This is a genomic window from Elusimicrobiota bacterium, assembly GCA_016721625.1.
GTDB lineage: Bacteria > Elusimicrobiota > Elusimicrobia > FEN-1173 > FEN-1173 > JADKHR01.
On record JADKHR010000001.1, the window covers coordinates 2421099 to 2536441 of the forward strand.

The 115343-nt window shown below is 60.3% G+C and carries 111 protein-coding genes, 2 tRNA genes, 1 other RNA gene, 6 pseudogenes and 1 riboswitch (2 of these 121 cut by a window edge); of the genes and pseudogenes, 107 read left to right on the forward strand and 13 right to left on the reverse strand.

Annotation, left to right across the window (positions count from 1 at the left end):
- Together IPP35_10535 and IPP35_10540 are read right to left on the reverse strand one after the other, a co-directional pair.
- Window positions 1–1800, reverse strand: partial view of an AsmA family protein gene (locus tag IPP35_10535; protein MBL0059520.1) — the 5' portion only. 864 nt of this gene lie to the left of the window's left edge; the window shows 1800 of its 2664 coding nt (coding positions 1–1800); the start codon lies at window positions 1798–1800; the stop codon falls past the left edge of the window.
- Complete coding sequence (locus IPP35_10540) at window positions 1797–2171, reverse strand: hypothetical protein (GenBank protein ID MBL0059521.1); 375 nt, start codon at window positions 2169–2171, stop codon at window positions 1797–1799. The genes IPP35_10535 and IPP35_10540 overlap by 4 nt, the downstream gene beginning before the upstream one ends.
- Before the next feature lie 116 nt (window positions 2172–2287).
- On the opposite strand from IPP35_10540, the gene IPP35_10545 reads away from it, so the two are divergent.
- Complete coding sequence (locus tag IPP35_10545; protein ID MBL0059522.1) at window positions 2288–2983, forward strand: hypothetical protein; 696 nt, start codon at window positions 2288–2290, stop codon at window positions 2981–2983.
- Complete coding sequence (locus IPP35_10550; protein MBL0059523.1) at window positions 2980–4518, forward strand: ATP-dependent DNA helicase RecQ; 1539 nt, start codon at window positions 2980–2982, stop codon at window positions 4516–4518. Before IPP35_10545 ends, IPP35_10550 begins: the two co-directional genes overlap by 4 nt.
- Window positions 4519–4628: 110 nt before the next feature.
- Here the strand turns inward: IPP35_10550 and rlmD are convergent, their stop codons facing one another.
- Entirely contained in the window at window positions 4629–5786 is a 1158-nt protein-coding gene (rlmD, locus tag IPP35_10555; GenBank protein ID MBL0059524.1) for a 23S rRNA (uracil(1939)-C(5))-methyltransferase RlmD, read from the reverse strand.
- Window positions 5783–6082, reverse strand: a complete 300-nt coding sequence (locus tag IPP35_10560) for a hypothetical protein (protein ID MBL0059525.1) — start codon at window positions 6080–6082, stop codon at window positions 5783–5785. Before IPP35_10560 ends, rlmD begins: the two co-directional genes overlap by 4 nt.
- A gap of 127 nt (window positions 6083–6209) precedes the next feature.
- Here IPP35_10560 and IPP35_10565 point away from each other — a divergent pair, with 127 nt between their 5' ends.
- The 75 genes and pseudogenes from IPP35_10565 to IPP35_10935 all read left to right on the forward strand — a co-directional run bounded on the left by IPP35_10565 (window position 6210) and on the right by IPP35_10935 (window position 71209).
- Complete coding sequence (locus IPP35_10565; protein MBL0059526.1) at window positions 6210–6794, forward strand: hypothetical protein; 585 nt, start codon at window positions 6210–6212, stop codon at window positions 6792–6794.
- A 593-nt stretch (window positions 6795–7387) separates the two neighbouring features.
- A complete protein-coding gene (locus IPP35_10570) occupies window positions 7388–7687 on the forward strand; it encodes a BrnT family toxin (GenBank protein MBL0059527.1) in 300 nt (99 codons plus the stop codon).
- Window positions 7662–7937, forward strand: coding sequence for a CopG family transcriptional regulator (locus IPP35_10575; GenBank protein ID MBL0059528.1), 276 nt, complete (start codon window positions 7662–7664; stop codon window positions 7935–7937). The genes IPP35_10570 and IPP35_10575 overlap by 26 nt, the downstream gene beginning before the upstream one ends.
- A 54-nt stretch (window positions 7938–7991) precedes the next feature.
- Window positions 7992–8312, forward strand: coding sequence for a BrnT family toxin (locus IPP35_10580; GenBank protein ID MBL0059529.1), 321 nt, complete (start codon window positions 7992–7994; stop codon window positions 8310–8312).
- Entirely contained in the window at window positions 8293–8568 is a 276-nt protein-coding gene (locus IPP35_10585) for a BrnA antitoxin family protein (protein MBL0059530.1), read from the forward strand. Before IPP35_10580 ends, IPP35_10585 begins: the two co-directional genes overlap by 20 nt.
- A gap of 311 nt (window positions 8569–8879) precedes the next feature.
- A complete protein-coding gene (locus tag IPP35_10590) occupies window positions 8880–9155 on the forward strand; it encodes a hypothetical protein (protein MBL0059531.1) in 276 nt (91 codons plus the stop codon).
- Window positions 9156–9450: 295 nt separating this feature from the next.
- Window positions 9451–9912, forward strand: coding sequence for a hypothetical protein (locus IPP35_10595; protein MBL0059532.1), 462 nt, complete (start codon window positions 9451–9453; stop codon window positions 9910–9912).
- Between the two features lie 152 nt (window positions 9913–10064).
- Window positions 10065–10919 (forward strand): SPASM domain-containing protein, encoded by an 855-nt coding sequence (locus IPP35_10600; GenBank protein ID MBL0059533.1) that lies wholly within the window; start codon window positions 10065–10067, stop codon window positions 10917–10919.
- Window positions 10920–10956: 37 nt separating this feature from the next.
- Window positions 10957–12507 carry a glycosyltransferase family 39 protein gene (locus IPP35_10605; GenBank protein ID MBL0059534.1) on the forward strand — a complete coding sequence of 517 codons (1551 nt, stop codon included), beginning with the start codon at window positions 10957–10959 and terminating at the stop codon, window positions 12505–12507.
- 35 nt (window positions 12508–12542) lie between these two features.
- Window positions 12543–12881 carry a TfoX/Sxy family protein gene (locus IPP35_10610; protein ID MBL0059535.1) on the forward strand — a complete coding sequence of 113 codons (339 nt, stop codon included), beginning with the start codon at window positions 12543–12545 and terminating at the stop codon, window positions 12879–12881.
- 136 nt (window positions 12882–13017) lie between these two features.
- The gene (locus tag IPP35_10615; GenBank protein MBL0059536.1) at window positions 13018–13362 is read left to right on the forward strand and encodes a DUF4156 domain-containing protein; all 345 of its coding nucleotides are present in this window, start codon (window positions 13018–13020) and stop codon (window positions 13360–13362) included.
- 80 nt (window positions 13363–13442) lie between these two features.
- The gene (locus IPP35_10620; GenBank protein ID MBL0059537.1) at window positions 13443–14000 is read left to right on the forward strand and encodes a hypothetical protein; all 558 of its coding nucleotides are present in this window, start codon (window positions 13443–13445) and stop codon (window positions 13998–14000) included.
- A gap of 217 nt (window positions 14001–14217) precedes the next feature.
- A complete protein-coding gene (locus IPP35_10625) occupies window positions 14218–14418 on the forward strand; it encodes a cold-shock protein (GenBank protein MBL0059538.1) in 201 nt (66 codons plus the stop codon).
- Window positions 14419–14494: 76 nt separating this feature from the next.
- The gene (gene kdsA, locus IPP35_10630; protein ID MBL0059539.1) at window positions 14495–15352 is read left to right on the forward strand and encodes a 3-deoxy-8-phosphooctulonate synthase; all 858 of its coding nucleotides are present in this window, start codon (window positions 14495–14497) and stop codon (window positions 15350–15352) included.
- 13 nt (window positions 15353–15365) lie between these two features.
- Window positions 15366–15590, forward strand: a complete 225-nt coding sequence (locus IPP35_10635) for a hypothetical protein (protein MBL0059540.1) — start codon at window positions 15366–15368, stop codon at window positions 15588–15590.
- Window positions 15591–15597: 7 nt separating this feature from the next.
- Complete coding sequence (locus tag IPP35_10640) at window positions 15598–16587, forward strand: KpsF/GutQ family sugar-phosphate isomerase (protein ID MBL0059541.1); 990 nt, start codon at window positions 15598–15600, stop codon at window positions 16585–16587.
- Window positions 16571–17167 carry an HAD hydrolase family protein gene (locus IPP35_10645; GenBank protein ID MBL0059542.1) on the forward strand — a complete coding sequence of 199 codons (597 nt, stop codon included), beginning with the start codon at window positions 16571–16573 and terminating at the stop codon, window positions 17165–17167. Before IPP35_10640 ends, IPP35_10645 begins: the two co-directional genes overlap by 17 nt.
- The gene (gene lptC / locus IPP35_10650) at window positions 17127–17693 is read left to right on the forward strand and encodes an LPS export ABC transporter periplasmic protein LptC (GenBank protein MBL0059543.1); all 567 of its coding nucleotides are present in this window, start codon (window positions 17127–17129) and stop codon (window positions 17691–17693) included. The genes IPP35_10645 and lptC overlap by 41 nt, the downstream gene beginning before the upstream one ends.
- 606 nt (window positions 17694–18299) lie before the next feature.
- Window positions 18300–19292 carry an LPS export ABC transporter ATP-binding protein gene (gene lptB, locus IPP35_10655; protein MBL0059544.1) on the forward strand — a complete coding sequence of 331 codons (993 nt, stop codon included), beginning with the start codon at window positions 18300–18302 and terminating at the stop codon, window positions 19290–19292.
- A 183-nt stretch (window positions 19293–19475) separates the two neighbouring features.
- Window positions 19476–19997, forward strand: a complete 522-nt coding sequence (gene raiA, locus IPP35_10660; protein ID MBL0059545.1) for a ribosome-associated translation inhibitor RaiA — start codon at window positions 19476–19478, stop codon at window positions 19995–19997.
- A gap of 20 nt (window positions 19998–20017) precedes the next feature.
- Entirely contained in the window at window positions 20018–20476 is a 459-nt protein-coding gene (locus tag IPP35_10665; GenBank protein ID MBL0059546.1) for a PTS sugar transporter subunit IIA, read from the forward strand.
- Window positions 20476–21450 carry an HPr(Ser) kinase/phosphatase gene (hprK, locus tag IPP35_10670; GenBank protein ID MBL0059547.1) on the forward strand — a complete coding sequence of 325 codons (975 nt, stop codon included), beginning with the start codon at window positions 20476–20478 and terminating at the stop codon, window positions 21448–21450. The genes IPP35_10665 and hprK overlap by 1 nt, the downstream gene beginning before the upstream one ends.
- Window positions 21451–21508: 58 nt before the next feature.
- Window positions 21509–22357, forward strand: a complete 849-nt coding sequence (gene rapZ, locus IPP35_10675; protein ID MBL0059548.1) for an RNase adapter RapZ — start codon at window positions 21509–21511, stop codon at window positions 22355–22357.
- Between the two features lie 10 nt (window positions 22358–22367).
- The gene (locus tag IPP35_10680) at window positions 22368–22637 is read left to right on the forward strand and encodes a hypothetical protein (GenBank protein MBL0059549.1); all 270 of its coding nucleotides are present in this window, start codon (window positions 22368–22370) and stop codon (window positions 22635–22637) included.
- A 150-nt stretch (window positions 22638–22787) separates the two neighbouring features.
- Window positions 22788–23279: a PTS sugar transporter subunit IIB gene (locus IPP35_10685; protein ID MBL0059550.1), complete on the forward strand. Its 492-nt coding sequence runs from the start codon at window positions 22788–22790 to the stop codon at window positions 23277–23279.
- Between the two features lies 1 nt (window position 23280).
- The gene (locus IPP35_10690) at window positions 23281–23949 is read left to right on the forward strand and encodes a PTS sugar transporter subunit IIC (protein ID MBL0059551.1); all 669 of its coding nucleotides are present in this window, start codon (window positions 23281–23283) and stop codon (window positions 23947–23949) included.
- Window positions 23946–24689 carry a PTS mannose/fructose/sorbose transporter family subunit IID gene (locus IPP35_10695; protein ID MBL0059552.1) on the forward strand — a complete coding sequence of 248 codons (744 nt, stop codon included), beginning with the start codon at window positions 23946–23948 and terminating at the stop codon, window positions 24687–24689. Before IPP35_10690 ends, IPP35_10695 begins: the two co-directional genes overlap by 4 nt.
- On the forward strand, window positions 24686–24952 hold the full coding sequence (locus IPP35_10700) for an HPr family phosphocarrier protein (protein MBL0059553.1): 267 nt from the start codon (window positions 24686–24688) through the stop codon (window positions 24950–24952). Before IPP35_10695 ends, IPP35_10700 begins: the two co-directional genes overlap by 4 nt.
- A gap of 2 nt (window positions 24953–24954) precedes the next feature.
- Window positions 24955–26712, forward strand: coding sequence for a phosphoenolpyruvate--protein phosphotransferase (gene ptsP, locus IPP35_10705; protein ID MBL0059554.1), 1758 nt, complete (start codon window positions 24955–24957; stop codon window positions 26710–26712).
- A 15-nt stretch (window positions 26713–26727) separates the two neighbouring features.
- Window positions 26728–28537, forward strand: a pseudogene (lepA, locus tag IPP35_10710) (elongation factor 4).
- Between the two features lie 539 nt (window positions 28538–29076).
- The gene (gene lepB, locus IPP35_10715) at window positions 29077–29829 is read left to right on the forward strand and encodes a signal peptidase I (GenBank protein MBL0059555.1); all 753 of its coding nucleotides are present in this window, start codon (window positions 29077–29079) and stop codon (window positions 29827–29829) included.
- A 69-nt stretch (window positions 29830–29898) separates the two neighbouring features.
- The gene (gene hemW, locus IPP35_10720) at window positions 29899–31017 is read left to right on the forward strand and encodes a radical SAM family heme chaperone HemW (GenBank protein MBL0059556.1); all 1119 of its coding nucleotides are present in this window, start codon (window positions 29899–29901) and stop codon (window positions 31015–31017) included.
- A 156-nt stretch (window positions 31018–31173) separates the two neighbouring features.
- Window positions 31174–32259, forward strand: coding sequence for a heat-inducible transcription repressor HrcA (gene hrcA, locus IPP35_10725; GenBank protein ID MBL0059557.1), 1086 nt, complete (start codon window positions 31174–31176; stop codon window positions 32257–32259).
- Window positions 32252–32842, forward strand: coding sequence for a nucleotide exchange factor GrpE (locus IPP35_10730; protein ID MBL0059558.1), 591 nt, complete (start codon window positions 32252–32254; stop codon window positions 32840–32842). The genes hrcA and IPP35_10730 overlap by 8 nt, the downstream gene beginning before the upstream one ends.
- Window positions 32843–32860: 18 nt before the next feature.
- The gene (gene dnaK / locus IPP35_10735) at window positions 32861–34747 is read left to right on the forward strand and encodes a molecular chaperone DnaK (protein ID MBL0059559.1); all 1887 of its coding nucleotides are present in this window, start codon (window positions 32861–32863) and stop codon (window positions 34745–34747) included.
- A gap of 20 nt (window positions 34748–34767) precedes the next feature.
- A pseudogene (locus IPP35_10740) lies at window positions 34768–35674 on the forward strand (DnaJ domain-containing protein).
- 12 nt (window positions 35675–35686) lie between these two features.
- Complete coding sequence (locus IPP35_10745) at window positions 35687–36427, forward strand: 16S rRNA (uracil(1498)-N(3))-methyltransferase (protein MBL0059560.1); 741 nt, start codon at window positions 35687–35689, stop codon at window positions 36425–36427.
- A 64-nt stretch (window positions 36428–36491) separates the two neighbouring features.
- Window positions 36492–36815 (forward strand): hypothetical protein, encoded by a 324-nt coding sequence (locus IPP35_10750; protein MBL0059561.1) that lies wholly within the window; start codon window positions 36492–36494, stop codon window positions 36813–36815.
- The gene (locus IPP35_10755) at window positions 36782–38005 is read left to right on the forward strand and encodes a MiaB/RimO family radical SAM methylthiotransferase (protein MBL0059562.1); all 1224 of its coding nucleotides are present in this window, start codon (window positions 36782–36784) and stop codon (window positions 38003–38005) included. Before IPP35_10750 ends, IPP35_10755 begins: the two co-directional genes overlap by 34 nt.
- Window positions 38006–38066: 61 nt before the next feature.
- Window positions 38067–38411: a histidine triad nucleotide-binding protein gene (locus tag IPP35_10760; protein ID MBL0059563.1), complete on the forward strand. Its 345-nt coding sequence runs from the start codon at window positions 38067–38069 to the stop codon at window positions 38409–38411.
- A gap of 109 nt (window positions 38412–38520) precedes the next feature.
- Window positions 38521–38721, forward strand: a complete 201-nt coding sequence (locus IPP35_10765; GenBank protein MBL0059564.1) for a 30S ribosomal protein S21 — start codon at window positions 38521–38523, stop codon at window positions 38719–38721.
- Between the two features lie 41 nt (window positions 38722–38762).
- Window positions 38763–40577 carry a DNA primase gene (dnaG, locus tag IPP35_10770; GenBank protein MBL0059565.1) on the forward strand — a complete coding sequence of 605 codons (1815 nt, stop codon included), beginning with the start codon at window positions 38763–38765 and terminating at the stop codon, window positions 40575–40577.
- Window positions 40578–40602: 25 nt separating this feature from the next.
- Window positions 40603–42309, forward strand: a complete 1707-nt coding sequence (locus IPP35_10775; GenBank protein MBL0059566.1) for a sigma-70 family RNA polymerase sigma factor — start codon at window positions 40603–40605, stop codon at window positions 42307–42309.
- Window positions 42310–42373: 64 nt separating this feature from the next.
- Window positions 42374–42446 (forward strand) — tRNA-Ile (locus IPP35_10780).
- A 45-nt stretch (window positions 42447–42491) separates the two neighbouring features.
- Window positions 42492–43331, forward strand: a complete 840-nt coding sequence (locus tag IPP35_10785; GenBank protein MBL0059567.1) for an alpha/beta fold hydrolase — start codon at window positions 42492–42494, stop codon at window positions 43329–43331.
- A 48-nt stretch (window positions 43332–43379) separates the two neighbouring features.
- A tRNA-Val gene (locus IPP35_10790) sits at window positions 43380–43451 on the forward strand.
- Window positions 43452–43488: 37 nt separating this feature from the next.
- Window positions 43489–44286, forward strand: a complete 798-nt coding sequence (locus tag IPP35_10795; GenBank protein MBL0059568.1) for a hypothetical protein — start codon at window positions 43489–43491, stop codon at window positions 44284–44286.
- A gap of 166 nt (window positions 44287–44452) precedes the next feature.
- Window positions 44453–44869: a ribonuclease HI family protein gene (locus tag IPP35_10800; GenBank protein ID MBL0059569.1), complete on the forward strand. Its 417-nt coding sequence runs from the start codon at window positions 44453–44455 to the stop codon at window positions 44867–44869.
- 18 nt (window positions 44870–44887) lie between these two features.
- Window positions 44888–45308, forward strand: an RNA gene (gene rnpB, locus IPP35_10805) — RNase P RNA component class A.
- A gap of 62 nt (window positions 45309–45370) precedes the next feature.
- A complete protein-coding gene (locus IPP35_10810) occupies window positions 45371–46999 on the forward strand; it encodes a glycosyltransferase family 39 protein (protein ID MBL0059570.1) in 1629 nt (542 codons plus the stop codon).
- A gap of 56 nt (window positions 47000–47055) precedes the next feature.
- Window positions 47056–48006 carry a response regulator gene (locus IPP35_10815; GenBank protein MBL0059571.1) on the forward strand — a complete coding sequence of 317 codons (951 nt, stop codon included), beginning with the start codon at window positions 47056–47058 and terminating at the stop codon, window positions 48004–48006.
- Between the two features lie 103 nt (window positions 48007–48109).
- A complete protein-coding gene (locus IPP35_10820; protein ID MBL0059572.1) occupies window positions 48110–48850 on the forward strand; it encodes an NAD(+)/NADH kinase in 741 nt (246 codons plus the stop codon).
- Complete coding sequence (recN, locus tag IPP35_10825; GenBank protein ID MBL0059573.1) at window positions 48850–50535, forward strand: DNA repair protein RecN; 1686 nt, start codon at window positions 48850–48852, stop codon at window positions 50533–50535. The genes IPP35_10820 and recN overlap by 1 nt, the downstream gene beginning before the upstream one ends.
- A gap of 10 nt (window positions 50536–50545) precedes the next feature.
- The gene (locus IPP35_10830; GenBank protein ID MBL0059574.1) at window positions 50546–54121 is read left to right on the forward strand and encodes a 2-oxoacid:acceptor oxidoreductase family protein; all 3576 of its coding nucleotides are present in this window, start codon (window positions 50546–50548) and stop codon (window positions 54119–54121) included.
- A 59-nt stretch (window positions 54122–54180) separates the two neighbouring features.
- Window positions 54181–54348: a hypothetical protein gene (locus IPP35_10835; protein ID MBL0059575.1), complete on the forward strand. Its 168-nt coding sequence runs from the start codon at window positions 54181–54183 to the stop codon at window positions 54346–54348.
- A gap of 6 nt (window positions 54349–54354) precedes the next feature.
- The gene (locus IPP35_10840; GenBank protein ID MBL0059576.1) at window positions 54355–55119 is read left to right on the forward strand and encodes an energy-coupling factor ABC transporter permease; all 765 of its coding nucleotides are present in this window, start codon (window positions 54355–54357) and stop codon (window positions 55117–55119) included.
- Window position 55120: 1 nt separating this feature from the next.
- Window positions 55121–55735: a hypothetical protein gene (locus tag IPP35_10845; GenBank protein ID MBL0059577.1), complete on the forward strand. Its 615-nt coding sequence runs from the start codon at window positions 55121–55123 to the stop codon at window positions 55733–55735.
- The gene (locus tag IPP35_10850) at window positions 55723–56490 is read left to right on the forward strand and encodes an energy-coupling factor ABC transporter ATP-binding protein (GenBank protein ID MBL0059578.1); all 768 of its coding nucleotides are present in this window, start codon (window positions 55723–55725) and stop codon (window positions 56488–56490) included. The genes IPP35_10845 and IPP35_10850 overlap by 13 nt, the downstream gene beginning before the upstream one ends.
- 18 nt (window positions 56491–56508) lie before the next feature.
- A complete protein-coding gene (locus IPP35_10855; protein MBL0059579.1) occupies window positions 56509–57114 on the forward strand; it encodes an N-acetyltransferase in 606 nt (201 codons plus the stop codon).
- Between the two features lie 71 nt (window positions 57115–57185).
- Entirely contained in the window at window positions 57186–57461 is a 276-nt protein-coding gene (locus IPP35_10860; GenBank protein MBL0059580.1) for an HU family DNA-binding protein, read from the forward strand.
- A gap of 3 nt (window positions 57462–57464) precedes the next feature.
- Window positions 57465–57761, forward strand: a complete 297-nt coding sequence (locus tag IPP35_10865; GenBank protein MBL0059581.1) for a hypothetical protein — start codon at window positions 57465–57467, stop codon at window positions 57759–57761.
- Between the two features lie 62 nt (window positions 57762–57823).
- A complete protein-coding gene (locus IPP35_10870) occupies window positions 57824–59041 on the forward strand; it encodes an aminotransferase class I/II-fold pyridoxal phosphate-dependent enzyme (protein MBL0059582.1) in 1218 nt (405 codons plus the stop codon).
- Complete coding sequence (locus IPP35_10875; protein MBL0059583.1) at window positions 59038–60366, forward strand: homoserine dehydrogenase; 1329 nt, start codon at window positions 59038–59040, stop codon at window positions 60364–60366. The genes IPP35_10870 and IPP35_10875 overlap by 4 nt, the downstream gene beginning before the upstream one ends.
- 36 nt (window positions 60367–60402) lie before the next feature.
- Entirely contained in the window at window positions 60403–61770 is a 1368-nt protein-coding gene (locus tag IPP35_10880) for an FAD-dependent oxidoreductase (protein ID MBL0059584.1), read from the forward strand.
- Window positions 61707–62102, forward strand: a complete 396-nt coding sequence (locus tag IPP35_10885; GenBank protein ID MBL0059585.1) for a hypothetical protein — start codon at window positions 61707–61709, stop codon at window positions 62100–62102. The genes IPP35_10880 and IPP35_10885 overlap by 64 nt, the downstream gene beginning before the upstream one ends.
- A 48-nt stretch (window positions 62103–62150) precedes the next feature.
- Window positions 62151–63278, forward strand: coding sequence for an SDR family oxidoreductase (locus tag IPP35_10890; protein ID MBL0059586.1), 1128 nt, complete (start codon window positions 62151–62153; stop codon window positions 63276–63278).
- Between the two features lie 29 nt (window positions 63279–63307).
- Window positions 63308–64369 carry a threonine synthase gene (locus IPP35_10895; GenBank protein MBL0059587.1) on the forward strand — a complete coding sequence of 354 codons (1062 nt, stop codon included), beginning with the start codon at window positions 63308–63310 and terminating at the stop codon, window positions 64367–64369.
- Window positions 64366–64725, forward strand: a complete 360-nt coding sequence (locus IPP35_10900; GenBank protein ID MBL0059588.1) for a hypothetical protein — start codon at window positions 64366–64368, stop codon at window positions 64723–64725. Before IPP35_10895 ends, IPP35_10900 begins: the two co-directional genes overlap by 4 nt.
- A gap of 6 nt (window positions 64726–64731) precedes the next feature.
- On the forward strand, window positions 64732–65862 hold the full coding sequence (locus IPP35_10905) for a branched-chain amino acid ABC transporter substrate-binding protein (protein MBL0059589.1): 1131 nt from the start codon (window positions 64732–64734) through the stop codon (window positions 65860–65862).
- Window positions 65846–66562, forward strand: a complete 717-nt coding sequence (locus tag IPP35_10910) for a M23 family metallopeptidase (protein ID MBL0059590.1) — start codon at window positions 65846–65848, stop codon at window positions 66560–66562. Before IPP35_10905 ends, IPP35_10910 begins: the two co-directional genes overlap by 17 nt.
- A gap of 26 nt (window positions 66563–66588) precedes the next feature.
- Window positions 66589–67476: a branched-chain amino acid ABC transporter permease gene (locus IPP35_10915; protein MBL0059591.1), complete on the forward strand. Its 888-nt coding sequence runs from the start codon at window positions 66589–66591 to the stop codon at window positions 67474–67476.
- Window positions 67457–68443 (forward strand): ABC transporter ATP-binding protein, encoded by a 987-nt coding sequence (locus IPP35_10920; GenBank protein ID MBL0059592.1) that lies wholly within the window; start codon window positions 67457–67459, stop codon window positions 68441–68443. The genes IPP35_10915 and IPP35_10920 overlap by 20 nt, the downstream gene beginning before the upstream one ends.
- Complete coding sequence (locus IPP35_10925; GenBank protein MBL0059593.1) at window positions 68440–69219, forward strand: ABC transporter ATP-binding protein; 780 nt, start codon at window positions 68440–68442, stop codon at window positions 69217–69219. The genes IPP35_10920 and IPP35_10925 overlap by 4 nt, the downstream gene beginning before the upstream one ends.
- Window positions 69116–69922: an ABC transporter ATP-binding protein gene (locus IPP35_10930; GenBank protein ID MBL0059594.1), complete on the forward strand. Its 807-nt coding sequence runs from the start codon at window positions 69116–69118 to the stop codon at window positions 69920–69922. Before IPP35_10925 ends, IPP35_10930 begins: the two co-directional genes overlap by 104 nt.
- Entirely contained in the window at window positions 69923–71209 is a 1287-nt protein-coding gene (locus IPP35_10935) for a competence/damage-inducible protein A (protein MBL0059595.1), read from the forward strand. It begins immediately after the preceding gene.
- An 11-nt stretch (window positions 71210–71220) separates the two neighbouring features.
- Here IPP35_10935 and IPP35_10940 read toward each other — a convergent pair whose 3' ends face one another.
- On the reverse strand, window positions 71221–71574 hold the full coding sequence (locus IPP35_10940; protein ID MBL0059596.1) for a helix-turn-helix transcriptional regulator: 354 nt from the start codon (window positions 71572–71574) through the stop codon (window positions 71221–71223).
- 163 nt (window positions 71575–71737) lie between these two features.
- Between IPP35_10940 and rsmA the strand changes: the two genes are divergently transcribed.
- Entirely contained in the window at window positions 71738–72499 is a 762-nt protein-coding gene (gene rsmA / locus IPP35_10945; protein MBL0059597.1) for a ribosomal RNA small subunit methyltransferase A, read from the forward strand.
- A gap of 438 nt (window positions 72500–72937) precedes the next feature.
- Here the strand turns inward: rsmA and IPP35_10950 are convergent, their stop codons facing one another.
- The 4 genes from IPP35_10950 to IPP35_10965 all read right to left on the reverse strand — a co-directional run bounded on the left by IPP35_10950 (window position 72938) and on the right by IPP35_10965 (window position 80125).
- The gene (locus tag IPP35_10950) at window positions 72938–74098 is read right to left on the reverse strand and encodes an EAL domain-containing protein (GenBank protein ID MBL0059598.1); all 1161 of its coding nucleotides are present in this window, start codon (window positions 74096–74098) and stop codon (window positions 72938–72940) included.
- A 152-nt stretch (window positions 74099–74250) separates the two neighbouring features.
- Window positions 74251–75333, reverse strand: a complete 1083-nt coding sequence (locus tag IPP35_10955) for a porin (GenBank protein ID MBL0059599.1) — start codon at window positions 75331–75333, stop codon at window positions 74251–74253.
- A gap of 386 nt (window positions 75334–75719) precedes the next feature.
- Window positions 75720–78845, reverse strand: a complete 3126-nt coding sequence (locus tag IPP35_10960; GenBank protein MBL0059600.1) for an efflux RND transporter permease subunit — start codon at window positions 78843–78845, stop codon at window positions 75720–75722.
- Window positions 78842–80125: a TolC family protein gene (locus IPP35_10965; protein MBL0059601.1), complete on the reverse strand. Its 1284-nt coding sequence runs from the start codon at window positions 80123–80125 to the stop codon at window positions 78842–78844. Before IPP35_10965 ends, IPP35_10960 begins: the two co-directional genes overlap by 4 nt.
- A 92-nt stretch (window positions 80126–80217) precedes the next feature.
- Here IPP35_10965 and IPP35_10970 point away from each other — a divergent pair, with 92 nt between their 5' ends.
- From IPP35_10970 to IPP35_11070, 21 genes and pseudogenes are all read left to right on the forward strand, one after another.
- Window positions 80218–82470, forward strand: coding sequence for a UvrD-helicase domain-containing protein (locus IPP35_10970; GenBank protein MBL0059602.1), 2253 nt, complete (start codon window positions 80218–80220; stop codon window positions 82468–82470).
- A gap of 73 nt (window positions 82471–82543) precedes the next feature.
- Window positions 82544–82987, forward strand: coding sequence for a hypothetical protein (locus IPP35_10975; protein MBL0059603.1), 444 nt, complete (start codon window positions 82544–82546; stop codon window positions 82985–82987).
- A 169-nt stretch (window positions 82988–83156) separates the two neighbouring features.
- Window positions 83157–83444, forward strand: coding sequence for an Asp-tRNA(Asn)/Glu-tRNA(Gln) amidotransferase subunit GatC (gatC, locus tag IPP35_10980; GenBank protein MBL0059604.1), 288 nt, complete (start codon window positions 83157–83159; stop codon window positions 83442–83444).
- A complete protein-coding gene (gatA, locus tag IPP35_10985) occupies window positions 83441–84919 on the forward strand; it encodes an Asp-tRNA(Asn)/Glu-tRNA(Gln) amidotransferase subunit GatA (protein ID MBL0059605.1) in 1479 nt (492 codons plus the stop codon). Before gatC ends, gatA begins: the two co-directional genes overlap by 4 nt.
- Window positions 84916–85650 carry a glycosyltransferase gene (locus tag IPP35_10990; GenBank protein ID MBL0059606.1) on the forward strand — a complete coding sequence of 245 codons (735 nt, stop codon included), beginning with the start codon at window positions 84916–84918 and terminating at the stop codon, window positions 85648–85650. The genes gatA and IPP35_10990 overlap by 4 nt, the downstream gene beginning before the upstream one ends.
- Window positions 85629–86072 (forward strand): NUDIX domain-containing protein, encoded by a 444-nt coding sequence (locus IPP35_10995; protein MBL0059607.1) that lies wholly within the window; start codon window positions 85629–85631, stop codon window positions 86070–86072. The genes IPP35_10990 and IPP35_10995 overlap by 22 nt, the downstream gene beginning before the upstream one ends.
- A pseudogene (gene gatB, locus IPP35_11000) lies at window positions 86069–87533 on the forward strand (Asp-tRNA(Asn)/Glu-tRNA(Gln) amidotransferase subunit GatB). The gene IPP35_10995 and the pseudogene gatB overlap by 4 nt, the downstream one beginning before the upstream one ends.
- Before the next feature lie 246 nt (window positions 87534–87779).
- Complete coding sequence (locus IPP35_11005) at window positions 87780–88226, forward strand: PilZ domain-containing protein (protein ID MBL0059608.1); 447 nt, start codon at window positions 87780–87782, stop codon at window positions 88224–88226.
- Window positions 88227–88277: 51 nt separating this feature from the next.
- Window positions 88278–88394: riboswitch (SAM riboswitch) on the forward strand.
- Window positions 88395–88469: 75 nt separating this feature from the next.
- On the forward strand, window positions 88470–89720 hold the full coding sequence (locus IPP35_11010; GenBank protein MBL0059609.1) for a threonine synthase: 1251 nt from the start codon (window positions 88470–88472) through the stop codon (window positions 89718–89720).
- 165 nt (window positions 89721–89885) lie between these two features.
- Complete coding sequence (locus IPP35_11015) at window positions 89886–90392, forward strand: MoaD/ThiS family protein (GenBank protein ID MBL0059610.1); 507 nt, start codon at window positions 89886–89888, stop codon at window positions 90390–90392.
- Window positions 90382–90651, forward strand: a complete 270-nt coding sequence (locus IPP35_11020; GenBank protein MBL0059611.1) for an NIL domain-containing protein — start codon at window positions 90382–90384, stop codon at window positions 90649–90651. The genes IPP35_11015 and IPP35_11020 overlap by 11 nt, the downstream gene beginning before the upstream one ends.
- A gap of 87 nt (window positions 90652–90738) precedes the next feature.
- Window positions 90739–91341 carry an HNH endonuclease gene (locus IPP35_11025; protein MBL0059612.1) on the forward strand — a complete coding sequence of 201 codons (603 nt, stop codon included), beginning with the start codon at window positions 90739–90741 and terminating at the stop codon, window positions 91339–91341.
- Window positions 91338–91712 carry a response regulator gene (locus IPP35_11030; GenBank protein ID MBL0059613.1) on the forward strand — a complete coding sequence of 125 codons (375 nt, stop codon included), beginning with the start codon at window positions 91338–91340 and terminating at the stop codon, window positions 91710–91712. Before IPP35_11025 ends, IPP35_11030 begins: the two co-directional genes overlap by 4 nt.
- 134 nt (window positions 91713–91846) lie before the next feature.
- Complete coding sequence (locus IPP35_11035; GenBank protein ID MBL0059614.1) at window positions 91847–92368, forward strand: Rieske 2Fe-2S domain-containing protein; 522 nt, start codon at window positions 91847–91849, stop codon at window positions 92366–92368.
- 72 nt (window positions 92369–92440) lie between these two features.
- Window positions 92441–93799: a cytochrome bc complex cytochrome b subunit gene (locus tag IPP35_11040; protein ID MBL0059615.1), complete on the forward strand. Its 1359-nt coding sequence runs from the start codon at window positions 92441–92443 to the stop codon at window positions 93797–93799.
- Window positions 93796–94158, forward strand: coding sequence for a hypothetical protein (locus tag IPP35_11045; protein MBL0059616.1), 363 nt, complete (start codon window positions 93796–93798; stop codon window positions 94156–94158). The genes IPP35_11040 and IPP35_11045 overlap by 4 nt, the downstream gene beginning before the upstream one ends.
- On the forward strand, window positions 94155–95465 hold the full coding sequence (locus tag IPP35_11050) for a c-type cytochrome (protein ID MBL0059617.1): 1311 nt from the start codon (window positions 94155–94157) through the stop codon (window positions 95463–95465). The genes IPP35_11045 and IPP35_11050 overlap by 4 nt, the downstream gene beginning before the upstream one ends.
- Window positions 95466–95497: 32 nt before the next feature.
- Window positions 95498–96076, forward strand: coding sequence for a hypothetical protein (locus IPP35_11055; protein ID MBL0059618.1), 579 nt, complete (start codon window positions 95498–95500; stop codon window positions 96074–96076).
- Window positions 96077–96082: 6 nt separating this feature from the next.
- On the forward strand, window positions 96083–96454 hold the full coding sequence (locus IPP35_11060; protein ID MBL0059619.1) for a response regulator: 372 nt from the start codon (window positions 96083–96085) through the stop codon (window positions 96452–96454).
- 5 nt (window positions 96455–96459) lie between these two features.
- Window positions 96460–97818 (forward strand): FAD-dependent oxidoreductase, encoded by a 1359-nt coding sequence (locus IPP35_11065; GenBank protein MBL0059620.1) that lies wholly within the window; start codon window positions 96460–96462, stop codon window positions 97816–97818.
- 2 nt (window positions 97819–97820) lie between these two features.
- On the forward strand, window positions 97821–98126 hold the full coding sequence (locus IPP35_11070; protein MBL0059621.1) for a 4Fe-4S dicluster domain-containing protein: 306 nt from the start codon (window positions 97821–97823) through the stop codon (window positions 98124–98126).
- A 185-nt stretch (window positions 98127–98311) separates the two neighbouring features.
- On the opposite strand, the gene IPP35_11075 is transcribed toward IPP35_11070, so the two are convergent.
- Both IPP35_11075 and IPP35_11080 read right to left on the reverse strand, forming a co-directional pair.
- On the reverse strand, window positions 98312–99259 hold the full coding sequence (locus IPP35_11075) for a VWA domain-containing protein (GenBank protein MBL0059622.1): 948 nt from the start codon (window positions 99257–99259) through the stop codon (window positions 98312–98314).
- Window position 99260: 1 nt separating this feature from the next.
- Window positions 99261–99992, reverse strand: coding sequence for a hypothetical protein (locus IPP35_11080; protein MBL0059623.1), 732 nt, complete (start codon window positions 99990–99992; stop codon window positions 99261–99263).
- A 163-nt stretch (window positions 99993–100155) separates the two neighbouring features.
- Here IPP35_11080 and IPP35_11085 point away from each other — a divergent pair, with 163 nt between their 5' ends.
- The 8 genes and pseudogenes from IPP35_11085 (at window position 100156) to IPP35_11120 (ending at window position 105611) form a co-directional block, all read left to right on the forward strand.
- Entirely contained in the window at window positions 100156–100845 is a 690-nt protein-coding gene (locus IPP35_11085) for a c-type cytochrome (GenBank protein ID MBL0059624.1), read from the forward strand.
- Between the two features lie 25 nt (window positions 100846–100870).
- A pseudogene (locus IPP35_11090) lies at window positions 100871–101431 on the forward strand (COX15/CtaA family protein).
- Window positions 101432–101635: 204 nt separating this feature from the next.
- Window positions 101636–102310: pseudogene (locus IPP35_11095) on the forward strand (protoheme IX farnesyltransferase).
- A gap of 106 nt (window positions 102311–102416) precedes the next feature.
- Window positions 102417–103378, forward strand: a pseudogene (locus IPP35_11100) (ATP-binding cassette domain-containing protein).
- Window positions 103375–104163: an ABC transporter permease gene (locus tag IPP35_11105; GenBank protein MBL0059625.1), complete on the forward strand. Its 789-nt coding sequence runs from the start codon at window positions 103375–103377 to the stop codon at window positions 104161–104163. The pseudogene IPP35_11100 and the gene IPP35_11105 overlap by 4 nt, the downstream one beginning before the upstream one ends.
- Window positions 104163–104789, forward strand: a complete 627-nt coding sequence (locus IPP35_11110; protein ID MBL0059626.1) for an SCO family protein — start codon at window positions 104163–104165, stop codon at window positions 104787–104789. Before IPP35_11105 ends, IPP35_11110 begins: the two co-directional genes overlap by 1 nt.
- On the forward strand, window positions 104786–105193 hold the full coding sequence (locus IPP35_11115) for a DUF420 domain-containing protein (GenBank protein MBL0059627.1): 408 nt from the start codon (window positions 104786–104788) through the stop codon (window positions 105191–105193). Before IPP35_11110 ends, IPP35_11115 begins: the two co-directional genes overlap by 4 nt.
- On the forward strand, window positions 105186–105611 hold the full coding sequence (locus tag IPP35_11120; protein ID MBL0059628.1) for a hypothetical protein: 426 nt from the start codon (window positions 105186–105188) through the stop codon (window positions 105609–105611). The genes IPP35_11115 and IPP35_11120 overlap by 8 nt, the downstream gene beginning before the upstream one ends.
- Before the next feature lie 79 nt (window positions 105612–105690).
- Here IPP35_11120 and IPP35_11125 read toward each other — a convergent pair whose 3' ends face one another.
- Together IPP35_11125 and IPP35_11130 are read right to left on the reverse strand one after the other, a co-directional pair.
- Complete coding sequence (locus IPP35_11125; protein MBL0059629.1) at window positions 105691–106143, reverse strand: hypothetical protein; 453 nt, start codon at window positions 106141–106143, stop codon at window positions 105691–105693.
- A 75-nt stretch (window positions 106144–106218) separates the two neighbouring features.
- Window positions 106219–115343: the 3' portion of a 4-alpha-glucanotransferase gene (locus IPP35_11130; protein ID MBL0059630.1), read on the reverse strand. 5182 nt of this gene lie beyond the right edge of the window; only the last 9125 of its 14307 coding nucleotides appear in the window; the start codon falls outside the window, past its right edge; it ends in the stop codon at window positions 106219–106221.

Genomic DNA, 115343 nt, shown 5'->3' on the forward strand with positions numbered 1-115343 from the left:
TCCGTGCACCGACGCCTGTTGGCGATTGAAATCCACTCGTCCCGCCAGTTCGGAGAGTTCCACCCCGGGGACGGGGGTCACGGCGGTTTTCCGCAACCGTACCTGGCCTAGGACGCGGGGGTCGGTGGCCGGGCCGCTGATGTCGGCGTGGAGGGCCGCCTCGCCCCGAAGTTTGAACTCGGCCAAGGACGGCAGGATGGTTCCCAAACGGGACAGGTCCAGGGGGTCTCCGTCGATGCGAAGGGACATGGTTTGCGTGCCCCGGGGCTCTTCCACTTCGCCGCTGAGTTTCAAAACCCCGGCGGCGGTCCGGCAGGTGGCCGATGAAATTTGGATGTCCTGTTGGTCGATCCAACGGCCGGCGGCCGTGATCTGGAGGGGGCTCCCTTCCGTTTTACGGAAAGATTCCCCGTAGCTCCCCTGAAGGGATTGGCCCTCCGCCGTCAAGTCGAAGGCCAGGTTCGAAGGGACCCCCTGCAGTTCCGCCGTGAGCCCCAATGCGCCCTCCAGGCGGAGCGGCGCGGGCCAGGGGCCGCCGGGACGAAGCTGGAGCGCAGGAGCGCGAAGATCTAAAAAGAGCTCCGGCGCTCCCGTTTCGCTGTGGGCGGATCCGGTAAGCGTGAGCGGGACCGCGGCGGGTTTTTCCAACCAGCCCTCGTAAGCGACGACGGCCTCGTCAGCGGCCACCTCGCCGGAGATTTTCCATTGGGCTCCGAAGGCTTCCGCCTCCCATCGGCCCGTGAGGGGGCCCGCCATGGACAGGCCGGGCGCCAGGGGGCTGTTTTGCACGCGGATGGTTTTGGGGTCCAGGCGGATCCCATGGCGGTCGCCCCCGGGGGCTAGTGTGGAATGACTGGAGAGGGCGCCGGAAACGGCGATGCCTTTGTTTTGAGCGTCGAAGGTTCCCTCGGCGGTCAGACTGGCGGAGGAGGCGCGGATCTTCCATCGGCCGGAAAGCGTGGCTTGTTTCAGCGGGTCGGGAAGGAGGACCATCGGTTCAATGTCTTCGGCGGCCAAGGGTGAAAACGCGAGCGTGACCTCCGCCTGGGGCGACGGGAGGGGCGTCAACGTTCCGGAAAGCTCCAGGGATGAGGACCCGAGCCGGAGGGTGAACCGTTCCAGGGAGATTTCGTGGTTTCCCGTGGGGGACATCCGAGCGTTCATCGCCAGCGGGCCGGCCCATCGGGTCTTGGCCCGCACCACCTCGATGTTTCCTTTGACCCGAAGGCCGAAGGGGTCCGTGAGAGAAAAACCGGCCAGCCGCGCGTCCAGGGCATGGACCCCGACGGTGAGGTCCAACACGTCGTCTTCGAGGGTGAACTCTCCCTCCGTCAGGGCGGCCCGGGCGATGAGGAGTTCCATGGCGCGGGCGGTTCCGCCTCCCGAGCCCGGCGGGCCCGCTGGGGCTTGGGCGAGATCGGAGAAATTGAAGGTTCCGTCGGCGGCGCGGTGAACCCGCACGCGGGGACGTTCGAGGTCGATGGATCGCACAAGGATCCGGTGAGAGAGGAGCGGCAGGAGCCTCGGCAAGATGCGGGCGCGCCCCACCTCAACAAAGGTTCCCGCGGAAAAGTCCGGCGATTCGGAAATCCGCACGCCTTCCAACTCCAAGCCCCGCACCAGGCTGACGTTGGCGCCGGCGATTTCCACCTGGCGGCCCAGCCTCGCGCCCAATTTTTCCGCCGCCAATCGGCGGATCCGTTCCGGCGGGTAGCTGTGCCGCAACCAAACTCCCATGCCCGTGAGCGCCGCGAGACCGATCAAGGCCAGGACGGCCATCCATTTGAGGAACCGTTTCATCGGGGGGCCTTCAAATAGCGGGCCTTTATCTCCCGCTGAAACCCGGTCAAATCAGCCAGGGCGGCGTTGAAGGTTTTTCGGGTTTCCGCCTGGTTCGCGCTATCGGCGGCCCGCACGGCTTCCAAGGCGAGCTCCGCGGCCGTTACTCGTTCTTGCAAGCCTTCCAGGTCCGCCTCGATCTTGAACCGGCTGTGGGCGCTGTCGGCTTCGAGCTGTGTTTTGACCCGGCGGGCTTCCGCTTCGCGGGCCTGAAGCCGAAGGGAAAGTTCATTCACGGGCTCCAGGGGTTCGGTTTCCGTCGGCGCGGGGGCGCCTCGCCCGCAGGCGAAGAGAAGACAGAGAACCAGGAGGAAAGCTCGCGGGAAGGACACGGCCGCACCATTTTACCATTTGATCCGACGGGACGAGCGAACTATACATATGTATGGTAATATAGCGGCGACCCCGAGAGGGGCGGCATTTTTGGATGGTTCGCAGGGAGGCAACCATGAATTGGCTTTCGGATCAGGTGGTGGCGGCGGCCCAGGCCGTGGAGGCGGCGGGGGGAACGGTTCGGAATTTTAAGCAGGCGGTGGCGGAACGGTTTTCGGATACGCCAGTCACCGATTGGGAAATTCTTTTTTGGACGCGAGGGGTTAAGCGGGGCCTCATCACCCTCAACAGCCACTGGTTCCGGCTCGGGTCGGGGCGTCAAACCTCGGTGGGCCTTTTCGTGCGGAACGAAGCGGGGCTCATCGTCGGTCTCCGTCGGGAAGCCATCACCCAGGCGGCGGTCTACGCCGCCCTCGTCACCCATTACGGATACCACCGGCGGCACGTGCGGTTTGAATTGGATTTTCTGGACGTGGCCCTTCAAGACGCCGCCGGCCAGGTGACCCTCTACGCCGAAACCAAAGCGTCGGATCGGGTGCTGGAACGCCTGGTGGGGGACCTGACCGCTGGTTTCAAGGACGGTCTCCCGTTCCTGGAACTGGCGGAAGGCCAAAAGCCGCCCGACGCGTTCCAAAAAGCCGCCCATATATTACGGAATCGTCCGGCCCACTTTTGGGCCGTCTCCCCGGGCCTACGCCTGGCTTTCACCGTGGACTATCTCGGGGTTGGGTTCCGGTTGGTCCCCGCCGCCGACATTCCGTTCCACCGGGACGCGGATCTTTTTTCGCTCGTGGAAACCTTTTCCCGATGACCTCGGTGGCCGCCATCCCTCAAACCCCTTTCGAGGTTCTTCGCCAGACGTTTGGCTATGAAAGTTTCCGGCCCGGGCAGGAGAAGATCATCCAAACCGTGTTGGGCGGGCGGGACTGCATCGGGGTGATGCCGACGGGGGCGGGCAAGTCCATCACCTTCCAAATTCCGGCCAAGATTCTGCCGGGCACGGTGCTCGTGATTTCGCCGCTCCTTTCTTTGATGAAGGACCAGGTGGACGGGCTACTGCAGGACGGGTTTCGGGCCACGGCCATCAACTCCTCTTTGGATTTCGAGGAACGGCGGCGGAGGGTGGAGGGGTTTCGGCGGGGGGAATACGAGCTGGTGTATCTCGCGCCGGAAGCCTTGGACGGAAGCTTGCGCGGCCTTTTGCGGGACTGCCCCATCCGACTGCTGGTGGTGGACGAGGCCCATTGCATCAGCCAATGGGGGCATGAGTTCCGCCCGGCGTACCGAAGGCTCCAGGGATTGAAAAGCGAGCTGGGCGGCGTCCCGGTGTTGGCCTTGACCGCCACGGCCACCCGGGCGGTGGCCGCCGACATCATTCAACAACTGGGCATGGTCAAACCCGACGGATACAAGGGGTCGTTTTACCGCCCCAACCTCCACCTGACCTGCCGGAAAAAAGGGGAAGGCCGGAACACGCGGAAGGACATTTTATCCTTCGTTCAACATCGTCGGGGCCAATGCGGGATTGTTTACTGCCTCAGCCGGAAGTCGGTGGAGGCCACGGCGGATTACCTTCGGGCGCACGGCGTCCCCGCGCGGCCCTACCACGCGGGTCTCTCCGACCAGGAACGGCAGAGGAACCAGGAGGCCTTCGCCCGGGACGAGGCCGAGGTCATCGTGGCCACGGTGGCTTTCGGCATGGGGATCGATAAATCCAACGTGCGTTACGTCATTCATCGGGACATGCCCAAGAGCCTGGAAAACTATTACCAGGAAATCGGCCGTGCCGGCCGGGACGGACTGCCCGCCGACTGCGTGCTCCTTTACTCTTGGGCGGACGTGATCAGCCACGAGCGGTTCCTCCAGGACGCCCAGGACCCCGCTCTCGCCGCCGCGTCCAAACGGAGGACCGTCCAAATGTTCGAATGGGCCGACCGGGCCGCCTGCCGGCACCAAGGCCTCACCGCCCATTTCGAGGAGAGGATGGAGGACTGCGGGACCTCCTGCGACGTCTGCCGGAAAACCACCCTGGACGATCTCCTGGGCCCGCCGATGAAATCGTTCCCGTCGTTAAAACCATCCCGCCGGCAGGAGCCGGCGGAGCGGGATTCCTTGTCGGAAGACGGGGACGCTCTTTTCCAGCGGCTCAAAACCCTGCGCCGTTCCCTGGCCGACGCCCAGCGCGTGCCCGCCTACATCGTGTTCAGCGACGCCGTCCTCCTCCGCATGGCGGACCGCCGCCCGCAGACGCCCGAAGACCTCTTGGCCATCTCCGGCGTGGGCCCCGCCAAACTCGCCCGCTACGGCCAAGCCTTCTTGGAAGTTTTAAACGCCGAAACGGCGTGAGAGAGGACCGGAGAATAAATGATCATTTCTTTTTAGCCTTGGGAAGCGTTTTCCCTCTCCCGCTGGCGGGAGAGGGGGGGTATTCGTCGGTAAATTTAAAAAGTGAAGAGTTATTTCCGTCGCAACAGCGCCGCGGTTTCCGTGTGGGGGGTGTGGGGAAATAGGTCCACGGGCTGGACCCGTTCCAGGGTGTAGGTGGGGGAAAGAAACGCCAAATCCTGGGCCAGGGCGTCGGGGTTGCAGGAGACGTAAATCCACCGTTCCACGGGGTGTTCCACCAAAAGCTTCCGGACGTCGGCGGAGAGTCCCGGGCGGGGCGGGTCCATCACCGCCAGGGCTCCAGGCGCGTTCCAGGCGGGGGCGAAATCGGGCGAGCGGGCGAAGGCGGCGGCGTCCAGGGTGTGGAACTCGGCATGGGCGATCCCGAAGGACCGGGCGTTGGCGCGGGCATCTTCCACGGCTTGGGGGTTCAGTTCCACGCCCACCACCCGGTCCGCCGCGTCCGCGCAAAAAAGGCCGATGGACCCCGACCCGCAATAGATGTCGAAAAAAGTCGAGGCGCGGCTCCCCTCGCCCACCCAGTTTCGAATCACCCCATAAAGCACTTCCGCGGCCCGGGTGTTGGTTTGAAAGAAAGTCCGGGGGGAAATTTGGAAGGTCAACTCTCCCAGCCGTTCCTCAATGTATCCCGGCCCGGATAGGACGGCCCGTTCCTCACCCCAGGCCACGTCGGAGAGCCCCGCGTTCACGGTCCAAAGCAAGGTGTCCACCCGAACCCCGCTGGCCCGCAGGGCCTCCATAAAACTTTCCCGGGGAAGGGTCCCTTCGGCGGTCACCAAACACACCATGCGCTGGCCCGTGTTTTTTCCTTCCCGCACCACCAGGTAACGCAAAAATCCCCGGTGGGACTTCAAATGGTAGGTCGGCACGTTTTCCCTGAACGCCCAATCCCGCACAGCGGCCATGAGCGGCCCCGCCTCGGGGGAAAGCAGGCGGCATTCCGCGAGGTCCACGATGCGGTCAAACTTCCCCTTTTGGCGTAGCCCCAAGAGGGGCGGGGTGTCTTTCAATCCGCCGAAAGCGAACTCCATTTTGTTCCGGTAATGGAACACGTCCGGCGATGGGAGGATGGGAAGGATTTCACGCGGAGCAAACGGCAAGACCACGTGGCGGATGGCCGCTTCTTTCGCGGCCAACTGCTCGGCGTAGGGTTTGTCCTGGGTGGCGCACCCGCCGCACGCCCCGAAATGCGGGCAGAGCGGGGTCAAGACGCCGATGGGGTCATCTCCGGATCGGCTACGAAGTAGCCCGCAAAGCCCCGCACCAACGCCTCGGTCTGCTTTACCGGCCACCCTTGAATTTTTTCCTGAACGGAGGTATGCTTCATAAAGCGTTCCAAACCGATTTCAAAAGGCAGGGCATGGCCCCCCGCCTGGTTGATAAAGGAGAGATAAAGGTGAGCCCAATGGGCGATAAAGGGAATACGTTTTTCCAAAGCAAGCCCGCGCTCGCGAAGGTAAATTTGAAATTCCGGCAGAAAATCAGACTTATAAAAAGTTTTCATAGTCTGCGATTACGAGCCTATTGTAAAGATTTTGGTCACGATTAAAATGGTAATTCATCTGACCAAGGGCGTCAACGGGCCCATCCCGAAGATTGGCAATAGAACATAATAATTGTTGGGCCTGATAATGAATAGACAATCGTCGTCGCGAATCTTTTTAATTTTACTTCCGTTCCTGCATTTTTGTTCGGCATTATCGTGGGCCGCAGAAAGAGCGGATTGGCAGCAATATGTCGACAGTGCCAATGGTTTCTCTTTTGCGTTCCCAAGTGACTACATTCTTTCCAAGGGGCATCTAGCGGTTACAGAAGACTGGTGGGGTGATCCCAATTTGGGGAATCCCCCTGGAGAAAAACTTATAAAGATCTCTTCAAAACCGTTAAAAAAATCTTCCGACTATGTGGAATTAAGTATTTGGAAATCCTCTGATACGGATTGTTCAGGTCGCACCTCCAAGAGCGAAAGTCAATTTTTAAAATTTCCTCCTACAAAAATAATCGGAGGTTCATTGTTCGAAAGATACGATGATGCGGAAGCCGGCATGAACCATGGAATGAGCCTCTTGGGTTACACAGGGAATCGGAATAAGGCTTGCTGGCGAATTCAGTTGTTTCAAAGCTGGCTGGGCGGAGATCCGCACCCGTTGGCCGATGGAAAAGGCCCTGAAAAGATGTTTGTGCGATTCTTGGATTCTTTTAACTTTCGCTCTTGAAGACACACGGCCCAACCCATCGTTCCAGCGGACGCCAACAGCGGGCGCCGCTGACCTTTACGTTGGGGCCTAAACCATGAATATAGTTTTGCCGCTTCGGCTTCCAGCGGTTGTCCTCTTTCTATGTTTGGGCTGTCAATCTGCCAGACCGAATATTGACCGCTCTCAACTCGTGATCGATTGTCGTTATGTGATGGAGCATCTCGATAAGTATAAACCCACCTCAAATATTTCGAGCGACGGGCTGAGGTTCCTGACCCCCAAAGATTTACCTCCCTCGATCAGAATCTTGTCCCCCATATCAGTTCTCTCGGACGGTTCATGTGTGGATATTTTGCTTCCACGTTTCGGTCAAGGTCATGGATATTTGGCCTGCATAAGCGATGCTGAGCCAACCGGAATCGTCGGTAACAATCTCAAAGGATTTCTCGTTCGAAAGGAAGTTGATGGGCTATGGTATTACCAGTTACCGCCGAAATAGTTGGCCCCAACCCGGCGCTCCAATGGACGCCAACATGGGGCGCCGGTGATCTTCACGTTGGGCCCATCACAGCAATATGGTAAACAAACCATATTCGTGATACAATAGGCCAATGAGCGGCGGCGGTCGGTATGGGTCCTTCGTTTGGAATGCCTTGAAAGAAAAGGCCAATGTTCAGAGGCATGGGCTTGGCTTTCACGATGCCACTGAGGTCTTCGCAGATCCCCGGCGTATCATTGCCAGGGATGACCGACATTCCAAGGACGAGGAACGACTTTTCTGTGTTGGTTCCATCCATGGGCGTGTTATCACGGTTCGATTTACTTTTCGGGGAAAATGCGTTCGAATCTTCGGCGCTGGTTATTGGAGAAAGGGGAGGAAAGCATATGAAAAAGCCAATTTACACCGATGAACCCATGGGGAGACTTCATGTCATTCCCGACTTTTTGCCTCCTCCGGAAGAGCTTTTCCCGAAGAGGGAAGGCATTAAGGTGACTTTGATTGTGGATAGGGACAGCGTGAACTTCTTCCGCCAAAGGGCTCATAGTGCCGGCCTGAAATATCAACGAATGATGCGGGAAGTTCTCAGAGAGTATTCGCACCGCTACCAACTGGCCCCAACAAAGCGCTCCAGCGGACGGCCACACACCGGCCGCCGCTGAGCTTAGCCGTTGGGCACCCTTGACTAAAGTATATTACCAATATATACTTATCCAATGGCTGACGTCTACGATCACTTAGCGAAGTGCACAGGTTTTAATTGGGATAAATGGAACACGAGCAAAATATGGGACAAGCACAAAGTCACCCCATCCGAATGCGAACAGCCTTTCTTTAATCGGCCATTTATTGTCGACAACGATGAGAGACATTCAAAAGACGAGATTAGGTTCTATGCGCTCGGACAAACGGATGCCGGCAGACTCCTTTTCATCGTTTTTACCATCCGCGGGCACTTAATCCGCGCAATATCGGTGCGGGACATGAGCAACAGAGAGCGGGAGGACTACAAATACCATGAAAAACAAAATCCCTAAGTTTAAGAACGAATCAGAGGAACTGACTTTTTGGGCTTCTCATGACTCTTCTAATTACATCGACTGGAAGAAGGCTCGTAGAGTTACTCTGCCTAATTTGAAACCGTCTGTTAGGTCAATATCTATTCGTCTTCCTGAATCAATGTTTGAAGAGCTTAGGCTTCTAGCCAACAAGAAAGACGTTCCATATCAGTCTCTCTTGAAAATGTATCTGGCAGAGAGACTTCAAACTGAACTTAAACATGCACACGCATAGGCGCCCAACAAATCGCTCGAGCGGACGGCCACACCCCGGCCGCCGCTGAGCTTAGCCGTTAGGCCGGCAAATGGAATGATTGAATGGAGATACAATGAAGGGAAATCTATTTCGTGCGGCCAAAGAATATATTGATCTGGTTGAACGGATTGAAAAAACGAGGGATCCCCTAAAACTTCAAGTTCTTGACTTGAAGAAAAGAGAGCTGAGGCTCATTGGAATTTCATTGAATTGCTTAAAGCTCAGGGAATTAAATACAAAGACCGAGAACATGCAACCAGGATCGCTTTTCGAATTGCCAATGAGGAATTATGAGTCTGCTTGAAATCGCTCAAATCTACACCGACTTGGTCCGAACAGAAGAAAATATTCCCGGGACCGAACATGTTTCAAAAGAGGAAATAAATGTACTTCGATCCAAGCACCACGAAATCCTCATGCATAAACTCCGTGAGGAAGGAATTGAATTTACGGATCGTTTTGAGGCCATGAACATTGCTTTTGAAATAATCACCTCGCCCAACCATTCGCTCAGCCGGACGTTACCCTGCCGGCCTTCGGCCGCCAAACCTAGTAATTTTCGTTAAAGCTGTAGAAAAGCTCCTATGCTCGGAAAATGGGCGAAAACAGAGAAAAACCGGATCACATAGACGATCCGGGACGAACGATTTGAAGTGTCGTAAGGTGTTTCAACCCTGAATTCGGAATTTGAAATTACCGGTTGGGGGTTTTTCTACAGACTCGTTATGCCGGAGCCTAATGCCAAGCTTCAGGCCCCAAATCTCACGGGGGCTCCTTGATCCCCCACCCACCGCCACCATGGAATGGCCTCGCGGCGGCCGCCCGCTAGACTTTCATGTTGGCCTAGGAGAAATGATGCGAGTGTCCCTCTGGTTGCTTCTGTTTTGCTTTAGCGTTGTGGCTCCTGCTCAAGGAGCCGAGTATGTGCTTCGAATTGACAGGGACGAGGCTTGTCCCATTGGACCCCCAACCCCGAAAATCGAAAAAGGCCTACGCGCTTTGCTTGGCTATAAACATTCCGACGCCATCGTCGGTTTTGTCCTGGATTTGAATGGGGATAGAATTAATGATTATATTATTCAGGCAAATAAACCCTTGTGCGGCGCCGAAACTTGTCCTTACGAAATCATGGATGGGTCATCCAATAAATCAATCGGGACAGTCATCGGTGATCCGTTGGTTGTCAGCTCAATGAAGATTCAGGGGCACCTGGTCATTCAAGCCTATGGCCACGGTGGCGCCAAACCTGGAATGTATGGGACTTATGTCTTCGATGAGGGCCAATATGTCGAAGTGTCCGGCATCGATTTGATTTCGGAATAATTGGTTTTGCTCTTCAACATTTCAGACAGGGCTTCCCGGCCCCTTCTTTTTGGAGCCTGCCCTGGTTTAGCTGTTTTTGGCCTTCATTGAAACTTCTTCCCGATTTCCCCGCGTTTAAGAAAGTATACGTTGAGATTGGGAACGTTTGTCAGTTGAAATGTCCCTTTTGTCCTGAGGTGGTCAGGGATAAAACATTTATGGGGCGGGAATTATTTGAAAAGGTTGTTAGAGCGGTGGCCCCGCTCACAGAAGAGGTGTGCTTTCATTTGATGGGGGAACCCCTCCTCCACCCGGAATTCGATTCTTATGTGGCTTTCTGCCGCACTGTCGGCGTTCGCCTCAATATAACGACCAACGGTCTTTTGCTTGATCGCCAACGAACGGAGGCCCTTTTAAATTCCGCTGTGAAACAAATCAATTTCTCGCTTCAGAGTTTTGAGGCCAATTTTCCGCATCGGGACCATTCGGAATATCTTCAAAACATTTTTGATTTTACCGAGAGAGCCCTGCGGGAACGTTCGGACCTCTACATCAACTATCGGCTTTGGAATGAGGGCGCGGAGGGGGCCCAGGGGTCCAATGACCTCTTGCTCCAGAAAATAAAACAGGGCCTTCATGTTGAAATCCAAAAGAAGGCCGATGTTCGATGGAAGAAGAGCGTCCATTTAAAGGGCCGGGTGTTTTTGCATTTTGACAGCCGGTTCCAATGGCCCCACCTCGACCAGCCCGTCAGAAGCGCCCGGGGGTTTTGCTACGGCTTGTCTTCCCATATCGGGATTCTGGCCGACGGGACGGTGGTGCCGTGTTGTTTGGATAAAGACGGTGTCATCGGTTTAGGGAATGCGGATACGCAAAATATCGATGAAATCATTGATAGCCCCCGGGCCAGGGCTCTCCGTCAAGGATTCCAAAGGGGAAATTTGGTCGAAGACCTTTGCCGTAAATGCACGTTTATTTCAAGGTTTGATAAGAAGGTGGGACGAGGGAGGACTCCTGTTCTGGGGTGACCAGGGACGAGAGCGGGTTAAACGCCATGGGGGGCCCTTGGCGGGACTCTTTTTGGCGGCAGGGTTGGCTCTCTTTCCATTTTTCCGGCAAGCCCTATTCGTGGACGACCACGCCCACTTTGAGCAGGCCGAGAGAATCGCCTGGACGGGGGGTGGGCCCTATTCTAAGACGGCGGGTGGATTGGGGTGGGTGAAAGGTCAAATTCCGGGGGAGGCCAACGGGCCCGTGTACCTCATGGCCGTCGGGGGGCTGATTCGTTTGTTGGGGGATGAGGTTTCCGTTGTTCGGTTGGCGTTGTTTCCCCTGCACTTGGCGGGCGTGTTTTCGGTTTATTTTTTGGCCCGGCGGTTTGTTCGACGCCCCTTCTTGGCCTCGCTCGTTTGGTTGGTTTCTCCTCATGTCTGGCTGACCACCAATTCCCTTTTGGTGGACGCCATGTTGGCGTCCCTGGTGTCCATCGGAATTTGCCTGTGGGTGGAAGGGTGGGAAAGGGATTCGGATCTTTTGCTCGCGGGCGGCGCTTTCTTCCAAGGGTTAAGCTTTTTGGTGAAATACACGGGATTGATTTCCATCGCTGTTTCGCTGATCTGGATCCTCCTTTGGTCCAAACGGCGGTTCCACGGGAAATCCCTTTGGTTGTCCATTCCCGTGGGAATGGGCGTGGGTTGGTTTTTGTGGTCGCGGTCCTTTTACGGGGAGTCCCACTTTCTGGCCGTGGCGCGGGGAAGCCTCTCTTTTCACGGTGGGGATCGGTGGGTGACGCTCGCCGCGTTTGCGACGGCGACGACACCCATTCTCGCTCTGGCCGGCATCAAAAATCTTTTGACGAATAAACCGGCGCGCGTGGGAGCCCTCGGGGCCTTCCTGGCGGCGGGGATTTTGGCGCCGTTCACCGACATGATTACCACCTTCGGGCTCTGTGCCCTCGCCTCCCTTTTCGTCGTCGCCCTTTGGCCGGCGGCTCCCGACGCCGACAGGGCGCCCGGAGAGGGGTGGTTGCGTTCATGGATTCTCCTCGGTGTCGTCGGTTTGTGGGCCGCCAGGGGATGGGTTTGCGCCCGTTACCTTGTGGTCATTGGAATACCGTTGGTCCTGCTTTCACTTCAAGTTCTTGAATCCTGGCGGTTTTGGGGGAAAATTGGCCGTTCCGCCCTTTGGGGGTTGATCGTCTATGGCGGATGTTTGGCGGCGGCTAATTTTCAGCAGGCCGCGGTGGATCCCTGGGCGATAAAAGAGGTTCAGAAGAAATTTGGACGTGACACTTCTGTCCAGTGGTTTTTCCCAGCGGCCACTCTGTCCGGCCTTCCTTATTACGGAGCCAAGGCCGGGTGGAGGCCGTTGAAGCCGGGGGAAGATATCCCGCCAGGGGGGCGCCTCCTTCTTCCCGCGCGACGGTTACCAAAGGTTTTTTGGCCGAACACACAGGGGGCCGCCGTCCTGGGAACTTTCTCGGCCCCTCGCGGACTTCCCTTTCGCTTGCTTGGATCCAAGGCGGGGTTTTATGGGTCGATTTGGGGGCCGCGACCCTTTGGTTTTTCTTTAGAACCCGTTGAAAAGTTTTATATCTTTGAGACCTCAAATGAGTAGCTTGGGGGAACTGTCGGGTGGCGCCTGGGGGGGAAATGGCATCGGACCAGGAATTCGTTGATTTTGTCTGCGATCAGATGCGGGGAGCCGGGCCTATCTCCTTTCGGAAGATGTTTGGAGAATACGCGATTTACTGCCGCGGGAAAGTGGTGGCGCTTGTTTGCGATAACCAATTGTTCGTTAAGCCCACGGCGGGCGGCCGATCCTTCGGCGGGAATGTGGAAGAGGCTCCTCCTTACCCTGGGGCGAAAAATTATTTTCTGGTGGGCGATCGAATCGACGATCGGGAGTGGGTTTCCGGCTTGGTCCGAGCCACGGAAAAAAACCTCCCCGCGCCGAAGCCGAAGAAACGCAAGTCGAAAAGGCGCCTCTAGGAGCTTGATCCATTCTCCCGATTCGGCTGCAAATTTATCTGTCGGCCTGGGTCTTTGCCCCGAATATATTTTTTAGCATCCCACTCGGTCTTTGTTATAGGATCGTTAGGGGGAATATTGTCCAAAGGGAGTGATTATGCGAATTGTTTTGGCGGTGTCAGCCTGGGTCCTTTTAGCGGGGTGTGCGCCAACGTTGGTTCAGCTCAATTCACGGGCTGAACGGGTGACCGTCAGCAAGGAAAACCCCGGCCCTGGGTTCAAAGAAATTGGACCCATCTCGGCGTCCCATGGGGAAGGGAACGGGGTGATTGGCCGGAAGGGAACCTACGAAGGGGCTTACACCCTTCTCAAAAACAAGGCCGCCGACATGGGGGCGGACCATGTGATGATCTTGAATATCGTGGAGGCGGACTCTAACCCCAATGATCCGGGCGATAACCATTTTGTGATCCGCGGGGTGGCGTATCGAAAGGGTCCGTAAATCTTTCGAGCGTCAAAAGTTAGACAAATTGGTATTGAAACGGGCCCATGGGGGTTCCGATCTTCGTTAAGGAGGCTTTTATGAGTGCTCATGCGTTTCGTGTTGCAGTGGCTGTGGTTCTTGGTGTTCAACTCGTTGGTTTTTCAGCGGCGGACCTTCGGGCCGAGGCGGAAAAACCTGTTGTGGAGTCGGCCGGGCCCGCGGCGGGCGTTTCTCCCGTGGACCTGGCGGGCCAGGAGGCTTGGCGAAAAGAGTTCAACGGGGTCCGGACCCAACGCAACGTGTTGTTGGGGGGGAGCGTGGCGGCTGTGGTGGCGGGCGGCGTGGTCTATGTGGCGGCCATGGGGGATATGACTGACGCGAAGAACACGCCCGGGTGCGATTATTCGGGGGGAACCATTTATTGCGCGGACGAGGCCAGCCGGGCCGCCGCCCAGGACCAACTCGATTCGTCCCAACAAAAAATGCTCATCGGCGCGGCCGTCTCCCTGGGAGGTTTGGGGTTGGCTTTGTGGGGGGCTTTCAAATCGGGGGAAATGAGCCGTTTGGAGAGGGCAGGGGAGAAAAAGGGATATTCGCTTTCGTTGGAGCCCCGTGGAATGACGGGCATGGAGCTGTTGGTTCGCCGTACGTTTTAGTGTGGACCGGGGAGGAGAACACGCGGGAAAAAAAGTCCTTGACAATTTCGGAAGATATGGCATAATGAAGGCCGTAAGATTGAAGTTTGGCTTCCGGTTCGTCGGTGGAACATCATCGTAACAGGCCGTGTGGACAAACGTCCCCGCGGCTTTTTTTGCGTGTGGTTCGCTGTGGAATGCGCTTCAGAAACTATCTTACATGGACGGTGATGTTTCGATGAAAGGTACAGTGAAATGGTTCAACGCATCCAAGGGGTTTGGTTTTATCACCCCCGAAGGTGGTGCGGAGGACGTGTTTGTTCACTTCTCGGCCATTCAAGGGGAAGGTTACAAATCCCTCAATGACGGCCAAGCGGTGGAGCTCGAGGTGACCAAAGGCCCCAAAGGCCTGCAGGCCGCCAACGTTCGCCCGTTGTAACCAACGGCTTCGTTAGAAAGGACCCTCGCCGGTTTAGCCGGCGAGGGTCCTTTTCTTTTTAAGCTATAATACTCCCATGCCGAACCCCTGCCGCACCGTTTCCATCGGTCCCATCCGCCTCGCCAACGACCGGCCCCTCGCCTTGATCGCCGGGACCTGCGTGGTGGAAAGCGAAGCGATGACTCGGCGTGTAGCGGCCCGCTTGCAGGACATGGCCCACCGCCTCCGGATCCCCTTCCTCTTTAAAGCGTCCTACGACAAAGCCAACCGATCCTCCAGCGCTTCCTACCGCGGGCCGGGCCCCGCCGAGGGCCTCGCGATCCTGGCCAAGGTGAAACGGGAACTAGGCCTGGCAGTGGTGACGGACGTCCATTCCGTTGAGGAAATCCCGGCCGCGGCCGCGGTGGCCGACGTGCTTCAGATCCCCGCGTTCCTTTGCCGGCAGACCGACCTGGTGGTATCCGCCGCCAAATCGGGGCGGGTGGTGAACGTCAAAAAGGGGCAATTCCTTTCCCCCTGGGACGCGGAGAACATCGTTCGGAAAGTGGAGGCGGCCGGGTCGGACCGCCTTCTCTTGACGGAACGGGGCGCGTCTTTCGGTTACAATAATTTGGTGGTGGACATGCGGAGCTTGGAGGTTCTGCGAGGGTTCGGCGCGCCAGTGGTTTTTGACGCGACGCATTCGGTTCAATTGCCGGGAGGAAAAGGGACCTCGTCAGGCGGCCAGCGGGAGTTTATTTATCCCCTCGCCCGCGCGGCGGTGGCCGTGGGCGTGGCGGCGGTGTTCATGGAAGTCCATCCCGACCCGGAAAAAGCCCTTTCCGACGGACCCAACGCCGTCCGGCTGGCCCATGTGCCGGAACTGATGAAGCGCCTTCTCGCCATCGACCGCGTGGTGAAGCGCCGAGGATTTGTTCGAAACATTTTCGTCTGACAGCGAGGCGGGTATGAAAAAAGAGAAAAACAAGAGCGAGCCGTCCATCCCCTCTCCGGCGATTCCAGCGTCGGAGCCCTGGCGGCCCACGTGGCGGTGGCACTTGAAGGCCTTGGGGGGGATTTATCTTTTTTTGGTCCTCTTCTATTTCGCCGTGGACCGTTGGTTGTCCCGTCTTCCGGAGCCCTACCGGTTGCGGGACGTGCCCGTCGAAATGACCCCCTGGCTGAAAAAGTAGGGTTCCCATGAAGAAACCCGCCCTTGTTTCCGCCGCCCGTTGGGCGGACCGCGCCCGCCGCACCCTGCGGATCGAAGCGCGCGCCGTGGCCGACCAGGTGGCCCATGTGGACCGACATTTCGTTCTGGCCGCCGAGCGGTTGATCCGGACCCGGGGACGGGTGGTGGTGATGGGGATCGGCAAATCGGGTTTGATCGGGCGGAAGCTGGCCGCCACGCTCTCCTCCACGGGGACGGCGGCTTATTTCGTCCATCCGACGGACGGTCTCCACGGCGACGTGGGGATGGTGTTGGCGGGAGACACGGTGCTGGCGCTCTCCCACTCGGGGGAGACGGAGGAACTGAAAAAAATTCTCGGCACGCTCCGGAATTTGAAAGTGTTTTTGATCGCCTTGACGGGTCGGCCCCGGTCGCCCTTGGGGCGCGCGGCGGACCTGGTCGTCAACACGTCGGTGCGGGGCGAGGCCTGTCCGTTCAATATCACGCCCACGGCCTCCACCACGGCCATGCTCGCCATGGGCGACGCCTTGGCGCTCTTGGCCATGGAGATGCGGGGGTTCGGCCGGGAAGATTTCGCCCGCCTCCATCCCGCGGGGACCTTGGGCAAGCGGCTGACGCTTCGGGTGGGGGAACTGATGCATCAAGGGACGGACAACCCGCTGGTGCCGGAGTCCAAACGGGTCGAAGACGCTTTAGCGGTGATGACCCGGACCCGGCTCGGGGCCGCTTCCCTGGTGGACGGTCGGGGCCGCCTGACGGGGGTGTTCACCGACGGCGATTTGCGGCGGCGTTTGCAAAAAGATCCGGCGCTGTTGTCTAAAACCCTTTCGGCGGTCATGACGCGGTCGCCCCGGACCGTGGGGGTGGACGACCTGGCCGCCGATGTGGCCCCTCTGTTCCGAAAATACGGGTTGGATAACTTCCCCGTGGTGGACCGACGGGGGCGGCCGGTGGGCGTGCTGGACGAAAAGGATCTCCTCGATGAAGGCCTTGTTTAAAAAACTGCCGAGAGGGTCGGCTCTCTCCCAAAAGGAGCTCCTCCGCCGCGCCAAAAAAATCCGATTGTTCGCCATGGACGTGGACGGCGTTTTGACCGACGGAAAGATCGTCGTGCTCGACTCCGGCGAAGAAGTTAAAAGCTGGGATGTGAAGGACCGCATCGCGTTCTTCATTTTACGGAAGTTCGGCGACCGGTTTCGGGTGGCATGGATCACGGGTCGGAAGTCCCTCCAGGTGGAGACCCGCGCGAAAGAAATCGGGGTCGCCTCCCTTTTTCAAAACTGCGACCACAAAGGGCGGGCGTTGGAGGAGGCCGCGGCGGGGCTCTCACTGACGATGGAGCAGACCGTGTTCATGGGGGACGACTTGGTGGACCTTCCGGCGCTTCGGCGGGCGGGGCTCGCCGTTTGTCCGTCGGACGCCCACCCGTCGGTTCGGGCGGTGTGCCACTGGGTGACGAAGTCTCCCGGCGGGAACGGGGCGGTGCGGGAAATGGCGGATTTTGTGTTGGAAGCGCAGGGCTTGATGGGACCGTTGCTTGAAATGTTCGAGAACCCGGACCGCCGTCCGAATCCGTAACCTGGCCGCGGGGGCGCTGGCCGCCTTGGCGGCCTGTCGACCCGTGCGGGGGCCCGCGTACCCGGACACGGTCGAGGCTCCCGACCAAACCATGGACGACTTCACGATGGATTCCTACGCCGCCCTGGCCCGCGTGTGGTCTTTAAGGGCGCCCCACGCCGATATTTTTGAAAAGGACCACCGCGTGGAGCTCACCCAACCGCGCATCCGTTTTTTTTCCGCGGGGCGGCCGGGTTCCACCGTGGCGGCGGCCCAGGGCCGGCTGGACACGGAAACCAAAGACATGTGGGCCGGGGGCGGCGTGGTGATGGTGTCCACGGAAGGGGCGCGCCTCGAAAGCGATTGGGTGCGCTACGAGAAGAGCACCGAACGGTTTATTTCCACGGCGGCCGTGACCATTACCCGCGGTCGTTCGGTGGTCACGGGAATCGGCTGGCAGGCGCGGTCGGACCTCTCGGATTTATTGATCACTCATCAGCGGGGAGAGATCGCCCCAGAAGACGAGCGCGGGTTTAAGAAGAAATGAGGCGTGCCGAAGAGAGAAACGGTTTTACGGGACGCCTTTTGTTTTTTGCGGTCTTGGCGGTGGCGGGAGAAGCGGCGGCGGGGGGGCCGGACGTGGGGGTTTCCACGGCGGCGCCCAAGGCCGTGATCACGAGCCGGTCCGTGCGGGTGTTGGACAAGGGAGGGCGGGTGGAGTTCACGGGGGACGTGAAGCTCACCCGGGGAGACGATTTTTTGTCGACGGATCGCCTGGTGACCGAGGAGGCCACCAACGTGTCGCGGGCGACCGGGCACGTTTACTTTCGGCAGGAGAACGCCGGCGAAGGGGTTCGCTGGGAAGCTTGGGGAGAGCGGGGCGTTTACGACTCCGAGGTCGCGTCGGGAACCCTGTGGGGGAACAGCCCGCCGGCCCGTGCTCGGCGGACGCCTTTGGGGCCTGGCGCGACGCCCGGCGGAAAAGTGGACTTGGAAGCGCCGGAGATTTCCTTTGCCCGGGTGGCCGTTTCCACGGCGCCCGGCTCCCGCGCCCTGGGAAGGGCCCGTGCGGCCGGGGGTGTGTACGTGAAAAGCGCGGAGGACGTTCCGATTCCGCGGGTGACGGAAATGTGGTCGGACCGGGCGGACTACGATGGACCGGCGGACCGGTTTCGGTTGGAAGGGGCCTTTCGTCCATGGCCCGGCCTCCCTCCGCCCGGGGATCCCCCCGCTCGTTTGGACCGGCCTTACGCCCGCCAGGTCCAGGGTTCGGAGCGGCGGCAACTCCGGGGAGAAATCATCAATTTTCACCCCGCCGCGCGGCGACTGGTGGTGGAACGGGCCGTGCGGGCTCAAATTTTGTTCGATTCCAGCAAGTCCGCGAACGGCGCGGGATCGGAAATCAAGGGAAAAGAGAGGAAAACGGGTGTCCCTGCTCGCTGAGAATTTAAAAAAGTCCTACGGATCCCGCCTGGTGGTGGACGGGGTGACCGTGGAGGTCAACCCGGGAGAGATCGTCGGGCTTCTGGGCCCCAACGGCGCGGGGAAGACCACCAGTTTCTACATGACCGTGGGCCTCGTTCGTCCGGACGGGGGTCGCATCACCATCGAAGGGAGCGACGTTTCCGGATTGCCGATGTACATGCGGGCCCGGGCGGGGCTCGGCTATCTGGCCCAGGAACCGTCCATTTTCCGCCATATGTCCGTGGAAGATAACCTGAACGCCATCCTCGAACACCTGCCGCTCCTGCCCGAGGAACGGAAAGCCAAAGGCCAGGGGCTTTTGGAAGATTTGGGGCTGACGCGGTTGGCCAAACAGATGGCGTTCACTCTTTCCGGCGGGGAGAAACGCCGGACGGAAATCGCCCGCGCCCTCGTGACGGACCCCCGCTATCTCCTTTTGGACGAACCGTTCGTGGGGATCGACCCGCTGGCGGTGAACGACATTCAGGACGTGTTGGGGCAGTTGAAGAAAAAAGGGCTCGGACTTTTGATCACCGACCACAACGTTCGGGCGACCCTCGAGATCGTCGATCGCGCCTACATCATCCACGCCGGCCGCATTCTGGTCCACGGCGGGGCCCACGATTTGATGAACTCGGCGGAAGCGCGCCGTCTCTACCTGGGAGAAAAATTTCGGATGTGAGGGGGAGAGGAACCATTTCCGTTGGAAATAGGCCCTCTCCCGCTAGCGGGAGAGGGAAACCGCTTTTAAGAGCGAAAGGGACTTGGCGAACGGGGTGGTGGCTTTGGGTTTTTGAAAAATTGACAGGGTCTCGAAGGAAATGATAAATTGCTCTTAAAATAAATCTGAATCACGGGATGGCCTATGCAAATACACATCACCGCCCGCCACATCGAACTGACCCCGGCCCTGGCCGATCACGCCCGAAAGAAGCTCGAGCGGATTGCGCGGCATTTCGAGATCGTTCTCCGAGCCCAGGTGATCCTGGGGGTGGAGAAGCACCGACACATCGCCGAGGTCGTGGTCCACGCCCAAGGCCATCATGATTTTCGCGCCCGAGAAGTGGCGGGCGATCTCTACGCCGCCATCGATTTGGCCGTCGAGAAATTGCAGTTGCATTTTTCCCGCGAGAAGGATCGCCGGGTGACCGGCCGGCGGGGCGGGAAATCTCGGCCGGGGCCGCTTCCGCTTCCTTCCGCCCCCAAGGAACCCGTCATTACCCGGATCAGCCGGGTGACCCCGCGGATTCTTTCGGTTACCGAGGCGGCCCGCGCCCTGGGCGACACCGATATGGATTTCCTGCTGTTCTTGGGCGAGGATGACGCGGTGAGGGTTCTCTATCGCCGGCAAGACGGAACCTACGGGCTCCTGGAACCCAACCTCTGATCCCCCTCAAGGATGCGCCCATGAAACTCGTCGAACTTCTTCCGTTGTCCGCTATTTGCGTCGATCTAGCGGCCCAATCCAAAAAAGAGGCGTTGGAGGAGCTGTGCGCGCTCCTGGCCAAGGCCAAGAAAATTCCCGACGCTCCCGCCTTGGTTCGCACGCTTTTGGAACGCGAGGCCCTGGGGTCCACGGGCATCGGGCAGGGGGTGGCCATCCCGCACGGCAAGGCGCCGGCGATCAAGGAACAGGCGGCGGCGCTGGGAATTTCAAAGCGCGGCGTGGAGTTCGAATCCTTGGATGGGGAACCGGTCCACATCATTTTCCTTTTGGTGGCGCCGCCCGACGCGGCGGGGAACCATCTGAAGGCCTTGGCCAAAGTCTCCCGCCTCCTGAAAGACAAGTTCTTCCGCCAAGCCCTGAAAGACGGCAAGAGCGCCGAGGAAATCCTCACCATCATCCGCGAGGAAGACGAATACTGATGACCACCGACGCGGCCGCGGGAAAACCCGCGCCCCTCCACGTCGAGGAGCTTTGGAAAAGCCAGGCCGAGGCCCTGCGTTTATCTCTCCTGGCCGGCCAGGGCGGGTTCCGCCGGCAGATTCGCGCGGCAGACATCAACCGCCCCGGTCTGACCTTAGCCGGGTTCTTCGAGTATTATCGGAGCGAACGGATCCAGGTGTTCGGCATGGGCGAATCGGCTTTTTCCTCCACCCTCTCCAACGCCCAGCGAATGGAAATCTTCGACCGGCTCCTCTCCAACGGCGAGCTCCCCTGCCTCATCCTGACCCACGGCCGTGAGCCCGTTCCGGAAATGGTGGAACAGTGCGACCGCTACCAGGTGCCCCTCTTTCAGTCCCAGTGGGAAACCGCCCGTTTCATCGGGGAACTGACGGCCTACCTGGAGGAGCGGCTGGCTCCCTGCACCTCGGTGCACGGCACGCTCGTCAACGTCTACGGCATGGGGGTTTTGATCCTGGGGTCCTCCGGCATCGGTAAATCGGAGTGCGCGCTGGAGCTCTTGAAGCGGAGCCACATGCTGGTGGCCGACGATCGCGTGGAGATCCGCCACAAGCCGGGTGGAATTTTGGTGGGGTCCGGGCACCAACTCGTGCAACACCACATGGAAGTTCGGGGGCTTGGGATCATCGACGTCTGGAAAATTTTCGGCGTGGGCGCCGTGTTGAAACGCTCCCTCATTGAACTGGTGGTCTATCTCGAGATGTGGGACCAAAAAAAAGAGTACGACCGCATGGGCCTGGAAGAAAAGAGCACGACCCTGCTGGGCGTCGCCGTTCCGGAAATCCGCGTGCCTGTCCATCCCGGACGGAACCTGGGTTCCCTAATCGAAGTGGCCGCGCTCAATCAACGGTTGAAGCAACAGGGCGTTCATTCCGCCCGCGAACTGAACGAGCGGCTCATCCAGCGAATGTCCGGCCACACCGGCCGGGCGTAACACCGAATTTCACGTGGCGATTCGCGGGTCCTCCCCCTCTCGAAAGTCGGCCCGGCCCATGGACTGCGTGGTCGTCACCGGTCTTTCCGGCGCGGGCAAAACCTCGGCCCTGCGGGCCTTGGAGGACATGGGCTACTTTTGCGTTGATAACCTTCCGCTTCCCCTGCTTCCCCGTTTGATCCGGCTCTATCGCGATTGGGGTCAGCGCCTGACCAAAATCGCCGTGGGAGTGGACGTGCGCACGGGGCTTCCGGCCCGGGTTTTTAAAAAATCCATCGGAGATCTGACGCGCCAAAATATCGCGCCGCGGGTCCTCTTCATGGACGCCGACAACACCACCCTCTTCCGCCGCTATTCGGAAACACGCCGCCGCCATCCCCTGGCCGGGTCGGTGGCCAGCGGCATCCGCCGGGAGCGGCGGATCCTCCACGATGTGGCGGTTCTGGCGGACAAAACCATCGACACCTCTCATCTGGCTCCGCCCGAGGTGAAGGAAATGGTGTTGAAGACGTTGGGCCTGCAACATCCCCGGGGGATGGCGGTGATGGTTCAATCCTTCGGCTACAAGCACGGGGTTCCCATGGACGCGGACGTGGTCTGGGACGTGCGGTTTTTGCCGAACCCGAACTACGTGGCCCACCTGCGGCCTTTGACGGGATTGAGCCCGCTGGTGGCCCGCTACGTGATGGAGAACCCCCTCACCAAACAGTTTTTGAAGCACTTGGCTCCGCTGATGGAGTTCCTCCTGGAACGGTTCGCCCAGGAGGGGAAGAGTTACCTGACCTTGGCCGTCGGATGCACGGGGGGCCGGCATCGGAGCGTGGCGGTGGCGGAAGCTCTGGGCGAGGTCATTCGAAAAAACGGCCGGTTCGACGTTCGCGTGCATCATCGGGACGCGGCGCGGTGAGGCGATTTCAATGATGGGCATCGTGGTGGTGACGCACGGCGGTTTGGGACGGGAACTCTTGAACTGCGCGGAAAACGTCGTGGGAGCCCAAGCGGATGTCCGGGTGCTGGGTTTGACCGGGTCCGAGGCTCCCGACGGGTTCGAGAAACGCCTGCGGGAAACGCTTTTGGAACTGGAAACCCAGGCGGGCACCTTGATCCTATCCGATATGTTGGGGGCACGCCCTGCAACGTCTGCCTGCGTTTGGCGCGGGACCCCCAATTCCATTTCGAACTCGTGACCGGCGTTAGCCTTCCCATGCTCATCACGGCGCTCGCCAACCGGCACTACATGCCCCTGGCCCAGCTCACGCAGAAGCTCGTGGACGACGCTCCCCGGAGCGCCCAACGGCCGCTCCAAAAATTGCGGGAACACCTTCCACCCGCGTGACATGAACCTCGTCCTCGTTCGCGTCGATGACCGGCTGATTCACGGCCAGGTGGTGGGCGGCTGGTTGCCTGTGATTCAAGCCGAGCGGATCGTGGTGGCCTCCGACCGCGCCGCCGGCGACTCCCTTCAGACCGGACTCATGCGGTTGGCCGTGCCGGACCACGTGGCCGTGGACGTGCTAACGGTGGCCCGCGCCGCGGCCGTGCTGAAAGACAACCTTTGGGAAAAAGAGCGGGTTTTGCTTCTTCTTCCCGGCGTCGAGGAACTGGCCCGCTTGGTCGAGGCCGGGGCCCCCGTCACCCAGGTGAACCTGGGCGGCCTTCACGACGCGCCGGGGCGCGAGATGGTGGCGCCCCATCTGGCGTTCACGGCCGCCGAGCGCGCCCTCTTGGCGGGCCTTTTAAAGCGCGGCCTCTCCTTCGATACCCGCCCGCTTCCCGGGGATTCCTCGGTTCCGCTCGGCGAGCTGGTTCCGAACCTCGGGAAAAGCTGACATGGCTACGCTCCTCGCCGCGCTCGCCTACGGGATCCTCTCCTTGGACCATTTTACCGTGGGCCCGTTCCTCCTCTCTCGGCCGCTCATCCTTTCGAGCCTCGTGGGGTTCCTTTGCGGCCACGTCCCGGAAGGGATCGCCCTGGGCTTGCTCACGGAAAGCCTTTGGGTGGTGGTCCCTCCCGCGGGGCCGGCCCAGTGGGACGTGGGTCTGGCGGCGGCCCTGGCCGGCGTGTGGGCCTTTTTGAGTCCCTCGGGAGGGCCCTCCTCGTCGGTGTCTGGGGCGGCGACGGCCCTCGCCTTGATCCTCTCCATCCCCTTCGCCGTGTTGTGCCGGAGCGTGGATATTTGGTTGCGGCGGCAGATGCGGATTCTTTCGGTGCGAGCCCTGGAAGGGGTGGAGCGGGGGTTGGCCGGGCCCTTGCGCTACGGCCTGGTTTTCGCGGGGGTTCTTTGGGGGTTCAAGAGTTTGGTGGTCTTCTTTGTGGCAGAGGCCTTGGGCGGGGCCCTCTATGGTGTTCTTCTTCCCTTGGTCCGGGGGCCCTGGCTGGAGGGGCTGGACCGGGCCTGGCGGCTGTGGCCGGCGCTCGGGTTGGCCGCCCTTTTGCACCAGCTGTCTTTGCGGCTTGGGAAGGGCCGTCGGTTTTGGCTTCCGGGAGGCGGCGGGTGAAACTGAACCGGCGGGACCTGGTCCGGATCTTCGCCCGCTCCTTCATCATTCAGGGGCTTTGGACCATTCAGCGGGGTCAAAATTTGGGATACGTCTACAGCCTTTGGCCGGCGCTTCGGCGGTTTCATTCCCGCCGGGACGAGCGCGCTCGGGCGGCCCGCTCCCATGCCAGTTATTTCAGCACGCATCCCTATACCGCGGGAGTTCTCCTGGGCGTGGTGGCCGGGATGGAGGAGGACCGCTCGGAGGGAGACGGCACCGCGGTGGAGAGCGTTCTCGCCGCGCGGTCCGCCATGTCGGGCCCTCTCGCGGCCCTGGGTGAAGCTTTTTTCTGGGGAACGTGGCTCCCGTTCTGTTTGGCGGCGACCCTGGCCATGGGCGCTCTTTGTCCCCCATCGGCGATCTGGTCGCCGGTTCTTTTTCTGATTTTTTTTAACAGCCTCCACCTGGGGGTGCGGGCCGCCGGCCTGTGGCTCGGATACCGTTGGAAGAAAGACGTCGTCGGCCATCTGGCCCCGTTCCGCATTCAGGGACTTTTGCCCCTGCTCGCCTTGGGGGCCATGGCCCTCGTGGTTTTGCGGGGAGCGCTGGCCCCCCCTCCCGGATTTTCGGCCGTCCAGGGACTGCTCTGGACGGGGGTTTTCTGGGGCACGCTTCGGTTGGGCATTCGTCCGTCTTTCCTGGCTTTGGGTGTGGCGGCCGCTTCGGTGGCCTATGCCGGTATCGGGGCTTTCTTGTGATCGAGCGCACGTTCACCGTCCTCAACAAAATGGGTCTCCACGCCCGGCCCGCGGCCGCGCTCGTGACGGCGCTCCAGAAATTCGAGAGCCACGTCCTCCTCCGGAAAGACGATCAGGAAGTGGACGGCAAAAGCATCATGGGCATCCTGACCTTGACCGCCGAGTTCGGTTCCAAGCTGACCGTCACGGCGGAAGGCGCCGACGAGCAGGCCGTGATCGACAGCATGAACCAATTCTTCACCGACCAGGCTCACGAGGAATAAACATGGCTACCGCCGCCACACCGCCGGAAACGCGCTTTTTTAAGGGAGTCTCGGCCTCGCCCGGGATCGCCATCGGGAAGGCTTTCGTGCTGGAAGACATGGACCTGGCGGTGGGGCGTTGGCACGTACCGCCGGAAGCCGTGAAGGCCGAGGTCTCCCGGTTCCGCGCGGCCGTGGCCGACACGCGGAAGGAAATGATCGGCACCCAACAAAAGATCTTGAAGCTCCTCGGTAAAACCCACGCCCGACTGATCGAAGCCTACCTGTTGATCTTGGAAGATCCTCTTATTTCCAAGGACGTGGTGAAGAACATCACGGCCAACCGCGTGAACGCGGAATACGCGCTTTCCGAGGCGGTCTCCGGTGCGGTCAAAACCTTGGAGGCGGCCACGGATGAATATTTCCGCGAGCGGCGCCACGACGTTTTGGACGTTGGACGGAAAATCCTCCTCCACCTATTGGGCCACGAGCCCCAGGACTTGGAAGATTTGGACGAGCCTTCCGTCATTGTGGCGCGGAACCTGACCGCCTCCGACACCGTCCACATGAAGGCTCAATTCGCCGAGGGGTTCGCCACCGATATTGGCGGCCGCACGAGCCACACCGCGATCCTCGCCAATTCGCTCGAAATCCCGGCCGTGGTGGGCCTGCACGAAATCACCCGCCACGTCCGCCCCGGCGACATGATGATCGTCGACGGCCACACCGGGACGGTGATCCTGAACCCCTTGCCGGACGTGGTCGACAACTACCGCCGCGAACGGGACATTCGGGACGCCGAACGCCGGGATTTGGAGCGGTTGAGGGACCAACCTGCCCAGACTTTGGACGGCCGTCGGATCACCTTGGCCGGCAACATCGATTCCCCCGGCGAGATCAAAAATCTTCTGGCCAACGGCGCCGAAGGGGTGGGTCTCTACCGGACGGAATTCCTTTACATGAACCGGGAGACCCTGCCGGACGAGGAAGACCATTACCGGTTTTACTCCAAGGTGGCCCAATCCGTCCTGCCGCACCCGGTGATCCTGCGAACCTTGGACATCGGCGGCGACAAGTTGGTGGATCTCGGTTTCCCGGAACTGAACAAAAGCGAACCGAACCCGTTTTTGGGTTTGCGCGGCATTCGCCTGGCCCTGAGGCACCCGGATATTTTCAGGACCCAAATTCGGGCCATCCTGCGGGCGTCGGCCCATGGGAAAGTGCGGGTGATGTTTCCTATGGTGTCGGGCCTGGAAGAGTTCCGCGCGGCCCGGAAAATCGTCGACGAATGCATGGAAGAACTTCGCAAGAAGAACATCGCCTTCGACGAAAAAATCGAGGTCGGTTTAATGATCGAGGTCCCCTCCGCGGCGTTGGTGGTGGACTATTTGGCCAAGGAAGCGGATTTTATGTCCATCGGGACTAACGACCTCATTCAATACACTCTCGCCGTGGACCGGGTGAACGACGAGGTGGCCCACCTCTACGAGCCGCTCCATCCGGCGATCCTTCGGCTCATCCACCAAACCGTGAAAGCCGCCCATGCGGCCGGCAAATGGGTGGGCATGTGCGGAGAAATGGCCGGGGACGCGGAGATGACCGTCATCCTGCTGGGGTTGGAGCTGGACGAGTTGTCTGTCTCCCCGGGCATGGTGCCTAAAATCAAGAAGGCCATCCGGGACATCAAATTTTCCGATTGCCAGGCTTTGGTGGCGGACGTGATGAAAGACCCTTCCCGGGACAACGTTCAAAACCTCATCCGCCGGTTTCGGAACCGGTAGGTCTTCTTCCCCTCCATGGACATTTCGCGCATCCGCAATTTTTCCATTATCGCCCACATCGACCACGGCAAGAGCACCTTGGCCGACCGATTGCTGGAGGCCACCGGCACCGTTCAGCGGCGGGAAATGCGCGCCCAGATCCTGGACGGGATGGAGCTGGAGCGGGAGCGCGGCATCACGATCAAGGCCAAAGCCGTGCGCATGACGTGGACCTTTCAGGGACAAGAGTATCTCTTGAATTTGATCGACACGCCAGGCCACGTGGACTTTTCCTCCGAGGTGAGCCGCGCCATGGCCGCCTGCGAAGGGGCCCTTCTCCTGGTGGACGCGAGCCAGGGGGTCGAGGCCCAGACCCTCGCCAACGCTCAAATGGCCTTGGACGCCGGGCTCACGCTGATCCCCGTCATCAATAAAATCGACCTTCCCTCGGCGGATCCGGAAGGCGTCAAAAAACAGCTTCGGGAATCTCTGGGGTTGGACGGCCCCTATTTCCCGGCCAGCGCCAAGGAAGGGAAAGGCGTGCCTGAAATTTTGCAGGCCATCATCGAACGCGTCCCGCCGCCCGTGGGCGACCCGGACAAGCCGCTCTCGGCGTTGGTTTTCGATTCGGTTTACGATTCTTATCGCGGCGTCATTGTGTACGTCCGGCTCCTGGACGGCGTGCTGAAGCCCGGGCTTAAAGTGCGGTTCATGGCTGGGGGAATTGTGAACGAAGTGGAAGAGGTGGGGCACCTGCAACTCAAATACGTCAAGGCGGGGTCGCTTTCGGCCGGCGAAGCCGGTTATGTGGTCTGCGGGATCAAGGACATTCATCAGGTGCAGGTGGGCGACACCATCACGGAACACGCGAGGCCGACCAGCACGCCCCATGTGGGCTATCGGGAGATGAAACCGTTCGTCTTCGCCGGGTTCTACCCCATCGCCCAGGCCGACTACGAGAATTTGAAAAAGGCCATCGACAAACTGAATTTGGAGGACGCCGCGTTTTTCCATCAGCCGGAAACGTCCGTGGCGTTGGGGTTTGGGTTTCGTTGCGGGTTTTTGGGGCTCCTCCACATGGACATCATTCAGGAGCGGATCCGGCGGGAGTTTGACGTGGATCTCCTGGTGACGGCTCCGACGGTGGTTTACCGGGTCACCTCGCAAAACGGGAAAACGGCCGAGTATGACAGCCCCGCCAAGTTTCCTCCCTACGGCGACATCCGCGTGATCGAGGAACCCTACGTTCTGGCGACCGTGGTGGTCCCCTCTGAATTCGTCGGGCCGGTCATGCAATTGTGCCAAGACCGGCGCGGCCAGTTCGTCGACATGCGTTACTTGACTCCCACCCGCGTGGTTTTGAAATACGAAACGCCATTGGCGGAGGTCGTCGTGGATTTCTACGACGCTTTGAAATCTATTTCGAAAGGCTACGCCTCCTTCGATTACGAGCACGTGGGCTACCGGGTAGGCGACCTCCTCCGGATGGACATTTTGATCAACGAGGAGGAGGTGGACGCCTTCTCCTTCGTCGTGCCCGCCGTCGCGGCTCCCTACCGGGGCGTGAGATTTGCGAACGGTTGCGGGAACTGATCCCCGCCAGATGTTCGAGATCCCCATTCAAGCGAAACTCGGCGGACGGATCATCGCCCGGGAATCCGTTCGCGCCATGCGCAAAGACGTCTTGGCGAAATGTTACGGCGGCGACATTTCCCGCAAACGGAAACTGTTGGAAAAACAAAAAGAAGGAAAAAAACGCATGCGCCAGTTCGGCGCCGTGGAAATTCCGCAGGAAGCCTTCCTCGCCGTTCTCCGGCGCGACGACGGCGGAGCCAAAAAGGATTAAAGGAAAAGGCACCCATGGAAGAAAAACTGTTTTGGATTTCGCTCGTCAGCGGGATTTATGCCTACGCGTTCAAGCGGTTTTTTCAAAGCAAGGAACGGTTGGCGGATCCTCGCGGCGTTATCTTGTTGAACGGGCTGTTTTGGGCTTTTGTCGGGGTGGCGGCGGGGTTTCTGCTGGCCTCCTACAAAGAATTAGACACGCTGACCTGGCCCATCGGCGTCGCTTGCGCCGCCGCGGGGGGGCTGTTGGGCGCCCTCTGGGTTCTGCCCACGCGGCTTAAACCGGAGGGGATTCAGAGTCTTTGGGCCCTCCAGGGCATGGTGTTCTCGGCGGCCGTGGGCGGGGTGATGGGGGTCGGGCGCGGCGGCCTGGCCCTGGGAATCGGCGGGTTGGGGGTTCTCGGGTTGGCCGCGGGGCAGTTGGTTCGGACGGCTTCGGCGCCGGTGGCGAAAGCTTCGGTGTCCGGGTTCCTGGCGGGGTTGGGGGGGCTGGCCGGGTTTTGGTTGAGCGGGGCGGGGGGGGCGGAACCGTCGCTCTTGATGATCCTGGGGCTGGGGGCGTGCGGCTACGTGCTGGGGAACGGGTGGCGGCCGCGGCTTCAATGGAAGGCGGAGGAAAACGGTGTTCTCCTGCGGGAAAGCCAGGAGTGGGCGGACACCGGATTTTCCGCCATCCTGCTCGCCGCCGTGATCATGTTTTTCCTGGTTCAGGCTTTCAAGATCCCGTCTGGGTCCATGCGAAGCACCCTTTTGGAAGGGGACCACCTCTTCGTCAACAAGTTCATTTACGGCGTGCGAATTCCCTACACCAACCGACGGGTCTTGCGATGGAAAAAGGTTCAGCGGGGCGACGTGGTGGTTTTCCGTTTTCCGGCGGTGGATCGCACCAGCCCCCATTACGGGAAAGATTTCATTAAACGCGCCATCGCCCTTCCCGGCGATACCGTGGAGATCAAAGACAAGCGGGTGTTTGTGAACGGTGTCCAGCAGGTGGAACCTTACGCCCAATGGGAAGACAATTTCCTCATCCCCGGGCCCGATGAATTCAAGAAAGATCCGGCTGTATTTCAAGAAATATGGGTCGCCCGCAAGGCTTCCCTGAGCCCCGCGGGGGAAAATGTGCGGGACAATTTCGGACCCATTGTTGTGCCGCCGGGCAACTATTTCGTGATGGGGGACAACCGGGACCGGTCCTACGACGCCCGGTTCTGGGGGCCCATGCCCGACGCCAACCTGAAGGGCCGCGCCTGGCTCCTTTACCTTCCCTTTCGCCGCTGGAAAATCATCCGCTGACGTTTCCTTTTTTTTGTAGAGAGGGGTGGCTCGAAATTAAGCCTCTCTCCTGCACGGCGGAGGGGTTCCATGAAAACCGATCCTGAAAAATCCACGGGGCTCTACCTTCATATTCCCTTTTGTTCGGTCAAATGCCGGTTTTGTGATTTCGCGGCTTACCCCGGACGCTTAAAGGATATTCCTCGCTATCTCGCCGCGTTGGCGCGGGAGATCGAGCGACGGGCGCGGGAATTTCCTGGGCGCATGTTGGACACGTTTTACGTGGGGGGAGGGACGCCGTCCCTTCTGGAGCCCAGCGACTGGCGGGGTCTTATGGCCGGGGTGCGGGCGGGTTTTTCGACGGACCCGCCATGGGAAGCTTCCCTGGAATGCAACCCCGACGGTGTCACGGCGGAAAAACTCGCCGTTTGGAGGGAGTTGGGGATCAACCGCCTCAGTTTCGGGCTTCAATCGGACGAACCCTCCTTGCTCGCCGCCTTGGGCCGCACCCATTCCTGGGAAGATTTCCAACACGTGTTTCGCGCGGCCCGCGCGGCGGGGTTCTCCAACTTAAACGCCGATTTAATGTTCGGGCTTCCGGGACAAACCCGGGCGGGGTGGGCGCGCACCCTCGGGCGGGTGTTGGAGTTGGAGCCGGACCATGTGTCGACCTACGGGCTCCAGGTGGAAGAATCCACCTATTTCCACCGGTCAGGTGTTCAGGCGGACGACGATCTTCAAGCGGATATGTATGAGGATGCCGCGAACGCGCTCGAAACCGCCGGGTTCATCCACTACGAAATTTCCAATTTCGCCCGACCGGGTTTTGAATGCCGGCACAACCTTCGCTATTGGCGCAACCAGCCTTGTTTGGGCGCCGGTGTTTCCGCCGCGTGGTACGACGGGACCACGCGCCGCACCAACACGGAGGATCTCACGGCGTATATGGAATCGGTGGAAAAAAACGGTGTCTACGACGCCGAAGCCGTCCAACTGGGCCCCGACCAACGGGAGGGGGAAAACCTGATGCTCGCCCTTCGCTTGAAGGAGGGCGTGGTCCCCTCCGCGGAGGCCCTGTCCCTTTATGGCCACGTTCTCTATCGGTCCGTCCGGGAAGGGTTGCTCTTAAAAGAGGGCGACCGGTATGGTCCCACGCGGCTCGGCTGGCGCCTTTCCAACCGCATATTCGTCGATCTCCTGGGCAAGTGAATCATTCGGGTTAAGAAGGATGAGGACGAAGCTGCGGGGGGAACATTCCAGCATAGTATAATAGTGAAGGGCGTCCCCCTGTGGGATAGAATTTGTTTGACAGGGGGGCGGGGGTGTGTTATACTGTTAGCACTCGGAAGGTTTGAGTGCTAATTAATGAGATCCCTTTCCACCATTGAGCAGGAAGAGCGGAAGCGGCGGTTGCTTCAGGCCGTTATCCACCAATACATCAAGACGGGGAAGCCCGTGGGGTCGGCTTTTATCGCGGGGCGGAAGGAACTGGAACTTTCCCCGGCGACCATCCGGAACATTATGGGAGAGCTGGAGCGGGAGGGGTTTTTGACCCATCCCCACACCTCGGCGGGGCGCGTGCCCACGGACAAGGCCTATCGATTTTATGTGGACAGTTTGGTGGAGCTCCAACAGTTGGCCATCAAAGAGGAAGAGCGGATCCGCCGGGAACACGAAGCGCGGGTTCGGGAGGTGGAAGAGCTCATGCTTTCGACCTCCAAAACCCTTTCGGTTCTCTCAAACTTCACGGGGTTCGTGACGTCGCCGGGGATCGACCAGTCTCGGCTTCAGCACATGGAGCTGATTCCCTTGGACGAGCGGCGGTTGTTGGCGGTTCTGGTCAGCGACGCGGGGGTGGTGAAGCACCGGCAGGTGACCTTCGACGGACCTTATCCCCGGGAACTTTTGAAACCCTTGGAGCGGATGCTGAACGATCGGCTTCGGGGCCAGCCTTTCGGGCGGGTGCGGGAGACGTTGTTGGACCACATCGATGCTCTTCACCAGCGGCAAATCGATTTGATGGAGTTCGCCCGGCACGTCACCGAGGAGGCCTTCGCTTCCGGCGACGTGGGGGACATCTATTTGGAAGGTGCGGGGAATATTCTTTCCCTGCCGGATTTCAGCGGGCAGGAAGACCTTCGCCAGCTGGTTCATTTGCTGGACGAAAAGCGCGCCTTGGGAGATTTGATACGCGAAGACATGGCGGAGCCGGCGGTGTCGGCCCGATTCCCGGGGGTTCGGGTGAAGATCGGGTCGGAAAACCGTTCGCCGGATTTAAAGAATTTGAGCTTGATTTCGTCCAGCTACACCATCGGCACGCGCCAGGTGGGTGTGTTGGGCATCATCGGGCCTCGCCGTATGGAGTATTCCCGCATGATCAGTTTGGTGAACCAAATGGCCCAGGCGGTGACGGGGGCTTTGAACCGAATGGTGGGAGGATCGGATGAGTGAATCGAAGGACACCGCGATGTCCGAGGCGGCCCGAGCGGCGGCTGAGGAGAAAGTTTCGGAATTGGATATTTTGAAGCAGTCCTTAGACGAGGCCAAGCTGAAATCGGCGGATTATTACGATCAGCTCCTCCGTTTAAAGGCGGAGTTCGATAATTTTCGCAAACGCATGGAGCGGGAAAAAGCCGACGCCCGCCGCTGGGGGAAAGAGGAGATTGTTCTCCGGTTGGTGTCCCTCATGGACGTGATGGAACAGGCCGAATCGGCGGCCCACGGAACGGCGGACATCAAGTCCATCGTGTTGGGGCTGGACATGCTTTACGGGGAGTTTAAACGGCTTTTGAAAGAAGAAGGTTTGGAGGATGTCCCCGCTACCGTCGGGGAACCTTACGACCATAATGCGCAGGAAGCCGTGGAGACGGTGGAGGAGGATGGGGCGGCGGGGCGGATCCTTTCGGTGCTTCAGAAAGGGTATCGGTTTCAGGGGGTTCTCTTCCGGCCGGCGCGGGTGAAGGTTTCCAAGAATAAGGGTGCGGGGAATTTGGCTCCTCGGGAGAAATCCCAGGACGACGCCCCGGCGGTTTAATTTCAAGGAGGATCCAACATGTCTAAAATCATCGGTATCGACTTGGGAACATCGAATTCGGCGGCGGCGGTGATGGAAGGCGGCAAGCCCGTCATCATTCCGTCGGCGGAAGGCACCACCTTGGGGGGCAAGGCGTTTCCCAGCTACGTGGCGTTCACGAAAGACGATCAACTGCTGGTGGGCGAGCCCGCGCGGCGCCAGGCGGTTTCGAACACGGAAGGAACCGTCTACGCTTTCAAGCGGAAAATGGGGCAGGAGTTCAACTATTCCATTCATGGGAAAGACTACACCCCCCAACAGTTGTCGGCGTTTATTCTGCAAAAGATCAAGCGGGACGCCGAAGCCTATCTGGGCGACAAGGTGGAAAAAGCCGTGATCACTGTGCCCGCTTATTTCAACGACAACCAGCGCCAGGCCACCAAAGACGCCGGAAAGATCGCCGGCTTGGAAGTGGTGCGGTTGGTCAACGAACCCACGGCGGCCTCCTTGGCCTATGGATTGGACAAGTCCGGACAGGCCCAGAAAATTCTGGTGTTCGACCTGGGCGGCGGAACCTTGGACGTGACCATCATGGACATGGGGTCCATCGAGAAAGAGGCCACGTTTCAGGTGCTCTCCACCTCCGGCGACACCCAGCTGGGCGGAACGGACATGGACAACGTCTTGATCGATTTCATCGCCGAGGAGTTCCGGAAGGAAAACGGCATCGATCTGCGGAAGGACAAGATGGCCATGCAGAGGTTTAAAGAAGCGGCCGAAAAATCCAAGATCGAACTCTCCACGGTGTTGGAGACCGACATCAACCTGCCCTTCATCACGGCGGACGCCTCCGGGCCCAAGCACTTGCAGATGAAGCTCACGCGTTCCAAGCTCGAGTCTTTGGTTCAGCCGATCATTGACCGATGCAAGCATCCGATGGAGCAGGCGTTGAAAGACGCCGGGCTCTCGGCCGGCCAGATCACGAAAGTGATCATGGTGGGCGGGCCCACGCGCATGCCCATTGTTTTGAAATTCGTCGAAAGCTACATCGGGCGGAAAATCGAGGGCGGGGTGAACCCCATGGAGTGCGTGGCCTTGGGCGCCGCCATTCAGGCCGGCGTGTTGGGCGGCGAAGTCAAAGACGTCCTGCTTTTGGACGTGACGCCCCTTTCCTTGGGCCTCGAAACCCTGGGCGGCGTCATGACCAAGTTGATCGAGCGGAACACCACGATCCCCATGAAGAAGTCTCAAACCTTCTCGACCGCGTCCGACCAACAGCCGGCCGTGACGATCCATGTTTTGCAGGGTGAGCGGCCCCTGGCCAAGGACAACACGTCCCTGGGCCATTTCGACTTGGACGGCATTCCGCCGGCCCCGCGCGGCATGCCGCAAATCGAGGTGACCTTCGACATCGACGCCAACGGCATCTTGAACGTGAAAGCCTTGGACATGGGCACGAAGAAGGAACAGCACATCACCATCCACGCCAAGAGCAAGCTCTCCAAAGACGAGGTGGAGAAATTCGTCAAGGAAGCCGAGAAGTTTGCCGACGAGGACAAAAAGAAGGCCCAGGAAATCGAAACCAAAAACGAGGCCGACGCCGTTGTTTACTCTACGGAAAAGGCCCTAAAAGAGCACGGCGACAAGGTGAGCCAGGACGACCGCATGGCCATCGAGCGCGCGGTGACCGACGCCAAAGAGGCGCTGAAGGGCACGGACTTGGACAAGATCAAGAAAACCAAGGAAGACCTGCTTCAGGCTTCCCATAAGTTGGCCGAGGAGGTCTACAAGGCGGCTTCCGCCAAGGCCCAGGCCGGGGGAGAAGCGCCGGGCGGGGGGGCCACCGCCGGTGACGCCTCCGCGGGGGGCAACGGGAAAGAAAAGGTGGTGGACGCGGAGGTGGTGGACGAGGATAAGAAACCCTAGTTCCGCAGGGGTCCTTCGTCATGGCCAAGCGCGATTATTATGAGGTCCTGGGCGTTTCTAAAACCGCCTCGGCCGATGAGCTGAAGCAGGCTTATCGAAAACTCGCGCTTCAACACCATCCGGATCGGAACCCCGGGAACAAAACCTCCGAGGACAAATCGGAAAGGGGCCGACTTGCAAGCCGAGCATGTGGTCACGTTGGTGGAGGCGTTCACCGGCACCCAGGCCGCCCTGCGGGTGACCCGCCACGCCGCCTGCGCCGTTTGCAAGGGGTCCGGGGCCAAGCCCGGCACGTCGGCCAAAACCTGCAGTGATTGCCGCGGCGCCGGCCAGGTCCGCGCCACTCGGGGATTTTTTACCATGGCCCAAACCTGTCCCCGATGCCAAGGGTCCGGACAGATGGTGGAAAGCCCCTGCGCCGACTGTCGCGGACAGGGGCACGTCCGCAAAACCGAAAATGTCACCGTCCGTATTCCCCCGGGGGTGGAGGACGGCACCGCGCTCCGCGTTCCGGGCGGAGGAGAGGCGGGAGGGCGGGGAGCCCCGTCGGGAGATCTCTACGTGATCATTCGCGTTCGGGAGGACGAGCGCTTTGAGCGGGAGGCGGAAAACCTTTTAACGGAGCGACACGTGACGGTTCCTTTGGCCGCGTTGGGGGGTGACGTGGACGTTCCCACCGTGCAGAAATCCGTCCGCATCCACATCCCGGCCGGCACCCCGTCGGGAGCACTTTTACGCGTGCGCGGCGAAGGCATGCCCGCGTTGCGCGGCGGCGGACGGGGCGATCTTCTGGTCCGCGTTATCGTCGATACGCCTTCGAAACTTTCCAAAGACCAGCGCCGCCTTCTGGCCGAACTCGCCAAAACCATGGGCGAAACCGGTATTTCTTCCGAAGAGGGTTTCTTCAAGAACGCTTTCGGCAAGTAGATCCACCTTCCTGTGCCCCACTTTTTTGTTTCTCCCAAAAGTATTCGCGCCGGCCGGTTCGTCCTTTCGGTTGAAGAGTCCGGTCATTTGGCGCGGGTGTTGAGGAAAAAGGCCGGCGATGAAATTGGGCTTTTTGACGGAGTGAACCATTCCTATCGCGGGGTGTTGGAGGTCGTGACGCCGGAGCGGGTGGAGGGAAGGATTTTGGCGGAGGCTTCGACGGCGGAGGAGCCTTACACCCTTCGCTTGTTTCAGGCGGTTCCGAAGGGGGACGCTTTCGAGTGGATTTTGGAGAAGGCCACCGAGCTCGGCGTGGCCGAAATCGTTCCCCTGCAGACCCGGCGAAGCGTGGCCGTGGTCCCGGCGGACCGCTGGGCCGCGAAAAAAGCGCGCTGGGAAAAAATTGTCCGCGCGGCGTCGGCTCAATGCGGGCGCGTGGAAGTGCCTCCCATTTCAGTGCCGGTGGACGTGGCGGGGGCCCTCGCCCGGTTGGGGCCGGGGGAGACGTCTCTCATCCCCTGGGAGGGGGAAATGGAGCGGACGTTGAAAGCCGCGCTCGCTTCCGTCGATCGGGTCGGGCGGCGGCCGGTGGTAAATGTTATGATCGGGCCGGAAGGCGGCTTTGACCCCGGCGAAGTGGCCCAGGTTCGGGTCGCGGGCGTGGTGCCCGTGACGCTCGGCCCCCGGATTTTACGGACGGAAACCGCCGGGATCTTCGCCGCCTCCGCCATCTTTTATGAACTCGGACTCTAAACCCATTTCCTCCGTTTCCCCGCCCCAGCGAAGTTGGGGTTGGATCGTCGGCGTTTCCGCTGGGGTGAGCGTCGGCTCATTAATTGCGGGGACGTTCGTCTTGGTGGACCCCCTCGGTTTGTTGGCCGTTTTTTTCTGCGTGGGCGCTTTGGCCGGAATGTTGGCCACCCGCCAGGCGTGGCTGGCCGGGATCATCGTCGGCCTTCCTCTCGGTTTGCAACAGCTCACCCGTTACTCCCTCCAGGAATTTAAAACTCTATCGGAAGCCCTGGGCCGGGCCGATTATTGGCGCATCGTTCCCCCGGTTTCCATCGTGGCCACGGGGGTCGCTGTTTTGGGCGCCATGTCCGGGGCGTGGCTTTTGGGCGCGCGGTTCCGGCCCCGGTGAAAGTTTCTTTTCAAACCTTCGGGTGTAAAGCGAACCAGTACGATACGGAGCTTCTCCGGGCGAGGCTGGAGTCCGGCGGGGGCGTTTCCGTCGACGATCACCGGGAGGCGGACCTTTGCCTGGTCAACTCCTGCTCGGTGACGGCCAAGGCCGACCAGGAATGCCGACAGTTTGTTCGGCGGTTACTGCGGGAAAACCCCAAGGCCCGCGTGGTGGTGACCGGCTGTTACGCCAGCCATGCCCCGGAATCGCTTCGTTCCCTTTCCCCCCGCGTCGAGGTTTATTCCAATAAGGAAAAAGAAGGTCTTCCCGCCTGCCTAGGGTTTGAAGTGGCCCCCGAGGTGTGGGGCCTCTCCCGGTTTGCCCACCGCGCCCGGGCCTTCGTCAAAATTCAAGACGGATGCAAGGCGCCCTGCCGTTATTGCATCATCCCCCAAACGAGGCCGGACTACTGGAGCAAGCCCGTCGACCACGTGCTGAAAGAAGTCCGGACGCTGGTCGACGCCGGCCATGGAGAAATCGTTTTCACCGGCATTCGGCTGGGTCTTTACCGCGGGCGGTCGCCCGAGGGAAAATCCGAGGGGTTGGCGGCTCTTTTGGCCCGCGTCGTCGCGCTGTCCGGGCGGTTTCGGGTGCGGCTATCGTCTTTGGAAGTCACCGAAATTCCCGATGAGTTGATCCATCTCGCGGCCGGGACGGACAAGGTCTGCGCCCATTTCCACATCCCTCTTCAGTCGGCCGACGACGGCGTTCTCAAAGACATGGGCCGTTGGTATCGGTTTGCCGACTACGAAGACCGGGTTCGGACGGTGCGCCGGTTTCTGCCCGACGCCGCGGTGACCGCCGACGTGTTGACCGGGTTTCCGACAGAATCGGAAGCGGCGTTTGAAACCACCCTGGGCCGTATCGAAGGCTTGAACCTGACCGGCCTGCACGCGTTCCCCTATTCTCCTCGGCCAGGCACCCCCGCGGCCGAACTTGAACCCCTGGACCGGGCCATTCTTCAGAAACGCACGCGGCGGCTCATCTCTCTGTCCGAGTCTTTGACCGCCCGCTTCCGGGACCGTTTTCGCGGCACCACCCGGACGGCCCTCGCCGAAGGCACGGGCGAGGGTTGGACCGACAACTACCTCCGCGTCTCCCTCCCCGCCGAGGTCCCCGCAGGCACCCTCGTTCCCTCTACCCTTTAGGTTTAACCCTTTTAAAGGGTTTTCTATTGCAAAAAGCGTCTTTTTTCCCTATAATCCCGCGGTGATCGAATGCCTCTTTTGCCGGATCGTCCAAAAAGAGATTCCGGCCAGCGTGGTTTTCGAAAACGATGCGGTTTTGGCGTTCAAGGATCTTCATCCCCAAGCGCCGGTGCACGCGCTGATTATCCCGAAGAAACATGTGGCGCGGGCCCTGGATTTGTCGCCGGAAGACGCGCCGCTTTTGGGGGAAATTTACCAGGCCGCCAAAAAGCTCGCCGATCAGTTTTCCGTGCGGGAAACCGGGTTTAGGCTCGTCGTGAACAACGGACCCGACGCGGGTCAGGCCGTGAGCCACTTGCACGTTCATTTTTTGGCGGGCCGCCGCCTCGGCTGGCCCCCCGGGTAGGGGACCACAAACCTCGTTCGATTTAGTTTTTTTTCGCCGGCTCGGTTGGCCGGACGAGGACTTTTGCTTTTGCGGGTAAAAATTCAACCGGAAGGTGGTGTTTTCAATAATGGTTTTCGTCAAAGTTCGTGATGGGGAATCCATCGAAGAAGCTCTTCGCCGGTTCAAGCGCGAATGCGAGCGCAACGGCATTATGCAGGAAATCAAACGGCGGGAATACTACGAGCCGCCTTCCGTCAAGCGGAAGCGCAAACAGGCCGAGTCCCGCCGTAAATTGCGCCGACGCATGGCGCGGGCGAACCGCGGGTAAGCCCGGGGTCTCCGTTTTAGGGGACGCGAGGGCATACTGGAGTGGGCGTTTCGCGCGAAACGTTGGAGCGCATCAAGACCGCGCTCGACCCCCTGGCCGTTATCCAGGAGGCCGTGCCGAGCTTGAAGCAATCCGGGTCCCGCTGGAAGGGTAATTGTCCGTTTCACAATGAGCGGACGCCTTCCTTCTATTTCCAACCGGACAAGGGGCTCTGGCATTGTTTCGGCGCGTGCCAGGAGGGCGGGGACATCCTCACCTTCGTGATGAAGCTGGAAGGGCTTTCCTTTCCGGAAGCTCTGCGGGAACTTGCCCGGCGTACTGGCGTTGTGTTGGATTGGGACAAGAACGACGACGCCGCGAGCCGCCGGGCCAAGGATCGGGACCTGCTCTTGGTCCTACTGGAAGAGGCGGCGGGGTTTTATCGGGACAGCCTGCGCACGTCTGCCGAGGCGGAGCCGGCGCGGCGGCATTTGAGCCAGCGCGCGATTCGGCCCGAGACGGTGAACCAGTTCCGGCTTGGGTATGCGCCGCGGCGGGAAGGGTTTTTGGACGTGGCCCTCAAGAAGGGCGTTCCCATCGAGCGGCTGCTGTCGGCCGGTTTGGCCGCGCGGTCGGACCGCACCGGGCGGTATCAGGATCCCCTGTCCGGTCGATTGATCTTTCCGATTCATGATCCGTATGGTCAAGTGGTGGCTTTCGGCGGCCGTGTGTTGGAAGAGGAGGCGGGGCCGAAATACATCAATTCGCCGGAGACCCCCGTCTACACCAAGGGCCGGCACCTTTACGGTCTCTATGAGGGGCGGGCGGTGTTGCGGGAACGGGCCCGGGCGGTGGTGGTGGAAGGCTACATGGACGTGATCGGTTTGCATCAGGCCGGGATGGGCGCGGCGGTGGCGCCCCTCGGGACGGCGCTGACGCCGGACCAGGCGCGGTTGATTCGTCGGTACGCCCAGGAAGCGGTTTTGCTTTTCGACCCCGATCCGGCGGGGCAAAACGCCAGTTGGCGGAGTGCGGCGGTTTTTTTGAAAGAGGACGTGTTCGTCCGCGTGGCCCAGGTGCCGGAAGGGTTGGACCCGGACGAGTTTGTTCAATCCCGCGGGTTGGGCGCCCTGGAAGAACTTTTGACGAAGGCCCAGGACGTGGTGGATTTTTGGCTGGACCGGTTGGCCCCGGACCTCGCCGGGTTCAGCGATTTGCATGGGCGCCTTCGGAAGGCCGAAGAGTTGTTGCGGTTTTTGGCCGGCGTGCCGAACGAATTGCTTCGGGAAGAATGGATCAAGCGAACCGCGACCCGGCTTTCTTTGGACACGGCCGCGCTTCACCGGGAGATGGCTCGCCAAGGAGCCAAGTCGGGAACCGGGGCGCGGCCTCCGGCGGAGAATGCGGCGGCGCCCGCCCGGCCGAAAGGGCCCGACATTCGGACGGCAGAAGAAGAAGTCCTTCAGATTTTGGGCGGCGTGAGTTCGGTTTGGGAAGGCGTGGACATCTCCGACGCTCTTTTCGCCGACACCCGGTGCCGGGCGGTGTTTCGGCACTGGCGAGACCAATGGAAGGCCCACCGGTCCATCGATCCGGCCGCGGCCGTGGAGGCCTTGGGAGCGGCGGACGGGCCCTGGCTGACGGCGCTCTTGTTGGAAGGGAAGAAATTCGACGACCCGCGGGAGGATTTGGCCCGGAGCGTGAAAAGTTTGGAGTTGTCGGTTCAGCGGCGCGAACGCGCCGCGCTGGAACGCGAGGTTCTGGATATGTTGGAAGGACGTCGGACCCGCGACGAAGTTAAAATTTTGCGGTATCAAACCCTCACCCGGCTCCTGCGGGCGGCAACGCCCGGGGGCGCGGGTTCATCGGACCGGTGACCTGACCTTGGAACGACGCGAGCCATTGAACCATCAAGACCTGGTACGTGGACTGATCGAACACGGCAAAGAAGCCGGTTTCCTGACCTATGAGGAAATCAGCCAGAAACTTCCCGAAACCAACTTCACCACCGAAGAGTTGGACACGCTCTTCGGAAAACTTGAAGAAATGGGGATCGACGTCGTTGAGCGCGGCGAAGACCACGGCCGCGCGAAACACGAAACCCACGAGGAAATGGGCGTTCCCGATGTGGAGTTGGACACCCAGAACTCCATCCGCATGTATCTTTCCGAGATGGGCAAGGTGCCTCTTCTGACGCGGGAACAGGAAGTCTCGCTGGCGCGGAGCATCAAAGACAACGAGAAGATCCTGAAGCTCGTCGTTTTGGAATCCCCCATCACGCACCGCGAGGTCCAGAACTGGGAGCAACTCTTGGAAGCCGACGAGATGACCCCCAAGGAGCTCATGCCCCGGGGCCGCCGTACGGCCTCCGAGCTTTCGGGCATGCGGCGGCGGGTGAAAACCGTGGTTCAATTCATCATCCAGGCCGAGCTTCGCATCGACAAGATCAAGCTGAAATTGGAAAGCAAGCTCCCCGCCCAGACGGTGGAGGAACTTAAGGCCAAGATCAACGCCGAGCGGCAGGTCATCGTTGAACGCATCATCAGCCTGAACCTGAATCAGGAAAAGATTCGCCGGCTGGTCAACAAGATCAAGAGCCTCGGGCTGAAAGTTCGTGAGTTCGAGGACGAGACCCAGCGTTACGAAAAAAGGTTCAAGCTCCCCTATCAGGAACTTAAAAAGCTTTACCAAAAAGTCCTGGCCAAGAAGATGCCCGGCGCCCAATTCCACAAGTTGACCGGCTACACCACGAGCGGCATCGAAAGTTCCATGCAGAATGTCGAGACCATCCAACTCCGACTCCAACGCATGGTGCGAATGCTTCCCGTGAGCGCCAACGAGCTGTTGGCTCTCGACACTCGAATTCGGCAGTTGGAAGAGGCCATCCTTAAAGACAAGCTTCAGTTGATCAAGGCCAACTTGCGGCTGGTGGTTTCCATCGCTAAAAAACACGTGGGGTCGAACTTGGAGCTGTCGGATTTGATCCAGGAAGGCGGCCTCGGTCTCATTAAAGCCGTCGAGAAATTCGAATGGAGGCGCGGGTTCAAGTTTTCCACCTACGCCACCTGGTGGATCCGGCAGAGCATCAACCGGGCCATCGCCGACCAGGCCCGCACCATCCGGATTCCGGTGCACATGAAAGAAGTGATTTCTAAACTCACCAAAGTCAGCCGCAAGTTCCGTCAGGAAAATGGCCGGGATCCGACCGTGGAGGAATACGGGAAGGCCCTCCGCCTATCGACGGACAAGGTTCGCCAGATCCTGAAGATCATGCAGGAGCCGATCTCCCTGACCACCCCCGTGGGAGAGGAAGAGGATTCGGTGTTGGAGGATTTTCTCGAGGACAAAGGGGATATTTCGCCCGCGCATTCGGCCAACGATTCCCTCCGCCAGCAGGAGGTGGAGAAAGCTTTGGCCACCTTGAGCGATCGGGAGGCTGAAATCATCAAGCTCCGGTTCGGCATCGGCACCGGCTACCCGCGCACCTTAGAAGAGCTGGGCCGCATCTTCAGCGTGACCCGCGAGCGCGTCCGCCAGATCGAAGCCAAAGCCATCCGCAAGCTTCGGCACCCCAGCCGAAGCCGATTCCTGCGGGAATACGTGGAATAGAAGGACGGCCGGCCCGTTATACCAACCATCAGGCCCTGATTCGTTTTGTCGGGGTGCGACGGAGGGGCCCTTAGCTCAGCGGTTAGAGCGTCCCGCTCATAACGGGTTGGTCGGTGGTTCAACTCCACCAGGGCCCAGGTTTTTCTTGGAGCTTCGCTCAAGGCCAGGAGACGTTTCCCGCCATGATTCTTCCGAAATTCTTCGTCTCCTCCCTTCATAGCGTCGTCCGTATCGTGGGCGCGCTGTCGTGCGTCTTGGGGTTCCTGTATCTGACCCTCTGCGCCTTTCTCTATTTCGGTCAAGAGCGCCTTCTGTTTTTCCCTCAAAAAGTCCTCCAGCGATTGGTCTATCCGTTCCGGGGTTTCTTCGAAGAGATTTTTATTGAAGTTCCCGGGGCTCGCCTGAACGCCGTCCTTTTTCGAGCCGAGCGCTCCCGCGGAGTCGTTCTTTATTTTCATGGGAACGCAGGGTCCCTCTTGACGTGGGAGCCCGTGCGTTGGCCTTTCTTGACCGCCGGCTACGACGTCCTTCTGATGGACTACCGGGGATATGGGAAAAGCACCGGAAAGATACAAAGCGAAACCCAGTTTTTGGGGGATGCCGATGCGGTTTACGCCTGGGCCAAGGCCCGGTATTCGGAGGACCGGATCCTCCTCTGCGGCCGTTCTCTGGGGTCCGGCGTGGCGGCCCACTTGGCCCGGAAAAACAGTCCCCGGCTCCTGCTTCTGGAATCCGCCTATTTCAGCCTGCTCGATATGAAGCGCCGGCTTTATCCTTTCGTCCCCGATTTCCTGGTGCGTTACCAACTCCGGTCGGACCTTTGGCTCCGGGAGGTCCGCTGTCCCGTGTCCCTCATCCATGGCCGAGCGGACGCGCTGGTGCCTCACGATTCCAGCGTCCAACTTTGGCCGTTGATTCCCCGCCAGGGTTTGTTCTTCCTCATCGACGGGGCCGGCCACGACGATTTGTCCGAGTTTAAGGAACACGACGATGCCGTGGCGGAGATCCTTCGCCAGCCATGAATTCCCGGCTGAGCCGGAAATGTTATAATCCCTATTCGCCCGTCCCGTGGGCGGTTAGCTCAGCGGCAGAGCGTTCGCCTCACACGCGAAAGGTCATAGGTTCAATCCCTATACCGCCCACGGGACGGGCGGGAGAATAAAGGTTCAAAGGATCTTTGTGAACGAAATGATCGTCGCTTTGATTCGCTTGCAAGAAATGGACAAGGAACGCGAGGCCGCGCGCTTGGGAATTTCCCAGGTGGCCGCTTGTCGGGAGGACTTGGCGGTCCGTCGGGCGGAGGTGGCCGCGGCTCAGGAAAACTCCAAGAAGTTCTTGGTCGAGGCCCAGGTCCAGCGCAAAAATTTGGAGATCGAGATCGAAGCGAAGGACCAGGCGGTTCGCAAGCACGGAAGCGAGTTGAACAACGTCAAATCTAACGACGCTTACAAGGCTCTCATCAGCGAGATCGAAGCCGCCAAGAAAGAGAAAGTGATTTTAGAGGATCAGGTCCTGGTGCTTATGGAATCCATCGAGGCGTTGCAGAAGGAAGCCAAGGCCTCCGAAGGCGAGGCTCAGAAAGCCCGCCTGGAAATGGAGGGGCGGGAACGGGCGTTGGACGCGGAAGAGGCCGAGATCAACGCCAAGGCCGCGGCCCAGAAGATCGCTCGGGATTCTTTCGCGGCGGGCTTGCCGGCGGACGTCCGGTCCCGGTACGAGGCCATTCAGCGGGGTCGGCCTGGCTACGCGGCCGTGGTCCCGGTGAACGCCATGGTGTGCGGGGGGTGCCGCACCGGCCTGACGCCCAATCTGGTGAACCAGGTGATGAAGGGAAAAGAAATTGTCACCTGTGAAAGCTGTTCGCGGATCCTTTATATTGTTCCCAAACCGGTGGAGCCGGCGGTTTCCTCTCCGGCCCCCCTGCCGGATGGCACGGCTCCCGCCGCTTCGGTCGGGATCGATTCTCCCTCTCATTAACCCGGATAATTCAGTTGCACGCGAGGACCGAGACGGAAAAGATGGCTCTTTACGAAACAAAAAAGTGAGAGCGTAGCTGGGACTACGGTCGAACTTTTTTGTGAAGTAAAAAGGGTCAGATTTTACGTCGAATCCCGTGGGCAACTGAATTATTCGGGTTAAATCCATGGGGGCGCCCCTGTGGACCGCCTATTGCGACGGGGCCTCCCGGGGCAATCCCGGTCCGGCGTCTTATGGCGTGGTTCTTTGCGATCCCGAGGGCGGCGTGGCGGCCGAGATCGGCGAGCGGATCGGCACGAACACCAACCAAGTGGCGGAATACGAAGGGCTGATCCGAGCCCTGACGGAATTGTTGAAACGCGGGGCGACGCGCGCCCAGGTTCGGACCGACTCCCAATTTGTGGTGCGGCAGGTTTCCGGTGAATATCGGGCGAAAGACGCCCGCATGATCGCTCTCTTGTCCCGAGTCAAAGAACTGGAACGCCGCTTTGAAAAAGTGGACGTGGTCCACATCGCCCGGTCCAGCCATCCCCACAACCAGCGGGCCGACGGTTTGGCCAACGAAGCGCTGGACCGGAAATAGATCTTTTTCTTTCCTTTTTTCGATGGTCGGCGGATCGCCGCGGCGAAGAGGGCCGCGGAGGAAAGTCCGAGCTCCAGTGGGCAGGGCGCTTCCTAACGGGAAGGCGGGGGTCGGCGTTTCCCTCGACGGAAAGTGCCACAGAGAACAGACCGCCGAACGGCGCCGCGAGGCGCGCGTGGCAAGGGTGAAAACGAGAGGTAAGAGCTCCCGTTCCTCCGTCGAGAGACGGGGGAAGGCAAACCCCGCCTGGAGAAAGGCAAGAGTGAGAGGCCCTGGACGTAGGGGGACTGGCCCGGTCCCGTCGCCTTCGGGCGCGTCTCTCAGGTCGCCGCTTGAGCCCGTTCGCGAGAACGGGCCCAGAGGAATGATCCGTCAGCCGGACCGGGGTTTTCCCCCGGCTCCCGGTGGACAAAACTCGGTGTACAGGCCATCGCAAACGCCGCATGGGGCCGCTGGTCGCCAAACGACCAGCGGCCTCTTCTTGTTTTCTATAATGAATCCGTGAAACTCAAAGTCCCGCCCCTGGTTTGGATTTTCCTCCTCCCCATCGTTCTGGGCGCGCCTTTCGTGGGGCGGGCCTATTTCGTCGACGACCACTATCACATGCTGATGGCCATCGGAACCTTGGATCATCCTCTCCGGCCCTACGATTTCAAAGCGGACGACGACGGGGTCGATCATGCGGGATGGGAACGCGGCCAGCCGCCCCGCATGGTCAACCCCCCCTTGCACCATTACCTTCTGGGCCTGTTCTGGAAGCTGGGCGGGGGGCGGCTGTGGGTGGTGCGGCTTCTCTGTCTTTTACTATCGGGGGGGGCCGCGGTCTTCATTTACCGGCTGGCGGCCCGGCTTAATTTCCCCCCCGTTCCGGTGACCGTTCTGTCTGTCCTCACCCCCGCCTTTTGGCTCACGTCCTATGCGCTCATGATCGATGCCACCCTCCTCTTCTTTTTCCTGGGGGCGCTTTGGGCCTGGGTGGAGGGTCTCCGTCGGCGTTCGACCGGATGGCTGATCGTGTCGGGGCTTGCCATGGGGCTCACTCTCCTCACCAAATACACGGGCGCGATGCTTCTTCCGGTCGCCGCTCTTTATTGGTGGACCGATCGCGAGAGCGGCCGCCGTTGGACCCCTTGGCTGACGTTCCTTTTGCCCCTGGCGATATTCGCCCTCTGGAGCGGGTGGAACGTGGCCACCTACGGCGCCGTCCATCTCACCGAATCGTCTAAAAGGGTGATGCAAACCTTCACTTGGGGACACGTCTTGATTTTTCTCACGTTTTTGAGCGGGGTCTTTCTTCTCCCGCTGGTGGGTTGGGTGGAAGTGGGGAATAGGCGGAAAACGCTTTTGGCTATTTTGGCCGCGCTCCTCCTGGCCTTTTTTCTGGAGGGGCCCCGCGGCGGGTTCAGTCGATTTGAGTCCTTGACCCTGGCCGCCCTGTCGGTGGGGGGAGCGCTCTTTCTTTGGGCCGTAATCAAGGTTTTGCGCGGGGTGCGGCATCCCTCCGATTTCTTCCTTTTCGGTTGGCTGGCGATCGGAACCGTTCAGATGGTCTACGTCATGCAATGGGTCGCCGCCCGCTATTACCTGACCCTTCTGGTCCCGGTCGTTTTCCTCAGCTATCGTCTCTGGCAGGAGCGGTTTTCCTTTTCCCCCGTTCGGTTGACCCGTCGGTGGGGCGGGGCCGCCGTGACGCTCTTTTTGTTCAGCCTGGGCCTCGGCGCGGGAGATTATTTTCAAGCGGAGACGAGCCGCCTCATCGCCCGGGACGCGACGCGGGACGGGTTGTTGTCGACGGGCCGGCGGGGATTTTTTCTTGGGGATTCCTTCACCTCCAGCTATTTGAAAACGGTGGGGTGGCGACCGGCTTTCAAGGACACGCACATGGTTCCGGGAGACCTGGTCCTCCAACAAGAAGTGATTATGCCTCCTTGGTGGTACCGCGCCGAAACCCATCGCCGCCGGCCTTTGGCGGTCTATGAATATACGTCCCGCTGGCCGCTCCGGGTCATGGACAACAAAGGCTCCGCCGGGTTTTACGCGTCGGCCTGGGGCGCTCTGCCCTTCACGTTCACGCGGGGGCCGCTGGAACGGTATACCCTTTACGAGATCCTCCCGGAGACTCCCCGTTGAGCCCCTCCGTCGAATCTTGTATCATGGGTTCTATGCCCGTCCTTTCGGCTGGTGATTTGACCATCCTGATCGCTGACGATGACCGTTACGCCCAGAAGGCTCTGGAAACGTTGTTGAGCGTCGAGGGGTTTCGGGTGATCACCGCTCAGGACGGTCAGGAAGCGCTCGAGCGGATTCAGGAATCCGCCCCCGATCTTTGCATCATCGATTTCGACATGCCCCGCTTGAACGGTCTTGAAACTTGCCGACGAATTAAGAACCAGCACGAAACCCGCCTCCTGCCCGTCATCATGGTGACCGGTCTTCTCCCCGAGAACGAGAAGGTTCGCGCCCTCGAAGCCGGGTGCGACGATTTTCTTCCCAAACCCTACGAGCAGGACGCGCTTTTGACACGGGTCCGGTCCTTGTTGAGAATCAAAACCTTGACCGATGAACTGGAGGACGCCGAAGCGATCCTGATGACTCTCGTCCGCACCATCGAGGCCAAGGACCGCTATACCCTGGGCCACGCCGACCGGGTGGGCCGCTACGCCGTCATGCTGGGCCGGGCTTTGGGGTGCAACGCCTTTGAGTTGGAAACGCTCCGGAAGGGCGGCATGCTTCACGACATCGGCAAGCTCGGAATCCCGGACGCGATTCTCCAAAAGGCCGGACCGCTGGACGACGCGGAATGGGAAATCATGCGCAAACACGCGGTGGTCGGCGGTGAGATCTGCCAGCGGTTGAAAAGTTTGGAAGGGATCCTTCCCATCATCCGCCACCACCACGAGTGTTTGGACGGGACCGGGTATCCCAGCGGGTTCAAGGCCGCTCAAATTCCCAAGTTGGTTCGCATCGTGAACGTGGTGGACATCTACGACGCCCTCACCTCGCGCCGGAGCTACAAAGAGGCCTATTCCATCGACAAAACCTTCCAGACCTTGTGGGAAGAAGTGGAGCGTGGCTGGTGGGACGGAGACATCGTACAGGTTTGGGAAGAGATCGTGAGACGGGAGGGCGCGGGATAGCCAATCTCCCGCCTCTGTGAACGCTCGACGCCGTACGGCGCTTCCCTTCGCGGTCGCGCTCTTCCACAACCCGCAAATTCCCGCCGCACGGAAAGCGAAGCAAATGCTTCGACGCTGGCTGTCCTCCCTGGGCGTTCGGGTTCTTGGATCGGGCCAGGTCTCGCGGGCGGGGGCGGTGGTTTCGTTGGGGGGGGACGGCACGCTGTTGGCGGCCGCTCGGCGCGCCGCTCCGCTGGGCGTTCCGGTGTTGGGGGTCAACCTCGGTCGGCTCGGTTTTCTCACCGCGACGGATGTGCATCGGGTGCGCCCCGTTCTGAAAAAACTTTTGGCCGGGCGTTTGACGATCACGAACCGGATGATGTTGGAGGTCGTTCCTCCCCGGGGCCCGGGCCGGGCCGTGGTCAACGATTGCGTGATTCAAGGGGCCGCTCCCGGCCGGGTGGTACGCCTTTCCGTGAGCGTGAACGAGGAGCCCCTCGGGACCTACGTCGGGGACGGGTTGATCGTGGCCACGCCCACGGGGTCCACCGCTTATTCCTTGGCGGCCGGGGGACCGATCGCTTGCCCGGAAATGGATTTGATTTTGCTCACGCCGATTTGCCCGCACAGCCTGAGCCAGCGGCCTGTCTTGATTCCTCCGGAAAGCGTGGTGGAGGTGCGGCTGGAACCGCGCCATCCCGGGGAAAAAATAGTCGTTTCGCTGGACGGAAGGGAGCCCTTCACGCTGGGGCGCGGGGAACGGGTTCTGGTCCGCCGCCATCGGGAGAGGCTTCAGATTCTTTCCGAGCGGGACCACGCCTTTTTCGGGGTCTTGCGGGAAAAATTTTTGTGGGGAGAGCGCTGATGCTCGTGGAAGTGGCCGTAAAAAATTTCGCACTGTTGGAAGATCTCCGGCTCGAGCTCGGACCAGGGCTGGTGGCTCTCACGGGCGAGACGGGCGCGGGCAAAAGCCTTCTCTTGGACGCCCTGGGCCTGGCTCTGGGGCGGCGGGCGGAGACGGCCCAAATTCGCCGGGGGGCGGAGCGGCTGTCGGTTTCCGCGCGCTTTCAGGGTCTCGGGCGGCGGCTAAAAACGCTTTTAAAAGAAATCGGTCTGGGCGAAGAGAAGGACGAGGAATTGGTTCTTCGCCGCGAAGTCGACGCCGCGGGGAAGTCCCGGGCCTTCGCCAACGACCATCCGGTCAATTTGGCGACCTTGGGTCGGCTTGGCGAACTTCTGGTTTCGGCCCACGGCCAAAGCGATCAGCAATTGCTTTTGAAACCCGCGGAACAGCGGGATCTCCTGGACTCTTTTGGGGGCCTGGAAGAGGTTCGCCGGTCGGTGGAACGGTCCCACGCCGGTTGGCGGGAGTGCGCGGCCGAACGGGACGCCCTGACGCTTTCCGAGCAGGAGCGGGCCCAACGATTGGACCTATATCGCTTTCAGAAGCGAGAGTTGGAGGCCGCCAACGTTCGCCCGGAAGAGGAGGCGGAGTTGGAAACGCTCCTCCCCCAGCTGAAGAACGCCGACCGGCTCAAATCTTTGGCCCAGGAGGCCCACGGCTTTCTTCACGCGCAAGAGTCCTCGGCCACGGACCTTGCGCGGCGCGTGCAACGGGAGGTGGAATCTTTGAAAGCCCTCGGGGCGCCTCTCGCCGAGGTATCGGACCTGCTGGACACCGCCGTGGTTAACATGGAGGAGGCGGCCCAACAGTTGGAAGGTTTTTTCGTCGGGATCGACGCGGATCCCGCCCGGTTGGAAGAGGTCCTTTCGAGGTTAGATTTGTTGGGGAAACTGAAACGAAAATACGGGCCGACACTGGCGGACGTCGCCGCCTACCGGGCCCGGGTGTCCGAGGAGTTGGATCGGTTGGACCATCTGGAAGGAAAAAGCGCGGACATCGCCCGTCGATTGGCGGAGGCGGAGGCGGAACTGGCGCGGCAGTCGGCCGTCCTGTCGGAAGGTCGTCGGAAAGCGGCGAAAAGATTGACGACGGCCGTGCAGAAGGATTTCAAGGAGGTCGGGCTTCCCCACGCGGCGTTCGTCGTGGACGTTCAGAGCGAGGAGGGCCGGTTCACCTCCACCGGGGCGGACCAGGTTCAGTTTTTTTTCGCCGCCAACCCGGGGGAAGGGCAAGCGCCGCTGGCCGAGACGGCGAGCGGCGGAGAACTGTCCCGGGTTATGCTCGCCATTGAAAGCGTGTTCGCCCGGGCGGACAACGTTCCCGTGCTCATTTTTGATGAGATCGACGCGGGCGTCGGGGGAAGTTTGGGGGGCGTGCTGGGGAAGAAATTAGCCGCTTTGGGCCGGGGGCGCCAGGTGCTTTGCGTCACCCATTTGGCCACGATCGCCGCCTGCGCGGACGCCCATTGGACCGTGGAAAAAGAAATCAAGGGCGACCGAACCCGCGCAAATCTGCGCCGGCTTACCGAAGCGGAACGGCCGGCCGAGATCGCCCGGCTCTTCGGCTCCGCTCCCGGGGCGGACACGAGCCTCGGTCTTCGGCACGCCAAAGACCTCCTGGCCACGTCCAGGTACGAATCGATTTGACGGAGGATGTATGGATAAACGATTTCTGAAAGAAGATGGCATGGCGCCCTTCACGGGCAACGAATTGATTTTGAAAGGCGCCCTGGAGGGCGGGGCCGCGCTCATCACCGGTTACCCGGGGTCTCCCGTATCCGAGGTTTTTGACGCGGTCACGCGGGTCTCGGACCTTCTGGTGGAGAAGGGCATCGTGGCCCAGATGGCCAACAACGAGGGGCTGGCGGCCGCTCGGTTGAACGGGGCCCGCCTGGCCGATTTGCGCGGGGTGGCCATCATGAAATCCGTCGGCATGCACGTGGCCGCCGACGCGCTGGCCATCGGCAATCTCTCCGAGCCGCAAAAACCGGGCGGCGGAGCGGTCGTCATCGTGGGCGACGATCCCTGGAACGAAACCACCCAGATCAATTCCGATTCGCGGTTTTTGAGCCTGCACCTTCACATGCCGGTGATGGAACCCGCCACTTTCCAAGAATTGAAGGACTGGATCAAGGACGCTTTTGAATTGTCGGGCGCGGCGGACCTCTACTTGACCTACGTGGTTACCACCAACCAGGCGGACGGCGGCGGATCGGTTCGGTGCCGTCCCAACCTGTACCCCGCGCTGAACCACCATCAACGGACGACCCTCTCCTCCGCGCAAATGCCGGTGGAGCGGATGGTCATGATTCCGCCCCACACGTCGCTCCGGGAAGCGACCCTGCCCGCGCGTTTCGACCGTTTTTTGAAGGGCGTGAGGGACCGGGGGCTGAACCGAGTCGAGGGGCCCGCCGGCCGCGCCCCGTTGGGGTTCACGGCCTCGGGACTGTCTTACTGTTATCTGGTCCAAGCCCTTCGGGACCTGGGGTTGGAAGGTCGGTTCCCGGTTCTGAAATGGGGTGTCACCTATCCGTTGGACGAACCCCTCCTCACCGCGTTCGCCGCGCGGGTCGATCATCTCCTCGTCGTGGAGGAAAAGCGCGAATTTTTGGAGACGCAGATCATTCGCGCCCTCCAACGCGCCCACCAGGAGGGCCGCCTCGCTCGCTCCCCGGCCATCTGGGGCAAGAAATTTCCAGACGACAAGGACGGTCTGCCTTCTTTCCGAGGTCTGAACTCCTCCATGCTCGTGGAAAGGTTGGCTCCCGTCATCGAGACCCTGGCGCCGGAGGTTTATGGACCTTCCCGGAAAATCAGCGCGGGGGCCGTGGACCGGGTGCGGGCCGCCGGGGAGCGAAAGATCTCCATCCCCGTCCGCACGCCCACCTTTTGCCCCGGTTGTCCCCACCGGGATTCCTCCACCGTCACCAAGGCCTTGAAGAAGGATTTTCTGGACCCCGCCTTTATGCGGTCCCGTCACAAAAGCGAACCCATGGACGTTATTTTCCACGGGGAGTCGGGTTGCCATTCCATGCTTCAGTTCGAGCCCAACATCGGGCTCATGCAAGATTATTCCGGCATGGGATTGGGCGGCGGGACGGGCTCCGGCATCGCGCCGTTCATCAAAAACAAGCAGGTGGTGTTCCTGGGCGACTCCACTTTTTTCCATTCGGGCATGGTCGCGGTGTCGGACTCGATCAAGAACCATCAAGACATCACCTACATCATCCTCGAGAATAAAACCACGGCCATGACGGGCCATCAGCCCACCCCCGGAACGGGCGAGGACGTCATGGACCAAAAGACCTTCGCCCAGGACATCGAACAGCTGGTCCGAGGCATGGCGCGGGACGCCGTTCCCCTCTATCGCGTCAATCCGGCCTACCGGGAATCCTACCGGGCTCTGCTGGAAGAGGTGATCTTAAAAGACGGCGTCAAGGTGGTCATCGCCGATAAGGAATGCGGCATCACCTACCAACGTCGCGTCCGTCGCGAGAAAAAACGGGTGCTCCGCGAGCAGGGGTATCTCCCGGAGGAACGTTTCATCAACATCACGCCGGAGGTTTGCGAATTTTGCTTGGAATGCACCAACGCCACCGGTTGTCCCGGGCTGGCGATCGAAGAGACCTTGCATGGGCCTAAAATCATCACGGACAAATCCCTCTGCGTGGCCGACGGCGCTTGCGTGAAAGGCAAAGTGTGTCCGTCCTTTGAGGAAGTGATCGTGCGGCGGGAGCGCCCCGCCGGGGCCCTCCCGGGCGAATCGGCGACTCCGCTTCCGTCCCGACCGTCTCACCGGGTGGAAGACACGTGGTTCTGCTATACCGCCGGCGTGGGCGGCATGGGGTCCGGGGTGACCACGGGAATTTTGGTTCAGGCCGGGCTGATGGAGGGCTACCACGTCCTTTTCGCCGACAAAAAGGGGCTCGCCATCCGGAACGGCGGCGTTTACGGCCACGTGATCTATTCGAAGACCGAAAAAACATTCGCCCCGCTTGTTCCTTACGGGCGGGCCGACCTCTTGATCGGGATCGATATGTTGGAGGCGGTGCGGGGGCTGGACCCCAAGGTCAATCTGCGGGTCGCTTCGCCGGATCGGACCGCCGCCGTGGTCAACACCCACAAGATGCCCACGGTTAAAACGCTTCTCGGGAAAGACGATTTCTCCGTTCTGGGTCTGGAGACGTTCCTGAAGGCCGCGACCCGGGACTATCTGGGTCTGGATTTTTCCGCCATTTCGGAAACGTATTTCGGGAACCGTCTCTACGCCAACGTGCTTCTCTTGGGGGCCGCCCATGAACGGGGCCACCTCCCCGTGTCGGTGGAAAATCTGCGGAAGGCGATCGGTGTGATGGTCCCCTCCCAAGACCGGGACGAGAACCTGCGCGCTTTTGAGCTGGGCCGCCAAGCCGCCGCCCGGCCCGAGATGTTCGAGAGCTTTGCGCCCCATCTGCCAGGGTTCGCGGAGGTCCTGGAGGACCGCGCCGGTCTTCTCCAAAGGGCCCATCCCATCGTGGGTTCCCGTTGGTCCCGCGACTACCGTCGCCTGATGGAGGAGGCCCTGCGTTGGATGGATCTGCCGGAGGCCGCACGGGCGCGGCTGGCGCAATATGTGTACGACCTCATTCAGTGGGGGGGGCCGGCCTACGCGAGCCGTTACGTGACCCGCCTGTGGGGCGTCTACCGCAAAGATCAAAAGGAACGCGGGTGGCAGGCCACTCTTGCGGTGTTGGACAACCTCCATCGGGTCATGGCCATCAAAGACGAAGTGTATGTCGCCCATTTGTTGACCGGCGAGGAAAAACACCGGCGGGACCGGGCCCGCTACAACGTGAATGAAGAACGCGGCGACCGACTGGAATACGTTCACTTGAACCGGCCCAACTTCACGGTGATGGGCCGGAACATCCAGTTCGATTGGCGCTCTCGTCAATGGCAACTTCGCCTCATGAAACACCTGCGTTTCCTCCGACGGTTGATGCCGGGGTGGCACGCGGCGGAACGTTCGTTTCTCACCTGGTACGAGTTCCTGGTGGATGAATTCAATCTTTTTGCCGACGATGAAACGTACCGTCTCTACACGGAACTGTTGTGTTTGCCCGCGGAGGTCCGTGGTTACCGGGAAATCCGCGCTCCCAAAATGGACGCCGCCCGCCAGCGCGCCCAGGCCCTTCTCGCGCGAATCCGAGAAAGGAACGCCTCCCTCTCCCCGCTGGCGGTTCCCCGGCCGTAGTCCTTCGCCGGTTCCTCTTTGGCCTTTTAAACAATACCGCCTCCACCTGCCGAGGTCCCATGCACATTCCAGACGGTTTTATTGACGCGAAAACCATCGTTCTCACTTCGGTTCTGGCGGTGGCTGGAGTGGAGGGGCCCTGGTTCGCCTCCAACGGAACCTTCCCCAACGAAAATGCCCCTCCTGGGTCTTTCGGCGGCGTTCCTCTTCGCCGCCCAGATGCTTAATTCTTCGTGGCGGGAGGGACGTCGGGCCATTTGATCGGGGGGGCCTTGGCGGCGGTGTTGCTGGGGCCGAGCGCGGCCGTGATCGTCTTGTGTTCGGTGTTGGTCCTCCAATGTTTCCTTTTTGCGGACGGGGGAATCACGGCCCTGGGGGCCAACCTATTTAACATGGCGATTGTTTCCGTCGTCATGGCCGGGGTCGTTTACCGTCTCGTGGGGCGGGCGTTCCGAGGGACTTTTCGGGGGCGACTGGCCGCCACGGCCTTTGCGGCCTGGGTGTCCACCGTGGCCGCTTCCGTGGCGTGCGCGGGTGAACTGGCTTTTTCAAAAACGGTTCCCTGGCGGGTTGTTTTTCCGGCCATGGTCGGCGTCCACACGCTCATCGGCCTAGGGGAAGCCTTGATCACGACGTTGATCGTGGCGGCGGTGGTGCGGCTCCGGCCGGAACTGTGGACGGATGTCCCGGAATCGTCCTCGTGGGCCGCCGCCACGGACCTGGTCGTCGGTGGCCTGTTGACAGCCCTGGGGCTGGCGATTTTCGTGGCCCCCTTTGCCTGTGGTTGGCCGGACGGGCTTGAGAAAGTCGCTGATGCCTTTGGTTTTGACCGGGCCGCCGTCTCGGGGTGGATCCCGGCGCCCTGGCCGGACTACACGGTTCCGGGTGTTCCATCGGTTGTTTTATCCACCGCCTTCGCCGGTGTTCTGGGAACCCTGGCGGCTTTCGGGTTGGCCTATGGACTGGCGCGTTTCTTGACGCCGTTGGAGAAAAAATAAAATGCCGCTCCGCCCCTGTGATTCTCGTGGAGGGGCGGAGACTTTTCTCCATCGCTCTCCGGCCGCCGTCCCGTTGTCAGGCACGGTGGTTTTCGTGATTTTGACGGCGCTTCTGCCGAACCAGGCTTGGCCTTTCTTCCTGGGGGCGGGGGGGTTTTTGGTCGCTGTGGCGGCCTTGGCCCGGCTTCCTTTTGTTCCGCTCCTCAAACGGGTTCTCTGGTTGGAACCCTTCGCATTGAGCATCGCCTTCCTCTTGCTCTTTCAGCCGGGCGGCCTGGGCCTTTTTTTCGGCCGAATGGCCAAAAGCACGCTCTGTTTGGGCGCGGTGGTCCTGTTCTCCCAGATCACCTCCTTTACGGAAGTGTTAAAGGTCTTTCGCCGTTTTAGGGCGATGGGCCTGCTCGTCACCACCATCGCGCTCGCGCACCGGTATACGTTTGTGTTGACCGAAGAGATGACCCGTCTCCGGCGGGCTCGGCGCTGTCGAACGTTCGCCCGCTCCCGCCGGTCGGCCTGGGCGGGACTTTCGGGCGTGGCGGCCCACCTGTTTATTCGGTCGTCGGAACGGGCCGAGCGCGTTTATGGAGCCATGCGGGCCCGGGGGTGGAAAACGTGAAGGCGGTGGAGGTCGTCCACCTGTCCTACCGCTACGCGGACGGGCATGAGGCGCTCCGGGACCTCCATTTTTCCGTGGAAGCGGGCGCCCGCGTGGCTCTCATCGGACCCAACGGCGCCGGAAAATCCACCCTTCTCCAGCATTTAAACGGTCTCTTGCCCGAGGACCCTCCCTCTTCCCCCGCCGTTTCCATTTTCGGTCAGCCGATCTCCAAAGACCATGGGGCCAGGGTTCGTTCCCAGGTGGGACTCCTGTTTCAGGATCCCGACGACCAGTTGTTCTGCCCCACGGTTTTCGAGGACGTCGCCTTCGGTCCCGCCCAAGGGGATTTGTTGGAGGAGGACATCGCTTCCTTGGTGTCGCGGTCTTTGTCCCAAATGGGACTGGAAGGGTTTGAGAACCGCCTTCCCCATCATCTGAGCCACGGAGAAAAACGGCGGGTTTGTTTGGCGGGACTGTTGGCCTGCGATCCGAAAATCCTCGCCTTGGACGAACCGACCCGGGACCTGGACCCCCGGGGCCGCCGGGAACTCAAATCTCTGTTGGCCCGCCTGCCCATCACCCAAATCATCGCCACCCATGACCTGGAACTGGTGGTGGAACTCTGCTCCCAGGCGATCCTGATCGATCAAGGCCGGCTCATCGCCCAGGGCCCTCCGACGGACCTTCTTTCGGACGAAAAACTCATGCTCGCCCACGGACTGGAAAAACCCCACATCCTTCATCATCTCCATCCTAAGACTCTCGCCCAATAATGCTAGAATTCATTTTCCATGGTTAAAATTCGGCGGGCCAAAATCGGCGATGTGCGGGCCATGCACAGGCTTCTCGGGGTTTTTTCCGAGAGGCGGGAACTCTTGCCCCGGGCGATTTCGGAACTCTTTGAAAATCTCCAACAGTTCCATGTGGCCGAAGACAAAGGCCGCTTGATGGGGTGTTGCTCCCTGGCGGTCCAGTGGGACAATTTGGCGGAGGTCAAAGCCTTGGCGGTGGACCCGGATTATCAGGGCAAAGGCATCGGGCGGAAGCTCGTGAATTCCTGTCTGGCGGACGCCCAGGCCCTCGGCGTCACGAGGGTTTTCGCGCTCACCATGAAAGACGGTTTTTTCACGAAGATCGGATTTAAGCGCGTCGAGAAAAACTTCCTGCCCCATAAGGTCTGGACCGAGTGCGTCCGGTGCCCCTATTTTCCCGACACTTGCGTGGAAATCGCCATGGTCAAAGACCTCGGGGGGGTCCCGCCGCCTCCCGCCTTCAAGGCCGCCGATCTCCCCTCCGATGGGACCGTTCCCATCGAACCGGAGGGGTTTGCCCCGTTCCGCCTAAGCGCAAGTCCCGCTAAATTCAGCCTCACGGTCAGGGCGCTTCGCGCTTCTTGACAGGATGCTTTTCTTATCTAAAAATAAGGGCAAATAAGACGGCCGGGATAAAATTCGGATGGGGAGGCGCCATGAAAAAAACAGAACTTATTCAGAGGATTGCCCGGGACGCGAACATCACGCGCGCCCAGGCGGTCAAGGCCGTGAAATCGGCGGTGACCGTCATTCGGGAGACCGTTCAATCCGGCGACAAGATTTCGTTGACAGGGCTGGGTACTTTCAAGGTGAAAGCCCGAAAGGCCCGCCCGGGACGCAATCCGAAGACCGGGGAAACCATCGCCATTCCGGCGGGGCGTAAAATTTCTTTCAAACCCAGCCTTTCGCTGAAAAAGCTCGTCAAAGGGTAACCCTTGGCGGGCGGAAAGGAGCGGGTGGCCGTGGCCGGGCTGGCGAGGTTGGCGGCCTGGATTTTTTTTGTTTGGGGCGCTCTGGCGGTGGGCAAAGGGCTGTGGGACTGTTTCGGCGGCCAGCCCGAGACCAACTTTTTTTCACCGACTCCCTGGACCTTCATTTCCCGGGCTCAGTGGTTGCGCTACGCCGGGTTCGAATTGGCCTACGGCTTGGCCTGCGTCGGCGTGGGCCTTTCGGTGTGGACGGTCTCCCGGCGGCTCCCCGTTTGGATCGAACGGGCGACCAGCGACTTCTGATCCACTTTTTGTAATCCGACCCGCGAAGCGGGCGGCGACTCTGATGTCACCGAGGTCTTCCCATGGTTGAATGTTCCCAGAAACTTGAGCAATTGCCTCCCTATATTTTCACACGGATCAAGGCCCTGGCCGCGGAAGCCCACGGGCGGCGTTTGGACGTGATCGACCTCGGCATGGGAAATCCCGACCTGCCCACCCCCGCCCACGTGGTGGATCGGTTGGTGGATACGGTCAAGAACCATCCCCGCACGCACCGTTACCCCCAGGCCAAGGGCATGCCGAAGTTCCGGAAAGCGGTGACGAATTACATGGACCGCCGGTTCGGCGTCACGCTCAACCCCGACGAAAACGTGCTGGCTTTGATCGGATCCAAGGAAGGCATCGCCCACCTCTGCCAGGCTTACATGGACCCGGGTGATTTCGCGCTGGTGCCCGTGCCCAGCTATCCGGTGCATTCGAACGGTGTGATCTTGGCGGGCGGGAGAATCCATTATATGCCGCTCCGGCCCGAGAACGGCTATTTGCCCGATTATTCAAAAATCCCGGCCTCAGTGCTGAAACGCACCAAAATCATGTTTCTGAGCTATCCGAACAATCCCACGGCCGCCATCGTCGACGACCCGGAATTCTTTAAACAAACCGTGAAGTTCGCCGAAAAGCACGACATTCTGGTGGCCTACGACAATCCCTATTGCGAGATCACCTTCGACGGATACGTGGCCCCGAGTTTCTTGGAGACGCCGGGGGCCTCGGAAGTGGCCTTGGAATTCCACAGTTTCTCCAAGACCTACAACATGGCGGGCTGGCGGATCGGCTGGGCCTGCGGCAAAAAATCGCTTTTGGCGCCGCTGGAAAAATACAAGGCGTTCGTGGACTATGGGGTGCCCACGTTTCTCCAACTGGCGGCCGTGGCCGCCCTGGAAGGGCCCCAGGACTGTGTCAAACAGATGGTGGCGACCTACCAACGCCGGAGAAACTATTTCGTTGGGGAGCTGAACAAAATGGGCTGGCCCGTCACCTCCCCGCGGGCCACCATGTACGTGTGGGCGCCGCTTCCGGACGGGTGGAAAGCCAAGGGGTCCCTGGCCTTTGCCGAGGAGTTGGTGAAAGAAACCGGGATCGTGGTCACCCCGGGCATCGGGTTCGGCCCCGAAGCCGAAGGCTATGTCCGGATGTCGCTCGTCACCCACGACGACCGGTTTTACGACGCGGTTCTTCGCCTGCGGAAATTCCTTCGCAAAGGCAAATCGGTTAAATCCGCCCGGTCCGTTCCGGCATGAAAAACGGCGCCGTCCAAATCGGACTGGTGGGCTACGGGGTGGTGGGGAGCGGCGTGGTCCGCCTCTTCCAAAAAAACCTCGAGATTTTGGAGGCCAAGGCGGGCACCCGGCTCCAACTCGCCTGGGTGGCCAGCCGTCGCAAGAAACCGCTGTCCCCCATCGGAGGCGAGCGGCCCCGGTTCACCAAAGACTGGCGCGAAGTGGTGGGGGATCCCGCTGTCGACATCGTCGTGGAATTGATCGGCGGGGACGAACCGGCCCGCACGGTGATTCTTTCGGCCTTGAAGGCCGGCAAGCAGGTGGCCACGGCCAACAAAGCCGTGTTGGCCCGCCATTGGGGTGAAATTTTCAATACGGCCCAGGCCACGCGGGGTCTGGTTTATTTCGAGGCCGCTGTGGGCGGGGGAATCCCGGTGGTTCAGGGATTGAACGAGGGCCTGGCGGCCAATCGGATCCAACGGCTTTACGGGATTGTGAACGGGACGACGAATTACATCCTGACCCGGATGACGGAAGAAGGGCTTCGTTTTTCCGCCGCGTTGAAAGCGGCCCAGGCCGCCGGGTTTGCCGAGGCGGACCCCTCCTTCGACATCGATGGGGTGGATGCCGCCCACAAGTTGGCGATTCTCGCCTCTCTGGCCACCGGCGGCTGGGTGCGGGTGGAAGATGTTCACCGGGAAGGGTTGACGGGTTTGGATTTGTGGGACATCAAATTTGCCCGTCGCCGGCTGGGGCTCGTGGCCAAATTTCTCGCCTCGGCGGACATCGACGGGAATTCGGTGTTCGCCCGGGTTCAGACGACCTTGATTCCGGAAAACCACCCCTTCGCTAACGTCCGGAACGAATACAACGCTGTCGTCATCCACGGCGACGCCGTGGGGGACGTCATGTTCTACGGCAAAGGCGCGGGCGCCATGCCCTCGGCCAGCGCGGTGGTTTCCGACGTTTTATACCTGGCCCGCCAGGTGGCGGGCGGTATGGCCGGGCGGCTCCCCTACGTGATGTTCGACGGGAAAAAGAAGTTGGACATTTTGGAGTCCCGGGATCGTCGGCTTCGCCACTATCTTCGTTTCAGCGCCGTGGACCGAGCCGGGATCTTAGCGGCCGTGACCCGGCTCCTGAGCCAGCATGAAATCTCCATCGCCTCCGTGCATCAAGAGGACAACTCGGTGTCCGAAACCGATGTCGTCAAGAAATCCGTCCCGATCGTCATCGTGACCCACGATGCCCCGGAGGGAGCGATCCAGGCCGCCATGAAGGAGTCCCGCCGCATTCGAGGGCTCTCCCGCCAACCCGTCCATCTTCGCATCGATTCGCTCGGATAAGCGCCCCTCGTTATGCCGGCGGAAGGAGAATCCTTTATGAGTGAATCCGTCGGAACAGAGTGGGCCGCGGGGTTGGACGTCCTTCGGGAAATCGTGGGGAAGGCCCATGTGGTCGTCGACGCGCAGGAAGTGGAGCGGCGCGCTCGATGCCTGATCCCTTCCGTGCGGCGCCCCTCCGCCTTTGTTTACCCCTCCGACGTCGACCAATTAAAAAAGATCGTGAAGGCGGCCCTGGACCACCATCTCGCGCTTTGGCCTTGCGGGAAGGGCAAGAACTGGGGCTACGGCTCCGCCTCCCCGGCGCGGGACGGCGCGGTGGTCCTCGTTCTGGAACGAATGAACCGCATTGTGGAGGTGAACGAAACCATGGCCTACGCCGTGGTGGAACCGGGGGTCACCTACCGGCAACTGCACGCTCACTTGAAGGAACGCGGGGTCCGGCTGTGGCTGGATTGCACCGACGGTCCTGCCGACGGCAGCGTCATGGGGAACGCCCTGGAACGCGGGATCGGGGAAACCCCCTACGGGGACCATTTCGAAAAAATTTGCGGGATGGAAGTCCTTTTGGCGGACGGGAGCCTGGTTCGCACCGGCGGGGGCCCTCTTCAGGGCTACAAAACCTGGAACACGTTTAAATGGGGGGTGGGCCCCTACCTCGAGGGGCTCTTCAGTCAATCCAACTTCGGCATCGTGACTCAAATCGGCATCTGGCTCATGCCGGAACCGGAATGTTTTCAGTCCTGCCTTTTCGAGTTGAAACGGGAAGAGGATTTTCCCGCCCTCATCAATGAAATACGCCATTTGTCCTTCGCGGGGGCCCTGCAAAGCAAAATCCACCTGATCAACGACGTGACCACCTTTGGCATCGTGGCGGACGATCCCCGCGACCTGTTGGATGGGGCCCCTTGCTTGTCGGAAGAACGCCGGGCGACGTTGCGCCGTCGGTTCAATATCGCTCCCTGGACCTTTGGGGCGGGCCTCTACGGCACCACCGCCCAGGTGCGGGCCGCCCGTTCGTTGATCAAAAAACGACTGGGACCCTACGGCCGCCTCTGGTTTTTGGGGGAGGCGAGCTGTCGCTGGATCCAGCGGTTTTCGGGTCTGTTGAGAAAATGGCGGGACCTTCCCCGTGGACGGGCCTGGGCCGACAAGTTGTCCATGCTGATATTTCGGAAACCCCTGCCCTGCGTGGAAGCTTTGCCGCACATGCACGCCATCGAGAAAGGCTACCCCAGCGACTATTTCGTGAAACATGCCTACATGAAACGGCGCGGCGCAAAACCGTCCGATGACGACATCGATCCCGCCCGGGACCATTGCGGCGGGATTTGGGCGGGATCGTGGTGTCCTTGGAAGGGGAGGAAGTCCGCCGGGTGGTGGAACACTGCCGAACCCTGGCCTTGAAAAAGAAACTGGACATCAATTTCGCCCTCATGGTGGCGACGGCCAGGTCCGTCATCATTTTGACCTCTCTTTTTTACGACAAAACCGACGCCGACGAAACGGAACGCGTTCACGCCCTCTACAATGAAATCTCCGAAACCACCCAGTCCCAGGGCTATCAACAGTACCGCACCAGCACGGGGTTCATGGACCGAATATTTTCGAACGCGCCCGAGTTTCTCCGTCTGGCCAACCGGATCAAGGGCGTTCTGGACCCGGACAATATTTTCGCTCCCGGAAAATACGGCATCGACCCGGCCGTTTCACCCACCCGGAGGCCCAATGCCCCATAAACCTTTCTTTGGTTGGAGGGAAGGGTTCTCGGTGGAAGAGCCCGTTTGGTGAAGACTGTCCTTCTCACAGGCGGGGCGGGGGCCGTGGGGAGCGCGGTGGTTCCCGAGTTGCTGGGCGATCCCGACCTGCGCTTGATCCTATTGCTTCGTCCCGCCCCCGGCCGTTCCGTGCCCGAGCGGCTGGAGGAGCTGAAAACCTTTTGGAGGACGTACGGGCTTGGGGAACCCGTCTGGGGAAGGGTGGAGATCCTTTCGGGAGATGTCTCTCAGGAACGGTTGGGCATCGCGCCGGGGCCCTACGCCCAGTTGGCGGACCGCGTGACGCACATCGTTCACGGGGCGGCCCAGGTGAAGGTCAATATGTCGGCGGAGGAGGCGCGCCGAAGTTCGGTGGCCACCACGGTGCACATCCTCACTTTGGCCCGGGAGGCCCGGGCGCTGGAGAAACTCGAATATCTGAGCACGGTGGGCGTGGCGGGGACCCTCCAGGGGCGGATCGAGGAACGACGCCTCCGGGAACCGCGCGAGTTTCACAACACCTACGAATCCTCCAAGGCGGAAGCCGAGGAATTAGTGTGGGAGGCCATGGAGCAAGGGCTTCCCGTGACGATCCATCGCCCCAGCATGGTCGTGGGCGATTCCCGGACGGGGAGGACGCTCCACTTTCAGGTGTTTTATCATCTGGCGGAATTCTTGAGCGGTCGGGTCACGCTCGGATGGGTTCCCCGCCTGCCGAGTTTTCGGCTGGACGTGGTGCCCAACGATTATTTGGCTCGCGCCATCTCGGCGTCGGTTCGGAACCCGGCGTGGGCGGGCCAGGTTCTCCATCTGGCCGCCGGACGGGAGGGGTCCTGGCCCCTGGAGCGGTATGTGGCGGTTCTCCCGGGTTTGCTGACCGCGGCGGGTCTCCCGACGCCCCGGCCCCATCGATTGCCCTGGGGACTCTTTCGCGCCCTGGTCCCTCCGCTCGCTTGGATCGGACCAGCCCGTCGAAGAAAAGCCTTTCGCCACCTGCCCCGGTTTTTAAGTTATCTGAACGAAGACATCTATTTCGACAACCGAAACGCCCGCCGGTTGCTGGAACCCGCCGGCGTCCTCCTGCCGGATCTGTCCGATGATCTTCCCCGCGTCATGGCCTTTTACGCCGCCCACCGGCCCGTTCGCGGGAAAAAATGAGATAATCTCCCTCTGTCCGTTCCACGCCCATGCCCCGACACGGATTGATCCATCGCTATCGCGCCCTTTTGCCTGTCACGGATAGGACGCCCGTGATCTCTCTCCACGAGGGGGACACGCCTCTCCTCCCTTCCTGCCGCCTGGCCGAATGGGCGGGAGCGCCCAACGTCCGGCTCTTTTTGAAATACGAAGGGCTGAACCCCACGGGATCCTTTAAGGACCGCGGCATGACGCTGGCCATTTCCAAAGCGGTGGAGGCCGGGTCCAAGGCGGTGATCACGGCGTCGACGGGCAACACCTCGGCGTCGGCGGCCGCCTACGCGGCGCGGGCGGGCCTGCGGTGCGTGGTCTTGATCCCGGACGGCCAAATCGCTCTCGGGAAATTGTCCCAGGCCTTGATCCACGGCGCGGACGTTTTCGCCGTTCAAGGAAATTTCGACGACGCCCTGGCCATGGTTCGCCGGGTGGGGGAGGCGACCCCCATCACGATCGTCAACTCCATCAACCCCCACCGCATCGAGTGCCAGAAAACCGGCGCCTTCGAGATCGTCGACGAGTTGGGCGAGGCCCCGGACTACCACTTCATTCCCGTCGGCAACGCCGGAAACATCACGGCCTATTGGAAAGGCTACGTGGAATACCGGGCGCTGGGCAAGAGCCGGGGACTTCCCAAAATGATGGGGTGGCAAGCCGATGGGGCCGCGCCGATTGTCCGGGGGGAACCGGTGAAAGATCCCAAGACCATCGCCACCGCCATCAAGATCGGGAACCCGGCCTCTTGGAAGGGCGCCCTGGCGGCCCGGGACGAATCGGGGGGCGTGATCGGGGCGGTCTCAGACGATGAAATTTTGGCCGCTTACCGGGCCCTGGCGAGGGAAGGGGTGTTTTGCGAACCGGCCAGCGCGGCTTCCTTGGCCGGGTTGAAAAAGTTCGCCGGGCAGAACCCCGATTTCGCCCGCTCGTCGGCCACGGCGGTCTGCGTTTTGACGGGGCACGGGTTGAAAGATCCGGAACGGGCCATCGCCCTGGCTCCCAAGCCAAAATCCGTCGCCGCCACCGTCGAGGCGATCCGCGGGGAACTGGGAATTTGAAAGCCCGTCGGCTCGAACGGTTGATGTTGGCCGCGGTGTTTGTTCTTTTCGGGCTCACGCTCTGGCGCTGGGGGGGACAGGGCCCTATCCCCTGGACCCGGTCCGCGATTTTTTTTCCGGGGGGATTGTTGATCCTGGCGGCGCTCAATGTTCATCTTCGGGCCAAGGGGCTGGCGTGGGGCGTTTTTTCCTTGGCTTTGGTGTCGTGTTTTATTGTCGTCGGGACCTGGGTGGTCGCGGATCGCGCCTGGGCGGGGTTGCCGACCATGGATTTTTTTCGGGCGAGCGCGCTTTATGGGTTCTTGGCCGCCGCCGCGCTGTTCCAACTTCGCGTGGGATCCAGTGAAAGGGGTTAAATCACTATGAAAAAAGCCGGACTCATTTTGGCCGGAGTGTGGGGGGTTCTGGCCGCCTGCCAGCGGGGACCGCGAGAAGTCAAGATCGCCATCGCGGAGCCGCTCACGGGGGACATCGCGGCCCTGGGCCAGGGTTTAAAACGCGCGGCGGTTTTGGCCATCGAGGAGGCCAATGCTTCCGGCCGGTTCCCAAACTTCACTTTGCGCGCCGTGGAATTCGACGACCGCTCCGACCCGAAGGAAGCGGTGAACGTGGCCAATCGCATTGTTTCGGACCCGGACGTGCTGGCCGTGATCGGCCATTTTAATTCGGGGTGTTCCATCCCGGCTTCCGCCGTCTACGCGCGGGCGGGGGTTCCCATGATGAACGCCGGGTCCTCCAATCCCCAGCTGACCCTGCAACAGCTTTCTCCCAACTGGACCGGGCCCCGCAACATTTTCCGCGTCAACACCACCGACGATGCCCAGGGCGCCTTCGCGGCGGAGTTCGCGGCCCGCTCCCTCAAAAGCAAGGCCGTGGCCATCGTGCACGACAAGACCGCCTACGGCCAAGGCATCGCTGAAGTCTTTCAGGCGCGGTTTTCGGAACGGGGGGGGAAAGTCCTTTGCTTCGATGGGGTTCAAGCGGGCGACAAAGATTTTAAGGCTCTCGTCACCCGGATCAAGCCGCTTCAGCCGGACCTGTTGTATTTCGGCGGGACTTACACCGAGGGAGGGTTGGTTCTGCGCCAGGCGCGCGAGGCGGGGATCCGGGCGCCGTTTTTGACCGGCGAGATCAGTTACGACCCCGATTTCCTTCGCATCGCCGGCGGGGCGGCCGAGGGCGCGTTTGTCACCTACCTGGGTCGGCCGCCCGAGCTCATGGCCTCGGCGAAGACCTTCATGGAGAAATATCATTTGCGGTATCCGGGGTCCGAGGTCAAAGCCTACGACCACTACGCCTACGAAGTCACCAACATCCTTCTGGCCGCCATGGAAAAGGCGGGTCCCGACAAAGCGAAAATGATGGAACACCTGCGCGGCATGAGCTACACGGGTGTTTTGGGGACGACGACCTTTGACGAGAAGGGCGACACCTTGAACAAAACCATTACGCTTTTCGTCGTCAAGGACGGAAAGTTTGTTCCCCACGAGTAGCTCGCGTCTTTTCCTGTGGGGGGCATTGCTCGCGGGTCTTACCGCCTGTCTGGGCCCCATGCCCCGGGGCCCGCACCCGCCGAAGGCCGCTGAGCCGCCACCTTCCCGCGCGTCGTCGGCCTCGCCCACGGCGGCTTTTCCAGCGGGTTCCATTCCCAACACAATCCCCTCCGCACCCCTGGTTCGTTCCACGGGGGCCGTTCACGTCGTCCCGCGCTTCGCCCTTCCCCTGGGGAAGGTTCGGGTCCTGTCGCCCTATGGGCCCCGGGGCCGGAAGTTTCATACGGGGATCGACCTCCTCCAAACGCGCGGGGGCGGGGATCCTGTTCTGGCATCGGCGGACGGCGTGGTGGCCACCGTGTCCCATCGGGGAGGGTACGGCCGCATGGTTCTTCTCCGGCACGGCGATGGATGGATCACCCGCTACGCGCATCTTCGAAAGGTGACGGTTCGGGAGGGGCAAACCTTGAAACAAGGCGAGGCCCTGGGGATGGTCGGCGGAAGCGGGCACGCCACCGCGCCGCACCTGCATTTTGAGATCTTGACCCCCACAATGAAAACCATGAATCCCGCCGAGTTTCTGTTCCCTCCGGCACCGGAAACCCGCCAGGCCGCCTCGCCCCCAAAAAACCCATCCGCTCTTCCTTCGGCTTCCTTTTCCCCCGCCCTGGCTCCCGCGGCGGGCGCCCCCAAAAGGTAAAATCGTCCATGGCCTTGGGGGGGAGCATCCTATTTGAGCAGGCATTGAACGGTCTGACCCTGGGAGGGATCTACGCCTTGATCGCTCTCGGCTACACCATGGTGTACGGCGTGCTCCGCATGATCAATTTCGCCCATTCGGAGTTGTTCATGCTCGGGGCCGTAGGGGGGTGGGGGATCCTGGCGGTCTGGCCAGGCGGGGTGAGCGCCGGAACCATCGTCGTGGTCTTTCTGGCGGCCATGGTCGGCGCGGGGCTTCTCGGCGTTCTTCTGGACCGTATCGCCTATGCGCCGCTCCGACGCTCGCCGCGTTTGACTCCGCTCATCTCGGCCATCGGCGCTTCGCTTTTCCTTCAGAATCTCGTGTTCCTGTGGCGGGACAGCCAGCTGGCTTTCCCGTCGGTATTCCCCGTGAAGCCTTTCCGATGGGGAGGCTTCTCCGTTCTCCCTCTGCAAGCGTTCATCGTTCTGGTCTCCCTGGGTCTGATGGCGGGGCTCACGTTTTTTATCCGCAAAACCCGCCTCGGCAAGGCCATGCGGGCCGTCTCCCAGGATCCGGAGGCGGCGGAGTTGATGGGCATCCCCGTCCATCGCGTGATCGCCCTGACCTTTTTTATCGGCGGGGCCCTGGGCGGCGCGGCGGGGGTGTTGAACGGGCTCTATTACGGATCGGTCAAATACAACATGGGGTTCAACCCCGGCGTCAAGGCTTTCACGGCCGCGGTGTTGGGGGGCATCGGGAGCGTGCCGGGGGCCATGCTGGGCGGGTTCTTGCTGGGCCTTCTGGAGTCCCTGGGCGCGGGTTTTCTTCCCGAATCGGAATGGAAAGATGTCTTCGCTTTCGTCGTGTTGATCCTTGTTCTGCTTTGCCGTCCTTCGGGCATACTGGGCCGCCATGTTTCCGAAAAAATTTAGAAACCGACTCCTCGCTGTTTTTTCGGCGGCCGCGTTCCTGGCCCTGCCTCTCCTCCTGCAGGGGACGCCTGGCGGGTTTCTCGTCCGCATCCTGGGGGTCATGGGTCTCTACGCGCTCTTGGCCCTTGGGGTCAACCTGGTTCTGGGATATGTGGGCCTCTTGGACTTGGGATTCATGTCATTTTACGCCATCGGCGCCTACACGACGGCGCTCCTTTCTCTCCGGGGTTGGAGCTTTTGGTGGTGTTTGCCGGCCAGCGCCGGGACGGCCATGGCGTTTCGCGCCCTCTTGGGCGCCCCCGTGCTCCGACTGCGGGGGGACTATCTGGCCGTCGTCACCTTGGGATTCGGCGAGATCACCCGGATCACTTTGAACAATTGGGACTCTCTCACCAACGGACCCAAGGGCCTTTCCCTCCTCTCCATGAAAACGCCTCCCATCCATTTCTTCGGCCTGACCCTTTGGACCAACACGCACTTTTTCTATTTGATTTTTGCGTTCGTGGCCCTGGGTTGGATCGTTTGCCGACGGTTGGACCAATCGCGGATCGGGCGGGCTTGGATCGCCATCCGCGAGGATGAGACGGCCGCCCGGTCCATGGGGATCGACGTGCCGCGCCTGAAGAATGTGGCCTTCGCCTTTTCGGCGGCTTTCGCGGGAATCGCCGGGGCGCTTTTCGCCCGCTGGGAAAATTTCGTCACGCCGGAATCCTTCACCTTTTGGGAGTCCGCGTTGTTGGTGGCCATGGTGGTTTTGGGCGGGATGGGGTCTCTGCCGGGGGTCCTGCTGGGCGTGGCCCTGATCGTGGGCCTGCCGGAACTCCTTCGCTCGGAGCTCCTCGTTTGGGTCGGGGGCGCCCAAATGGTGAACGCGCGCTACCTGATCTTCGGCGCTCTCCTGGTGGCGGTGGCGATTTTTCGGCCGGAAGGGCTCTGGCCCCGATCCCGGCCTCGCGCTAAAGGATGAAACTTCTCTCCGCCAAAGGCGTCACCAAGCGGTTCGGGGGGCTGGTGGCCCTGGAGGCCGTGGATCTTTCCATCGCCGCCGGAGAGATCGTGAGCGTCATCGGGCCCAACGGCGCGGGGAAGACCACGCTTTTTAATGTTCTCACGGGCTTCCATTCCCTGGACGAGGGCGCCATCGAATTCTCCGGGGAAAGAATCGACGACCTCCCCGCGTACCGCATCACCAAGCGCGGCATCGCCCGAACGTTCCAAAACATCCGTCTCTTCGGTCCCATGACGGCCCTTGAAAACGTTATGGTGGGCCGCCACTGCCGGACGCGATCGGAACTCGCGGCCGCGCTCTTTCGCACCCGCGCCTTCTATCGAGAAGAAGCGGAAATCCGACACGCTTCCTGGGAGCGTTTGAAAGCGGTGGGACTGGACGGCCAGGCGCACACGCCGGCCCGCCATCTCTCTTATGGCGATCAGCGGCGCTTGGAGATCGCCCGGGCGCTGGCCAGCGAACCTCGGCTCCTCCTCCTGGACGAACCCAACGCCGGGATGAACCCCCAGGAAAGCCGCGATCTGATGGACACGATCCAGAAAATCCGGCGGGAGGGGGTCACGATCCTCTTGATCGAGCACGCCATGCGGGTGGTGATGGGGGTCTCCGATCGCGTGGTGGTCCTGGATTATGGACGGAAGATCGCCGAAGGCACGCCGTCCGAGGTCCAAACGGATCCCCGGGTCATCGAAGCCTACCTCGGATCTCCAACGGAGGAAACGCCCCGTGCTTGAGGTTCGGAACCTCCACGCTTCCTACGGCCGGAAAATCAAGGCGCTCCAAGACGTCAGCCTCACCCTTCGGGCGGGGGAAATCGTTTGCCTGATCGGGGCGAACGGCGCTGGGAAGAGCACCCTCTTAAAGACGATCTCGGGCCTGCTGTGGCCCGACGCGGGGGAGGTCCTTTTCGACGGGCACCGCGTGGACTCTCTCTCCGCCCACCGCACGGCGGCGTTGGGCTTGATCCACGTGCCCGAAGGTCGGCGGATTTTTCCCCAACTCACCGTTCTGGAGAACCTGGAAATGGGGGCGTTCACCTGCGCGAACGCCGGCGATCGGCGGAAAGACCTTCGCCGGGTTTGGGACCTTTTTCCTGTGTTGGGCGAACGGGGACGCCAGGAAGGGGGGACCCTTTCGGGAGGGGAACAGCAGATGTTGGCGATCGGCCGGGCCTTGATGGCGCGGCCCCGGCTCCTGATGTTGGATGAGCCGTCCATGGGGCTCGCCCCCCTTATGGTGCGGAAGATCTTTTCCGTGATCCGGGACATCCACCGCGCGGGAACTCCCATCTTGCTCGTGGAACAAAACGCCCAGGAAGCCCTCCGCATTGCCGACCGGGGCTACGTGATCGAGACGGGGCGCATCGTCCGGGAAGGCGCCTCCGCCGACCTGTTGAAGGATCCCGCCGTGCGGGCGGCGTACCTGGGGGTGGCTTAGGTGAACGTAATTCGACGACGGGGTCGGGGGCCCCGGGTGGAACTGATCTGCGTGGGGACCGAGCTGTTGATGGGAAAACTCAACACCCACGGGGCCTATTTCTCCGCCCGGTTGGAGGACCTGGGTCTTCCCCTGGCGAGGGAAACGACGGTGAGCGACGACCCGGCGGAGATGGAGCTTGTTTTTCGGGAGGCGTGGCGCCGCGCCGATGTTGTCCTGGTGACCGGGGGGCTCGGCCCGACCTTCGACGATCTGACCCGCGAGGCGTGGGCCCGGGTCATCGGGCGGCGGCTGGTGCTTCGGGCGGACCTGTTGGCGGGGATCCGTGATCGGTTCCGACGGCGGGGGCTTCCGATGCCTCCCGCCAACCGTCGTCAGGCCTTTGTCATGGACGGGGCCCGTGTTTTGGCGAACCCCTACGGCACGGCCCCCGGACAGAGGGTGGAGTGGGGGCGGAAGGTTCTGATTCTCCTTCCCGGGCCCGGGCGGGAGATGAAACCCATGGCGGAAGGGGAAATCTTTCCTTATCTGCGCGCGCGATTTTCAAAAGGGGTGAGGAAAACCCGGGTCTGGCGTTTGTTCGGCCTGGGGGAAAGCCGGGTGGATCAGGGGTTGCGGCCCCTCCTCTCCTCCCGTGATCGGTGGAACCGCGGAACGACGTGGGGAATTTTGGCCCAGGGGGGAATCGTCGATGTGAAAGCCACGGTGGCCGGGCCGGACGGGGGTGTGGTGGAAGCGGCGTTGGGCCGATGGGACCGTTGGCTTCGCCGCCGGTTTGGCGACGCGATTTTCGGCGAAGGGACCGACACGCTGGAAGCCGTGGTAGGGGCCGGGCTTCGAGCCCGGAATCGAACGTTGGCCACCGCGGAGTCCTGCACGGGCGGGTTGTTGGCCGAACGGTTAACCTCGGTTTCGGGCAGTTCGGATTATTTTTGGGGAGGGTTTGTCGGTTACGCGAACGAGGCCAAGGTGCGGGGGCTGGGCGTGAAAAAGGAAACGCTCCGGCGTTTCGGCGCGGTCTCGGAAAAGACCGCCCAAGAAATGGCGGCCGGCCTCCGACGTCGGGCCAAAACCGACTATGCCCTTTCGGTGACGGGGATTGCCGGCCCGGGCGGAGGATCAGCGGAGAAGCCCGTCGGTTTGGTTTTTATCGGAATGGCGGGGCCGGAAGGAATTTTCGTGGCGAAGAAAACCTTTATTGGAGACCGGGCCTTCGTTCGGCAACAATCCGTTCTTTGGGCGCTGGAATACTTGCGCCGCGCCCTAATAACAAAGGGCCTTGATTGACGAAGCGAAGGTTAGTCTTTTCGGCTCGTGTAACGGTCGCGCCAACGGACCACTTCTCTCACGACCTTGGTGGCCAGGTCCATGCTGTCGGGACCTTTCTTTCGGAGCAAACGGAGCAGGCGGGCTTCCTTGGATTCTTCGGCATCTTCCGGGCGGGGGAACCCGCGCGGGGTGATCATCTGGTTCAGTCCGACTCCCAGTCCGCCGGCCACTCGGTGCATGGTGGTGAGCGTGGGGTTCCGTTCCCCGCGTTCCAGCCCGCCGATGTAGGTCCAATGCAGGTCGCACTTTTCCGCCATTTCCTCCTGGGTGAGGCCCTGGCGCTTGCGAAGTTCGCGGATCCGGGCCCCGAGTTGCTTTTTCACGTTGATAGGTGGATTTGTCATAGTGGCTATAGTGTAACTTTTGGGCGGCAGGATCGCCCATAGAATCTTTGTTAATCGGGGATCCGATGTTAAGACTATACGTATTAATAAAAAAATCCGGGCATCGTTAAAAATGCGCGCCCCTTGGGGTCAAAATTTTTTGGTGAGTTCGCCGGCGGCTCTCCACATCGTCGATTCCCTGCGCCTGGAGTCCGACGACCGCGTCATCGAGATTGGTCCCGGTCGGGGGGCCTTGACGTTGCATCTTTTATCCCGGTGCGCTTCCTTGACCGCGGTGGAGCTGGACCATTCTTTGGCCGACACCTTGATCGCGCGTTGGGGCCACGAACCTCATTTTAAAGTGGCCCAGGGCGATTTTTTGGATTGGGCCGTGCCGCCGGTGGAAGGACGTTCGTATAAAGTCATCGGAAACCTGCCCTATTCGGCGGCGGCCGCTATTATTCAGAAGGTCCTGTCCTGGGCCGGGTGGGACCGCGCGGTGTTCATGGTTCAAAAAGAAGTGGCGGCGCGGATCACGGCGGTGCCCGGTGGAAAAAATTGGGGCCTGCTGGCGCTGTCTGTCCAATCCAGGGCCAAGGCCCGCCGGCTCTTTGATCTTCGTCCGGGGGCCTTCCGGCCGGTTCCGAAGGTGACCTCCACCGTCATTGAACTCGAGCGTTTGGTTGAACCCTCCGTGGCCCACCTCGACGCCTTTTTTAAAGTGGCCCATGCGGCCTTCGGTCAACGCCGGAAGACCCTGGTCAACAGCCTCTCGCACGGTCTCGCCCTGGAGCGGACGGCGGTGGAAGCCGTTTTGGCCGGGTTGGACATCGATCCCGGCCGACGGGCGGAAACGTTGACGTTAGAGGAGTTCAACCGGTTGGCCCAGCGCCTGGGAGGCGCGCCACTCTCCGTGCTAGGTTGACCGAATTCCCCATTTGAACCTGGGTTCTGCACAGAGAGCCAAAGACCGAAGGAGTCACAGCCGCTGATGCGCCAGGCGCTCCGCCCTGGACCCGGCCCCCTTCTTTTGGACACGCAAAAGAAAGGGGGAAAGAAAACGTGCCCCGTCGACACCGTCCGACAGTTCATTACCAATGTAGGTGTCGTCCCGACGTTGGATATCCAAGTCGAACGGGACAGCTTCCGCGCGCCGTTTTGACGGGCGGCCCTCATATGTCCCTTCGGGACCGGTCTCTGTCGGCTTCGCCGCCAAAACGAGACCGGCTCGGCTCAACGGCCAATCGCCGGCACAACGGGCCGCACCGCAACCGTCAAAACGTCGCGCTCATAACGCCTCAAGGGGGAGGCGAGTCAAAAAAACCACATTTACTTTGACACAAATCAGAGAATATCCGAAAAATTAATTCCAGGGGACGTCCAGGCAGAGCAGGTGGTTCTTTTCCGAGGCGTCGCGGAAAATGCCGGAGAGCGTGACGCAGAGGTTGCCCGAGGCCTGGGAGACGTAAGGTTCCGTCCGGTAGCGGTTCACGAAGGCGTCCGTTAATAGATAGACGTATTCTTTCATGGAGTGGTCCGCCCCCGGGCGGGCCGGGTGGAAGAGGGCGTTCCGTTTGAAGGCCACGCCGGGACGCGTGTGGGTCTCGGATTCCTGGATTCCCGCCTCGTTTAAAATGAACAGGCACTCCACGGATGGGTTCTCTTGGACGAGGCGCGCCAAGGTCGGGTCGAAGGCCGAGGTCGGAAGTGCCGTCAGGGCACGGATCAGGGTGGAGAGCAAGCTCTCCGTTTCCCGGACCCGCTTTTGAGAGGCTTTTGATTTTTCAACGGAAATGGCGCGGTGGCGGGCCGAAAGGGCATCGATTTTTCCGCCGAGATTTTCCGGCGAGGACCCCACATAAGGCCCTTCCAACATGTCGACGCCATGGTCCAGGGCCGCCAGGGCCTGCTGTTCCGTGGCCACCCCCTCGGCCACCAGAAGGGCGCCTATTTTCTTCGAGAGATTGGCCAGGGATTTCATGATTTCCTGCGAAAAAAACTCGTTTTCCAAACCCGCCACGAGGGACTCGCCCACATGCAACATGTCGGGCCGCACCAGCGCCACCCGTTCCAAATTGGAATGGCCGACTCCCAAATCTTTCAGCGCGATTAAAAAGCCGCTGGTTCGGTGGCGGGCCACGAAATCTTTGAGGGCTGGGAGGTCGTCCACCTTGGATTCGCGTATGGCGATCACGATGTCGGAGGGATCCAGCGCCATTTCACGGACCATGTTGGCCAGGTGGCCGGACCCCGCGACGCCCAGGTCCAACACCGCCGTGTCAAACCCCAGAAAGAGAAGGCCCGGCCGTCCGGAGGCCTGAAAAGCCGCCAAGGCTTCCTTGCGGAACCATCGATCGAATTCGACGGCGAGCCCGTGCGTCGCGGCCTGGGCGCGCGCCTCTTCCGCGCCCGTCCCGCCCCGAAGCCGCGCGACGTGTCCCACGGCGCCCTTCCGTTTTATGGAGATGACGGGTTCCAGGGCGACCCGAAGAGCGCGTTCCTTAATGAGATGGTCCAAGGTCATGTCATTCTCCTGAAAGAGGCTAAATGCCGCTGATCCCCAAAAAAAGGCTCCCCGGGGTTGGGGACGAAAGGGACACCCGGGGAGCCAATCCGCACGGGACGGGGGTCGCCCGTCCGCGAAAGCGGTCGATGGGGGAAGCGACTTACGGTCGCTTAGAACGCGTAGATGGCGTTAATCCCGACGGTGTTCTGGGTGTCGTCCGCAAGTCCGTCGCTGTCCACATAGACCTTCTGGGTGGATTTGTCCATGCGGTATTCGGCCCGAAGAATGACGCCGTTGTATTTTTGTTGCAGGGTGGCCGTGATGGAGTTCAAGACCTGCTCCGTTCCCGTGCGCGCGCCCTCGTCGTCAAACGTTTCCCAACGCAGTGCGGCGGAGGTGGCATCGGTGAAGGCGAGGTTTCCATAAAGCGCCAGACCCGACCAATTGGCCGCGGTGTTGTCAATGGAAGGACCGACCCCTTCTTCCACTCCCCAGTCGTAGTTGGCCAACAAGGTCAACTTATTCGTGGGAGTGAATTTGACGATGGCGTCCACAAGGGAGCGACCATTCTTCTCGATGCTAGGCGTGGTCGTGGCTTGATCGGGCCCGTAGGATCCGCCCACGGTGACGGAGAGCTTTTCCGTGGGGACCAGCGAGGCCTGGGCGATGACGGTCTTGCCCTTGTTGTTGTCCTGCATCAGGTCCCAGCTGTTCACGATACCGGCCATGAGGTTCAATTTACCGTCCTTCAATCCCTTGTCCAGCTTGACGCCCGTGTGGGTGGCGGGAATGGCGAAGTTGAACAGGTGTCCGCGGGAGGTGTTGTAATTGTCCTTGGACTCGATCACTTCCGCGCCGAAAGGAGTGACGAATTTTCCAACGGTAATGGTTCCGTGGGTCAGGGGGCACGGCAGGCTCAGGAAGGCCTGTTGGAGGTTGACGTACGTGGTGGTCGCAGCGAACCCGTCCAGCCCGTTTTGCACGCCGGCATCGTTGCCGAAGTCCACGTCGACCCGATAGGCCACTCCCTTGTCATTGCTCCCGTTCACCACCACTTCGGCGTTTTGGAGGATGAAGGAGTTGGCGTTGGCGTCGAAGCTTCTCAACACGTTGGTGTTGGCCCCGTTCAGGTTGTAGTTGTATCCCATATCCACGAACCCGCTGACGGTGGGGCCTTCGGCCCGGACGCCCGCGGCGATCGTCGCCAACAGCGCGGCGGACAGGATGGTTTTGCTAATGGTGGATCGTTTCATCGGTGATGCCTCCTCATTTTTTTGTTCTCACGGACGACCCTTGACGGGTCCTCCTGGTAAAGTGGGTAAAAAAAACTCTCGTTGCGACCTTACGCAACGAACGCCAATGTTCGCGGATATAAAAAAAGTCCCCCCGACGTTTCGCCAGGAGGACGCCAATGTCCGTTCACGATTACCCCAACTTCCTTGGCCCCCATCTTACCAAGCCCGGAGCCATCTGTCAAGTCTCGAAAAGAATCTGTCCATCGAATCAACGGGCGTGGCTGTCAAAGTTTTTCTCGCAAGAAATATCCTGCACCATCGGGCCCTTGCCCTTTTTTATCCCCGGATCGACAGACCCCGGCACACACGCCCCCCTCTTTTCCAGCCCCCGTCACCCCTCAGAGTTACGAATTTTCGCCTATTTGTTTTAAGGCTTCCTTCAGGTCGGCGTCGTGGCGGTGGTTTTCGAGGCGGGCGGCGAGGCTGTAGGCGCAGGGGACCACGTAAAGCGTTAAAAGGGCGGAGATGGAGACGCCGCCGATGATGACGAGGGCCATGGGGACGCGGGTTTCGGCCCCGGGGCCCAGGGCCAGGGCGGGAGGCACGGCGGCGGCGATGGTGGAAACCGTCGTCATCAATATGGGGCGGAGCCGGACCGGGCAGGCGTCCATCAGGGCCTCCCGCACGTTCAGTCCTTTCTTGGTGCGCCGCTCGTTGGTGAAATCCACCAGCATGATGGAATTCTTTTTCACGATGCCCATCAAAAGGACGATCCCGATCATGCTGAACATGTTCAGGGATTGATGCCCCACCCAGAGGGCCACCACGGCACCGGTGACGCTGAAGGGAAGCGCGAGCAAGACCAGCGCGGGGTGGATGAAACTGTTGAACTGGGACCCCAGCACCATGTAGGCCACGAGAACTCCGAGGACGAGCGCCACCGCCAGGCCCAGGAACGCCTCCTGAAAGGTCTCCGAAGCGCCGGAGAATGCGAGTTTCACGCCCGGGGGTAAAACTTCTTTTCCGATCTTCTGAACCGCGGCGAGGGCGTCGGATTGGGACTTTCCGGAGGCCACGTTGGCGTAGAGCCGGATGGCCCGGGACCGGTTTTCCCGGGTGATGGTCAGAAGGGTTTTCCGTTCTTGAACGGTGATCACGTCCCGGAGCGGCACCACCTGGCCGCGGTTGTTCCGCACGTTGATCTTATCCACGTCGGAGGGTTTGTCTCGGTCCTGATCCGGAAAGCGCACGCGGATGTCGTAGCGGCGGCCGCCTCGGGAGAACTTGCCCACCCGGAGGCCTCCCAGGGTGGCGTTCACGGCCTCGCCGATGGAGGCCACGCTCACGCCGCGTTCCGCGGCCGCGGGCCGGTTGGGGGAGATCTGGACTTCGGGCATGCCCAGCTGATAGTTCGAATCGACGTCCACCATGAGGCCCGTCTCTTTCATTTTGGTTTTGAGGATTTCGCTGGCTTTCGCCAGTTCGTCCCAGTCCCGACCCCGGAGGGAGAGGTCGATGGGGAACCCCGGTTCCGCTCCCCCGCCCGCCACCGAGAGATCCTGCAGGATCGCTTTTTCCACGCCGGGAATCTTGTTCAATTCGTCCCGGAAGATGTCCATCAGTTCCTGTTGCGTGTAGGCCTTCCGCCGTCCGGCGGAGATGGGGCGCGCCTTGGGTTGTTTCAAGGTGATAAACATGAAGGCGGAATTGATTTCGCCTCCCTCAAAACCGCCCACCGCGGCGTAATAGCGTTCCACCTCGCCCCGGGAAAGCGCAAAGGCCTCCGCTTTCTTTAAGGTGTCGTCGGTGAAGGCCAGGGAGGATCCCACCTTGGTCTGCACCCGGATGAACAGCATGCTCTGGTCCTGGGGAGGCATCAATTCTTTTTTAATGGGTTTGAAGAGGAAAAGGGAAGCCGTGAAAAGGATCAAGGAAGCCCCCACCACTTTCCAACGGTGGCGAAGACAAAGGTCCAAGGACGCTTTATATCCCCGGGTCAGGGCGCCCATCAGCCGGTCCATCCCCCGCGAGACGACCCCGCCGTGCCCCACCTCCAGAAATTGAGAACACCGCATGGGCGCCAGGGTCAGGGCTTCCAAAAGCGAGAGCATAACGGCGGCCGAGATCGTCATGCCGAACTGAAAGAAATATTTTCCGATGACGCCTTTGATGAACACCACCGGAAGGAAAATGGCGAGGATGGCCACCGAGGCGGCCATGGCGGCGAAATAGATTTCCCGCGCGCCCACGATGGCCGCCTGCACGCGGGGTTCGCCCATTTCCCGGTGGCGGACGATGTTTTCCAGCACCATGATGGCGTCGTCCACCACGATGCCCAGCGCCAGCGACAGTCCCAACAGCGTGAAGGTGTTTTGGGTGAAACCGAGGATTTGGAGAATGATGAAGGTTCCCAAAATCGACGTGGGGATCGCCAATATGATGTTAATGGCGGAACTCCAAGACCCTAAAAAGAGCCAGCAGATGAACGAGGTCAATCCGGCCGCCAGGATCAGGTTGAAGTTTAGTTCGTGGGTGGATTGCTCGACGAAGGAGGAGCCGTCGAAGTTGACTTCCAGGTGAACGCCGGCGGGAAGGCCTTTTTGAAGCGCGAGCACCTTTAGTTTCACCCGTTTCGCCACATCCACCATGTTGGCGTTCCGCTGTTTTAAGATGCCGAGGCCCACGGCGGGTTTCAGGTCCACGCGGGACACGGCGCGGGCGTCGTCCAGCCCGTCCTCCACCGTCGCCACGTCTTTGATGCGGAAGAGACGGGTGAGCGGCGCTCCGTTCCGCGAAGGGATGACCAGGTTTTCAAAATCCTCTGGCTTCCCCACCTCGCCCATGACTCGGAGGTTCCACTCTTGGGTGGGAGACGTCAAATAACCGGCGGGCCGCTCGGCGTGTTCCGTTTGAACGGCGGCCACCACGTCTTGGACGGTGATCTCCGTGGCCTGGAGTTTCTTGGGATCCAACCACACCCGGAGGGACGGGGCCGAGTATCCGCCCAAAAACACGTTGCCGACGCCGGGGATGGTGGTGAACTCCTGTTTCAAATCGTCCCGCACGTATTCCATGAGGTATCGGAGGGGCCGGTCGCCGGACAGGGACAGCCACATGAAGGGCTGGTCTTCGGGGTTGAACTTGGCGATGACGGGAGGATCCAAATCCTTGGGCAGGTTGAACTGGGCCTGGGAAATGGCGCTCTGGACCTCCTGAAGAGCCACATCCACGTCTGTTTTCAAATCAAACTCGATGATGATGGATGCCTGGCCGAGGCGGGAGGTGGAGTTGATTTTCTTGACGCCTTTGACCGAGGTGATGGCGTCTTCCATCACGTCCACCACGTCCGTTTCAATGACTTCGGGGGAGGCGCCCTCCCAATGGGTGGAGACGCTGATGATGGGGAAATCCACGTCCGGGAGCTGGCTTTTTCCGATGGAAAGAAAACCGATCACGCCGAAGAGAATCATGCCCAGCATGAGCATCCAGGCGAAGACGGGATTTTTGATGGCGAGGTCGGAGAGTCTCATGGGAGGGCTCCCGTGCTGATGATCAGGGCGACATAGCGCCGCTTCACTTCCACCCGCGCGTCGATCCAAGCGCGTTTGGCCGCCTGCATCAGGTTCATGGCGTTCAAGACGTCCAGGTTCGTCACGAGGCCCAAGCGGTATTCTCGCCGTTGGGCTTCGTAACTTTTTTGAGAGGCCCCGTAGGCTTCTTCCAACGCCTGGGCCTCTTCCCGGGAAGCGGTCCAGCTTTCAAAGGATTTTTTGACATCGGTGCGGACTTGCCGCTCCATATGGCCCAGGGTTTGTTGGGCCTGCTCGAGCCCGGACTTGGCTTCCTTGACTCGGGCGCTCACGGTGCCGCCCTGGTAGAGGGGCACGCTTAAAGACAACAGGAGATCCCAGTCGATGGGTTCGAAAAAAGCGGGGCGTTGGGTGTAGTAGTTGCCTCGGAGGCCGGCCGTGGGCCAAAAGGAGCCTTTTTCATAGCGAACCCGGAGGTGTTGGGCCAAAACCTCCTGGCGCTGGGCTTCCAGGTCCGGCCGTTTTTCGGCCTGGGATAAAAAGGCGGGAAGGGTTTCGGAGGTGGTTCCGTCCAACGAGTCCTCCAGGGGGATTGATCCGATTTCTTGACCCACCAGGAAGGACAGGTTTTCCCGGGCCACCCGGATTTGTCCCCGGAGCCGGACCCGGATGGCGTTCAGGGCCGCCAACTGGGATTCCGCGCTAAAAACCTCGCCTTCCCGGGACTTCCCGAGCCGCAAAAAAGACTTGAGTTCCTTGGTCCGGTCCCCGGCGAGGGCGACGGAAGTTTCGGAGTTTTCCAACGCGGCCTCCAGTCCCACGACGTCATAGAAGGCCCCGGCCACCCGATCGAAAAGTTGCAATTCCGCGTAACGGAGGGTCCAGCGGTCCCGGGCCTCCTGTTTTTGGAAACCGGACCAGGCGGAAAATTCTTTGAGTCCGGAAAACAGGGTTTGTTCCAGGGTGAATTTGGATTCCACCTGGTTTTTCTCCAAAAATCCGCCGAAGTTGTTTCCTCCTGTTCCGCTCCCGTCCTGCCAGGTGTCCCCCCAATTCCAACGGACCTGGGGAAAAGCCCCGCCCAAGGAGGCCCGGGCCCGGGCCTGGGATCGAGTGATGTCCTCCCGCAGGTTTCGGATGGTTTCGCTTTGGTCCAGGGCCAGGGCGTAACTTTTATTCAAGGTGATGGGTCCGCCCGACGGTTCGGCGGAACAAAGGCCCGCCCGGAGGGATAAGGCCATGGCGAAAGAGAAGGAGAAGATGGGGGGAAAGCGTTTCATAGGTCAGAACCCATGTCATTTTATTAAATAAGGAGGGGTTCCATCTGGTATAATGGGTCCTTCCGACGACCAAAAAACGATCCATTATCCCCATGGCCCTTTCCTCCCAACTGCTGGATACCTTGAACCCTCCCCAACGGGAGGCCGTGACCCATGGCGAGGGCCCCCTTCTGATCCTGGCCGGGGCGGGATCGGGGAAAACCCGCGTCATCACCTACCGCATCGCCCACCTCCTCTCCGAAGGGGTTCCGGCCTGGAACATTCTGGCCGTGACCTTCACCAACAAAGCCGCGGCCGAAATGCGCCATCGGGTCGACGAACTGGTGGGGGGAACCGGGCGCGGCGTGTGGATATCCACCTTCCATTCGTTTTGCGCGCAATTCCTTCGGGTGGAATCCAAGGTCGTGGGGTTGGATCCCCACTACGTCATTTATGACAACAGCGACCAGGTTCAGGTTTTAAAAGAGGTCCTCCGCGAACTGAAACTGGATGAGAAGAAATATAAACCGAACCAAGTGTTGAACGTGATCTCGCGGGCCAAAGACGATCTTTTGGACGCTGAATCCTACGCCATTCACGCCATGGCCCAAAATGACCCCTTCCGTCAAATGGTGGGGACGCTTTATAACCACTATCAAAAAAAGATGAACAAGGCGAATGCCTTGGATTTCGGGGACCTCATCCTCCGCACCACGGTGGCCCTTCGGGATTCGGAACCCCTACGGGCCAAATACCAAGCCCGCTTCCGCCACGTGATGGTGGACGAATACCAGGACACCAACCACGCCCAGTACCTGTTGGCCAAACACCTGGTGGCGCCGCCCAAAAACCTTTGTGTGGTGGGCGATGACGACCAGTCGATTTACGCCTTTCGCGGCGCGGATGTCCGAAACATCCTGGAATACGAACGGGACTATTCCGGGGCGAAGGTTGTTAAACTGGAGCAAAACTATCGCTCCCAACCCATCCTGACGGCCGCCCACAATGTGATCTCCCGCAACAAGTTCCGGAAAGACAAAAAGCTCTGGACGGAAAAGGCGGAGGGGGACCCCGTTCGGTTTCAAGAGTTCGCTGACGAGCTGGAAGAGGCGGGGTTCATCGCGCGGGAATCCGCCGGTTACCTGGCCGCCGGCCGGCGGCGGTCGGACATCGCCGTTTTTTACCGCACCAACGCCCAGTCCCGGGTTTTGGAAGACGCCTTCCGCCGAGAAAACATTACTTATACCTTGGTGGGAAGCGTGCGTTTCTACGAGCGCATGGAAGTCAAAGACGTCCTCTCCTACCTGCGCGTCGCGGTGAATCCCGCCGATTCGGTGGCGGTCAAGCGGATCATCAATGTTCCCACCCGGGGAATCGGGAAAACCACGGTGCTGGCCTTGGAAATGAACGCCGCCACGAAAGGCGTGAGTTTTTATGAAGCGGCCATGGATATGGCCCAACATCCGGAAACCCCCGCCGGAGCCCGGGGAAATTTAAACAAGTTTTTGGATGTCATGAAGGCGCTCCGCGCCGCCGTGCCCACGGCCACCGCCTCCCAAATGGTCCAAACGGTTCTGGAGTCGGCGGGCTACTGGGCCCATTGGGAGGAACAAACCAGTTCCGATCCCGAAGCCGCCCATCGCTTGGACAACCTACAGGAACTGGTGAACGCCGCCAAGGAGTTCGAGGAGACCAACGAAGACAAGACCGTGGCGTCCTTTCTGGAAAAGGTCTCCCTGGCCTCGGGGTTGGACGCCTTAAAAGAGGACGGGGGCGCCGTGACGCTCATGACCGTCCACCTGGCCAAGGGACTGGAATTTCCCGTGGTCTACGTCACCGGTTTGGAGGAGGGCCTCTTCCCCATCGGAGAATCCGCTTTTGACGAGAAAGAGCTGGAGGAAGAACGGCGCCTGGCCTACGTGGCCATCACCCGCGCCCGCGACATATTGACCCTCACCGCCGCCGCCTCGCGGAAAATCTACGGCCGCTCCCATTGGAACGTTCCGTCCCGTTTTGTGACGGAGGCCGGTTTGATCGAGGCCCCGTCGCCCCGGTCCGCCCCACCGGCCAGGGCCCCTTGGGGTCAAACGCCGGGCGTGTTTTCCGCGCCGTCCCGGGGAGGAACGAACGCGCCGATCCCTGTCGGTTCGTTCGATCCGGACGAGGAAACCGGCGTGCCAACCCCCGCCATGTCCAGCGGTCCCCATCCCCTTCGGGTGGGCCAACGGGTCCGCCACCCCATGTTCGGCGACGGAAAAATTTTGGACAAGGCCGGCACCGGCGAGAACGTGAAAGTCACCGTCCTTTTCGATTCCGGCGCCCGCAAACAAATCCTCGCCCGCTACGCCAACTTCGAACCGGCGTAAAGCCGAAAAGCCTTACAATGGGTGGAAGTTTTTTTCTTAAATGACATTCGTTTAAACTTCATCGGAGGGTGTGATGATTCCACTGGAATTCACGGAAACCGAGTTTAGGGAGTTGCTGGAGGTCATGTATTTGGCGGATTGGGCGACGAACGCCCACCGGGTCCCCGATGGGAAGCCGGATCCTTATCACGCCCTTCAACAAAAAATCCTGGGGCACGCCAAAGCGGCGGGCTGTGGGGACTTGGTGGTTTATAGCGAAAAAGAAAAAGCGTTTGCCCCGTCCGACAAGTTGGAGAAAACCTGCCACGGGACCCTGGACGTATACGACGAGGAAACCTTTTGGGAAGAATTGGTCCGCCGGTTGGCCCTTCGGGATATCGAGCAAGAGCGGGGGCCCGACGCCTTGGAAAAGATGTCCGCGGAAATACGATCGAGCGTGATCAGCGAAATAGAAGAGCGCTACCAAACGGAGTGCGAAAGGCACGGACTGGATCGTCTGGAGGTCGTGGAGGAATAAGCGGGACCCTCCCGGAAACGAGATCCAGAGCGGGCTCCCCGTTTTTTATTCCTGGCCCCGTACGTTTATCGGGATAAAAGGACGTCATGGGTTCGATTTGAAAAGGAATCCGACGGTGCCATTCCCAATCCCCAACTTTTTGGGCCAATGATCTGATAAAATCCCCTTTATGTCCCTAACCGAAAAAGATGTGAACTACGTGGCGCGTCTGGCGCGGTTGGCTTTGACGGATGAAGAGCGGGTCAAATATCTGGGCCAACTGGGCCGGATTTTGGACCACATCCAAACCCTTTCCAAATACGACACGCAGGACGTTCCGGCCACCACCCACGTGATCCCTCTGGCCAACGTATGGCGGGAGGATGAAGCCATTCCTTTCGGCGACACCGAGTCCATCCTGGCCAACGCGCCCGACCGGGAAGAAGTGTATTTCCGGGTCAAGAAGGTCATCGAATGAGCGACCTCATTTCCCTTGGCGCCGTGGAGATTGCCCGCCGGGTTCGCGGGCGGGAAGTGTCGGCCCGGGACGTGGCCCGGGCGTTTCTAGATCGCGCGGCCGCCTGGGACAAATCCCTGAAGGCCTTCCTGAGTCTTAATGAGGCGTCGGCTCTCGCCCAAGCCGACGCGGTGGACAAAAAAATCGCCCAGGGAGGCGACCCGGGGGCTCTGGCGGGCGTCCCCGTCGCGGTAAAAGACAATATGTGCGTGGCGGGAACCCGCACCACCTGCGCCTCGAAAATTTTGGAGAACTTCACCGCCAACTACGACGCCACGGCCGTCGCCAAGCTTCGCGCGGCGGGGGCGGTCTTCATCGGGAAAACCAATTTGGATGAGTTCGCCATGGGCTCGTCCACGGAGAACTCGGCCTTCTTCACCACCAAAAACCCCTGGGATCTTTCCCGCATCCCCGGGGGCTCCTCCGGGGGGTCCGCCAGCGCCGTGGCCGCCCGGCTGGCTCCCCTGGCTTTGGGCTCCGACACGGGCGGGTCCATTCGCCAACCGGCCGCCCTCTGCGGCGTGGTGGGCCTGAAGCCCACCTACGGCAGGGTGTCCCGTTTCGGCCTCGTGGCCTTCGCTTCTTCCCTGGACCAGATCGGGCCCTTCGCCGCCAACGTGCCCGATACCGCCTTGCTCCTCCAGGCCCTGTCCGGACACGACCCGAAAGATTCCACCTCGGCCCGGATGCCCGTGCCCGACTTCGCCCGGGCCCTCTCCCGGGGGGTGAAGGGGCTGAGGGTGGGCCTGCCCAAGGAATATTTCATCGACGGCATGGACCCGGAGGTGGAGGCGGCCGTTCGCGCGGCGGTCAAAACCCTGGAATCCTTGGGAGCGAAAATAACCGAAGTCACGTTGCCCCACACCGACGTGGGCCTCTCCGTTTATTACGTGATCGCGCCGTCGGAAGCCAGCGCCAACCTGGCCCGTTTCGACGGCGTCCGCTACGGCCACCGCTCCGCCCGGGCGGAAAACCTCCTTCAGCAATACGAGTTTTCCCGGGACGAAGGGTTCGGCCCCGAGGTCAAGCGCCGGATCATGTTGGGGACCTACGCCTTGTCGTCCGGCTACTACGACGCTTTCTATTTGAAGGCGCAAAAAGTCCGGACCCTGATTAAACGGGATTTCGACCGGGCCTTCGAATCCGTGGACCTGATCGCGACGCCCACGACCCCCACGGCGGCCTTCAAAGCGGGGGAAAAGTCGGACGACCCCCTTCAAATGTATTTATCGGACGTGTTCACCATTTCCTGCAACCTGGCCGGCCTGCCGGGGTTGTCCCTGCCCTGCGGGTTCACGTCCAACAAATTGCCCATCGGGCTTCAGTTGTTGGGCAAGCCCTTCGACGAAGAAACCGTGCTGGCGGCGGCCGCGGCCTACGAGGGGGCCACGTCGTGGTCTCGGGTTCCGCCGACGCCGGCGGGCGTCGTCCGTTGAGGGAGGGGCCGGCCCTGTCGGTAGTGGTGCCGGCGTTCAACGAAGAGGGTTACCTGGGACCGCTCCTGGATTCCCTGGAACGGGCCCGGGAACGGTTGGCGCGGGAGCGGGGGAAGACGGCGGAGGTGATCGTGGTGGACAATGCTTCCACCGACGGGACCGCCGCCTTGGCCCGGGCGCGGGGCGCGCGGGTCGTTTTTGAGCCTCACCGCCAGATCGCGGCGGCGCGGAACGCCGGCGTTCGCGCGGCCGTCGGGGAGATCGTGGCCACTTGCGACGCGGACAACGTGGTGTCGGACAACCTTTTGGTTCGGATCGACGAGGAAATGGCCGACCCCCGCGCGGTGGGGGGCGGGGTGAGGATTCTACCCGAACGTCAGCGCTGGGACACGGACCTTCTGTTTTGGTTTTTTGACCGCGCGGCTCTTATCCTCGGGACGAGTTTCGGCGTTCTGTTCGCCCGGCGGGAAACTTTTGAGCGGATCGGTGGGTTTCCCACGGAGATCTATGTGGGGGAGGACGCTTTTTTTGTCCTGGGGCTGAAACGCGAGGCGCGCCGGCGCCGGGGAAAATTCGTGTCGATCCGGGACGCTTTTATCCGAACGTCCCTTCGGAAGATCGACCAGTTTGGTTTCGGGAACATTCTTTGGCAACACGTTAAATTTCTTTTCGCGCCGTGGCGGCTCCGCCGCCGGGAGGCCGCCCGCACATGGTACGACGTTCGAAAGTGACCACCCCCTCTCACGTCCGGGAAGTTTCCGCCGGGGGCATCGTGTTGGGCGAGAAAGGGGTCCTGCTGATCAAGGTGCAGGACCTGGCGGGTCAGGTGGTGTGGACCTTCCCCAAGGGGCATTTGGAAAAGGGGGAAACGTCGGAAGAGGCCGCTCTTCGGGAAGTGCGGGAGGAGACCGGTTGGGCCTGTCGGATCTTGGCCCCTTTCTGCCAGGTTCGTTACGGATTTCTTCGGGACTTGACGCCGGTGGCCAAGGTGGTCCATTGGTTTCGCATGGCGCCGGTGAAACGGACCGGCCTTTCCGATCCGGAGGAAGTTCAAGACTGCCGTTGGATGGAGCTTAAAGAGGCCGCGGACCTCGTTGTTTATCCGTCGGACAAAAAAATCATGAAACGACTTTTGAAAGGATCGCATACGTGACGACCTACGAAACCGTGATCGGGCTGGAAGTCCACGTTCAGCTCAAAACCAACAACAAAATTTTCTATTCCTGCTCCACCGCTTTCGGGGCCGAACCCAACAGCCAGATTTGCCCGGTGTGTTGCGGTTATCCCGGGGTTCTCCCCGTTCTGAACAAAGAAGCGGTGGTGGGACTTGTGCGGGCCGCCCTGGCGCTGGGGTGCCGGATCAACGAGCGGTCGGTTTTCGCCCGCAAACAGTATTTCTATCCCGACCTCCCCAAAAACTACCAAATTTCCCAGAGCAACCTCCCCCTGGCGTTGAGCGGGACGTTGGATATTTCTCCCGCGCCACGGGAAACCAAGCGGATCCGCATCCAACGCATCCATTTGGAGGAGGACGCGGGAAAACTATTGCACGCCGTGGGCAACCGCGCCTTGGACTACTCCCTGGTGGACTTAAACCGCACGGGGGTTCCTCTCATGGAGATCGTTTCGGAGCCGGACCTTCGGACCGCCGAAGAGGCCAGCGCCTATTTGGAAACCCTGCGCACCATCCTTCGTTACGTCGAGCGTCTCCGATTGCGATATGGAGAAGGGGTCCATGCGGTGCGACGCCAACGTTTCGATTCGGCCCGTCGGGCAGGAAACCCTCGGCACCCGGGCCGAGGTCAAAAACATGAATTCCTTTCGGAGCGTCCGGGACGCCATTACCCACGAAGTCGCGCGCCAAATCGCCGTGGTGGAGGGCGGCGGCCGGGTGGTTCAAGAAACCCGGCTCTGGAGCCAGGACCAGGGCGCCACCCAGTCCATGCGGTCCAAGGAAGAGGCCCACGACTACCGTTATTTCCCGGACCCGGACCTGGTGCCCTTGGAATTGACGGCCGAATTTGTGGAATCCCTACGGAAATCCCTGCCCGACCTTCCCGAGGCGCGGCGTGCCCGGTATGAGGGGGAGTTGGGCCTCTCGCCCTACGACGCGGGGGTCCTCACGGGGGAGCGGACGCTCTCGGACTATTTCGACCGAGCCCTGGCGCGGTTCGAGGCCGCCCAGCAACGGGACGCGGCTAAACCGCTCACCAACTGGTTGACCACCGAACTTTTAGGTCGGCTGAACGCGCAAAAGAAATCCCTGGAGGAGTCCCCCATCTCGCCCGAGCACCTGGCCGACCTGGTGAATCTCATCTTAAAAAACACCGTGAACAGCAAAGCCGCCAAGGCGGTCTTCGAATTCATGTTCACCGAAGGCGGCGACCCCGAAAGCATCGTGAAGGCCAAGGGGCTCCTTCAAGTGGAAGACGCCGGGGAAATCTCTCGTTGGGTGGAGGACGTCTTAGCCGCCAACCCGAAAATTGTGGCCGATATCCAAGGGGGAAAAGTCAGCGCCGCGGGCTCCCTGGTGGGCCAAATCATGAAAAAGTCCGGCGGCCGCGCCAATCCCCAAACCGTCCAACAACTGCTTCGGGAGAAGCTAAAGATCTAAAGACCTCGGCGGTTTTTTCCAATCGCCCCGGGAGGCGCTCCCGGACCCTCCCCCCGTGGCTTCGTTGTTCCCCTGGACATTTCTCCGAATCCGATATATACATGGAGGGCCACTGAGGGTCCGCCCTTTCTTCGAGATGAAGCGGGCCTCCGCGCCTGGGTAAACGGCATTCATCCATCCTTACTTCCGCGGCAGGCGACTTCTCGTGCGACACCATTCACCGGTTCTTCTCGGAGGTGCTTTCCCATGGAAATCGATCGTCGTAAAACCTATCGGGTTCCCTTTGGCCCGGAGCAAAGCCATCGCGTGGTATTTCTCCCCATCGGGATCACGGGGCGCATCAAACCTCCCCAAACGGGACAGGTGGTCAACCTGTCCGAAGACGGCATGAGCGCGCTGATCCACATGAAGGTGCGCAAACGCAAAAAATTCTGGGTGGAGATCGACCTGCCGGGCCCGCTCCGGAACCTTCGCGTACGCGCGAAGGCGGTCTGGGTGGAGAAGGATTCCTACGGGACCCGGGTGGGCTTGAGCTTCATCCAAACCCCACCCTCGGTTCAAGCCGCGATCCGGAAGGTGGCCTACGATTTCCGCGTCTGCGAGGCGGGCATCGCCTTCGCCCTGGCGAACGTGTGCAAGCGGGTCTGCACCTACTGGGAGTGTTGCCGGAAACCCATCAAATTGAAGGCGTGACCTCCGCCATTGATTTGACTTCCGTCGCCTGATTTATTACTTTTTCGTCATCTCTTATAAAGAGTGGGGGAGGGACAGAGCCCGATGAACCCACGGCAACCGTCCGCCGTCATCCGGCGGGGGCAGGTGCCAACGCTCGATCCCACCAACCCAGGGGTCCGATAAGAGGAGACCGAAACGGCACCCCCGTGGAGCGTGCTCCTCGGGGATTTTTCTTTTTTAGGCGCGCCCAGGAGACATTCGATGTCCCAAAAGATAAAAGGTTTGAAGTGCAAAGAGTGCGGGCGGCTTTATCCCGCCGATCCGATCCACGTCTGCGAGTTCTGTTTCGGCCCCCTGGAAGTCGACTACAACTACGACTTCATTAAACGCTCCCTGACCCACGGAAAAATCGAGTCCGGCCCCCATACGCTGTGGCGGTATTGGGACCTGCTTCCGGTGGTGACCGACAACGTGGTTTCGATCCACGAGGGCATGACGCCTTTGTTCCACGCCAAGCGGCTTGGGGCCGAGTTGGGTCTCTCGAACCTGTTCATCAAAAACGATTCCGTGAACCCCACCTACTCTTTCAAAGACCGTGTCGTGAGCGTGGCGCTCTCCCGGGCCCGGGAGCTGGGATTCGACACCGTGGCGTGCGCCTCGACGGGCAACCTCGCCGGGTCGGTGGCCGCCTACGGAGCCGTCGCGGGATTCAAAACCTTTGTTTTCATGCCGGCGGATCTGGAATCCGGGAAAATCATCGGGGCGGGGATCTACGACCCGGTGATCGTGGGCGTCCGCGGCAACTATGACGAGGTGAACCGTTTGTGCGCGGAAGTGGCCGACACGTTCAAGTGGGCTTTTGTGAACGTGAACCTCCGCCCTTATTATTCCGAGGGATCCAAAACTCTGGCCTTTGAAACGGCGGAGCAACTCGGCTGGCGGGCTCCCGACCATTGCGTGGTGCCCGCCGCCAGCGGGTCGCTCCTCACCAAAATCCACAAGGGCTTTAAGGAACTGGAACTGATCGGGCTGATTCCGAAACACAAGACGAGAATGTCGGTGGCCCAGGCGGAAGGGTGCGGGCCCGTGGTCACGGCCATCCGTGAAAAAACGGACATCGTACGGCCCGTCCGACCGAGGACCATCGCTAAGTCTCTTGCCATCGGCAATCCCGCCGACGGCCCCTACGCCGCGCGGATCGTCCAAGACACGCACGGCGGCGCGGATACCGCGACGGACGCCGAAATCGTGGAGGGGATTCGGACCCTCGCCCGCACGGAAGGGGTTTTCACCGAAACAGCCGGCGGCGTCACCGTGGCCGTATTGAAAAAACTCGCTAAGACTGGTATCATTTCCTCCGACGAGCTTGTGGTGGCTTACATCACCGGAAATGGCCTGAAGACGATCGAAGCCGTCAGCGGGCATACCGCGCCCATGAACGAGATTTCGCCCCTCCTGTCGGAGTTTCGTGAACTCTATGACCGAGTGAGCGTTCGTTCTGTTCAAGGATGATTCAACGGGTTTGACGCCAAGAAAGGCCGGTTTGTAGTTGCCCCATTCATGGGGCGCCATTAAATCCGTTTGTTTTTGAATTTGACGTCAAAATCGCCCGATAAATCGGGCAACTACGCTTAAGCGACCGGCATCAGGGCGAGACGCCGTCTGAAAGGAGACTTTATGTCTGTTAAAGTTCGCATCCCCGCTCCGCTCCGCCGTTTGACGAAGGACCAGTCGGTGGTGGAAGTAGAAGGACAGACCGTGGCCGACATCCTCGTTGGCTTGGAAAAAGGATACCCCGGCATTAAAGAACGCCTCTGTGATGAAACGGGCCAAATCCGCCGTTTCATCAATGTGTTTATCAACGGCGAGGACATCCGCTTTAAAGAGGGAGCCAAAACCCCCGTCCCCTCCGGCGCCGAAGTCAGCATCGTTCCAGCTATCGCGGGCGGGACGTCGGCGCTCTGCGCCGCGCCCAGTCGTCGGAGCCCTGCGAAGATGGCGGGCGGGACGTCGGCGCTCTGCGCCGCGCCCAGTCGTCGGAGCCCTGCGAAGATGGCGGGCGGGACGTCGGCGCTCTGCGCCGCGCCCAGTCGTCGGAGCCCTGCGAAGATGGCGGGCGGGACGTCGGCGCTCTGCGCCGCGCCCAGTCGTCGGAGCCCTGCGAAGACGGCTGGTGGGCGATAGCCCCGTGGCGTCCCCCCGCGTTAAGAAACGAGTTCACCTGGTTTTCCGTTCGGACTTGGTTCAGAAGCCCATCACCTGGGAGATGTCGAAAAAATTCGACATCATCTTCAATGTCCGGCGGGCCAAAATCACCGAAAAGACCGGCGAGAGCGTTCTTGAACTGGAAGGCGAGGCGGCGACCTTGGATGCCGCCATTGCCTGGCTGAAAAGCGAGGGGGTGCACGTGGACCCCGTCACCCACGACGCTCTGGAAAGCTGAATCCTTCCCCTCCCCTTCCGGGCGCGTTGCGTTTTTTCCCTCGAAAATTTCCGGTTCCGGGTGTAGACTAAGGGCAGGGGGTGGGCCATGTCGTCGGACGTGCTGGTCCTTAATCGGCAGTTTTACGCCATTCACATCACTTCGCTCAAACGAGCGCTGACCCTCCTTTATCTGGACCATGCCCAAGTGGTGGATGAGGAATACCGGACCTACTCCTTTGACGACTGGCGCGCGCTCTCCGACGCCCGCGCGGACCATCCCGCCGGTTTCATTCGAACCCCGACGTTTCGTCTCGCCATTCCCGAAGTGATCGCCCTGCGGGTTTTTGACCGCCTGCCCGTGGGCCAGGTGACGTTCACCCGGCGGAACATCTACGAACATTACGGCTATCGCTGTTGTTATTGCGGCCGAAAGTTTGCAACGGAAAATTTGAACCTGGACCATGTGGTTCCCCGAAGCCGGGAGGGGGCCACGAATTGGAGCAACATCGTGACCTCCTGCATCCCGTGCAATTTAAAGAAATCCAACCGCCTTCCCGAAGAGGCCGGGATGAACCTATTGATCACTCCCTCCCGGCCCCGCTGGAAAGGGGCGGCCTCCCTGGTTTTCAAGTCAAACGCGAAGATTCGCCAGTCCTGGCAACGGTTCGTGGACAACGCCTATTGGAATTCCGAGTTGGAAAACCAGTGACGGTGGCCCCCGGGGTGGCCCTGGTGGTGGAAGACGATGACGCCATCCGGGACGTGATTCGAGAGGTATTGGAGGGGCAGGGGTTGGAGGTCCTCTCCGCCTCCTCGGGGGAGGAATCTTTAATGTTATTGTCTTCCCGGGCCGTGGACGTGGTCGTCATGGACCTTCGGATGCCCGGGATGAACGGGGTCGAAACCGCCATCGCCATGAAACGAGAATTTCCCGACCTGCCCATCATCCTTTGCACGGTGTGCGAGCAATGGCGCGTGCGGGAATTCATTGGGCACGAAATTCGGGCGTATCTGCAGAAGCCCTTTACTCTCCGACAGTTGAACGATACGGTTCAAACGGCTCTCGCTTATCCTCGCTGACGTTCGTTGGGGGTGGGGCCGCCTTCCGTGATTTTCCTTTCTAAATTCTCCGCTTTGAATTGACAGCCTCGGAGTGAACTTGTAAACTTCGGTTTTCGCTGTTCGATCGAACTTTATCTTCTCAATAACAGCCTATGACAGACGCCACTCCATCGCCGGCTTCGACCGGTCCTGAAGGCCTCTTAAAATCCGAGCTGACCCGCCGCGGGTTTTTGGCGGGGGGGTGGGCGGCGTTCGGCGCATTTTTGGCGGCCAGCGCGGGCGGGGCGGCCCGCTTTATGTTGCCGAACGTCCTCTACGAACCTTCCCAACGATTCAAAATGGGCAAGGTGAAGGATTTCCCCCTGGGCGTGACCATCAACAAAGAACAGCGCGTTTGGATTATTCGAGACGAAAAAGGAGTCTACGCTCTCTGGGCTCGGTGTACCCACCTGGGGTGCACGCCCAACTGGTTCCCGGCGGAGGTTCGCTTTCGTTGTCCTTGCCATGGCTCCAACTATAACATCGACGGAGACGTGATTGCCGGACCGGCGCCGAAACCCCTCTGGCGGTGCGCCGTGGATGTGACCCCGGAAGGCGATTTGGTGGTGGACAAGTCTCAAATGGAAAACCGTCCGGGGTTTCGCGATCGCGGTTCTTTCCACGTGCTGGCCTAACTCTCCGTGCCCTCCCTTCCCTCCCTTAAAGAGCTCCAAGACCGATGGATCAACAGCCAAATCTGGCGCTCCATGTTCCGGGGGGGGACCTGGAAGGACACGTCCCGGGACCGCGCCCAACATATTCTGGGCAACGTCTGGCTCCACCTCCATCCGGCGCGGATCCGCCAGCGCGCCGTCCGTTTCACCTACACCTGGGGCCTGGGGGGATTGTCCTTCGGTTTGTTCATGATCCTGGTGGTGACGGGCGTCCTGCTCATGTTCTATTACCGCCCCGCCGTGGAGTTGGCCTACCGGGACATGAAGGATCTGGAATTCGCCGTTTCGCTCGGCATGTTCCTGCGGAACCTCCACCGCTGGTCCGCCCACGCCATGGTGCTCTTGGTGATCCTTCACATGGTGCGGGTTTTCCTGACCGGCGCTTACAAGACGCCGCGGGAGTTCAACTGGGGGGTCGGGGTCGTGCTGTTGGTTTTGACGCTGTTCCTTTCTTTCACCGGGTATCTTTTGCCCTGGGACCAATTGGCCATCTGGGCGGTGACGGTGGGAACCAACATGGCGAGCTCCACGCCTTTCGTCGGCGCCGAGGGGCCTTTTTCCAATTTGGTCGGGGTGACGGCCTCCAACGACGCGCGGTTCGCCCTCCTGGGCGGTACCACGGTGGGGGCGAACACGCTCCTCCGTTTCTACGTGCTTCATTGCGTGGCGGTTCCCGTCCTGGCGGGGATCCTCATGATCGTCCACTTTTGGCGAATCCGGAAAGACGGGTTTTCAGCCGCCCCTCTGCCCGGGGAACCTCCGGAGAAAAAAATGGAGGTCTGGCCGAATCTCGTGGTGCGGGAGTATCTCGGAGCCATTTTGATGTTGGTGTTTTTGATCGGGTGGTCGGTCTTGGTCAACGCCCCGCTGGAAGGCCTGGCCAATTCCGGGGTGACGCCCAACCCGTCCAAGGCGCCCTGGTATTTCCTGGGACTGCAAGAATTGCTGGTGTATTTCGATCCCTGGCTGGCCGGGGTGGTCTTGCCGGGGGTGATCATGATGGGCCTCATGGCGATTCCCTATTTGGACCCGGATCCGAAGCTCGGCGTGGGCACCTACTCGTTGAAAGAACGGCCCTTCGCCAATACCGTTTTCATTTTCGGCGTGGGCATGTGGTTCCTGTTGATCGTGATCGGGACCTTTATGCGGGGACCCAATTGGTCTTTCTTCTGGCCCTGGGAAAGCTGGGCGGTCCACAGCAAATCGCTGCCGCCACGCACCTGGAGCTTGATCCTGGTTGATTTTTCCGACAAGGCCGGCTACTTCTTCACCAGTCAAAAACACCGGGCCTTCGGGTGGCGGGGCCCCTGGGGATCGGCGCGGCTTTTGCCGCGGCCGGCGCCTTGTTCGGCGGATATTTTGGCGGCGGACTCTTATTTCCAAAAGCGGTGAAGGCGGATTGGCCGCTGAAAAAATCCATGGGGCTCGCGGCCATGGGCTCTCTTTTCGTCGGGGTTCTGGCCAAAGCGGCCCACGCCTTCCTGTTTCGCTACGATTTCATCGCCAAGAACATCCCGCACTTCGGTCTGGTGGAAATTTTTTACGCGGCGGTCTTTCTTTTCATCGTTTTGGTGATGGGGTTCTTAATGCCCCAAAGGTATCTGAGGAAAGCGTCTTTAAGCCCCCTTCAATACGGAACCACGATGATTCTGCTGTTGATGATGTTGGGGGTGGTGCTCAAGATGGCCGCTCGTCTTGGATTTAACATCAAGTATCTCTTCTCTCTCCCCGGTTTGAACCTCAACATATGAGCCTGAAGGAAACCTTGCTGACGCGGTATTTCACCTTGAGGAACCTGTTCGTCATCGGGAACCTGGCCTTATTGGCTTTCCTTTTGGCGGCCATCGTCAAGGACCAAAACCGCGAGTGGAAAAAATACCAGCGGGAATATTTCCGACGAGAGAAATCCCGATTGAAAGAGGATTTGTCCCGGGCGACGACCGAGGAAGCGAAAGCTCCCCTGGCCAAACAGCTGGCCTTGATCCGGTCCCAATCGGTCCGTATTCGCCAGCTCATGGCTCCCCCTCTGGATCGCTACGACCGATGCGTCACCTGTCACCTGGGCTACGACCCGGTCCTGTCCCCCGCGAACCAAACTCCGTATGCGGATCTCCCTTACGCCGCCAAAGCCAACGAAGTTCATCGGACCCACGCGCCGGAGAAATATGCCTGCACCGTTTGCCATGAAGGCCAGGGGTTGGCCACCACGGTTCAGGCGGCCCACGGGCGGGTCCGGCACTGGGAAAAACCGCTCCGCGTGGGACTCCTTCTCCAGGCCTCCTGCGCCAAGTGCCACTCGAACCTTTACGACGAAAAGGCCATGCCCTTCACAACCGCCTGGCGCCGAGGGGAGACCATTTTTAAAGAAAAGGGTTGCATCGGGTGTCACCAGATCCATGGTCAGGGCGGGCCTATTTCCGTGGATTTGGCCGAGGAGACCGCTGACAAGCCGCTTTCCCGCATCGATTTCAGCCATACGGACCTTCCCGAGGAAGAACACACGTTGGCCAACTGGATCCGCCTCCACCTGGTGCGGGATCCCTGGACCTTGGTTCCTGGCGACCCCAAGGGGGAATTTAACGAAGAACCCATCGCCCCTTCGGGGATGCCCTTCTTCAATTTGAGCGAGGCCGACGCCGAGGCCGTGACCACGTTCGTCCTTTCCTTGGGGCGGGACCAGATTCCCATGGAGTTCACGGCCCCCGTTTCCTCTCTCCGGGTTGAACCGGTCGGGAAAACGGCGGTGGAGCGCGGCCGAAAGGTTTATGAGAAATTCGGTTGCGCGGCCTGCCACGCGCCGGACGGGTCGGGCGGCACAAGGAATTTCAATTACGTGAATGGCACCGAGCCCAACCTCAAAAAAGCGGTGGCCACCTACACGAAAGAGGAGCTGGTGGAGAAACTCAACAAGGGTGTTTCTCCCGTCGGAAAAGCGGATCCCAAGGGGCCGACGCCTTCCCTCTACATGCCTGCCTGGAAGGATAAAATCAAAGGCGCGGACATGGACGACCTGGTCACCTATCTATTCAGCATCGCGGAGAAGCAAGAAGAGTGGTAAAATCCAATTCCCAGAAAAAGGCGAGGCCAAAGATGAAACGATCTTTATTGTGGGTCCTAGCGGTGGCGTCCGTGGGGTTCGGTATCCGATCCCAGGCGGGGGATTCGGCGTTCGATGCCGAGAAGGCCAAGGCCCTGGCCAACCCCTACGCCAATGATTTCGGTCCGGAGAAGCTGACGGACGCCCAACTTTCCGGGTATCCCGCGGACCTTCAGGCCGCCTACAAAGGCGTGCTCCTTGTGAAATGCATAAAATGCCATTCCTCCGCGCGTCCCTTGAACAGCCAGTTTTTCGAAGTTCCCGGTAAAGGCCCCGAAAAGCAGGCCAACTTAGACAACCTCAAAAAGACCGACCCCGACATGTTCTCCTCCCCGAATGTGTGGCAGGTGGAGACCGACATCTGGCAACGTTATGTGAAGCGCATGATGTCGAAGCCAGGTTGCGAAATCACGGAGCCCGAAGGCAAGGCGGTTTATCGTTTCCTGGCCTTCGACAGCCAACAGCGGAAGGCGGGCAAAAACAAGGTCTCTTGGAAGGCCCTCCGAGAAAAACTGCTGGCCGATTTCAAGGCCAAAAACCCGTCCCGCTATAAAGAGCTTTACGAGAAATAGCCTTCCATGGCCACCATCCTGATCGCCGACGATGAGTCCGACATCCGGGAATACGCCCGGAGCGTGCTGGAACGGAACGGTCACCGAGTCCTCGAGGCCGCTTCCGGCCCCGCCGCGTTGAGCGTCTTGGCGACGGAGAAACCCGACCTTCTCCTCCTGGACGTGATGCTCCCCGGAATGGACGGGCACACCCTCCAGATGCACCTTTCCAGCGATGAGAGGCTGAAGAACCTCCCGGTCATCGTCGTGACCGCGCTTGATTTCACGCAAGAGATGTTTGCCAAGTTTCCCCAAGTCAAGGGGTTCCTGGCCAAACCCTTTTCACCCGTTCAATTGGACCAAGCGGTTCGGCAAGTGGTGCCGACCCCGAGCCTTTAACCCCTATGGCCGACGAAAAATTTGACGCCATCGTCGTGGGGGCCGGACCGGCCGGGACGTCCGCCGCGCTCACCATGGCGAAAGCCGGGCTGAGTGTTGTTCTCTTGGAGCGGGGGGAATACCCGGGCGCCAAGAACGTCCAAGGCGCCGTGATGTATACGAAGATGCTGGACGAGCTTGTCCCCGCGTTCTGGAAGGATCCCCAGGCGGCCCTCGAGCGGCCCATCACCGAACAAAAGATCTGGGTCCTTTCCAAGGATTCCATGTTTCAGGTGGGGTTCAAGTCCGAACGTTGGTTGGCCGAACCCCACAATTGCTACACCGTGATTCGGGCCGCCTTCGACCGCTGGTATGCCAAGAAAGCGGAAGAAGCCGGGGCCCAGCTCTTTACGGGCGTCACCGTTCGGGAAGGCCTTCGGAAAGACGGCAAAGTCGTGGGGGTCAAAACCAGCGATGGGGATGAACTCTACGCCGACGTGGTGGTGGCGGCCGACGGCGTCAACTCCCTCCTCGGCCAACAGCTGGGCCTTCTGGATGAATGGACGGCGGACGAAGTGGCTCTCGGGGTTAAAGAAGTGCTGGAGCTCCCTCGCGAAAAAATCGAAGACCGGTTCAACCTCGAAAAAGGCGAGGGAACCACCATCGAAATCTTCGGGGAAAACACCCGGGGTCTCTTGGGGTATTCTTTCCTCTACACCAACAAAGACACCCTTTCTTTCGGCGTGGGCGCCAAGCTTTCCCATTTCCAGAAAACGGGAATCCGCCCCCCGGACCTGTTGGAATACGCGAAATCCCACCCCATGATCCGCCGCCTGCTGAAGGGTTCCAAATCGTTGGAATACTCGGCCCACCTGATCCCCGAGGGGGGGTATAACTCCATGCCGAAGTTGTTCACGGACGGTTTTCTGATCGCGGGCGACGCGGCCCAGATGGTAAACGCATCCCACCGGGAAGGGTCCAACCTGGCCATGACCGCCGGCCGTCTGGCGGGGGAAACGGTCATCGAAGCCAAGACGAAGGGGGATTTCAGCGCGAAAACCCTTTCGGCCTATCAAGAGAAACTGCGGAAATCTTTCGTGATTCCGGACCTCTTCGACCACAAGGACCTGGAAACCATGGTGGAGAAGCACATGGACCTCGTCGCGGAAGGCCCCGAGCTGATGGCCCAGTCCCTCTATGATTATTTCAACGTGGACGGTCGCCCGAAGCGCGACACGCAGAAGAGCATCCTACAGCGACTGCTAAAAAATTCAGCTGTTAAAGAGCTGGTGAGGTCGGAACTGACGTTGAAAAACGAGTTCAGCCTCGTCAAAATGGCCCTCAAAATGCGGGTCCTGTTGTGGAAACTGACCCACGGGAAATAACCATGACCTCCGATGCCCTGCCAAAAGTCAACGTGGATGAAAAGCTAGGGACCTTGACGTATAAGGCCGACCACCAAGCCCATATCACGATCAAGGACAGCTCCACCTGCCTGAACAAATGCCACGACAAACCCTGCGTGACCGTCTGCCCGGCGCAAGTCTACCGCTGGGAAGACGGTCAAAAAAAGCTCATCGTTTCCTTTGAAAACTGCATAGAGTGCGGCGCTTGCCGCATGCTCTGCCCCTTCGACAACATCGATTGTCACTGGCCCCGCGGGGGGTTCGGAGTCCAATACCGGTACGGCTGATTTAACGTAACGACTCCGGTCCAGGCGTTTCTCCTTCTCCCGCGAGCGGGAGAGGGTCGGGGAGAGGGTGAGGTTTCCCAACGGGGAATCGGGCGGAGCCCTCCGTCGTTACGATTTAACCTTTAATAAAAACGAGGCCCGGTTTCCCATGGGGGAAACCGGGCCTCGTTTTTCTAAAGATTCGGCTAGTGAATGAGCGTCACGTCTTGGGACGTGGTGATGGAACCGTAACTGATGTATATCCGGATATTTGGTTCGGTGCTCCGTCGGCGAAATGTCAGCGCATAAATCCCGTCAAAAGCCGAGCTCGTCAGGATCGCGTTCAAAGCGGTCACCAAAGAAGCCGGATCCACCGACTGGGTGACTCCCCCGCCGGTGGGATTAACGATGCCTTGCATGGTCGAGAGATCGGTAACGTCGGTCCCCACGAGCACGGCGGCCGCCACGGTGCCGATGCTCAGGAGCTTGTTTTTGGCGTCCGTGGGCGTGTTCACGCTGGCGTTGTCGTCTCCGTCCGTGAGGACGATCAGCAAGCGGAGTCCGGTGGCCTTTGAAAGCTCTTCCGCTCCGGCGATGATCGCGTCGTAAACCGCGGTTCCCCCGCCCGTGGCCACCGGGGTGGCGTTGATCATGTCGGCCACCGAGGCCTTATCCGTGGTCATGGGGACTTTCAATTGGACCCCGCTGTCGAACTCCACGAGCCCCGCCTGGGCGGAGGCCGGTAGGTTGTTGAGGAAGATCGTTGCCGCGCTGTTGGCCGCCGTTGTGCGCGTGGTAGTTGGATCCAAGTTGCCCTCCATGCTACCGCTTCTGTCGATCACGAGCATGACGGCGAAAGGAAAGTCCGCCGCCGATTTGTAATCGGTCACGACCAGGGGGGTTCCATCCTGAAGGACGGCAAAGTTCCCCAGGGTTAAATCCGCCATGGGCAGGCCGCCGTTGGTGATGGATTGAAGCAGTAAGGAGACCTCGGGGGGGTGGGAGTTGTCGGTCCCCCGGACCTGGATGGCAACGCTTGAAACGGCCGGGTCCGGGGTTCCCAGGAGAGGGCTGTACTCCTTTCGCTGACACCCCGCCAAGAAAACAACCACCGCCAAGAGGAGTGAAAAGGGGTTCGGTCTTTTTGTTTTCATTTTATTCCTCCACGTTCGCGGGGGGCCAGTAGGTGATCGCCATCATGTAGGAAATGTGGGAGGTCCAATATTGGTCCGGTTCTTTCATGGATTGGTATCGAACCTCCGGGATCAAGCGAAACCCTCCCAGGGTCGGGAGCATGATCCCTCCGGAAGCGGAATAGCCCAGGTGCAAAAAGGAGCCGCTGGCTTGAACCGCCGGGTGGTTGACGGTAATTCGGTCCCAACCCACGGCGGGCCCCACGGCGATGAACGGGATCCAGAGGGTGTGCTCGGGAGCCCCGGAGAACTTCATGGCCCGAATAACGATGGTGGCGCTCAGGGTGAAGAGGTCTTCTTTCGTGTAGGGGATGGTCTCCGGCACCTGGAGAGGAAAATAATCCGCGGAAAAACGGAAGACCAATCGGTTGTACCACTTCGGGAATTGGGGAACCGGAGGGCGGAAGTAGGTGTCCACGCCGATGTTCCCTAGATTGGTGTAGTCCTTGTATCCGGTCAGAACGTCGGTGTAACCGCCGGTCAACCCGAACGCCATGTTCCACCCCACGCCTTTGTCTCGCTCCGCGAGAACCTTGGAATAATCGACGTCGTCAAACCCGTCGTCGGCGCGAGCGGGCGGGGAGAAGAAAGCGAGGGTGACGCCAAGCAGGCCGAGGAGAACAAGAGCGGTTCTCCCTCGCGCGAAGGGAAGGACAGTGGAAACTGAGTCTTGGGGGCGATGGAGTTCTTTCATGGCTTTTTACCATAGCAGAAGAATCATTTTTTTTCAAGGGTTTCTTGCGTGCCCCCAAAAAATATTTTCAGTTTCGATTTCTTGGGGAAGCCAAAGTCCTCATTGAGTGCGCGGTCCGGTTGATGTAATATAGAGCATCCGATCCTTCGGGACACTTTTCCTTATGCGCTTTCTCTGTTTTATTTTGATCCTGTTTTCTTTGGCCGCTTGTTCTTCCACCCAGGACCCCGCGGCGCGAGGTCGCGCCCGTTTTATCGGTTTGGGCTGTTCGGCCTGCCACCGTGTGGGCCGCCAAGGCGGGGGGCAGGTCGGGCCGGATTTGACCACGGTGGGCCTTCGGCATTCGGCGGATTGGCTGGACCTGTGGATGAAAGATCCTAAAGGATGGAAACCCGACACCACCATGCCCGCCTATAAATTGAAGGATGACGTTCGCGCGGAGTTGGTGGCCTACATGGCGAGTCTGACGGGGGACCCTTACCGCCAAAATCCTCCCTGGAACGCCGGCACCCTGCGGGCGGATCCGGAGAAACGCGGCGAAATGATTTACAACCGGGTGGGGTGCGCGGCTTGCCATGGTTTGCGCGGGGGGGGCGGGTATCCCAACAATAATGTCGTGGGAAACAAAGTTCCGTCCCTCACTTTCGCCAGGGACGGGTTTTCCCGGGAAGAATTAAAGGAGCGGATCGCCGCGGGCCGGCGTCCCGAACCGGCGGACGCTTCTCAACCCGCACCGCTCATTTCGATGCCCGGTTGGGGCCGGTTCCTGGCCGAGGACGAGATGAAAGACCTGATCAGCTATCTCTATTCCCTGCGTCCCGCCGCGAAGCCCGGCGAAAACTGGGACCAATGATCGTTTTGACGGAGGGGACGATTTCATGAAGGACTCCACCGAATTTCATTTGGGGCGCCATCGGTTGGCCTTGGCCCTGGCCGCGGCCACGCTCAGCCTGATTTTCATCGGGGGCCTTGTGACCAGCACCCATTCGGGCCTCTCGGTGCCGGACTGGCCCCTTTCCTTCGGCCGCCTCATGCCCCCCATGGTGGGGGGCATCCTTTACGAACACGGTCATCGGATGGCCGCCACGGCGGTGGGTTTTCTGACAATTCTGACCGTCTTCGCCTTTCGACGGGAGCCCCGCGCGTGGCTTCGGCGGGCATCTTGGGCGGCGCTCGGGTTGGTCATCGTCCAGGGGGTTCTGGGCGGCTTGACCGTCCGTCTGAAACTTCCCAAACCGATCTCCATCGCCCACGGGACCTTGGCGCAAAGCTTTTTCTGCCTCACGGTGGCCCTCGCCGTTTGGACCTCGCCCGCCTGGCGGCGGCCGACCTCTTCCGCGTCATCGGAATCCGACGTGCCGCTTCCCCACATCGCTCTTCTCCTTTTTCTCTCGCTCTATATCCAACTGGTTTTGGGCGCCGTGGTGCGGCACACAGGCCATGCCGTGGAGTTTCACCTGGTGAACGCGGGGCTTATCCTCCTTTGGATCGGCTGGGTGTTTCACCGCTTGACGGAGGTTCACCCGGAAGACCCGGCGCTCTGGCGGACCGCACTGGGGCTGGGGAGCGTCTATTTCCTTCAGGTTTCTCTGGGCGTGGTCACGCTCTTAAGCCTCACGGTGAACGGCGGGCCCGCCCGGCCGATGATGGCTGTTTTGTGGACGACGGGACACGTCATGGCCGGGGCCCTGCTTTTGGGCCTGTCGGTCACCTTTTTGCTCCTGGCTTGGAAGCGGTTCCCCGCGGCGTTGACATCGGACCGGGTGAAGGATTATGTGGCGCTGACCAAACCTGGGATCAGTTTAATGGCCGCCGTGACGGCTTTGGCCGGGTTCCTCTTGGGTTCGGCAGGGGCGGTCCACGCCGTTCGGCTCGGCCACACGGCGTTGGGGACTCTCTTGGTGTCGTCCGGCGCCTGCGCCCTCAATATGTTGTTCGAACGGGATGTGGACGCCCGCATGCGCCGAACGGAATCACGGCCGCTTCCCGCCCGCCGACTGTTCCCCGGGGAGGCTCTGTTCTTGGGGGTCTTTTTGCTGGCCGGCGGGATCGTGTATCTGGCCGGATTCGTCAACGGGTTGACGGCCCTGGTGGCGGGTTTCACGGCCAGCGTCTACCTTTATATCTACACCCCGCTCAAGAAAGTTTCGGTTTTAAACACCCTCTTCGGCGCGGTGGCCGGCGCGCTTCCTCCGGTGATGGGCTGGACCGCCGCCGCGGGACAATTTGTCCTTGGCTGTCCCAGGGGGCGGGTTCCGCCTACGCTCTTTTCGCGGGACTGCTGGGGACCGGGCTCTTGGTTTTGGGTGTGTTGTTTTCAAGGGAACGGAGCGCGCTTCGGGCGCGGCGTCTCTTTCTCGCTTCCGTGGTCTATTTGCCGACTCTCCTGGCGGTTCTGGTGTGGGACGGTGTTCGGAGGGGTCTATGACGGAACCGGCCGTCGTCATCGAGGGGCTCCGGCACGATTACCCGCCGCGCCGCCGCGGCGGGGCTCCCTGTCCGGCCCTCCGTGGAATTTCTTTTCCGTGGCGGCGGGAGAACTGTTCGGCATCCTGGGGCCCAACGGCGGCGGGAAGACGACTCTTTTTCGGATCCTCTCCACGGCGCTCCGGCCCACGGCGGGGCGGGCCTCGCTCCTGGGCCAGGACGTGGGCCTTTTCCCGGAGCGGGTGCGGGAGCGGATCGGCGTGGTTTTCCAATCCCCCAGCCTGGACAAAAAACTGTCCGTCATGGAAAACATGATTCATCAGGGCCGGCTTTACGGTCTCCACGGGGCGGATCTCCGGCTTCGGGCGAAAGAATTCTTGGACCGCCTCGGCGTGGCCGACCGGGCGGGGGACACGGTGGAAACCTTGTCGGGCGGGCTTCAACGCCGCGTGGAAATCGCCAAGGGTCTGCTCCACCGGCCCTCGGCTCTGCTTTTGGATGAACCCACCACGGGGCTGGATCCGGGGGCACGCAAGGACGTCTGGACCTATCTCGCGACCTTGACCCAGCAGGGGGTGACCGTGCTGGTCACCACGCACCTGATGGAAGAGGCCGAACGCTGTTCGCGGTTGGCCCTGTTGGACCGGGGGACCTTGGCGGCCATGGGGACGCCCGCCCAGTTGAAAGAAGAGATCCGGGGCGACGTGGTGACGGTGACGTCCTCCGACACCGCGCGGCTCGTGGAGGGAATTCGGACCGCTTTCGGTTTAGAGGTCACGGCCATGGATGGCGTGGTTCGCATCGAGCGGCGGGACGGGCACCGCTTTGTCCCTCAGTTGGTGGAGGCGTTTCCGGGGTTGATCGAAACCGTACAGGTGGGAAAACCGACGCTGGAAGATGTTTTCGTCCACCACACGGGCCATCGTTTTTGGACGGAAAGCCCGGAGGCCCGCCCATGAACGCCCGCCGCTTCCTTTTGGCCACGGGAACGCTCCTGGAAAGGGAAATGTCCCGTTTTTTCCGACAGAGGAACCTCGTGATCGGCGCGCTGGCCACCCCGCTTTTGTTTTGGTTTTTTCTCGGTTCGGGTCTGGGGCGAAACTTCCAGGCGCCCCCCGGGACCTCCAGCGGAGGTCTGAACTATCTCCAGTTTTTCCTGCCCGGGACTATGGCGTTGGTGTGTTTGTTTACCGCGATCTTTTCGACGATCTCGGTCATCGAAGACCGCCAGGCGGGGTTCCTCCAAGCGGTTTTGGTGTCGCCAGCGCCGCGGGGGTCCATCGTGATGGGCAAGATGCTGGGCGGGACGGCTTTGGCTTTCCTCCAGGCGGCCATCTTCATCGCGCTCCTTCCCGTGGTGAAAGTCCCGCTCACTCTCGCCGGGGTTGTTGGGGCCTCGGTCTTGTTGATTCTGCTCGCTTTTGGATTGACCGGCCTCGGGCTCGTGATCGCCTGGACCACGGACTCGGTCCAAGGGTTCCACGCCATGATGAACCTTCTTCTCATGCCCCTCTGGTTTTTGTCCGGAGCGGTGTTCCCCGTGGCCGGCGCACCGGGGTGGATGAAAGTCCTCATGCTGGCCAACCCCGTGACCTACGCCGTGGCCGGGCTCCACCTCTGCTTCTTTGGCCCGGGGAACGGGACAGGGCCCTCGTTTTTGACGTGCGTCGGCGTCAACCTTTTGTTCGCCGGGGCCACTTTCCTGGGTTCTTGGTTCCTGGTCCGAGGAACGCGGGGCTCGTAATGGGCATTCGGCTGCCAAAGGCCGATCTGTTGTTTCGACAATTCAACCTTTGGCTCGTGCTCGGGCTCGCGGGCCTGATCGGCCTTCGGTTGTTTTTGGATCGGGACGGGCCAAATGTTCTCTTGCCGACGGCGGGCTTGTCGGCCCCTGCCTTCCGCCTGACCGAGCGGAGCGGCGGGACCGTGGCCCTGGAGGACCTTCGGGGATCCGTGTGGGTGGCCGATTTTATTTTCACCCGTTGCAAAGGTCCTTGCCCCTTCCTCTCCCAACAAATGGCCCGCCTTCAGACCCGGTTCGCCAAAGCGCCGAATTTCCGCCTCGTGTCTTTTTCCGTTGACCCCGTTTTCGATACGCCCGCCGTTTTGCGGACCTACGCCGAACGGTTCCGGGCCGATCCGGAGCGTTGGTTCTTCTTAACGGGCGATGCCGCGGCGGTGCACGACATCGTGGTCCAGGGGTTCCGGGTGGCGGTGGAAGGGGCGGAACGGCCGAAATCATCGGACCCACTGCTTCACAGCGTTCGGTTGGTTTTGGTGGATCGGGAAGGACGCCTGCGGGGCGGTTACGACGGGACGAAATCCAAAGACATGAAACGCCTGGATCGTGACATTCGGGTTCTCTTGTGATCCGCCTTCCCGCCCTGAACGCCCTTCTGAACACGGCCAGCGCCGTTTTCCTGCTGATCGGACTCCTTTGCATTCGCGCCAAAAAAATCGCCGCCCATCGGGCCGCCATGGGGGCCGCCGTCCTCACCTCGGCCCTTTTCCTGGTCTCTTACCTCTATTACCACGCCCATCACGGGGTCACGCGGTTCACCGGAACGGGGGTCGTGCGGTTCCTTTACTTAAGCCTCCTCCTGACCCACACGGTCTTGGCCATGGTCGCGGCGCCCCTGGTTCTGGCCACCCTGGCTCTGGCCCTACGGGGCCGATTCGAAACCCATCGACGGGTCGCCCGGTGGACCTGGCCGGTTTGGATGTATGTTTCGGTCACCGGCGTTATGATCTATTTCTTTCTTTACCATGGATGACCGCCCGTACGATCGCCCGGCGGCGGATTCCGCCGTTCGGTTCCGAGCCTTTCAGACCCTGCCGTCCTCCATGGAGGCCCAGCGGGACTTTTTGAACATCATCGGGAGCCTGGGGGGCCTGACCGCCCACCCCGCGGGAAAGGAAATGAATCGCGTGGCCCTGTGGAACGGGAAGGGGGAGTGCGAGGTCTTCGGTTTTGAGGAATGCGGGGAACGGGGCTTCGGGGGCGCCGTTCAATTGCCGGGTGAAACCGGGCCCCGCCTGGCCCTGGTGGGTTCTCGGGAACTGCTCTCCGAGTCCGGAATGGCCATCCCGGACCTCTTGGGCGCCGCCACCCGCGAATGGGCCGGCGACCTCATCCTCTACGCCGGATGGGACGGCCAAGCCCGAGGGGTTCTTCGTTTCTCCTCTATTTAGATCAAGTTTCCTGCCATTCACCTCGTATGCCAGTTCCTCTCTTTCATCGCGGTCATCCTACGCAACTGAAATTTCCGGGTTAAGCTTGTCGGGAGAGAATCTTGGCGAGCTCGTAGTGCCTTTGGAAATCTTCCAGCTTGAGCGGGCCCACCCGCAGGGCGTTCAGAAGGATGACCAGGGCCTCCCGGAGCGGGGAATCCCCCGGTAAATAGTCAGCGTTGGGTTGGGCTCCCTCGGGCAGGGCCAGGGTGACGGCGAGATTGGTCAGGCCTTCCGGGAAGGAGGCGCGCAATACCCGGTCGGCAACAGCCAAGTCGACTTGGCCGTTTTCCAAGAGAGACCCCTGAACCTCCGCCACCTCGGCCGGAACCAAGAGCGCGCCCCCTCTGTCCTGGATGGCGCGCCGAGCGGCCCGGTCGGCCTCCTCGGAGGTCGGAACCAAAATCAGTCGCCCTTTGGCGGGAAATCTAGAGAGCATCTTCATGGCGATCTGAACGTCCCTTTGGTTTCGGACGACCGCTTCCAAGACCATCCTCTTCTCCCCCATTCCCGGCGTCAATGGTTGCGCCGTTTGAGCGATGGGGAACCCGCCGCGGAGGGAAAGCAGTCAGTTCAGCGCTTCCGCCACCGACAAGGTCCCGTGGTCTTCTCCTCCTAAAGCTTTTTCGAAAGCAACCCGATAAGCGCCATCCTCAATGTTTTGGGCCACGCGGGAGGTGAACGCCGCGCCCGCCGGATTTACCCCGCCCGTTAGAACTTGTTCCACCCCAAGGGCCCTACCGCCGGAAGAAGACCTTGAATGTCTTCCTCGCATACTTTTCGCCAGGAGCGAGGCATCTCCAGCCGCGGTGGAAATGTTTGCCCGGAGTGCGCCGTTAAATAGACGGTGGGCGTCCTTGGACGGGGAATGACGCAAAGACATTTGAAAGTGGCGTGTAGGACCCAGGTTGAGAAACCGGCTCAGTTGGTGGAAATGAGGTCCGGCGACAGTAAAAGAATTTTTATTTTCAAGGGATTGAATAACGCCGGCCAGAGCGTCCGGACGGTCTTTTAGGTAAAAAGCGGTGGCGAGCGTGGCTTGGGTTTCGGTTTTGGACGGGTTCAGAAGGTGATAGCCTTCATGCCAAACAACGACATTCAGGAGGTTTTGGGCCGTTTCCCGTTTCTCCTTGGGAGCGCGAAGGAGGGCGCGATTGATTTCTATCCGGTGCGGTGTGTATCGGCCGACGGCCTCCGTGTTGTAAGAGACCAACAGCGGAATGACCGCTGGGGGAGCGTGATCCAGGGTCGAGGCCCATTCACGCAGGCTTTGGGTGAGGAGACTGACTTCATCCGCGCCTAAGAAGCCTTCGGTGTCGGAGCTGGGAATGAGGTTCACCTCTCCCTGTTCATTGAAAGCGGCGGTGAGGCGGATCTCGGGCGTTTGCTCCTCAAACCCCACCCGTCGAATCCACATCGGGAACATAAAACTTACTCCCTTGACGGTGGCCCCAACGGTTTTGTGCAAGGAGTCCAACTTGTCCCGCATGGCTTGGGCCTCGGGCCCTCCAGCGTCAAGGGCGGCGGCAATGATGTTGAACATGCGGTTGTATTCGTAAAGCATGCAAACCGGCGGGCACATGGTCGCCACACAGGTTTGTTTGAGGAAGGACATGACGGCCTTTCGCTTTTCGGAGGCCCAAAGTTCCAAGAACGGGGTCGTTTTTAAGTTCCCCAAAATCAACTCATCGTTCATGGCGAGTTCCACGCACCCATACACCGTTCCGTTCGGCACCACGAACACCACCAAGGGAGAGGCGAGGCATTTCGCGTAGGCCCGCGTCTTTGAAGAAGTCCCTTCGATGCGAGCGGTGGGAACGACCACGGAAATGGTTTTTCGGTCGATGTTGTCCTTCAGGATCGTCTTCGCTTTTTCAAGTTCTTTCAGCGCTTCCTGAAATAGCTCCGCGCTGAATTGTTCCCCGTCCCGGAAATAGCGAACAGACTCCTCGTAAAAACGACGATGAGGTTCGCTGGTTTTAAGGAAATCGATGGTCCGAGAGATGCTGTCCCCGTGTTGGATTTTGCTCGCCACATAATTGACGGTCGGCCGGTAGGATAAATTTCCGAACATGCCAGGGTACTGATCATCAATTTCCTTGACGCGTTTAGCCACCTCGGCGAGATCGTAGACGTTCAATGGACTGATAATGACCCCCACATCGATCCCTGTCTGGCATTGTTGACCCATTTCGCTTTTCACGCGGGCCAAGGTTTTTAAATTGGCGATCACCGCATGAAATGTTTCCTCGCCTTTTAGTCCGTGAAAAAGCTGATGAATCTGTGGGGTTCCCGCGTTTAGACTGACTCGCAAAAAGGAAAGCCCGATGCTCAAAATATCCCTGATCTTTTTCTCGTTCAAATAGCTCCCGTTGGTAAACAACCCGACGTCCAGTCCCTTTGCCTTGGCGTAGCGCAACCCTTCGATGGTGTTTGGATTGAGCAGCGGCTCCCCGCCACCGGTGAACACAATTCCTTTAACGCCGTTTTGAGCCAGGTCGTCGATATAATGTTTCATGTCGGCCAGGCTCATCAAAAGGTCTTCATGGGGCACCAATTTCGCGCGGATCTCGTCTTTGTTCTTACCATAACTGCACGTTCCGCAATGGTAGTTGCAGGCCAAAGATGGAACGAGTTGAACCGTGACCGGGCGGACCCCGTCAAAATCTCCGGCCTTGAGTCGATCCACCACCTCTTGGCTCGAGGCCCACTTGGCCGGGGTGTAGGCCCCATATTCCAAGTGAAGATTTTTTTCCAACTCCTCAATGGGGGAAAGCGGCGGTTCGATCGTTTTCGTGGGGACGGATTTAGTCCGGGTGGAGCGATAAAAACGAATGGGTTGCCAGTTCTCTTGAACGTCTTTCGGCTCAGGTGATTCCACCCGTTGGTTGAGATCGGGGGACGTTCTCCGATTGGAAGGTGTTGACCCGTCTTGCGTTGATGGACCCGAACCGGACGGCGGGAATAAAGCCAGCAAAGCTGAAACCTTTCGGCGAACGTTTTTGACCGCCAGCTGGCCGGAGGCTTGGAGAACCAGGACGTCCTTCCCATTGGCGACCATGAGGGCGCGGCGAACCCCTTGTTTCGCCAACGCGGCCGCCAACTGGCGCAGATCGGCACCGCGTTGGTTCGTCTCTCCCAAAACCGTCACGACCACCAGGCGTTTGTCCTTGTCCTCGCCGATGACGGTGTGGGGATGAAACCCTGGCAATAATCGAACGGTGGCCGTGTTCTTGAGCTCGTCCATGAAGTAGTCGCCGGGCTTTTTGACTTCCAAGGTTTCCTTTTTCCTCTGGTAACCCCACTCCCGAAATTTTTCTTCGACCCGGGGGAGATCAAGCCCAACGGCCCCTAGGGGTTCCAGGGAAAGAGTGACGGCCTCTCCATTGAAAGCGCGACGTCGGAGATCCGCATTTTGGTGGAGTTCGCCTTTTCCATCGGCCAGGCCCCAGGTGAGCCCCCCGCCCGGGAAGTTGGGGAGATTGGAAAATACAGGGAGGCGGAAAAGGTGGCGGATATCGTCCCACTCATCGGGGTTGATCGCGGGGGTTCCATCCTCAATCAGCACGGGACCTCGGAAGGCCGCCGCGAGATCTCTCACCGGGGCATCGTTCTCTCCGTAGGGAATCCAGTCTTTCTTCTCTTTTTGGAACCGCAGCGTTCGAAAAGCGGTCTCCCCTCCCTTGGTCGTTCCCAGCCAAAGGTGAGGGGTGCCGACGTCCTTCTCCCTGGCGTTCCTGAACAATTTCCCTTGGCGATAAATGAAATACCCGGTATTTACTCCCACATTGCTTGTCGCCAGCCCGATGGAAGAGGGGTCCCCTTTCATGCCGACGGCTTTGCTAAGGGCAGAGGTTTTGACCCGAATATTTTCAAGAGTTTGCCGGGCCATTTCCACCGGGATGGGCTGGCCGCGGACCAAGAGATGGTTTTCCCTTCGGTTGATATCGGCAACGGACAATCCATCTTCAGCGAATGCCTTTTCGGACACGCCGATACGGAGCGTGGCCCCCGGGGGAAGGGGCGTTATTATAGGGTGGACCGGCAAACCTCGCCAAGGCCCGATTTTTAGGCGAAGGAAGGATATGGAAAGGTTTTGGAGCCATCTCTCCGCGATTTTGAAAAAAAGGAGGGTCCGGTAGCGGACGGATTTTTCTCGAACGTCCTTTAGGTCTCCTGCCAGGCGAGATTTGTAAAGCGGAATAAAGTTGCCGTCGACGCATTCGGCTCTTTCCGTTGATAAATAATGGGAACTTAAAATGCCGGCGTGGGCCACTCGAAACAAAGATCCCTCCGGGTCGATCTCGGCTATTTCGTTTGGCATGTAACGGGCGCCGAACCATCGCGTCTTTCCCGTAATGATGGAAAAGATTTGGGGGATTTCATCAAGGCCGATGGGGCGTATCACCCGCCCAAAGGGGGTCAGATAAGGGGGGCCGTTAGGATCGTTCCCCCTCGTCATGGTTCGAATTTTAAGAACCTTAATCTGGCGGCCGTTGTGCCCAGCGCGCGGGTGAAAATAAAAGATCGGCCCCGGTGATCCGGCCCTGACAAAAGGAATTTGAAGCCCGAGCAATAGGAGGGCTAAGGGGAGTAGCATCAGAGCCATGCCTTTCCCCACCCCTGTCCATAAAACGTCGTTATAGGATTTTGAATTTAAGGACGCCGTCATTTTTTTCAATAAACGCTTGCCTTGGCGGGTTCCGCCGTCAAATAAAGCGTGGGCAAGGCAGGCGATGGGCCAAATGAATAGGGAGAGTGTTCTGATCTGGTCGGCGCTCAGGCCAAGGGTCGAGACGTCGAAGATTCCCCACAAGGACAGGGTGATGGCCGCCGTGTAAAGGGTGGACATGGACAGGACGTTGCGAAGGCTGATGTCTTTGGGGGAAAGGGTTTTGGGGAGCCAGGAAACGGGGAGGAGGTGGTGGGAGTGGGAGGCCAAGAACACCGATCCAAAAACGGCGCCCACCAGAGGGGCGACGACGCTGACGATGGCGGAACCATCGAGGAAAGCCAACCCAGTCCAGGCCAATGCGGTGGTGGTGATGGCCAGCCCGGTTCCAATCAACGGCGCCAGGGCTTTGTAGATCTTTCCAACCCGGTCAACCCCGACCCCCGCGCCAAACAGGACTTCGGCCAACTTGACTCCCCACAGGCTCGTCGCGCGGCGATGGCCCGGGCCAGGGATCGTTGGTGTTTTTGGGGCCCTCCCCCAACGGACAACGGTCTCCAGCGGAATGACGGCTTGTTCTTCATCCGGTCGGGCCGACACCTCGTATTCGAGTTCATACAGAGCTCGGGATAAAACGGCCCAATCGATGAGAAGCTTCATGTGACTCGAATCCCAATGCGGGAGAAAGAGGTGTTCCTTTTGGCGCTTCTCGATGGTTTTTAAATAGGAGTCCACCAAGCGTTGGCCCATTTCGCGTTCAACCTGGTCAGCGAAAGAAAGCAAGGCAACGACGTCCTTTTCGGCCCCCGCCTCGGCTCTCGGGTCGTTGAGAAGGTGAAAAAGCCGTTCCATGTCGACCGAGAGAGCCTTGTTTAATACCGCGTATTTAATGTAACCAAAGGCGCGTAGCAGGCCGGCCACATCGTCCGCCGGCAATGTTTTACGCCGGCGCTCTTCAAGAGAAGACAGCGGAGCCCCGCCAAAATCCAGAACCCTCAGCCGGTAATCCGGACCGAGCACGATCTGGTCCAGTTGCATATCCCCATGGACCCGGGAGAGACCCACCGAGGGTTGGGATTCCAAGGCCGACCCGAGCGTTTTAATTGATTCGGGGAAAATAAATAAAGACCTTGGCGGACATCGGCATACACGGCCCCCCCGTCCGGCCGTTTTGGCGAGAACGTGATGGGCTCGGGCTTGAGCCTCTCGCAAGAACCTCGACCGGACTTCGTTCGGAGTCGCTGAGGTCCGCCCGAATCCTGCTTCTTCGCTTGCCGCCAACGCGATATGGAGATCGGCGATGGTTTCTCCCAAAACCGAGATGAGCTCGCCGAACGTGGGTCCTGAGCCGATTTTATCCTCCAACGCCTTCTTAAAGGAGTTCGGGTCGCCCGTCTCAAGAAACTGTTGGACGGCATGGGAAAACAAAGTCCAAATTTGGTAACCGGAGGAAGCCTCCCATTTTTCAAAGCCGGGAGGACCGTTGTTTTTCTCAATCACCAGGCAGAGGGGAATCCGTTGTCCGTCTTTGCCTTCAAAAACGACGCCTCCGCGGAACGCCACCATATGGGGGAATCGTTGACCGGCGAGGGCGGCGTACATTTCAGGTTCAGTGTCCCCGCCCACCCGCTTGAGGGTTTTTACGACAAGAGGCGTTTCTTCCAATTTCACCTCCGTCAAAACGTTGGAGGATGTTTTCCCCGTCCCCGCCATCAGGTCTCGGGGCGTGGACAGCCGTCCAGACAGCCCCGTTGCCTGGGTCCCCTCGAATAGGATGCGGTTCCCCTGATCCGTGGTGAGCGTGGTCGTTTCAGATAAATAATGGAAGAGCGCCCGTTGATAGGCTTGCGTATGTTCGGCCGGAGCCACGACGATGGATTTTCCCCCAACGGAAACAGCGACGGGGTTTTTGAGCCCGTTCGGCGTCGACGAGAGGAGAAGGGGGACATAATAGGTCTGGGGCCCATCCGACGTCCGAACTTGGATGAGGAACCCATGCACGCTGGGGCCGTCCGATGGGTTGGACAAAACGAAATGGTCGCTGACGCGGACGTGATCCCATGTGCTCGACTTAGCCAAAAACCATCGCTGCTGTTTCAGCCATTCCTCCAACCCTTTGAACATGTCGTCGTAAGAAGGGGGATTTGTCTCTTTTCCAGGAGGAACGGGTTCTGTCTGTCCGTAGGTCGCCGAAAGGGGGTTGGTGTTCGTCCCCGACCGGATTCCCACCAAGTAACCGACCTCCGAAACAGGCTGACCATTAAAATAATATTGGTAAGCATGGGTGCCCAGCGTCGTTGTCTCGGCCGGGATACTGGCGTGGAATACTTGGACGTGGAGCGGGTTCTGCGCGGGGTTCCCCACCGGCGTCATGGCCCACCGACGACCATCCGAAAAAACAACTTCGGCTGAATGCACCGTGCCTAAATAAGAGGCGTCCAGGAGGAAGGATTCGCCTTCGAAAGCGACTTGTTTTGAACCGGGGCCTACCGGAGGTCGAGTGGCGAGAAGTCCCGGACGGGCTTGATGTTCAAAAGAATGCCGGGCTTTTATCCTTGACAGTCGGAGGATGAGTTCCACAACATCCGAGGCCACGGTGGAAACGCGGGGCGACGGGGACTCCGACGCGCTCATCAAATCCTCGATAGGGACCGGGGCGCGGGCGGTCCAGAATCCGCTTTGCCCGGGAATGTTGATGATGCCTTCTTCCCCGGAACCGAAAAGGTCCGGGGCCTGAAAGAGGGCCGTTCCGGCTTGGGAGTCGGCCACGGAGGACAACACGCCTTCCTGCAAAGGCCGACTCCATTCGAGGGTGGCGACGTCAGGTCGGCGCGAAAGATATCCTTTGTCCCTAAGCCATTCCAAAACGCCCCATTTCTGGGTGTCGTTTTTAAAATAATATTTTTGACCGGACCACTTCCCTTCTCCTGTCCACCATCCGCGCAGGGTCACGGTATCGTGGAAGCCGAAATAGGCGTAATCCAGGGTTCCGACGCGGTCAAACCAATAGTCGTTCATGTCGCCAATGAACCGTTGAAATCCGAAATAAAGGGGTTTGAACTGGGAGGCCCCCATGTCCACCAACGACTGGGTGACCTTTGGGGGGACGGCGCCAAGGTTTTCCATCACGAGAGTTTTTCCCTGACGCTGGGCTTCCGCCATAAACGACGACAAGATCTCCTCGCCGAACCCGGGGTTGAAGAAACACAACCGAAGGCTGTCGGTGGGACGAAGGAATTGACCCTCTTCCCGAATTAATTTTTCAAGGTAATCGATCTTGCCGAGAGGGGGGGGTGTCAGGATGGTGTAGAGGAGGTCTTGGGAATGCTCCGCCGCGTTTTGGGAATACCAACCCTTATCGGTCCGGTCGTATGTCCCCGGGGAAAAGGACCGGCGGGCCGCGAGCAGGACTCCATTTGGGTGAAGGTGGCCTTCCCCATCAAAGGCGGGCCTTCGAATTTCATCGGGGCACTTTTTTCTCATCGCATCCAGGACGATGGCGTACACCCGCCTCCTTTTCTCGGCGGGGTCCCCTTCCCCCTTAAAAACGCGCTCCACCTCCGCCCATATCCCCAAATTCGCCAAAGTGAATTCCCAGCGGGTGTCTTCCATCATGTAATAGAGTTCGTAATAGCCCAGGAGATGATCGATCCTTAAAATAGAACTGAAACGAAGCATGTAACGAAGGCGTTCGAGCAACAATTGTTTTCCATGCTCGTTCATTTTTAACAAGGTGAACTGCCAGTGCTGGGGGATGTCCAAGCGATGGGGAGGCACCCCCTGGGTGAAATCTCGTTTCAACGTGGTTGGGTCGATGTGAAACGCCGGCAAATGGGTCCAAACGTCGGCGGAACCGAAAGCGAAGGGTTGGTCCAACATGATGTCCACCGGATCCTCGCCTTCCCGAGCCAGGCGGACGACGCCTGACATTTGTCGGGCGATAATCCATTGGACGAACGCTCCAAAGAGGATTTCCTCCCGGTGTTTGTCTTTCAGTGCCTCCAACACCTGGGGATCACGCGTCGCGATCTCTTTCGGCCATTGGCTGAAATCTTCCGTCGCGAATTCCCGACTTAAGGAAAAAAAGACAAGATGGTCGGCCAGCCATTCCGCGTTTTCAACGCAGTATGTTTTGAAGCTTCGGTTAAGTTCGCTGCCTTTCCCGAATTCCAGATTGCCTTTTCCGATGAGGAATTGAGAAATGGTCCCTTCTTCTTTGTCCAATTCGGTGGTTTTGAAACCCTGAAATACAGCCTGCAAAACCTCCAATTTCAAATCCCTCGTTTGGTGGTTCGTGGATATTGCTTCTTTCGCCAATGCCGCTCCTCGCACCCCTAGCGTTTGCCTCAACCCCCACGCCCGTTTATAAGCGGGTTTGTCGCTGTTCTCCGTCACCCCTAATTGTCGGAAAAGATCTTCTAACCCAATGTAGACCGGGTCTAGGATATAAGAGCTTCCAATCGCATAAGGGCAGTTGTCCGCTGTGGGATACTGAAGCGGGAGGATTTGGAGAACCCGCTGTTTTGTTTTCTTGGCGAAAGCCACCACTTGTGCAAAGGTGTCGAAATCCCCGACCCCCCAATCGGATCTGCTCCGCCAATAAGACAGGGGCGCGAAGATCCCCATGGTTCGAAATCCTAAAAACGACAATGAATGCGAGAGTGAATGGCCTTCATTCAAGGATCGAGCCGACCCGTTGCTGTTTGGCGGGGTTCCCGCTCGCCCGATCCCGCCGAGAATCCCGAGGCTTAACTCTTGGAGAAGGTTGGCGTCGGAGATCCAGTCCGCCAAACCGAGACCCGCCAACAAAATGGCCGCGACGGTGAAGAATAAGGGTTGAAGACGCGATTCAAAATTCGTTTCAGATGAATGAACGAAGAAATTGACCACCCGATGCCATGCGGTGACGACAAACAGGGAGAGGGTCAGGAGATAGAGGGCCGGAAGGGGAAATGTGGCGATGACGAAAATAGGAATGGCAACGAGGATGGACCAAGAAATGTTGGAGACTGGCGGGGCCC

Coding starts and splice junctions, on each gene's coding strand:
- IPP35_10545 (MBL0059522.1), top strand. CDS start 2,288: ATGAATTGGCTTTCGGATCAGGTGGTGGCGGCGGCCCAGGCCGTGGAG.
- IPP35_10550 (MBL0059523.1), top strand. CDS start 2,980: ATGACCTCGGTGGCCGCCATCCCTCAAACCCCTTTCGAGGTTCTTCGC.
- IPP35_10560 (MBL0059525.1), bottom strand. CDS start 6,082: ATGAAAACTTTTTATAAGTCTGATTTTCTGCCGGAATTTCAAATTTAC.
- IPP35_10565 (MBL0059526.1), top strand. CDS start 6,210: ATGAATAGACAATCGTCGTCGCGAATCTTTTTAATTTTACTTCCGTTC.
- IPP35_10570 (MBL0059527.1), top strand. CDS start 7,388: ATGAGCGGCGGCGGTCGGTATGGGTCCTTCGTTTGGAATGCCTTGAAA.
- IPP35_10575 (MBL0059528.1), top strand. CDS start 7,662: ATGAAAAAGCCAATTTACACCGATGAACCCATGGGGAGACTTCATGTC.
- IPP35_10580 (MBL0059529.1), top strand. CDS start 7,992: ATGGCTGACGTCTACGATCACTTAGCGAAGTGCACAGGTTTTAATTGG.
- IPP35_10585 (MBL0059530.1), top strand. CDS start 8,293: ATGAAAAACAAAATCCCTAAGTTTAAGAACGAATCAGAGGAACTGACT.
- IPP35_10590 (MBL0059531.1), top strand. CDS start 8,880: ATGAGTCTGCTTGAAATCGCTCAAATCTACACCGACTTGGTCCGAACA.
- IPP35_10610 (MBL0059535.1), top strand. CDS start 12,543: ATGGCATCGGACCAGGAATTCGTTGATTTTGTCTGCGATCAGATGCGG.
- IPP35_10615 (MBL0059536.1), top strand. CDS start 13,018: ATGCGAATTGTTTTGGCGGTGTCAGCCTGGGTCCTTTTAGCGGGGTGT.
- IPP35_10620 (MBL0059537.1), top strand. CDS start 13,443: ATGAGTGCTCATGCGTTTCGTGTTGCAGTGGCTGTGGTTCTTGGTGTT.
- IPP35_10625 (MBL0059538.1), top strand. CDS start 14,218: ATGAAAGGTACAGTGAAATGGTTCAACGCATCCAAGGGGTTTGGTTTT.
- kdsA (MBL0059539.1), top strand. CDS start 14,495: ATGCCGAACCCCTGCCGCACCGTTTCCATCGGTCCCATCCGCCTCGCC.
- IPP35_10635 (MBL0059540.1), top strand. CDS start 15,366: ATGAAAAAAGAGAAAAACAAGAGCGAGCCGTCCATCCCCTCTCCGGCG.
- IPP35_10640 (MBL0059541.1), top strand. CDS start 15,598: ATGAAGAAACCCGCCCTTGTTTCCGCCGCCCGTTGGGCGGACCGCGCC.
- IPP35_10645 (MBL0059542.1), top strand. CDS start 16,571: ATGAAGGCCTTGTTTAAAAAACTGCCGAGAGGGTCGGCTCTCTCCCAA.
- lptB (MBL0059544.1), top strand. CDS start 18,300: ATGGACCGGCGGACCGGTTTCGGTTGGAAGGGGCCTTTCGTCCATGGC.
- raiA (MBL0059545.1), top strand. CDS start 19,476: ATGCAAATACACATCACCGCCCGCCACATCGAACTGACCCCGGCCCTG.
- IPP35_10665 (MBL0059546.1), top strand. CDS start 20,018: ATGAAACTCGTCGAACTTCTTCCGTTGTCCGCTATTTGCGTCGATCTA.
- hprK (MBL0059547.1), top strand. CDS start 20,476: ATGACCACCGACGCGGCCGCGGGAAAACCCGCGCCCCTCCACGTCGAG.
- rapZ (MBL0059548.1), top strand. CDS start 21,509: ATGGACTGCGTGGTCGTCACCGGTCTTTCCGGCGCGGGCAAAACCTCG.
- IPP35_10680 (MBL0059549.1), top strand. CDS start 22,368: ATGATGGGCATCGTGGTGGTGACGCACGGCGGTTTGGGACGGGAACTC.
- IPP35_10685 (MBL0059550.1), top strand. CDS start 22,788: ATGAACCTCGTCCTCGTTCGCGTCGATGACCGGCTGATTCACGGCCAG.
- IPP35_10690 (MBL0059551.1), top strand. CDS start 23,281: ATGGCTACGCTCCTCGCCGCGCTCGCCTACGGGATCCTCTCCTTGGAC.
- ptsP (MBL0059554.1), top strand. CDS start 24,955: ATGGCTACCGCCGCCACACCGCCGGAAACGCGCTTTTTTAAGGGAGTC.
- lepB (MBL0059555.1), top strand. CDS start 29,077: ATGATCCTGGGGCTGGGGGCGTGCGGCTACGTGCTGGGGAACGGGTGG.
- hemW (MBL0059556.1), top strand. CDS start 29,899: ATGAAAACCGATCCTGAAAAATCCACGGGGCTCTACCTTCATATTCCC.
- hrcA (MBL0059557.1), top strand. CDS start 31,174: ATGAGATCCCTTTCCACCATTGAGCAGGAAGAGCGGAAGCGGCGGTTG.
- IPP35_10730 (MBL0059558.1), top strand. CDS start 32,252: ATGAGTGAATCGAAGGACACCGCGATGTCCGAGGCGGCCCGAGCGGCG.
- dnaK (MBL0059559.1), top strand. CDS start 32,861: ATGTCTAAAATCATCGGTATCGACTTGGGAACATCGAATTCGGCGGCG.
- IPP35_10765 (MBL0059564.1), top strand. CDS start 38,521: ATGGTTTTCGTCAAAGTTCGTGATGGGGAATCCATCGAAGAAGCTCTT.
- IPP35_10785 (MBL0059567.1), top strand. CDS start 42,492: ATGATTCTTCCGAAATTCTTCGTCTCCTCCCTTCATAGCGTCGTCCGT.
- IPP35_10800 (MBL0059569.1), top strand. CDS start 44,453: ATGGGGGCGCCCCTGTGGACCGCCTATTGCGACGGGGCCTCCCGGGGC.
- IPP35_10820 (MBL0059572.1), top strand. CDS start 48,110: ATGCTTCGACGCTGGCTGTCCTCCCTGGGCGTTCGGGTTCTTGGATCG.
- recN (MBL0059573.1), top strand. CDS start 48,850: ATGCTCGTGGAAGTGGCCGTAAAAAATTTCGCACTGTTGGAAGATCTC.
- IPP35_10830 (MBL0059574.1), top strand. CDS start 50,546: ATGGATAAACGATTTCTGAAAGAAGATGGCATGGCGCCCTTCACGGGC.
- IPP35_10835 (MBL0059575.1), top strand. CDS start 54,181: ATGCACATTCCAGACGGTTTTATTGACGCGAAAACCATCGTTCTCACT.
- IPP35_10845 (MBL0059577.1), top strand. CDS start 55,121: ATGCCGCTCCGCCCCTGTGATTCTCGTGGAGGGGCGGAGACTTTTCTC.
- IPP35_10855 (MBL0059579.1), top strand. CDS start 56,509: ATGGTTAAAATTCGGCGGGCCAAAATCGGCGATGTGCGGGCCATGCAC.
- IPP35_10860 (MBL0059580.1), top strand. CDS start 57,186: ATGAAAAAAACAGAACTTATTCAGAGGATTGCCCGGGACGCGAACATC.
- IPP35_10870 (MBL0059582.1), top strand. CDS start 57,824: ATGGTTGAATGTTCCCAGAAACTTGAGCAATTGCCTCCCTATATTTTC.
- IPP35_10875 (MBL0059583.1), top strand. CDS start 59,038: ATGAAAAACGGCGCCGTCCAAATCGGACTGGTGGGCTACGGGGTGGTG.
- IPP35_10880 (MBL0059584.1), top strand. CDS start 60,403: ATGAGTGAATCCGTCGGAACAGAGTGGGCCGCGGGGTTGGACGTCCTT.
- IPP35_10895 (MBL0059587.1), top strand. CDS start 63,308: ATGCCCCGACACGGATTGATCCATCGCTATCGCGCCCTTTTGCCTGTC.
- IPP35_10905 (MBL0059589.1), top strand. CDS start 64,732: ATGAAAAAAGCCGGACTCATTTTGGCCGGAGTGTGGGGGGTTCTGGCC.
- IPP35_10920 (MBL0059592.1), top strand. CDS start 67,457: ATGTTTCCGAAAAAATTTAGAAACCGACTCCTCGCTGTTTTTTCGGCG.
- IPP35_10925 (MBL0059593.1), top strand. CDS start 68,440: ATGAAACTTCTCTCCGCCAAAGGCGTCACCAAGCGGTTCGGGGGGCTG.
- IPP35_10930 (MBL0059594.1), top strand. CDS start 69,116: ATGGACGGAAGATCGCCGAAGGCACGCCGTCCGAGGTCCAAACGGATC.
- IPP35_10950 (MBL0059598.1), bottom strand. CDS start 74,098: ATGACCTTGGACCATCTCATTAAGGAACGCGCTCTTCGGGTCGCCCTG.
- IPP35_10955 (MBL0059599.1), bottom strand. CDS start 75,333: ATGAAACGATCCACCATTAGCAAAACCATCCTGTCCGCCGCGCTGTTG.
- IPP35_10960 (MBL0059600.1), bottom strand. CDS start 78,845: ATGAGACTCTCCGACCTCGCCATCAAAAATCCCGTCTTCGCCTGGATG.
- IPP35_10965 (MBL0059601.1), bottom strand. CDS start 80,125: ATGAAACGCTTTCCCCCCATCTTCTCCTTCTCTTTCGCCATGGCCTTA.
- IPP35_10970 (MBL0059602.1), top strand. CDS start 80,218: ATGGCCCTTTCCTCCCAACTGCTGGATACCTTGAACCCTCCCCAACGG.
- IPP35_10975 (MBL0059603.1), top strand. CDS start 82,544: ATGATTCCACTGGAATTCACGGAAACCGAGTTTAGGGAGTTGCTGGAG.
- gatC (MBL0059604.1), top strand. CDS start 83,157: ATGTCCCTAACCGAAAAAGATGTGAACTACGTGGCGCGTCTGGCGCGG.
- gatA (MBL0059605.1), top strand. CDS start 83,441: ATGAGCGACCTCATTTCCCTTGGCGCCGTGGAGATTGCCCGCCGGGTT.
- IPP35_10995 (MBL0059607.1), top strand. CDS start 85,629: ATGGTACGACGTTCGAAAGTGACCACCCCCTCTCACGTCCGGGAAGTT.
- IPP35_11005 (MBL0059608.1), top strand. CDS start 87,780: ATGGAAATCGATCGTCGTAAAACCTATCGGGTTCCCTTTGGCCCGGAG.
- IPP35_11010 (MBL0059609.1), top strand. CDS start 88,470: ATGTCCCAAAAGATAAAAGGTTTGAAGTGCAAAGAGTGCGGGCGGCTT.
- IPP35_11015 (MBL0059610.1), top strand. CDS start 89,886: ATGTCTGTTAAAGTTCGCATCCCCGCTCCGCTCCGCCGTTTGACGAAG.
- IPP35_11025 (MBL0059612.1), top strand. CDS start 90,739: ATGTCGTCGGACGTGCTGGTCCTTAATCGGCAGTTTTACGCCATTCAC.
- IPP35_11035 (MBL0059614.1), top strand. CDS start 91,847: ATGACAGACGCCACTCCATCGCCGGCTTCGACCGGTCCTGAAGGCCTC.
- IPP35_11040 (MBL0059615.1), top strand. CDS start 92,441: ATGTTCCGGGGGGGGACCTGGAAGGACACGTCCCGGGACCGCGCCCAA.
- IPP35_11050 (MBL0059617.1), top strand. CDS start 94,155: ATGAGCCTGAAGGAAACCTTGCTGACGCGGTATTTCACCTTGAGGAAC.
- IPP35_11055 (MBL0059618.1), top strand. CDS start 95,498: ATGAAACGATCTTTATTGTGGGTCCTAGCGGTGGCGTCCGTGGGGTTC.
- IPP35_11060 (MBL0059619.1), top strand. CDS start 96,083: ATGGCCACCATCCTGATCGCCGACGATGAGTCCGACATCCGGGAATAC.
- IPP35_11065 (MBL0059620.1), top strand. CDS start 96,460: ATGGCCGACGAAAAATTTGACGCCATCGTCGTGGGGGCCGGACCGGCC.
- IPP35_11070 (MBL0059621.1), top strand. CDS start 97,821: ATGACCTCCGATGCCCTGCCAAAAGTCAACGTGGATGAAAAGCTAGGG.
- IPP35_11075 (MBL0059622.1), bottom strand. CDS start 99,259: ATGAAAACAAAAAGACCGAACCCCTTTTCACTCCTCTTGGCGGTGGTT.
- IPP35_11080 (MBL0059623.1), bottom strand. CDS start 99,992: ATGAAAGAACTCCATCGCCCCCAAGACTCAGTTTCCACTGTCCTTCCC.
- IPP35_11085 (MBL0059624.1), top strand. CDS start 100,156: ATGCGCTTTCTCTGTTTTATTTTGATCCTGTTTTCTTTGGCCGCTTGT.
- IPP35_11105 (MBL0059625.1), top strand. CDS start 103,375: ATGAACGCCCGCCGCTTCCTTTTGGCCACGGGAACGCTCCTGGAAAGG.
- IPP35_11110 (MBL0059626.1), top strand. CDS start 104,163: ATGGGCATTCGGCTGCCAAAGGCCGATCTGTTGTTTCGACAATTCAAC.
- IPP35_11120 (MBL0059628.1), top strand. CDS start 105,186: ATGGATGACCGCCCGTACGATCGCCCGGCGGCGGATTCCGCCGTTCGG.
- IPP35_11125 (MBL0059629.1), bottom strand. CDS start 106,143: ATGGTCTTGGAAGCGGTCGTCCGAAACCAAAGGGACGTTCAGATCGCC.